We start from the raw sequence: 115,343 nt of genomic DNA, 5'->3' as shown, positions 1-115,343 counted from the left end.
TGCAGACCGGGACGGCCGAAGGGTACCGGTGGCAGCGCCAGTACAAGCGCGCCCAGCAGCACTTCGAGCGTTCCCTGTCGGTGTGGCGGCAGGTCCAGAACCGGCACGGTCAGGCGTGGACGCTCGGCGGGATGGGATTCCTCGCCGCCGACCAGAGCGACTGGGACGAGGCTCACGCCCGCGCCCAGGAGGCGAGATCCCTGTTCGCCGGGCTCGACGACCACGACGGATCCGCCTCCGTCCTCCTCACGCTCGCCGACAGCTACCACGGCTGGCACGACGACGACCAGGCGCTGCACACGCTGGGCAAGGCCCTGGACATCTTCGAGGAGATCCGGAACTACGACGGGCAGGGCCGGGCGCTGACCAAGATGGCGGGGATCCACACGGCCCAGGGACGCCACGAGGCGGCACTCGCCTGTCTGGAACGAGCCCTGGAGACCCTCAGGGCGGCCGGCGCCCACGGCGGCGAGGCGGACTGCCTGTACCGGCGCGGGCACGCGCTGGAGAGCCTGGGCCACGAGAGCCGGGCCATCGCGTCCTGGAAGGCGGCGCTGAGCCTGTACGAGGAGCTCGCCGACGGCCGGGTGGCCGAGCTCCGCTCGCGCATCGCGAGGGCCCGCCGCGCCCCCGACACGGCTGGGGAAGCGAGCCGGACGGACGGCCTGGAGCGGTACGCCACGGGCCCGGCGCTGTCCCGGGACGAGAGTCGTGGGGAACGGCCGCTGCGGCCCGAGGCCCGCTGCGCCTCCTGATCCTTTCCCGACCGCCCGGCGGTGACGTGCCTCGGCACGTGACCGCCGGGCTTTTCCGTGCACCTGAATACGCATTCGCACGTGCACGTGCAAATGCATCGGCCGTGTTTCCCCGAACCCTCAACAGGCCAACTCTTGTCGGCGATCGCCCCCGTCATGTCGCATGGAGTCGCGGGTGATTCGCGATTCCCGTGGTGGCCGCCTATTCGGAGGAGCGCTGTTCCGCTGATGACCGATTCATCGACCCTGACCCATGAGACCGGGCCCCCCGCACCGCCCGGAAGTCTCCGGTCCCGGCTCGGAACGGCCTACGGATTCCTGGGGTCGGCGTTCGTCGTCGCGGTCGCCTATGTCGACCCCGGGAATTTCGCCACGAACATGACCGGAGGCGCCCGCTACGGATACCTCCTCCTGTGGGTCATCGCGTCGGCCAGTGTCGCCGCGGTGTTCGTGCAGTACCTCGCCGCGAAGCTGGGCATCGCGAGCGGCCGCAGCCTGCCCGAGCTGTGCCGGGAGCACTACCCGAGGCCCGTGACGTACGGCCTGTGGTTCCAGGCCGAGCTGGTGAGCATGGCCACCGATCTGGCCGAGTTCGTCGGCGCGGCGGTGGCCCTCAACCTGCTGTTCGGCGTGCCTCTGCTACCGGCCGCGCTGATCACGGCCGCGGTGTCCCTGGTGATCCTGATGCTCGCCCCACTGCGCCGGCGGCGCTTCGAGACCGTGATCCTCGCGCTGATCCTGCTGGTGTCCGCCGGGTTCGCCTACCAGGTGTTCCGCTCGGGTCCGCCGGCCGCGGCGGGCGCGGGCCTGATCCCCGGCTTCGCGGGCACGGACAGCATCCTGCTGGCCACGGGCATGCTCGGCGCGACGGTCATGCCGCACGCCATCTACCTGCACTCGGCCCTCACCCAGGAGCACCACCGAGGCTCGGTCGCGGCCCGCAGGAAGGCGCTGCGCTCCATGCTGAAGGGTCTCGTCTGCGCCCTCGGCATCGCCGCCGTGATCAACGCCTCCATGCTGCTCGTCGCGGCGGCCTCCCTGCACGGGACGTCCCTGCCGCACGAATCGCTGGACGACATGCACGCCGGGCTCGGCCAGGTCCTCGGCAGCGACACCGCCCTCGCCTTCGCGCTGGCCCTGCTGGCCTCGGGCATCGCCTCGTCCAGCGTCGGAACCTACGCGGGCCAGGTCATCCTGTCGGGGTTCCTGCGGACACAGATTCCCGTACTCCTGCGCAGACTGCTGACGATGGCGCCGCCCCTCGCTATTCTCGCGCTCGGTACGGATCCCACCCGGGCCCTCATCATCAGTCAGGTCGTGCTGTCCTTCGGGATCCCCTTCGCACTGATACCGCTCGTCCTGTTCGGCCGCCGCAGCGATGTGATGGGACCGCTGACCAACCGACGGCTGACCACCACGATCGGCATGGTGGTGTCCCTGGCGATCTCCGGCCTGAACGTGTTCCTCCTCCACCAACTGCTGGTGGCCTGAGCCGTTTCCGCCGGCGCCGGTGCACGGCCCGCACGGTGAGCCGGGCCGCTGTTGCCCGGAACAGTCAACGGGTCAACACTTGGCCCGCCCGTCGTCACCGTGCCATGTTCGACAGAAGGCAGGTGAGGGTCCGCCACCGCACGGTGCGCGGCGTTCACCTCTGGAATCCTCGTGTGGTGGAGGTCTTCTGTCCGTGGTCGCACGCCGTCGCCTTGAGGTCTACCGCCGGAGCCGATGCGAGGGCGGCTTCCCCCTGAAAGAACTCGCCCCCGCCCGCGACGGGGTCAAGGAGCTGCTGGACCTCGACTCGGCGTGTGCCCTCATGCACGAGGTGGCGGCGGAGAGCAAGGACGAGGTCGTCGCCATGCTGCCCGGAGGCGGTCGCCCGATCCTGGAGCTGTTCGAGTGCGAGCCTCCGTTGCTCGCCCCGGGGATCCCGACGCGGCTCCTCTTCCAGCACACCGCCCGATTCGACAGCTCCGCGCGGGAGCAGGCCGAGGCGCTGATCGGGGCGGGGGCCCGGATCCGTACGGTCGCGCCGTCGTTCGGCCAGCTGATCGTCTTCGACGCCGCCATCGCCTTCATCCCCGTCACCGAGGACGACGGGAGTGCGGTCGCGGTGATCCAGGACCCCACCGTCGTCGCCTTCCTGTACTCCTCCTTCGGGCGCTCCTGGGCCGGCGCCCGGGACTTCGCACCCGGCCCCGGCGAGCTCGTCCTGATCAGCGACGACCTCAAGGGCGAGATCCTCCAGATGCTGATGAACGGCGCCAAGGACGAGACGATCGCGCGCAGACTCGGCCTGTCCGTGCGCACCTGCCGGAAATACATCGCGCAGCTCATGCAGAAATTCGGGGCCCGCACCAGGTTCCAGCTCGGATACGCGGTGAGTCAGGGAACGGCACCTCTCGAGGGCTGACGTATTCGACGACAAAGTCCAGGCGTGCGACAGCGCGCCTGGACTTTGTCATGTCTGTCCGAACTCTGTCATGTCCGCTTGTTCCGGGCCCAGTTACTGAGATGGATGTGCAGCTTCATGAACGATTCTGAGGTGGACTCCGCACATTTCCCCACGCATAATTCAAGTGCGAACTACGAGGAGTTGACTATGCCTCAGTATTTCAACTGGTCCTCTTGCGTCGGGAAATTCCACCCGATCGAGGTGGGTCATGCGGTTTGAACTGTTGGGCTCGGTGCAGATCCGTGACGGTGACCGCACCGTGCCGTTGGGCGGGGTGCGGCACAGCGCGACGCTGGCGTTCCTCCTGCTGCACAGCAACGAAGTGGTCTCCGTCAGCAAGCTGATGTCCGCCGTGTGGCCGGCCCGAGTGCCGCCCACAGGACGGCAGATGCTGTACAACGCGATCTTCCGGCTCCGTACGATCCTCTCGTCGTACGGCGGTGATGCGGAGCTGCTGCACGAGGGGCCCGGTTACGTGCTCCACGTACGGGACGACAGCCTCGACGTGCGGCAGTTCCAGGCCGGGGTGGCCCGGGGCCGTAGCGAGCTCGCGGCAGGGCTGTGGGGCGAGGCGTCCGACACCTTCCGTGACGCGCTGGGTCTGTGGCGGGGGCCGGCGCTGGCGGACCTGGCGGAGCACGGTTACTCGTGGCCGGAGTCCACGGCCCTCGACAACGCCCGCACAGCCGCGCTGGAGAGCCGTATCGAGGCCGACATCACCCTGGGCCGCTACCGGGACGTCATCGGCGACCTGGAGGGGCTCGTCGCGGCCGAGCCGCTGTGGGAGCAGGCCTGCGGGTGGCTGATGCAGGCGCTGTACCACTCCGGCAGACAGGCCGACGCGCTGAGCTTGTACCGGCGCACGCGGGCCGCACTCGTCAGCCAGCTGGGGCTCGAACCGAGCCCGCAGCTCCAGGCGCTGGAGCGGGCGGTGCTCAGTCACGACCTGGAGTACGCGAGCACCTCGCCGGCGCTCCACGGGGGTTACGGGCGCCCCTGACGCTCTCTGCCGCTCGCGGCCGCTCCCTGCCGCTCCCTGACAACCACCCACGCCCCCCAACGACCTCCCACGCACTCCCCCGCACTCCCCACGACCTCACCACGACCGTCTGTCGACCACGCACGGCCGCGCACGCATGCCCACGACCCCGTGCCGGTGTGCCGCACCCTCCGCATCCGGCGCGACGCAAGGTTCGATCCCGTCACCACACGAGGAAACCGGAGAGATATCCGATGGCCCCTATGGACCCATCGCTCGTCACGTCCGTCGAGCAGTCCTCCCTCACCGAGCTGGGGGAGATCAACATCGACGACATGATCGACTACGTGCACAAGGACCTGAAGAAGCTTCCCGAGTACATCGATCTGTACAAGCGCTACTTCAAGCACCGTTGGAACGCCTACGACCTCGACTTCTCCCAGGACGCCATCGACTGGCGCACCAAGATGACGGAGGAGGAGCGGGACGCCTTCAAGGAGATCGCGGCGGCGTTCCACCACGCCGAGCGCCAGGTCGAGATCGAGCTGCCCGTCTTCATGCTCTCGGGCAGCGAGGACGCGAAGCTCTACCTGTCCACGCAGATCGAGGACGAGGCCCGACACACGCTCTTCTTCGACCGGTTCTACCGGGAGGTCGTGGGGCTGCCCGGGGACTCGGTGGCGGAGCTCCTCGCCGCCTCCTTCGACTACGTCCCCGAGTCCTTCGTCGGATCGTTCGGGCTGATGGCCCACCTCTCGGACGACCTCCGCAAGGACCCGGACAACCAGAAGCTGCGCGTGCGGTACGCCACCGCGTACTTCCTGTGGATCGAGGGCGTCCTCGCGCTCAGCATCATGAAGATCACGCTCACCTACTGCCGGACCCGCGGCTATCTGCCCGGCTACTACACCGGATTCATCGCCTCCTGCCGTGACGAGGCCCGTCACGTGCAGTTCGGGATGCGGTTCCTGCGCGACGCGATCCAGGAGGACCCGCGGCTCGTGCACGAGGTGTACGAGACCCTGCGTACCGAACTGGCCATGAACGGCGGCGTCAGCAAGCCGGCACCGCTGGAGCCCCTCGGCTGGGACGCCGAGGCGGTCACCGAGTTCATGATCCGTCAGGTGCAGAACAAGCTGTCCGACGTCGGGATCGATCTGCCGCCGGACATCGCGGCCATGGTGCAGAACATCCAGCCCGAGATCGCGGGAGGTTGAGTCATGGGGACGACGATCGACACGCAGACGGTACGGTTCCTCTCCGCGGAGTGGGCGGAGGCGACCCGGGTCCGGGTGGACAGCGGCCCGGACGCGGACGTGGTGGCGACCAAGCAGGAGAGCTACTGGGAGTGGATCGCGGCGACCCGCGCGGCCTGCGACCAGACGTGGGCGCTCGGCGTGCGGGAGCCCGACGGCGCGACCTCGTACCTGCGGCTCGACTGGCAGCACGGGAAGTGTGCGGAGGCGACGGTGATCCCGCCGGGTGAGCCGGTGGACGCGGACTTCGTGCTCGTGGGCAGCACGGACACGTGGCATCGCATCTACTCGGGCGAGGCGAACCTCCAGCGGACCGTGGTCGACCGGAAGCTCTCGCTGGAGCGCGGGGACACCCTGATCTTCTTCCGCGGCATCTTCTTCTTCGTCGAGTCGCTGGCGGCGCTGCGGCAGGTGCCGACCAGTTTCGCGTGAACGAACGGCTGCCCGCGCCCCTCCGCGGGGAGGGCGCGGGCAGCCGGGCCGGTTCCGGTCCTGGGCCTGGGTCTGGGCCTGGGCCTGGGCCCGGTCCCGGTCCCGGTCCCGGTCCTGGTCCTGGTCCTGGTCCGTTCAGGCTCCCGGGCCGACGACCGGGGCGAGGGCGCCGTCGAGGGAGCCGGCGAACGAGCCGTACCGGCCGCGGTGGAAGACCAGCGGGTCGGCCTCAGCTCCGGCGTCGGTGAGCCCGACCACCCGGGAGACCACAATGGCGTGGTCCCCCGCCGGGTGCTCCGTGTCGAGGACGCACGCGACACGGGCGACGGCTCCCTCCAGTTCCGGACCGTGCTCCGACGGCTTCCACCGCACACCCGCGAACCGGTCGCCGGAGCGCCCGGAGAACCGGCGGCTCAGCGCTTCGCCCCCGCGGTCGAGGATGTTCACACAGAACCGCCCGCGCTTCCGTATGAGCGGCCAGGTCGTCGACGACCACGCCGCGCAGAACAGCACCAGGGGCGGGTCGAGAGACACCGACGTGAACGAGTTGCAGACCATTCCGACCGGCTCGCCCCGGGGACCCGTCGAGGTGATGACGGTGATTCCGGTCGGAAAATTTCCGAGGGTGCGCCGAAAATGTGCTGCATCGATGGCGGTCATGGCACTCCTTAACCGGTGATTTCACACCCGACAGTAGTGGAACGACGATCGTCGAGGATTGGGCCCGACAGCAGAGAGTCGATGCGGTTTTGGTCCGGTGGCGCATTCATTAAATGCGCCACCTGGTCTTCACTGAAGCTGCGCGAGGCGGCGCCCCGGTGACGTCCGAGGCGATTCCGGAAGAAGTGAACTCCCGCAGGGAAACCAACCAAGGAGAATTGCGTGTCCACAGACCTTGAATTCCGTTACGAGCCCGAGGTCCAGGAGGTCGTCGAGCGGGCCCGCACGCTGGTGCCGCTCCTCCGGGAGCACTCGGCCCGCAGCGAGCAGGACCGGAAGCTCGCCGACGAGTCCGTGGAGGCGCTGCGCTCGGCCGGGTTCTTCCGGATGAGCGTGCCGCGCGCCTACGGCGGCGACCAGTTCAGCCTCCGTACCCAGGCCGCGGCCCTCGCCGAGCTCGGCCGGGGCTGTGCGTCGGCGGGCTGGCTCGTCGCCATCACCGGCGCGGCGGAGACGCTCGCGAACCTGATCCCGGAGAAGGGCGCCAAGGAGATCTTCGGGCCCAGCCCCGACGTGTTCGTGTGCGCGAACGGCGGCCACCACTCCGCCACGGCGACCCAGGTGGACGGCGGCTACCGCGTCACCGGTACGTTCCCCACGATCTCCGGCGTCGAGATCGGCGACTGGATGATCCTGCCCTTCATCCCCCTCGTCGCCGACGGCGAGCCCACGGGGGAGCTCATCTCCCTCGCGGCGCCGCCCAAGGAGGGCGTCGTCCACCACACCTGGAACGTGGCCGGCATGCTCGGGACGGGCAGCCACAACGTGGAGTTCGACGGGCTCTTCGTGCCGGAGAGCCGGAGCATCGACCACCCGATCGACCCGGAGCTCGGGCCGCTGAACCTCCCCAAGCTGGAGACGTTCGCCGCGGTCGCGCACCGGACGATCGCGGCCCTGGTCGGCGCCTCCCACGGGGCCCTCGACACGGTGCGGGCCATGCTGGACAAGGGCAAGCCGCTGGGCGACACCATCTACGAGTCGTCGCTCGACTCCCCGCTCGTGCGGCAGTGGCTCGCCGAGGCCACGCACGACGTGGACACGGCGTACCACTATCTGCTGGCCTCCGCCGACATGTTCGACGCCGCCTCCGCGGAGGGCGGCATGTCGCGCGGTGAGCGCACGCGGGCCCGGCTGCACATGACATCCGCGCTGCAGAGCGCGCGGCAGGCCATGGCGAAGCTGCTCGACCTCGGCGGCACCAGCGGCTTCGCCTCCTCCAACCCGCTCCAGCGGTTCTGGCGGGACCTGGAGACCGGCAGCCACCACATCCACTTCAACCGGCTCGTGAGCTGGGAGGACTACAGCCGCTCCCTGCTGGGCATCGACCCCGCGGTGTCGGTCATCCACTGACGTCCACTGCTCCTCGGCCCGGCCCCGCACGCGGTACGAGTCACGCGGTACGAGACACGCGCTACGAGTCACGCGGTATGAGGCGCGCGGTATGAGGCGCGCGGTATGAGGCGCGCGGTATGAGGCGCGCGGTACGAGAAACGCGGTACGAGAAACGCCCCGCTTCCCGAAGCTTCCGGGAAGCGGGGCGTTCTCGTGCCGCCACGGTCAGGACGAGCCGAAGCGGTTGTCGATCGCGAAGCGCCACCCGCCGGGCTCGCGGACCAGCACGTCGGTCGCCCGCCCCTGCGTGCTCGTGCGGCCGCCGTCCGGCGCGTTCTCCTCCAGCGTCCACTCCGTGATCACCAGCGCCACGTCGCCGGCGACGTAGGTGTGCGCGTACTCGAACTCGACATGCGGCTGGGCCGTCCGGAAGTAGCCGTCCAGCGCCTCGCGCAGGTCGCCGCTCCTGCCGAGCGCGAGCCCTCGCTCCACCACGGTCAGACCCTCGGCCGTGTAGTTGGCCAGGGTCGCGTCCACGTCTCCCGAGTTGAACGCGGCCTTGTAATTCCGGTTGAGTTCACCGAAGGCCTTCTCGTGTTCCGTTCCGTTCGTACTGGGCACGGGCAACTCCTGTTCGCTCAACGGCCGGCATACGTCGACCTGGTCGATTCCACGTTTCGGAGGCTACCGATTCACCCTAACTTCCGAATAACCCGCGACCCTCGCGACCGGTTTCCGCGGCGTACCTATGCAGGGATTAGAGGGTAGTTATTCACGCCTTGCCATGATGACTTTCGTGTGTGGCGATCGAACGGCCCGCCGCACCCATCACGTCAAGCCGGGAAGCGGACCTGCGGAGGTAACGCCGAATGACACTCCACGCGAACGACCTCGTGGACACCGAACTGCACCGAGCCGTTTCCCAGGTCGGCCTCGACGTCGAGTACACCCGCTCCCGCGGGAACACGATGTGGGCACGCGGCAAGGACGGCGGCGAGATCCCGGTGACCGACTTCATCAGTGGCTACGGCTCGCTGATCCTCGGCCACAACAACCCCGAGATCGTCGCCCGGGCCAAGGAACTCCTCGACCGGGACACCCCCGTGCACGCGCAGGTGTCGCTGCGCCCGGAGGCCGCCTCCGTCGCCGCCGCCCTCAACCGCATCGTCCACCGGGAGTTCGGCACCGACGAGCCGCACCACGCGGTCTTCGCCAACTCGGGCGCCGAGGCCGTCGAAGTCGCCGTCAAGCACGCCGAGATGGACCGGCGCCTGCGCCTGGCCGAGGTGCTCGTGGCGGTCGAGGAGCACATCACGGAGGCGCGGGGCGCGATCGCCCAGGGAACCGCCGTCCTCGCCCCTGCCGTCCTCACCGCCCTCGGCCTGCCGGCCACGGCGGCGCCCGAGGTCGCGCTCGACGCCCTGGAAGCCCGCGTCCGCGCGTTCGACGACCACACGCACCCGGCGATCGCACCGCGCCTGCTCAGTCTGGTGGGCGGCTTCCACGGCAAGCTCATGGGCAGCATCCAGCTGACGCACAACCCGCAGTTCAGGACGCCGTTCACGGAACTCTCCGCGCAGTCCCGCTTCGTCCCCGTCGACCGGCCGGACGCGCTCCGTGCGGTGTTCGAGGCCGAGCGGACGCCCCTGCTCGACGTATCGGTGGAGGACGGGGTCGTGGACGTCGTCGAGCGCGACGCTCCGGTGTTCTGCGCGCTGCTGGTCGAACCGGTGCAGGGCGAGGGCGGCATCGTCCCGATCTCCCCCGAGTTCGCCAAGGAACTCCAGTCCCTGTCCGCGGAGTTCGACTGCCCCCTCGTGATCGACGAGGTGCAGACGGGCGCCGGACGCTCCGGCGCCTTCTTCGCCGGCTCGCTGCTCCCGCTCCGCGGCGACTACTACACCCTCGCCAAGAGCCTGGGCGGCGGACTCGCGAAGACCGCGGTCACGTTGATCCGGGAGGCGCGCTACCGCCCCCAGTTCGAGCTGGTGCACAGCTCCACCTTCGCCAAGGACGCCTTCTCCAGCGGCATCGCCCTCAAGGTCCTCGAACTTCTGGAGGCCGACGGCGGAGCCGCCTACGGTGTCGCCGCGGAGCGCGGCGCCCGCCTCGTCGAGGCACTGGAAGCGGTACGCGCCGAGTACGACGACATCATCTCCGACGTCCGGGGCGTCGGCCTGCTGGTCGGGGTGGAGTTCGCCGACCGGTCCGCCGTCGGCTCTCCCATGGTCAGGCAGACCCAGCCCGCCGGCCTCTTCGGGTTCCTCGTCAGCGGGTTCCTGCTGCACGAGCACCGAATCCGGGTGATGCCGACCGGCAGCGCCCCGAACACCCTCCGCCTGGAGCCGTCGATAGCGCTGACCGACGACGAGATCTCCGGTCTCGCCGAGGGGCTGCGCGAGGTGTGCGCGATCCTCCGCGACCAGGACGACGCGCGGCTCACCGCCTTCGTCGGAGCCCGCACGTTCTAGGACACGGCCCACCCGCGATCCACCACCCCCACTGTGTTCACGGAGAGGAAGCCATGCCCATCCATGGTGACGCGCACCGGCTCCGCCGGTTGCTGCTGGTACCGGGGGACGAGCGGTCGCCGTCGCGCGGCGTCTGCCGTGCCGAGGTGCTCGACGAGGTCGTCGCCCGGTGCGGTCCCGACGCCGCCGCGTGGGCCGCCGAGACCGGCCTCGGGCTGCTCGACGTCACCACCCGTGAGCTCGCCGGCTGCGAGAGCGCCGTCCTGACCCCCAAGGACCACGAACTGCTCGAACTCGTCGCCGCGTGGATCGCCCTGCGCCTCGGCGGGGAGACCTCCCCGCCCGCCGCGCTCACCACCGACGTCGAGGACGTGGTGCGCACCCACGTCGAGCGGGGCTTCGAGCTGGACAGCGTGCTGACGCTCGTCCGCATCGCCCACGGGCGGATTGCCGCGGATCTGCTCCGGGCGTGCGAGAAGGCCGTGCCCGCGCAGGACCTGCCCTCGGCCATGCGGGACGTGTCCACGACGCTCTTCGACGCGGTCGAGGTCCTGTGCCGGCTGGTCTCGCGCCGGTTCTCCGTGGAGCGCGAACAGTGGCTCACCGGCCAGGACGCCCAGCGGCGGAGCATCGTCTGGGACATCCTGCGCGGCGCCCACGTCGACACGGACAAGGCGAGCCGCCGGCTGAGCTACGACCTCCGCCAGAACCACGTCGGCCTCGTGCTCCGGTCCGACGACTCCACCCGCGCCGACGGCCTGGAGCGGACCGCCGCGCGGGTCCTCGAACGCGCGGGCGCCACCTCCACGCTGCTCGTCGCCGCGGGCGCCGGACGCCTCTGGGCCTGGGGCGCCGTACCCACGACGCGGCCCCAGGACCTGTCGGGCCAGCCGCTGCCCCTCCACGTACGGGTCGCGGCGGGGCTGCCCGGGCCGGGACCGGCCGGGCTGCGCCTGACGCACGACCAGGCGGCCACGGCTGCGCGCATCGGCGGCTCCACACGGGCCGCCCACCGCATCCACGAGTACCGCACGCTGGAACTGGTGGCCCTGCTGATGGCGGACGAGGCCGCGGCCGCCGACTTCGTACGCCGTGAACTGGGCGCCCTCGCCGATGCCTCGCCCTCGGCGGCGACCCTGCGGACCACGCTGAAGTGCTACCTGGACGAGGACCGGAGCCTGGCGGCGGCCGCCCGGCAGCTCCACGTCGCCAAGAACACCGTCCTGTACCGGGCGCGCAAGGCCGCGCAACTGCGCGGGCGGCCCCTCGACGAGAACCGGCTGCACCTGCACGCCGCGCTCTGCCTCGCCGAGGCGCTGGGCCCGGTGCTGCTGCGGCCACAGGACGACAGCGGCCCGGCTCGGCTCCACGCGACGGCCTGACCGAGACAGCCCGACCGAGAGACAGCCCGACCAGAGCGAGAACGGGGAAGCTGATGAGCACTGGCACCACTGGATCCGGTCCCGACCTCACCGCCGTCGCCATCGTGGGCGTCGCCTGCCGGCTGCCCGGGTCCGACGACCCGGACGCCTTCTGGGAGCTGCTGCGCGCGGGACGCAGCGCCGTCACCGAAGTGCCTCCCGAGCGGCGCCGGCACCTCGGCAGCGCGCGGTGGGCGGGGCTCCTGGCCGACGTCGACCGGTTCGACGCGGAGTTCTTCGGCATCTCGCCGAAGGAGGCCGCCTCGATGGACCCCCAGCAGCGGCTCATGCTGGAGCTGGGCTGGGAGGCGCTGGAGGAAGCGGGCGTACGGCCGCCGGATCTGCGCGGCTCCGCCACCGGCGTCTTCGTCGGCGCGATGGCCGACGACTACGCCCTCCTCGGCGCACAGGCCGGCGGCCGTGCCACCACCCGGCACACCCTGACCGGTGTGGGCCGGGGCATTCTGGCCAACCGGCTCTCGTACGTCCTCGGCATCCACGGCACCAGCCTGACCGTCGACACCGGCCAGTCCTCCTCGCTCGTCGCGGTCCACCTGGCGTGCGAGGCGGTGCGGCGCGGCGAGGTCGGCCTGGCCATCGCCGGAGGCGTCAGCCTCGGCCTGGCTCCCGAGAGCACCCTGCGGGCGGAACGGCTCGGCGCGCTCTCCCCCGACGGCCGCAGCCACACCTTCGACGCCCGCGCCAACGGATACGTCCGGGGAGAGGGAGGCGCCGCCCTGATCCTGAAGCCGCTGGCCGCCGCGCTCGCCGACGGCGACACCGTGCACGGCTGCATCCTCGGCGGGGCCGTGAACAACGACGGGGCCGGCGCCACGCTGACCGCGCCGAACAGCGCCGCGCACGCGGCCGTGCTCACCGCCGCGTACGAGCGGAGCGGCGTCGACCCGGCGGAGGTGGCCTACGTCGAACTCCACGGCACCGGCACCAAGGTGGGCGACCCGGTCGAGGCCGCGGGGCTCGGTGCGGTGTTCGGTCCCGAACGGCCCGTACGGGTCGGCTCCGTGAAGACGAACATCGGCCACCTCGAAGGTGCGGCGGGCATCGCGGGGCTGCTCAAGGTCGTCCTCTCCCTGCGCCACCGCGGGCTCCCGGCCAGCCTGAACTACGACACGCCGAACCCTGACATCCCTCTGGCGGAGCTGGGCGTCGAGGTCCAGCGCGCCTTCGAGCCCCTGCCCTCGCGGGGTCGTCTCGTCGCGGGCGTGTCGTCGTTCGGCGTGGGCGGCACCAACTGCCACCTGGTCGTCACGACGGCCCCGGAGGGGGCCGGCGCGGGAGCGAAGGACAGTGCGGGGGCGGGGGACGGTGCGGGGACGGGGGCCGGTGCGGAGTCGGAGGCCGGCGCCGGGACGGAGGCCGACGTTGCGGCGGAGGCTGGCGCCGGGACCGAGGCCGGTGTCGAGTCGTCGGCCGGTGCCGGGACCGAGGCCGGGGACGAGTCGTCGGCCGGTGTCGAGTCGTCGGCCGCCGCGGTGGCATGGCCCGTGTCGGCCCGGTCTGCGGCGGCGCTGCGCGGGCAGGCGGCCCGGCTGCACGCCTTCGTGACCGCACGCCCCGAACTCGACCTCGCCGACATCGGCTTCTCCCTCGCCACGGCCCGGACCTCGTTCCGCCATCGCGCGGTCCTGTCCGGCACCACGCGCGAGGACATGCTCGGCAGCCTGAGCGCGCTGAGCGAGGGCCGGCAGGCCGCCCACCTGGTGCGCGGCGAGAGCCGCGCCACCACGGGCGGCACCCTCTTCGTCTTCCCCGGCCAGGGCAGCCAGTGGCCCGCCATGGCCCGGGACCTCATCGCCCGGTCCCCCGTCTTCGCCGAGGCCGTGGAGCGCTGCACCCGGGCCCTCGACCCGTACGTCGACTGGTCGTTGACCGACGTCCTCCGGCAGGTGCCGGGCAGCGCGTCCCTGGACCGGGTCGACGTCGTCCAGCCGGCGCTCTTCGCCGTGATGGTCTCGCTGGCGGAGCTGTGGGGCTCCGTCGGCGTCCACCCCGACGCCGTCGTCGGCCACTCCCAGGGCGAGATCGCCGCCGCGTACGTCGCGGGCGCCCTGTCGCTGGACGACGCGGCGGCCGTGGTGGCCCTGCGCAGCCGGGCCATCATCGCGATCGGCGGAGCCGGCGCGATGGCGTCGGTGCCCCGGCCCGTCGCCGAGGTCCGCACGCGACTCGCCGAGCACGCCGCGGCGGTGAGCGTCGCCGCGGTGAACGGACCGTCGTCGACCGTGGTCTCCGGTCCCGCCGCGGACCTGGAGCGCCTGGTCGCCGAGTACGGAGCAGCGGGCGTCGACGCGCGCATGATCTCCGTCGACTACGCGTCCCACTCCGCGTACGTCGAGGAGATCCGGGACGAGGTGCTCGCGGTGCTCTCCGACATCCGTCCCCGCAGCTCCGACCTGCCGTTCTACTCCACGGTGACCGGTGGTCTCGTCGACACCGCAGGGCTGACCGGCGAGTACTGGTACCGCAATCTCCGGCAGACGGTGGAGTTCGAGCAGGCGATCCGGTCGGCGTCCGCCGATGGTCACCGGACGTTCGTGGAGTGCAGCGCCCACCCGGTGGTCGGGGTGGGCATCGGCCAGATCCTCGACGAGGTCGACGCGGACCGCTCCCCCGCCGACCGGTCGTTCGTCACGGGCACCTTGCGCCGCGACCACGGCGACCTGGCGTCGTTCTTCGACGCCCTCGGGCGCCTGCATGTCAACGGGGCACCGGACACGGACATCGTGGACTGGCACGCCGTCCACGCGGACCGGAACGTCCGTCGCGTCTCCCTGCCGACGTACGCCTTCCAGCGCAGCAGGCACTGGCTCGACGTCCCGGAGACGTCCGAGCTCACCGGAGAGGGTGATGGGTACGAGTACGCAGACGAATACGGGCACGACCTCGGCGTCGGCGTCGGCATCCACGTCGACGGGAGCGCGGAAGCCACCGGGAGGCCCGAGGCCGGGCTTTCCGCCGACGACTTCCTCGCCGTCGTCCGCGAAGCCGCCGCGGTCGTCCTGGGCCACTCCGCCCCCGCATCGGTACCCGTGGACCTGTCGTTCAAGGAGCTGGGCTTCGACTCGGCGGGAGCCCTGGAGTTCCGGGTCGCCCTGGGCGAGGCGACCGGCCTGCGACTGCCCGCGACACTGACCTTCGACCACCCCACCCCCACCGCCGTGGCCCGCCACCTCGTGGCACTCGCCGGCGGCACAGCGGGGAACACCGCACAGGAACACGCCCGGCCGGCCGCCTCGGACGACGAACCCATCGCGATCGTGGCGATGAGCGGCCGCTGGCCCGGAGGCGCCGACGACCCCGATCAGCTGTGGCAGCTCGCGCTCGACGGGGTGGACGCCATCACGCCCTTCCCCTCCAACCGAGGCTGGGACACCGAGGGCCTCTACGACCCCGAGCCCGGAAAGCCGGGCAAGACCTACACGCGCCAGGGCGGATTCCTCCACGACGCCGACAGGTTCGACGGCGCGTTCTTCGGCCTGAGCCCGCGTGAGGCGACCGCGATGGACCCGCAGCAGCGGCTGCTCCTGGAGTCCGCCTGGGAAGTGGTGGAACGGGCGGGCATCGACCCGGCCTCCCTGCGGGGCAGCAACACGGGTGTGTTCGTGGGCCTGATGCCACAGGAGTACGGCCCCCGGCTTCAGGACACCCCGGAGGAGCATCAGGGGCACGCGCTCACCGGGGGGACGTCGAGCGTGGCCTCCGGCCGGCTGTCCTACGTGCTGGGGCTTGAGGGCCCGGCGATCACCGTGGACACGGCGTGCTCGTCGTCGCTCGTCTCCCTGCACCTGTCGGTGCAGTCGCTGCGCCGGGGCGAGTGCGAACTGGCGGTCGCGGGCGGTGCGACGGTGATGTCGACACCGGGGATGTTCACCGAGTTCGGCCGCCAGCGCGGCCTCGCCCCGGACGGCCGCTGCAAGTCCTTCTCGGACACGGCCGACGGCACCGCGTGGGCGGAGGGCGTCGGGCTGCTGCTCCTGGAGCGGCTGTCGGACGCGCAGCGCAAGGGACGCCGGGTCCTGGCCGTGATCAGGGGCAGCGCGGTCAACCAGGACGGCGCGAGCAACGGCCTCACCGCACCCAACGGACCCGCCCAGGAACGCGTCATCCGAGCCGCGCTCAACGACGCCGGCCTCACCGCACGCGACGTGGACGTCGTGGAAGCACACGGCACCGGCACCACACTCGGCGACCCGATCGAAGCCCAAGCCGTCCTCGCGACGTACGGACAAGACCGCCCCACGAACCAACCCCTCTACCTCGGCTCCCTCAAGTCCAACATCGGCCACACCCAGGCCGCCGCAGGCGTCAGCGGCGTGATCAAGATGGTGCAGGCGATACGGAACGGCACGGTTCCCGGCACCCTCCACATGACCGAACTGTCGCGCCACGTGGACTGGTCCGCAGGAGCGGTCGCGGTCCCGAAGGACGCCGTTGCGTGGCCGGAGACGGGGAGGCCGCGCCGGGCGGGTGTGTCGTCCTTCGGCATCAGCGGGACGAACGCCCACGTGATCGTGGAGCAGGCACCCGAGGTGGACCTGCCGATGCCGATGGCTTCCGGTGTAGTGGTGCCGTGGGTGCTGTCGGGGCGTACGGACGAGGCGGTACGGGAGCAGGCCGCCCGGCTGACGGAATGGGTCGGGAAGTCTCCCGAACTCGACCTGACAGGTGCCGGGTTGGCACTCGCCACCGCACGCAGCCGCTTCGAAAAGGGCGCTGTCGTCGTGGGCGCCGACCGCGAGGAACTCCTCTCGGCCCTCGCCGAGATCACCGACGGCCACACGCCGCTCGTCGGCCCCGCCGGAAGTGGGGTGGCGATGCTGTTCGCCGGCCAAGGCGGACAGCGAGCAGGCATGGGCCGGGAGTTGTACGCAACCTATCCAGTGTTCGCCACAGCCGTCGACGACGTCCTGACCGCCGTCGACAAGGAACTCACCGGGTTCGTCGACCACCCGGTCCGCGACGTCCTCCTCGGAGACACCGACCCCGACCTCCTCAACCAGACCGTCTACACCCAGACAACCCTCTTCGCCATCGAGATCGGCCTCTACCGACTCCTCGAATCCTGGGGCGCACGACCTGACTGGCTCGTCGGCCACTCCATCGGCGAAATCGCCGCCGCCCACATAGCCGGAGTGTTCTCCCTGGAGGACGCGGCCCGCCTGGTCGCCGCCCGAGGCCGGCTCATGCAGGCACTGCCGGAGGGAGGTGTCATGGCAGCCGTCGAAGCGACCGAAGCCGACGTACTCCCGCTCCTCGACGATGCCGTGGGACTGGCAGCGGTCAACGGACCCACCTCCGTCGTCATCTCCGGCACACACACCGCCGCCGAACGCGTCACCGCACACTTCGAGAACACCGGCCACCGGGTGAAACGGCTCAAGGTCAGCCACGCCTTCCACTCACCCCTGATGGAACCGATGCTCGACGACTTCGCCGCGATCGTGGAAGGCCTGACCTACCAGGAACCGTCGATACCCATCGTGTCGACCGTCACCGGGATCCCCGTCGAACCCGACACCCTCACCGACCCCGCCTACTGGGTCCGACATGTCCGCAACACCGTCCGCTACCACGACGCCATCACCCACCTCGCCCACGAACACGTAGGCGGATACGTCGAGATCGGCCCCAGCGGCGTACTCGTCGCCCAGACCCAACAAATCCTGGACGCCACCGGCCACGAAGGACACCTCGTCCTCCCCACCCTCAGGGCCGGACAGCCGGAAGCCCACACCACCCTCACCGCCCTCAGCCAACTCCACCTCGCCGGCACCGGCATCACCCCCGACTGGCAAACCGTCTTCGCCAACCGCACCCCCCAAACCGACCTCCCCACCTACCCCTTCCAACGCCAGCGCTACTGGCTCAACGCCCCCACCCCCGCCGCAGACGCCGCCGCTCTCGGCCTCACCCCGCTCGGGCACACGCTCCTGCACGGTGGTGTGGAGTTCGCCGAGAGCGAGGGAGCGATCCTTACCGGCCGGTTCTCTTTGGACTCCCACCCCTGGCTGGTGGACCACACCGTGCTCGGCCGGGTCCTGCTGCCCGGGACGGCCTTCGTCGAACTCGCCTTGTGTGCAGCCGATTTCATTGGCTGCGATCGCGTCGAGGACCTGACTCTGTCCGCGCCGCTGATCGTGCCCACCGACGGTGACGTCCAGGTCCAGGTGTCCGTCGGCCCGGCCGACGAGCGGGGCGGGCGGTCGCTGACGGTGCACGCGCGGTACGACGGTGGGGAGTGGACCCGCCATGCCGAGGGGTTGCTCGGGGCCGACGCGGTGCCGCCGGCCGGGGCCCACGGGGCCTGGCCGCCTCCGGAAGCGGTTCCTGTGGATGTCGACGCCCTCTACGACACCTTGCGGAACAGCGGGTACGCCTACGGTCCCGCGTTCCGCGGCCTGCGGGCCGCCTGGCGGGTCGGCGACGAGCTGCTCGCCGAGGTCGCGCTGCCCGAGGGTTCCCCGGACGGGTTCGGGCTGCACCCGGCTCTCCTCGACTCGGCCCTGCACCCGGTCGTGGGGCTCGCCCTCGGCGAGGAGGAGCCGACCGTACGGCTGCCGTTCGCGTGGACCGGGGCGACGCTTCACGCCACGGGCGCTGCCGAGCTGCGGGTGCGCATCACTCCGGACGGCGAGGGTGCCGGGGGCGTGACGATCCGCGCCGTCGATCCGGCGGGCGCGCCGGTCGCCTCCGTACGTTCGCTGCGTCTGCTCCCCGTCCCCCTGCACCGCATCGAGGCTGCCGACCGGGCGCTGCCGTACCGCCTGGAGTGGGTGCCAGGCACCACGGCGGATTCGGAGACAGCCACAGCCGCGGCTACGGCCACAGCCACCGAGCAGGCCTCGACGCCGACCGGTTCGTGGGTCCTGATCGGCGAGGGTGTCGGCGCGGGCCTGCCAAAGGTTCCCGTCCACCGCGGCCTGGGCGGGCTCGGCGACGACGTACCCGACGTCGTCCTGTTCGATGCCCGTGGCGGGCAGAACGGGTCCGGGGCGGACGAGGACCACGTGGTCGCGGACGTGCACGCCGCCCTGGCAAGGACGAGCGGCTTCCTGCGGTCCTGGCTGGAGGACGAGCGCTTCTCCGCATCGACGCTCGTCGTCGTCACGGGCGGTGCCGTCGCCGTCGGCGAGGGGGACGTGCCGAACCTCTCCACGGCGCCGCTGTGGGGCCTGGTGCGGTCCGTACAGGCCGAGCACCCGGGCCGGATCGTGCTGCTCGACGTGGACGAGCACGCCGCGACGCCCGCGGCCGTCGCGGCCGCCGTGGCCGGAGGCGAGCCCCAACTAGCTGTCAGGGAAGGCTCGGTGCTCGTACCCCGGCTCGCCCGTCTGAAGCCGCGCGAGGTGGAGCAGGACGCCGGGCTCTCGCCGACGGGCACGGTCCTGATCACCGGCGGCACCGGAACGCTCGGTGCGCTCGTCGCCCGCCGACTCGTCACGCGGCACGGTGCCCGGCACCTCCTGCTGACCGGCCGGCGCGGCCCCGCGGCGCCCGGCGCCACCGAGCTCGCGGAGGAGCTGACCGGACTCGGAGCGCACGTCCGGATCGCGGCGTGCGACGTCGCGGACCCCGACGAGCTCGCCGCACTGCTGGCGGGCGTTCCCGAGGAGCATCCGTTGACGGCGGTCGTCCATGCCGCCGGCGTCCTGGCCGACGGCGCCTTCACGTCGCTCTCCGACGAGTCCTACGCGACCGTGCTGCGCCCCAAGGCCGACGCCGCCTGGAACCTGCACCGGCTCACCGCCGGCGCCGATCTCGCCGCGTTCGTCCTCTTCTCCTCGGCCGTGGGCGTGCTGGGCAATGCCGGTCAGGCCAATTACGGCTCCGCCAACGCCTTCCTCGACGCCCTCGCACAGCACCGCGCCGCACGCGGCCTGCCCGCGACGGCGGCCGCGTGGGGGCTGTGGGCGGAGGAGGGCGGGATGACCGACGCCATGACGCAGGCCGATGTGGTCCGCATGGGCCGCCGCGGACTCGCCGCCATGTCCACGGCGCGGGGACTCGACCTGTTCGACACCGCCCTGACGGAACGGGACCCGGTCCTGGTGACGGCGGTCGTCGACACGGCGGCGTGGGACCCCGACACCGGTTCTCCGGTGGTACGGAGTCTGGTCCGCGGGCGGCGGCGCCCGGAGGCGGCCACCGGCACGGCGCCCGTCCGCTCGCTGGAGCAGGACCTGGTGGGCCGGTCGGCCGAGGAGCAGCACGCCGTGCTCCTCGACCTGGTCCGGCGTACCGCCGCGGGCGTGCTCGGGCACGGCAGTCCGGACGCAGTACCCCCCCGGACCGGCTTCCTCGAAGGCGGGTTCGACTCCCTCGGCGCGGTCGAGCTGCGCACCCGGCTGAACCTGGCCACGGGCCTGCGACTGCCGACGACTCTGATCTTCGACTATCCGACTCCGGACGCCGTCGCCGACTACCTCCGCACCCGGCTCGTGGGCGAGACCACGGTCTCCGTCATGGCCGAGCTGGAGCGCTTCGAAGCCGTCGTGGCGACGCTCGCCTCGGCATCGGAGGGCGGCGCCGAGCGCGCCGCCGTCGCCGGCCGCCTCGGCGAGCTGCTCCGGCGCCTCGACTCCGAGGCGGAGGCGGAGATCTCGGCGGCGACCAACGACGAACTCTTCGCACTCATCGACGAGGAGCTCCAGCTCCCCTGACCGCGCGATCCCTGGACCGCGTATCCGCATGACCGCGCGATCACCCGATCGCTTGATCGCTGGACCGCGTGATCGCGCTCAGCGGTCAGGAACCCCAGCCCCCGATCTGCCGGACCCGGCGCCCCACTTGGCAAGGAGATTGATTTCCGTGGCGGACGACCAGAAGCTGCGTGACTACCTGAACCGGGTCACCGTCCAGCTCAAGCAGGCCCGTGCTCGCCTGCACGAACTGGACGAGCCCATCGCCATCGTCGGCATGGCCTGCCGGTACCCGGGTGACGTGCAGTCGCCGGACGACCTCTGGCGGCTGGTGGACGAGGGTCGCGACGCGGTGACCGGCTTTCCCGCCAACCGCGGCTGGGACCTCGACGCCCTGTACGACCCCGACCCCGCCACCACGGGCACGTCGTACGTGCGCGAGAGCGGGTTCGTGCACGACGCCGACGAGTTCGACGCGGAGTTCTTCGGCATCTCCCCGCGCGAGGCGCAGGCGATGGACCCGCAGCAGCGGCTCCTCCTCGAATCCGCCTGGGAGGTGCTGGAGAACGCCGGCATCCGGCCCGGTCCGCTGCGCGGCAGCGCCACGGGCGTGTTCGTCGGCATCATGGCCCAGGAGTACGGCCCCAGCCTGCTGAACCCGTCGCTCGACGCCGTCGACGGCTATCTGGTGACGGGCAATCAGCTCAGTGTGGCCTCCGGACGCATCTCGTACACGTTCGGCTTCGAGGGTCCTGCGATGACCGTCGACACCGCGTGCTCGTCGTCGCTGGTCTGTGTGCATCTCGCCGCACAAGCCCTGCGCAACAGGGAGTGCGACCTGGCGCTGGCGGGTGGCGTCGCGGTGCTCTCGACGCCCGGCTTCTTCATCGACTTCAGCCGGCAGCGCGGGCTCGCCGCGGACGGGCGCTGCAAGGCGTTCGCCGCGTCCGCGGACGGCACGAGCTGGAGCGAGGGCGTGGGCATGCTCGCCCTGATGCGTCTCTCCGACGCCGAACGCCGGGGCCACCGGGTGCTCGCCGTGATCCGGGGCAGCGCGGTGAACCAGGACGGCGCGAGCAGCCAGCTCAGCGCGCCCAACGGTCCTTCCCAGCAGCGGGTCATCCGACATGCCCTGGCCGACGCCCGGCTGACCCCGGCCGATGTGGACGCCGTCGAGGCCCACGGTACGGGCACGCCGCTGGGCGATCCGATCGAGGCGCACGCCCTGCTCTCGACGTACGGGCAGGACCGTCCCGCGGACCAGCCGCCGCTCTACCTCGGTTCGCTGAAGTCGAACATCGGTCACACGCAGGCCGCCGCGGGGGTCGGCGGCATCATCAAGTCGGTCATGGCCATGCGCCACGGCGTCCTGCCGCGCACCCTCCACGTCGACGCGCCCACACCGCACGTGGACTGGGCCGAGGGGGCGGTGGACCTGCTCACCGAGGCACGGCCGTGGCCCGAGACGGACCGGCCCCGGCGGGCCGCCGTCTCGTCGTTCGGGATCAGCGGCACCAACGCCCACATCATCCTGGAACAGGCACCGCCCGCAGCGGCCGAAGCCCAGGAGACGGAGCCCGGTGACAGCCCCGTGGCAGCGGGCGTCGTCGAGGACACGGACGTGACCGCCCCCTCCTCCCTGTGGGTCCTCTCGGGAGGCACCGAGCAGGCGGTTCGGGACCAGGCGGCACGGCTCCTCGCGCACGTGACCGGCGCCCTCGCCACCGACCCCGCGCTCCGTCCCGCGGACATCGGTTTCTCCCTGGCCGACACGCGGACCCACTTCGACCGGCGGGCCGCTGTGGCGGGCGATCACGAGGAGCTCCTCAGCGGCCTCGCGGCCCTCGCGGAGGGGCGGCGTGACGTGGGCCGGGTGCCCGCGTCCGACCCGCGCCCGGTGTTCGTCTTTCCCGGCCAGGGCTCGCAGTGGGTGGGCATGGCGACCGAACTCGCCGCGACGTCCTCCGTGTTCGCCGAGTCTCTGGACGCGTGCGAGCGGGCCTTGGCGCCGTTCGTGGACTGGTCCCTGACCGACGCGCTGTCCGACCCGGAGCTGCTGGAGCGCGTCGACGTGGTGCAGCCGGTGCTGTTCGCGGTGATGGTGTCGTTGGCGCGGCTGTGGGAGTTCCACGGGGTGGTCCCGGCCGCGGTGGTGGGGCATTCACAGGGCGAGATCGCCGCCGCCGTGGTGGCGGGAGCACTCTCCCTGGACGACGGCGCCCGCGTCGTGACCCTGCGCAGCAAGGCCATCGGCGAACTGCTCAGCGGACACGGCGCCATGATGTCCATCGCCGCCTCCGCGTCCCGAGCCGCAGAACTCATTGCGCAAACAGGCGAAGCCGCCGGAACGACGGAGGGACGCGATCCGACGGAGCGCGTCGGCGTCGCCGTCGTCAACGGCCCCGCCTCCGTCGTCCTCGCCGGCGAACCCCACGCACTGACCCTGATCGCCGCCACCTGCGCAGACCAGGGCATCCGCCACCGCCTCCTGCCCGTCGACTACGCCTCCCACAGCCCCCAGGTCGCCACCATCGAGGAACGACTCCTCACCGACCTCAAGACCATCACCCCCCGCCCCTCCACCACCCCCTTCTACTCCACCGTCACCGGCACCCTCCTCGACACCACGGAGCTGGACGCCGCGTACTGGTACCGCAACCTCCGGCAGACCGTCCTCTTCCACGACACCACCCGCACCATCGCCGACAGCGGATCCCGCGTCTTCATCGAGATCAGCCCCCACCCCGTCCTCACCTCCGGCATCCAGGACACGCTCGCCGAACACGCCCCCGATGCGGCGGCCTTCGGCACGCTGCGCCGCCACAACGGCGGCCTCGAACGGTTCCTGGCCGCTGTCGGCGAGTCGTACACCCACGGTCTGACCCCGGACTGGTCGACGGTCTTCGGCGACCGGCCCCGCCGCGTGGACCTGCCCACGTACGCCTTCCAGCGTCGCCGCCACTGGCTGGATCCGGTCGCCTCGGCCGACCCCACGCAGCTGGGGCTCGCCGTCACCGGCCATCCCCTGCTCGGTGCGGTCGTGCACGCGGCCGACAGCGACACCGTCCTGTTCACCGGCCGCGTCTCGCTGACGGCGGATTCCTGGCTGGACGACCATCAGGTCTTCGGCACGGTCCTCGTTCCGGGCGCCGCCCTGGTCGAGCTCGCCGTCCACGCCGGTGACCACGTCGGGGCGTCGGTCCTCGACGAACTGGTCATCGAGGCACCCCTCGTCCTCACGCCGGACCGGCCGCGCCGGCTCCAGGTGTCCGTCGGCGCCGAGAGCGACGGCACCCGCACGATCGCCGTGCACAGCCAGGCCGATCAGGACCCCGCCGAGTGGACCCTCCACGCCACGGGAACGCTGGGGATGGGCACGAGTACGAGTACGAGTACGAGTACGGGTACGGGTACGGACGCGGATACGAGTACCGGTCCAGGTACGGGTACGGGCGCGGATACCGGCGCGGGCTCGCACGAGCCGTTCGTCTGGCCGCCGGAGCGGGCGAGCGAGCTGGACCCCGCCGCGATGTACGACACCCTCGCCGACCTCGGCCTGACCTACGGCCCCCTGTTCCAGGGAGTCCGCGCCGCGTGGCGTGCCGGCGACGCGCTCTACGCGGAGGTCGTCCTGGGCGAGGAGGCGACCACCGGCTTCGGCATTCATCCCGCGCTGGTCGACGCGGCCCTGCACACCTACGCCCACGAGGCCTTCTCGGACGGCGCGGTCCGGCTGCCGTTCGCCTGGAGCGGTGTCCGGCTCCACGCGACCGGAGCCACCACCCTCCGCGTACGCCTCACCCCCACCGACGACAACACCGTCAACCTCCACGCCACCGACCCCACCGGCCAACCCGTCCTCACCATCGACGCCCTCACCACCCGCCCCATCGCCCCCGACCAACTCGCCACCGCCGCCCGCGCCCCCGGCCAGGAGACGCTGTACGAGGAGTCGTGGACCGCCACGACCCTGACCGCGGCCGAGACGGCCACGCTCTTCGCGGCGGACGACGTCCTGAACGGCGCCGAACCGGGCGACGGCGTCGTCGTCCTGGACGTGCCGGCCACGCCGGGCGAACCGCTCTCCGCCACCCGCACGGCCGTCCACCGGGTCCTCGACGTCCTGCGACGCTGGCTGACCGAAGAGCTCTGCGCCGAGTCGACCCTGGCCGTGGTCACCCACGGACACCTCGACGCCGATCCGGCCGCCTCCGCCGTCTGGGGCCTCGTGCGGTCCGCGCAGTCGGAGCACCCCGGCCGGATCGTGCTCGTCGACGCCGTGTCCGAGGCCGGGCCGCCGCCGAACCTCACCACGCTGGTGCCGGCGGCTCTCGCGCTCGGCGAACCGCAGCTCGCGCTCCGGTCCGACGAGGTCCTGGTGCCACGTCTCGCACGCTTCGCGCCCCCCGGCGATCCCACGCCTGCGCCGGCCTCCGAGCCCGCATCCGATCCCACGCTCTGGCGGGCGGACGGCACGGTCCTCGTCACGGGCGGCACCGGGACGCTCGCCACCCTCGCGGCGCGGCATCTGGTGACCGTGCACGGGGTCCGTCACCTGCTGCTGACGAGCCGGCGCGGCATCGCCGCGGCGGGCGCCCCCGAACTGGTGGCGGAGCTGGAGGAGCAGGGCGCGAGCGTGACGGTGGCGGCCTGCGACGTCGGCGACCGCGACGCCGTCGCCGCGCTCCTCGCGAGCATCCCCACCGAGCACCCGCTCACCGCCGTCGTCCACACGGCGGGTGTCCTGGACGACGGCCTGGTGACGTCCCTGACCGAGGACATGACCGAAGCGGTCCTGCGTCCGAAGGCCGACGCCGCCTGGCACCTGCACGAGCTCACCCGGGACCTCGACCTGTCGGCCTTCGTCCTCTACTCGTCGCTGTCGGGCCTGATCGGAGGACCCGGGCAGGCCAACTACGCCGCGGCCAACTCCTTCCTGGACGCCCTGGCACGGCACCGTACCGAGCTGGGCCTGCCCGCGGTCTCCCTCGCCTGGGGCCTGTGGGCCGACGCCAGCGCCATGACCGGTCAGCTCTCCGACCTCGACCACCGGCGCCTCACCCGCACGGGCCTCGCCCCGATCGACGGCGAGGCGGGCATGGCGGCCTTCGACGCCGCGCTGGCCCTCGGGCGGCCGGTCGTCGCGATCACCCCGCTCGACCGGGAGGCGCTGCGCGCCGCCGACCCCGTGCCGGCCCTGTTCCGCGGCCTCGTCCGCAGTACGCGCCGACGGGCCACCGGTGGCGCCTCCGACGCGGGCCCGCTCGCCGACCGGCTGCTCCGACGGCCGCCGGCCGAGCAGCGGGAAGCCCTCCTCACCGTCGTACGCGAGCAGGTCGCCCACGTCCTCGGGCACACCGACGCGTCGGCCGTCCCGATCGGACAGGCGTTCCGGGACCTCGGCTTCGACTCCCTCACCTCGGTCGAACTGCGCAACCGGCTGACCAAGGCCACCGGCACCCGGCTGCCCGCCACGCTCGTCTTCGACCACCCCACCCCCGAAGCGCTCGCCCTGTTCCTGGGGGCCAGGCTGGGGCTGGGAGAGACCAGGACGATCGAGGCCGCCCCGGCCACGGCCACCGACGAACCCCTCGCGATCGTCGGCATGGCCTGCCGCTTCCCCGGAGACGTACGCACCCCGGAAGAGCTGTGGCAGCTGCTCGAATCCGGTACGGAAGCCCTGTCGGACCTGCCGGGCGACCGCGGCTGGGACCTCGGCAGACTGCGCGACGACCCCGCGAGCCCGGAGGCCGTCGCCATCTTCCGCGGCGGGTTCCTGCACGACGCCGCGGAGTTCGACCCGTCGTTCTTCGGGATCTCGCCCCGCGAGGCGACGGTCGTCGACCCGCAGCAGCGGCTGCTCCTGGAGACCGTGTGGGAGGCGATGGAGCGGGCGGGCATCGACCCGGCCTCGCTACGGGGCAGCAACACCGGTGTGTTCGCGGGCTCCATGCACCGTGACTACAGCGCCCGCTTCACCGGCAGCCCGGACGGCTACGACGAGGTGCTCGGCACGAGCAACGCGGGTGGTGTCGTCTCCGGCCGAATCTCCTACACCTTCGGATTCGAGGGTCCCGCGGTCACGCTGGACACGGCCTGCTCGTCGTCGCTCGTGGCCATGCACATGGCCGGTCAGTCGCTGCGCTCGGGCGAGTGCGACCTCGCCCTGGCCGGCGGTGTCACCGTCATGTCCACCCCCGAGACCCTTCAGGAGTTCAGCCGCCAGCGCGGCCTCTCCGCCGACGGCCGCTGCAAGGCGTTCGCGGCCGGAGCCGACGGCACCATCCTGTCCGAGGGTGTGGGGGTGCTGCTCCTGGAGCGGCTCTCCGACGCGCAGCGCAACGGCCATCGCGTACTCGCGGTGCTCCGGGGCAGCGCCGTCAACCAAGACGGCGCGAGCAACGGCCTCACCGCACCCAACGGACCCGCCCAGGAACGCGTCATCCGCCGAGCCCTCGCCAACGCCGGCCTGACGGCCGCAGACATCGACGTCGTCGAAGCACACGGCACCGGCACGACACTCGGCGACCCGATCGAAGCCCAAGCCCTCCTGGCGACGTACGGCCAGGACCGCCCCGAGGACCAGCCGGTACTGGTGGGCTCACTGAAGTCCAACATCGGCCACACCCAGGCCGCCGCAGGCGTGGGCGGCGTGATCAAAATGGTCGAGGCGCTGCGCCGTGGCGTCGTACCGAAGACCTTGCACGTGGACGAGCCCAGCCCCCACGTGGAATGGGACAGCGGAGCGGTCGAACTCCTCACGGAGAACCGCACCTGGCCCGACACGGGAAGGTTGCGCCGAGCGGGCGTCTCCTCCTTCGGCATCAGCGGGACGAACGCCCACGTGATCGTGGAGCAGGCACCGGAGGTGGACCTGCCGACGCCGGCGCCTTCCGGTGCGGTGGTGCCGTGGGTGCTGTCGGGACGGACGGACGAAGCGGTACGGGAGCAGGCCGCCCGGCTGACGGAATGGGTCGGGAAGTCACCCGAACTCGACCTGGCAGGTGCTGGGTTGACACTCGCCACCGCACGCAGCCGCTTCGAACGAGGTGCCGTCGCCGTCGGCGCCGACCGCGAGGAACTCCTCTCGGCCCTCGCCGAGATCACCGACGGCCACACGCCGCTCGTCGGCCCCGCCGGCAGCGGGGTGGCGATGCTGTTCGCCGGCCAAGGCGGACAACGCTTCGGAATGGGGCAGGAGTTGTACGCGACCTATCCGGTGTTCGCCACGGCCGTCGACGACGCCCTGACCGCCATCGACAAGGAACTCACCGGACACGTCGACCACCCGGTCCGCGACGTCCTCCTCGGAGACACCAACCCCGACCTCCTCAACCAGACCGTCTACACGCAGACAACCCTCTTCGCCATCGAGATCGGCCTCTACCGGCTCCTCGAATCCTGGGGCACACGACCGGACTGGCTCGTCGGCCACTCCATCGGCGAGATCGCCGCCGCCCACATAGCCGGAGTGTTCTCCCTGGAGGACGCGGCCCGCCTGGTCGCCGCCCGAGGCCGGCTCATGCAGGCACTGCCAGAGGGAGGTGTCATGGCGGCCATTGAAGCGGCAGAAGCGGACGTCATCCCTCTGCTCGACGACGCCGTCGGAATCGCCGCCGTCAACGGACCCACCTCCGTCGTCATCTCCGGCACACACACCGCCGCCGAACGCGTCACCACCCACTTCGAGAACACCGGCCACCGGGTCAAGCGACTGACCGTGAGCCACGCCTTCCACTCACCGCTCATGGAACCGATGCTCGACGACTTCGCCGGCATCGTGGAAGGACTCACCTTCCACGAGCCCTCGATACCGATCGTGTCGACCGTCACCGGGCTCCCCGTCGAATCGGACACCCTCACCGACCCCGGCTACTGGGTCCGACACGTCCGCAACACCGTCCGATTCCATGACGCCATCGCGCACCTCGCCGACCAACACATCGGCGGATACGTCGAGATCGGCCCCAGCGGCGTACTCGTCGCCCAGACCCAACAAATCCTGGACGCCACCGGCCACGAAGGACACCTCGTCCTCCCCACCCTCAGGGCCGGACAGCCGGAAGCCCACACCACCCTCACCGCCCTCGGCCAACTCCACCTCGCCGGCACCGGCACCACCCCCGACTGGCAGACCGTCTTCGCCAACCGGACCACCCTCACCGACCTCCCCACCTACCCCTTCCAACGCCAGCGCTACTGGCTCAACGCCCCGACCCCCGGGGATCGTTCAGGGTCCGGCACGGGTCATCCCCTCCTCGCCTCGGTCGTCGACGTCGCCGACAGCGGCAGCCTCGTCCTGTCGGGCCGCCTCTCCACAGCGACACACCCCTGGTTGACCGACCACCTCGTCCTCGGCTCCGTCGTCGTCCCCGGCTCAGCCTGGATCGAAGTCGCTCTGTACGCCGCCGGCCAGAGCGGAGCGACCACCCTCCAGGAACTGGTGATCGAGCGACCCCTCGTCATCGACGAGGACGAATCCGTACGCCTCCAGGTCCACATCGGCACCGACGACGCAGGCGTACGGTCGATCAGCATCCACTCACGCCCCGACGACGAAGACACCACCTGGACACGACACGCCACCGGCGTCCTCGGCACCGAACCCCCTCCCCCCGCCGACACGTTCGCACAATGGCCGCCTGCCGGAGCCACCGCCCAGGACCCCGATCAGCTCTACACCGCGCTCGCGGAGTCCGGTCTCCTCTACGGCCCCGTGTTCCAGGGGGTGGAGGCGTTCTGGCGCAGGGGTGACGAGCTCTTCGCCGAGGTCGCGCTGCCTGAGGATACCGAGGCCGACGGCTTCGGTATCCATCCGGCGCTGCTCGATGCCGCGTTGCACCCGCGTGCCCACGACGTACTCGCCGACGGCGGCGTCCAGTTGCCCTTCGCGTGGAGCGGAGTCCGTCTGGACACAGCCGGGGCCACCCGCCTCCGGGTCCGGCTCGCTCCTGCGGGCGACGACGGGGTGTCCCTCCAGGCGGCCGACATCACGGGCGCGCCTGTGCTGACCGTCGAATCGGTGACGGCGCGTCCCGTCGCGGTGGAGCAACTCTCCGCGCCCGGCGGGCAGTCCGAGGGGGCGTTGCTGGAGCTCACCTGGTCGGCCCTATCTGTTCCGACCACCGCCGCCTCGGTCGTCGTGACCCCGCTGGCGGACGCCCTGGTCTCGACCGAGCCGCTCGACGGCGTGGTCGTCCTGGACGCGGGGGACGTTTCGCACACAGGGGACGACGAGGAAGCGTCCGGATCCGGCGCTCCCGCGGACGTGCCGACCGTAGTGCGTGCCGCCACCGCTCAGGTCCTCGATCTGTTGCGGCGCTGGCTCGCCGCGCCGCACCTGGAGGGGACCCGGCTCGTCGTACGTACCACCGGTGCTGTGGCCGTGGAGCCGGCGGAGTCACCGGACTTGGTCACCGCCACGGTGTGGGGGCTGGTGCGTTCGGCGCAGTCCGAGCATCCCGGACGCATCGTCCTCGTCGATGGAGAGAAGGGCACTGAGACGGACCTCGCGTCGGTCCTGTCCTCCGATGAGCACCAGGTGGCCGTGCGCGGCGGGCGCCTGCTTCGGCCTCGTCTCGTCCCTCTGCCGGTGCCGGTGCCGGATGGTGCTGCCCCCTGGACCACGGAGGGCACCGTCCTGATCACCGGAGGCACCGGCTCACTCGGCGCCGCCACAGCCCGACACCTCGTCCACCATCACGGCATCCGCCACCTCCTCCTCACCAGCAGGCGCGGACCCCACGCCGAAGGAGCCACCGAACTCCACACCGAACTCACCCAAGCAGGCGCCCACATCACCATCACCGCCTGCGACACCACCGACCCCTCTCAACTCGCCGACCTCCTCACCACCATCCCCACCCACACCCCCCTCACCGCCGTCATCCACACCGCAGGTGTCCTCGACGACAGCGTCATCACCACCATGACCCCCACCCAACTCCACGACGTCCTCCGCCCCAAAGTCGACGCCGCCTGGAACCTCCACCACCAAACCCAACACCTCAACCTCACCGCCTTCGTCCTCTACTCCTCCGTCGCAGGAGTCCTCGGCACCCCCGGCCAAGCCAACTACGCCGCCGCCAACTCCTTCCTCGACGCCCTCGCCCAACACCGCACCACCCACCACCAACCCGCCACCTCCATCGCCTGGGGACTCTGGGCCGACGCAACCGGCATGACCCGACACCTCTCCGACGCGGACCGGTCCCGGCTCACGCGGAACGGGCTGGGCCCGATCAGTACCGCCGTGGGTACGGCGCTGCTCGACGCCGCACGTGCGACGGGCCGGCCCGCCGTCGCCGCGTCGGCGGTACTCGGGGTCGCGCGCGGTGAGGTGCCCGTCGTCCTGCGGGATCTCGTCCGCACGGCGCGGCGCCGCGAGACAGCGGTGCCCGATGGCGGGGGTTCGTTCGCCGAGCGGTTGCGGCCGCTCACGGGGGCCCAGCGGACCGCGTTCCTGATCGGCCATGTACGCGACCAGGTCGCCCAGGTGCTCGGGCACGACGATCCGGCCGCGATCGGCCAGGACCAGCCCTTCCAGGACCTCGGGTTCGACTCGCTGACCGCCGTCGAGCTGCGCAACCGCCTCTCCGAGGTCGCCGGTGAACGGCTCCCCGCGACGGTCGTGTTCGACCACCCCACGCCCCACGCCCTCGCCACGTTCCTGCTCGACCGTCTCGTCCCGCACCCGCACGTGGCGGCACGGGCCAAGGTCGACGAACTCGACGTCTTCCTGGCCGAACTCGCCCTTGCCGACGAGGACAGGTCGCAGATCACCACACACCTGGAACGCCTGATCGACCGCTGGCGCGACCGTGCGCCGGACACGCCCGGAGACCCGGAGGCCGATCTGGACTCCGCCTCCGACGAGGAACTGTTCCGCCTGGTCGACACCAGCCGAAAGGAATGACGGGATGTCCAACGAGGCCAAGCTCCGCGAATATCTGAAGAAGGCCATCGCCGACACCCGCGAGGCACAAGGACGACTGCGGGACCTGGAGGACGCCGCCAGCGAGCCCATCGCCATCGTCGGCATGGCCTGCCGTTACCCCGGCGACATCCGCTCGCCGGAGGACCTGTGGCGGGCGGTGTCCGAAGGAGTCGACTGCATCGGCGAGTTCCCCGGTGACCGGGGGTGGAACGCCGACCGCCTGTACGACCCCGATCCGGACGCCGGCGGCACCACGTACACCCGGCACGGCGGTTTCCTCCACGACGCCGGGGAGTTCGACGCGGGCTTCTTCGGGATCTCGCCCCGGGAGGCGACCGCCATCGACCCCCAGCACCGTCTGCTCCTGGAGACGGCGTGGGAGGCGGTCGAGGACGCGGGCATCGCTCCCCGGACGCTGCGCGGAAGCCGTACGGGAGTCTTCGCCGGCGCCATGTACCAGGACTACGCCCCTCGCCCGGCCGAGACCCCGCCCGCCCTCGAAGGGCTGATCGCGGGCGGCACCGCGGGCAGCATCGCCTCGGGGCGGGTGGCGTACACCCTGGGTCTCGAAGGGCCCGCGGTCACCATCGACACCGCGTGCTCGTCGTCCCTGGTGGCGCTGCACCTGGCCGCCCAGGCCCTGCGTTCGGGCGAGTGCGACCGGGCGCTCGCCGGGGGCGTCACGGTGATGGCCACCCCGACCGTGTTCGTGGAGTTCAGCCGGCAGCGCGGGCTCGCCCCGGACGGACGGTGCAAGGCGTTCGCAGCCGGCGCCGACGGCACCGGCTGGGCGGAGGGCGTCGGCTTCCTGGTGCTCGAACGGCTCTCCGACGCGGTCCGTGACGGCCACCGGATCCTCGCCCTCGTACGGGGCAGCGCCGTCAACCAGGACGGTGCGAGCAACGGCCTCACCGCGCCGAACGGGCCCTCCCAGGAGCGCGTCATCACCGCGGCGCTCGCCAACGCCCGGCTGACCACCGGCGACGTCGATGCCGTCGAGGCGCACGGCACCGGCACGACGCTCGGCGACCCGATCGAGGCCCACGCGCTGCTCGCGACCTACGGCCGGCACCGCCCGGCGGACCGGCCGTTGTGGCTGGGCTCCCTGAAGTCGAACATCGGCCACTCCCAGGCCGCGGCAGGCGTGGGCAGCGTGATCAAGATGGTGCAGGCGATGCGCCACGGCGTCCTGCCGAAGACCTTGCACGTGGACGAGCCCAGCCCCCACGTGGAATGGGACAGCGGAGCGGTCGAACTCCTCACGGAGAACCGCGCCTGGCCCGAGACGGGCAGGCCGCGCCGAGCCGGTGTGTCGTCGTTCGGCATCAGCGGCACCAACGCCCACGTGATCGTCGAGCAGGCGCCTGAACCTGAGCCGGCCGGCGTCGGGCCCGACCGGACGGGTGCGGATACCGACGGGGCCGCCGCCGCGCCGGCCCCGGTGCCGTGGGTCCTGTCCGCCCACACCGACGACGCCCTGCGCGCCCAGGCCACCCGACTCGCCGCGCACCTGGCACGCCACCCCGAGCTGCGCCCCGCGGACGTGGGGTTCTCCCTCGCGACGACCCGCGCGCACCTCGACCGGCGCGCCGTGGTCGTCGGTCAGGACCGGGAGGCACTCGTGGCGGGCCTGTCCGCCATCGCGTCGGGCACCACGCCCGGCGCGGCAGCGGTCGACGGCGCGCAGCCGGTGTTCGTCTTCCCGGGCCAGGGGGCCCAGTGGGTGGGCATGGCGGCACCGCTCCTCGACGCCTCCCCCGAGTTCGCGCGGGCGATACGGGAGTGCTCCGCCGCTCTCGCCCCGTACGTCGACTGGTCCGTCGAGGACGTCCTGCGGTCGGCCCCCGGCGCGCCGGGTCTGGAGCGGGTCGACGTGGTGCAGCCGGTGTCGTTCGCGGTGATGGTGTCGTTGGCGCGGTTGTGGGAGTTCCACGGCGTGGTGCCCGCCGCCGTGGTGGGGCATTCGCAGGGCGAGATCGCGGCCGCAGTCGTGGCGGGAGCCTTGTCCCTCGACGACGGCGCCCGCATCGTGACCCTGCGCAGCAAAGCCATCGGCGAGCTGCTCAGCGGACGCGGCGCGATGGTGTCCGTCGCCGTCTCCGCGGAACGCGCCGCCGAACTCATCGCCGAACTCACCGCCGAAACCACTGAAACCTCCGCAACAGGCGGAGCAACCGGCGCAACCGGCGCCTCAGACGGTGCTGACCTGGCAGGACGAGTCGGAGTCGCCGTCGTCAACGGCCCCGCCTCCGTCGTCCTCGCCGGCGAACCCCACGCCCTCACCCGGCTCGCCGCCACCTGCGAGCACCACGGAATCCGCCACCGCCTCCTCCCCGTCGACTACGCCTCCCACAGCCCCCAGGTCGCCACCATCGAAGACCGACTCCTCATCGACCTGGCACCGGTCACCCCCCGTCCCTCCACCGTCCCCTTCTACTCCACCGTCACCGGCACCCTCCTCGACACCACCGCACTCGACGCCGCGTACTGGTACCGCAACCTCCGCCAGACCGTCCTCTTCCACGACACCACCCGGACCATCGCCGACGCCGGATCCCGCGTCTTCATCGAGATCAGTTCCCACCCCGTTCTCGGCTCCGGCATCCAGGACACGCTCGCCGACCGGGGGGCGGTGGCGACGCTGGGCACGCTGCGCCGCGACCACGGTGGCCTCGACCAGTTCCTCACCGCTCTCGGCCAGGCCCACGCGCACGGCGTCTCCCCCGACTGGTCCACCGTCTTCGGCGACCGCCCCCGCCGCGTCGACCTGCCCACGTACGCCTTCCAGCGCGACCGTTACTGGTGGACGCCGACCCGGTCGGCCGACCCGGCCCACTTCGGCCTGACGCCCACCGACCATCCGTTGCTGGGGTCGGTCGTGCACACGGCCGACGGCGATTCCGTCCTCTTCACCGGAAGCCTCTCCCTCACCGCCCACCCCTGGCTGGCCGACCACGGCGTCCTGGGCTCGGTGATCCTCCCGGGGACGGCGCTCATCGAGATGGCCGTCCACGCCGGCGATCACGTCGGGGCATCCGTCCTGGACGAACTCGTCATCGAGGCGCCGCTGTTGCTCGGCGCGGACCAGCAGGTCCAGCTCCAGCTCGCCGTCGGCGCGGCCGACGCCGACGGCAGCCGGCCCGTGACCGTCCACAGCCGGCCCGATCGGCCGGACGCCTCATGGGTCCTCCACGCACGCGGTGTCCTCGGCACCGAAGGCGCCGAAGCCGCCGCCACCGGCGACTCCGCCGGTTCCCGCGCCTCCGACGATTCCACCGGTTCCGGCGACTCCGCCGCCGACACCGTATGGCCGCCGTCCGGCGCCGCGCCGCTGGACGTCTCCGACGCCTACGAGGTCCTCGCCGCGACCGGCCTGGACTACGGACCCTTCTTCCAGGGGCTGAAGGCGGCCTGGCGCTCAGGCGAGCACCTGTACGCCGAGGTCGGCCTGCCCGCCGACGACGCCACCGGCTTCGGGATTCACCCCGCGCTCCTGGACGCGTCCCTGCACGCCTTCGCCCACGACAACCTCACGTCCGGCACCGAGGTCTCCCTCGCCTTCGCCTGGAGCGGTGTCCGGCTCCACGCGACCGGAGCCACCACCCTCCGCGTACGCCTCACCCCCACCGGCGACAACACCGTCAGCCTCCACGCCACCGACCCCACCGGCCAACCCGTCCTCACCATCGACGCCCTCACCACCCGCCCCATCACCCCCGACCAACTCACCACCGCCGCCCGCGCGGCGCGCCCCGACGCCCTGTTCGACCTCGTCTGGGCGCCGCTCGACCCGGCCCGCGGCGAGCCCGCCGCCCTGACCGTCGCCGACACGGTGGCCCAGGACGGCCCCGTACCCGATTTCCTCCTCCTCGCCCCCGACGTCTCCGGTGCCGATGTCCTCGCCGCGACGCACTCGGCGGCACGGTCCGTACTGGCCCGGCTGCAGGCGTGGCTGGCCGACGAGCGGTTCGGCTCCGCCCGCATCGCCGTCCTGACCTCCGGCGCGGTCGCGGTGGACGACGGCGAGGACGTCGACCCGGCGGCGGCCGCCGTCTGGGGCCTGGTCCGCTCCGCCCAGGCCGAGCACCCCGACCGCATCGTCCTGGTCGACGGCGAGCCGGGCACCGAACCCGACCTGTCCGCCGTGCTGGCGGCGGCCACGGCGGCCGGTGAGCCCCAGGTCGCCGTGCGCGGCGGCGCCGTCCGCGTACTCCGGCTGGCCAGGCCCGCCGGTGATCCGTCCACCCCGCCCGCCGACGACGCCTGGCGCTTGCGCGTCCTCGTCCCGGGCGACCTGACGAGCCTGGCGCCCGCGCAGGACCCGGCCCCCCGGGCCCCGCTCGCACCCACCGAGGTGCGTGTCTCCGTCCGGGCGGCGGGGGTCACGTCCCGCGACATGACCGTCGCACTCGGCCGCCCGACCGACGACCGCCCTGCCGCCGGCCCGTCGACACCCGGTGACGACCTCGGCGACGACCTCGGCGACAAGCCCGACGGTCGGCTCGACGGCGAACTCACCGGTGAACTCACCGGTGAGGACGGGTTGGCCGGTGAGCTCGGTGGCGAACTCGCCGGTGTGGTCACGGCTGTCGGTTCCGAGGTCACCGAACTCGCCCCGGGAGACCGGGTCATGGGACTGGCCACCGGCGCCTTCGGCCCCTCGGTCGTCACCGACCACCGACTCCTCGCGCGCATTCCCACGGGCCTGACCTTCCCCCAGGCGGCCTCTGTCCCCATCGCGTTCCTCACCGCCCTTCACACCCTGCGCGACCTCGGCGGCCTCGCCGCCGACGAGAGCGTCCTGATCCACGCGGGTCCCGACGGCACCGCCCTGGCGGCCGTGCAGGTCGCCCGGCACCTCGGCGCACACGTCCACGCCACGGCCGGACCCGCCGGGCGCGCCGCCCTGCTCGACCTCGGCGTCGACCCCGAGCGCATCGCCGGCTCCGGGGCCCCGGAGTTCGAGGAGGCCGTCCTGCGCGCGACCGAAGGCCGCGGCGTCGACGTGGTCCTGAACTCCCACACCGGCGATTCCGTCGACGTCGACGCCTCTCTGCGGCTGTTGCCGCGCGGCGGACGCTTCCTTGAACTCGGCGAGAGCGAGCGTCGCGACCCCGGCGAGACCGCCACCCTGCATCCGGGCGTCGAGTACGCGGCACACGACCTGGGGCGGACGGACCCGGACCTGCTCCGGACGCTCCTCGCCGAGCTCGTCGCGCTCTTCGAGAGCGGGGTTCTGCACCCGCTGCCCGTGGCGGCGTGGCCGCTGACCCGGGCCGAGGCAGCTCTCCGGCACATGGCCACGGCACGGCACTCCGGCAAGGCGGTCGTGCTCACCGTCGACCGCGCCCCCGACTCCGAAGGCACGGCGCTGGTGACGGGCGGAACCGGCGCCCTGGGCAGCGTCGCCGCCCGGCATCTCGTGACCACGCACGGCATACGCCATCTGGTGCTGACCAGCCGGCGCGGCATCGCCGCCGCCGGCGCCCCCGAACTGGTGGCGGAGCTGGAACAGCTGGGCGCGAGCGTGACGGTGGCAACCTGCGACGTCGGCGACCGAGACGCCCTCGCCGCGCTCCTCACCACCATCCCCGCCGCACACCCGCTCACCACCGTCGTCCACACCGCCGGCGTCGTCGACGACGGCCTGCTCGCCTCGCTGACCGACGAGCAGTTCGCCACGGTGCTGCGCCCGAAGGCCGACGCCGCCTGGCACCTGCACGAGCTCACCCGGGACCTCGACCTGTCGGCCTTCGTCCTCTACTCGTCGCTCGCCGGCACCCTCGGCGGTCCCGGCGTCGCCAACTACTCGGCGGCCAACGCCTTCCTCGACGCCCTCGCCCAGCGGCGCCGCGTCCAGGGCCTCCCCGCCGTCTCCATGGTGTGGGGCCTGTGGGAGGAGGAGGGCGGCATGATCCAGCGTCTCTCCGCGGGCGACCGGACCCGGATGGCCCGCGACGGCCTGCGCCCGATCACCGGCGACCACGGCATGAGCATGCTGGACTCCGCACTCGCCCGGTCCCGACCGGTGGTCGTGGCCACCCCGTTCGACCCGTCCGCCGTACGCGGCGAGGTCGCTCCCGCGCTGCGCGGCCTCGTCCGCACGACGGGCCGGCGCACCGCCGCGGGGCACGGCGCCGTCGACGGCACCCTGGCCCGCCGGCTGGCCGCACTCGGGACGGACGAACAGCGCGCCCTGCTCGCGGAACTCGTCGGCGAGCACGCCGCCGCCGTCCTCGGACACGCCGACGCGTCGGCCGTCCGGGCCGGGCAAGCGTTCCGCGACCTCGGCTTCGACTCCCTCACCGCGGTCGAACTGCGCAACCGCCTCGGCGCCGCGACCGGCATACGCCTCCCGGCCACCCTCGTCTTCGACCATCCCACGCCGGAGGCCCTCACGGACTTCCTGCACGTCAAGCTGGGCGGAGCCGCGGCGATCGCCGCCGAAGCGGCGCCGGTGACGACGACGGACGAGCCCATCGCGATCGTGGGCATGGCCTGCCGCTACCCCGGAGGGGTGACCGACAGCGAAGGCCTGTGGCGCCTGGTCGCCGACGGCGTCGACGCCATCACGGAGTTCCCCACCAACCGCGGCTGGGACATCGACGGCATCTACGACCCCAGCGGCGAACGCCCCCGCAGCACGTACGCGCGCACCGGCGGCTTCCTCCACGACGCCGACCGCTTCGACAGCGGCTTCTTCGGCCTCAGTCCCCGCGAGGCGGCGATCATGGACCCGCAGCAGCGGGTCCTGCTGGAGAGCGCGTGGGAGGTGGTGGAGCGGGCGGGCATCGACCCCGCGTCGCTGCGGGGCAGCAACACCGGCGTGTTCGTCGGCCTCGTACAGCAGGAGTACGGCCCCAGGTCGGACGTGATCGGCGAGCAGCACGAGAGCCACTTCCTGACGGGCGGCACGGCCAGCGTCGCCTCCGGCCGGATCGCGTACACCATGGGCTTCGGCGGTCCCGCTGTCACGCTGGACACGGCCTGCTCGTCGTCGCTCGTGGCCATGCACATGGCCGGTCAGTCGCTGCGCTCGGGCGAGTGCGACCTCGCCCTGGCCGGCGGCGCGACCGTCATGGGCACTCCCGGGCTCTTCACCGGCTTCAGCCGGCAGCGCGGCCTCTCCGCCGACGGCCGCTGCAAGGCGTTCGCGGCCGGGGCGGACGGGACGGGCTTCGGCGAGGGCGTGGGGGTGCTGCTCCTGGAGCGGCTCTCGGACGCGCAGCGCAACGGTCATCGCGTGCTCGCGGTGCTCCGGGGCAGCGCGGTCAATCAGGACGGGGCGAGCAACGGCCTCACCGCACCCAACGGACCCGCCCAGGAACGCGTCATCCGCCGAGCACTCGCCAACGCCGGCCTGTCAGCCGCGGACATCGACGTCGTCGAAGCACACGGCACCGGCACGACACTCGGCGACCCGATCGAAGCCCAAGCCCTCCTGGCGACGTACGGCCAGGACCGCTCCGAGGACCAGCCTCTCTACCTCGGCTCACTGAAGTCCAACATCGGCCACACCCAGGCCGCGGCGGGCGTGGGCAGCGTGATCAAGATGGTGCAGGCGATGCGCCACGGCGTCCTGCCGAAGACCCTGCACGTGGACGAGCCCAGCCCCCACGTGGAATGGGACAGCGGAGCCGTGGAGCTCCTCACGGAGAACCGCACCTGGCCGGAAACGGGAAGGTTGCGCCGAGCGGGCGTCTCCTCCTTCGGCATCAGCGGGACGAACGCCCACGTGATCGTGGAGCAGGCACCCGAGGTGGACCCGCCGACGCCGGCGCCTTCCGGTGCGGTGGTGCCTTGGGTGCTGTCGGGACGGACGGACGAAGCGGTACGGGAGCAGGCCGCCCGACTGACGGAATGGATCCGGCAGTCACCCGAACTCGACGTCGCCAGCGCGGGATTGACCCTGGCCACCGCACGCAGCCGCTTCGAAAAGGGCGCTGTCGCAGTCGGCGCCGACCGCGAGGAACTCCTCTCGGCCCTCGCCGAGATCACCGACGGCCGCACGCCGCTCGTTGGCCCCGCCGGCAGCGGAGTGGCGATGCTGTTCGCCGGCCAGGGCGGGCAGCGAGCAGGCATGGGCCGGGAGTTGTACGCGGCGTATCCGGTGTTCGCGGCGGCCGTCGACGACGTCCTGACCGCCGTCGATAAAGAGCTCACCGGACACGTCGACCACCCCGTCCGCGACGTCCTCCTCGGAGACACCGAACCCGAGCTGCTGAATCAGACCGTCTACACCCAGACAGCCCTCTTCGCCATCGAGGTCGGCCTCTACCGGCTCCTCGAATCCTGGGGCGCACGACCGGACTGGCTCGTCGGCCACTCCATCGGCGAGATCGCCGCCGCCCACGTAGCGGGAGTGTTCTCCCTGGAGGACGCGGCCCGCCTGGTCGCCGCGCGCGGGCGACTGATGCAGGCGTTGCCGGAGGGGGGTGTGATGACGGCCGTCGAGGCCACGGAATCCGACGTACTCCCGCTCCTCGACGACGCCGTCGGAATCGCCGCCGTCAACGGACCCACCTCCGTCGTCATCTCCGGCGAACACACCGCCGTCGAACGCGTCACCACCCACTTCGAGAACGCCGGACACCGGGTCAAGCGACTGACCGTGAGCCATGCCTTCCACTCACCCCTGATGGAACCGATGCTCGACGACTTCGCCGCGATCGCGGAAGGACTCACCTTCCACGAGCCCTCGATACCGATCGTGTCGACCGTGACCGGGCTGCCCGTCGAACCCGACACCCTCACCGACCCCGCCTACTGGGTCCGGCACGTCCGCAACACCGTCCGATTCCACGACGCCATCACCCACCTAGCCGACCAACACATCGGCGGATACGTCGAGATCGGACCCGCCGGCGTCCTCGTCGCCCAGACCCAACAGATCCTGGACGCCACCGGCCACGAAGGACCCCTCGTCCTCCCGACCCTCCGCCCCGGCCACAACGAAACCCGCACCATCCTCACCGCCCTCGGCCAACTCCACGCAGCAGGCACAGGCATCACACCCCGATGGCGAATCGTCCTCGGTCAGCACACCCACCTCGTCGAACTACCCGCCTACCCCTTCCAGCGCCAGCGCTACTGGCTCAACGCCTCACCCTTCAACGCCGATTCAGGGACCGGCACGGGCCACCCCTTGCTCGGATCGGTCGTCGATGTCGCCGACAGTGGCAGCCTCGTCCTGACGGGCCGCCTGTCCACAGCAGCACAGCCCTGGCTGACCGACCACCTCGTTCTCGGCTCCGTCGTCCTGCCGGCGTCGGCCTGGATCGAAGTCGCTCTGTACGCCGCCGGCCAGAGCGGAGCGACCACCCTCCAGGAACTGGTGATCGAGCGCCCCCTCGTCATCAACGAGGACGAGTCCGTACGCTTCCAGGTCCACATCGGCACCGACGACGCAGGCGTACGGTCGATCAGCATCCACTCACGCCCAGACGACGAAGACACCACCTGGACACGCCATGCCACCGGCGTCCTCGGCACCGAACCCCCGCCTCCCACCGATACGTTCACCCACTGGCCGCCCGCCGACGCCACCGCCCAGGACCCCGACCAGCTCTACACCGCACTCGCGGAGGCGGGAGTGGACTGGGGTGCGCGTGCGCTGACCGCCGCGTGGCGTCGCGGCGACGAGTTCTACGCCGAGGTCGGCGTGGCCGACGGCACCGCCGACGGCTTCGGGGTCGCACCGATGCTCCTCGACACCGCCCTGTACGTCAGTGGGGACGTGTCGCAGGAGGGGGGTGTGTGGTTGCCGTCCGCGTGGCGGAACGTCCACCTGTACGCGAGCGGCGCAACCACACTGCGCGTCCGCGTCACGGCGTCCACCAGCGCCGTCACCGACGGCGACGGATCGGTTTCCGTGTACGCGGAGGACATCACGGGGCGGACCGTGCTCACGGCGGAGTCCGTCCGGTCCCACCCGGTGACGCCCGAGCAGGTGGCCGGCGGTCGGCCGTCCCCTCGGGACGCGCTGTGGGAGGTCACCTGGCAGCCCGTGGACCGGCGCGACGAGACGCTCTCCGGTCTCGTCGTACTGGAGCTCGACGGGTCCGGCGACTCCGAGCCGCTCGTGGCGGCGCGCAAACTCGTCGAACAGGTCGTGGACCGTCTCCAGCACGCACTGGAGACCGGTGGGCGCCTGTTGGTGGTGACCCGGGGCGGCGTTTCCACGGGGCCCGGGGAAGCCGCGGATCCCGCCGGGGCGGCGGTGTGGGGCCTCCTCAGGTCCGTCCAGCTTGAGCACCCGGACCGTGTCGTCGTGGTCGACGTCGAACCGGACACCGAGTGGCAGCCCGGCCCGCTGCCGGACGGAGAGCCTCAACTCGCCTTCCGGCAAGGAAAGATGCTCGCTCCACGCCTGACCGCGGCCACTCCCGTTCCGGGCGCGCCCGTCACCTGGAGTGCGGGAACGGTCCTCGTCACCGGGGCCACGGGCACGCTCGGCGCGGCTGCGGCCCGGCATCTGGTGACCGAACACGGGATGCGACACCTGTTGCTCACCACTGACCCGGCCACTGGCTCGACCGCGAACCCGGTCGCGAACTCGGTCGCGAACTCGGTCGCGAACTCGGTCCCCGACCTGGTCCCCGACGCGATCGCGGACCTGGTCGCGGAGCTGGCAGGCCTCGGCGCCGACGTGCGGGTGGCCGCGTGCGACCTCACGGACCGGGAGGCCGTCGCCGCACTCATCGCAGGCGTGTCCACGGAGCACCCGCTCACCGGCGTGATCCATGCAGCGCCCAGGCCGGCCGTCGAGAACGCGGACGCAACGGCCGAGGGCGGGGAGAACGGGATCGAGCCGGCGCTGCTGGAAAGGGCCGAAGCGGCCTGGAACCTGCACGAGCTGACGAAGGACCTCGGCCTCACGCGCTTCGTGCTGTTCTCTTCGCCGGGCGGCACCGTGGGCGACCTGGGCGCGGGCGGGTTCGCGGCGGCTGACGGGTTCCTCGACGCGCTGTCGGCGTACCGGGTGGCCCTCGGTCTGCCCGCGCTGACCGTTGCGTACGGAGACGACGGTTCCGGGGCGTACGGGCTGCGGCCCCTCTCCCCCGAGGAGGCGCCCGCGCTGCTCGACGCCGCACTCGCGACGGGCCGGCCCGCTCTCGTGGCCGCCCCGCTCGACAAGGCGCTCCTGCGGGCGGGCCACGACGTCCCGCCGCTCCTGCGCGACCTGGCTCCCGCGCGTACCTCCCGTATCCCCCGTGCCTCGCACGGCCCCGCTTCCGGCGGAGAGACACTGGCCGACCGGCTGGCACGGCTCACCGTGCCGGAGCGGGACGCGCTGCTGGTCGGCCTCGTCAGCGAGCACGTCGCCACCGTCCTCGGTCACGCCGACGCCGACGGCATCGACCACGATCACGCCTTCCAGGAGATCGGGTTCGACTCCGTGACGGCGGTCGAGCTCCGCAATCGGCTCGGCGCTGTCACCGGCGTACGGCTGCCCGCCACCGTCGTCTTCGACCACCCGACGCCCGGCGCGCTCGCCCGGTGGCTCCGGGACCGTCTCGTACCCGTCTCGGACCCGGCCGTGGCCCTGCAGAAGGAACTCGACGACCTGGAGGCGCGCCTCACGGGCGCGGCAGACCTGGATCCCAGCGGACGCCGGGCCGTGGCCACCCGCCTGCGCGGCATCCTCGACCACTGGTCGCGCTCCCAGGACTCGGAGGCGTACGGGACGCAGGAGGCGTCCGAGGCGGAGGACGCCCTGGAGTCCGCGTCGTCCAGCGACCTCTTCGACTTCATCGACAACGAACTCGGCCGTGCGGCCGGATGACCCGCCCAGGTCAGACGGAACCAACACAAGGGGAGTCCAATCCGATGTCCGACGAGCAGAAGGCTCTCGAGTACCTGAAGTGGGTCACCTCCGATCTCAAGAAGACCAGGCAGCGCCTGGCCGAGGTCGAGGCCGCACAGCACGAACCCCTCGCGATCGTCGGCATGGCCTGCCGGTTCCCCGGCGACGTCACGTCCCCCGAGGACCTGTGGCGGCTCGTGGCCGAAGAGGGGGACGCCATCACGGAGTTCCCCACCGACCGCGGCTGGGACATCGCCGGCCGCTACGACCCCGAGCCCGGTAAACCCGGCAAGACGTACACCCGGCACGGCGGATTCATCCGCGACGCCGCCGAGTTCGACCCCGAGTTCTTCCGGATCTCGCCGCGCGAGGCGACCGCGATGGACCCGCAGCAGCGGCTGCTCCTTGAGGCCTCCTGGGAGGCCGTCGAGCGGGCCGGGATCGCCCCGAGCACGCTGCGCGGTGCACCGGTGGGAGTGTTCACCGGGATCGCCGCGCAGACGTACAACCTCACCTTGGACCAGGAGGAGTACGCGGGCTACCTGGCCACGGGCGTGCTCGGCAGCATCGCCTCGGGCCGGATCTCGTACACGTTCGGTTTCGAGGGGCCCGCGGTCACGCTGGACACGGCCTGCTCCTCGTCGCTCGTGGCCATGCACATGGCGGCGCAGTCGTTGCGCTCGGGCGAGTGCGACCTCGCCCTGGCCGGTGGCGCGACCGTGGCCGCGAGCATGGACGGCTGGCTGGAGTTCAGCCGCCAGGGGAACCTGGCGAGCGACGGCCGCTGCAAGGCGTTCTCCGCCGCCGCGGACGGCACCGGATGGTCCGAGGGCGTGGGGGTGCTGCTCCTGGAGCGGCTCTCGGACGCCCAGCGCAACGGACGTCAGGTCCTGGCCGTCATCCGGGGCAGCGCAGTCAACCAGGACGGCGCGAGCAACGGCCTCACCGCACCCAACGGACCCGCCCAGGAACGCGTCATCCGAGCCGCACTCACCGACGCCGGCCTCACCGCACGCGACGTGGACGTCGTCGAAGCACACGGCACCGGCACAACACTCGGCGACCCGATCGAAGCCCAAGCCCTCCTCGCCACCTACGGACAAGACCGCCCCACGGACCAACCCCTCTACCTCGGCTCCCTCAAGTCCAACATCGGCCACACCCAGGCCGCCGCAGGCGTCAGCGGCGTGATCAAGATGGTCGAGGCGCTCCGTCGTGGGGTGGCGCCGAAGACCCTGCACGTGGACGAGCCGAGCCCGCACGTGGAGTGGGACAGCGGAGCCGTGGAACTCCTCACGGAGAACCGCGCCTGGCCGGAGAGGGGCAGGCCGCGCCGGGCCGGTGTCTCCTCCTTCGGCATCAGCGGCACCAATGCGCATGTGATCGTCGAGCAGGCACCCGAGGTGGACCTAGCAGCACCGGTTGTCGATGGCGGTGTGGTGCCGTGGGTGCTGTCGGGGCGTACGGACGAGGCGGTACGGGAGCAGGCGGCGCGGCTGGCCGAGTGGATCGCCCAGGTTCCCGAGCTCGACGTCGCCGGTGTGGGCTCGACCCTGGCCACCGCCCGCAGCCGCTTCGAACGCGGCACGGTCGTGGTCGGCGCCGACCGCGAGGAGCTCCTGACCGCGCTGGCCGAAGTAGCGGACGGCCGGACGCAGCCGGTCGGTCCCGCCGGGAGCGGCGTGGGCATGCTGTTCGCCGGCCAAGGCGGACAACGCGCCGGAATGGGGCGGGAGTTGTACGCGGCGTATCCGGTGTTCGCGGCGGCCGTCGACGACGTCCTGACCGCCGTCGACAAAGAACTCACCGGGTTCGTCGACCACCCGGTCCGCGATGTCCTCCTCGGGGACGTCGACCCCGACCTGCTCAACCAGACCGTCTACACGCAGACAACCCTCTTCGCCATCGAGATCGGCCTCTACCGACTCCTCGAATCCTGGGGCACACGACCGGACTGGCTCATAGGCCACTCCATCGGCGAAATCGCAGCCGCCCACGTAACGGGAGTGTTCTCCCTGGAGGACGCCGCGCGCCTGGTCGCCGCCCGAGGCCGGCTCATGCAGGCACTGCCAGAGGGAGGTGTCATGGCAGCCATCGAAGCGACCGAAGCCGATGTCACCCCGCTCCTCGACGATGCAGTGGGACTGGCCGCGGTCAACGGTCCCACCTCCGTCGTCATCTCGGGCGCGCACACGGCCGTCGAACGCGTCATCGCGCACTTCGAGAACACGGGACACCGGGTGAAGCGGTTGAAGGTCAGCCACGCCTTCCACTCACCGTTGATGGAACCGATGCTGGACGACTTCGCCGCGATCGTGGAAGGACTGACCTACCAGGAACCGTCGATACCGATCGTGTCGACCGTGACCGGGCTCCCCGTCGAATCGGACACCCTCACCGACCCCGGCTACTGGGTCCGCCACGCCCGCAACACCGTCCGATTCCACGACGCCGTCACCCACCTCGCCGACCAACACGTAGGCGGATACGTCGAGATCGGACCCAGCGGCGTCCTTGTCGCACAAACCCGACACATACTCGACGCCGCCGGCCGCGAAGGCCACCTCGTCCTCCCCACCCTCAGGGCCGGACAGTCAGAAGCCCGTACCGCCCTGACCGCCCTCGCCACCCTCCACCTCGCAGGCACGGGCCTCACCCCCGACTGGCAGACCGTCCTGGGCCGGCACGCCACCACCCTCTCCGACCTCCCCACCTACCCGTTCCAGCGCCGGCGCTACTGGCTGAGCGCCTCGTCGCTGAGCGGCGATCCGGCCGATCTCGCGCTGACTCCGTCCGGGCACGCGCTCCTCGGCGCCGCCGTGTACCCCGCAGGCAGTGACACCGCTCTCTTCACCGGGAGGCTGTCGACGGTCACCCAGCCGTGGCTGGTCGACCGTACGGCCCCGGAGGGGGGCGCCGTACCCCACGGCGTCCTCGTCGACCTCGCCCTGCACGTCAGCGACCAGCTCGACTGCGACGTCCTGCGGGAGCTCACCGTCGAGACGCCGATGGTCCTGTCCGACCGTGACGGCGGGGCGCTGCACGTTCAGGTGGCCGTGGCGGCGCCCGACGCCGACGGCGTGCGCACGTTGACCGTTCACTCCCGGCCCGACGACCCGGACAGCGTGTGGACCCTGCACGCCACGGGTGCCGTCCACCGCGGCGCCCCGGAGACGGGGCGCTCCGACGCGGAATGGCCCGGATCCGGAGCGGAGACCGTCGATCCCGGTACGGCGCTCCCCCAGGGGGTGACCGCGATGTGGCGACGCGGCGAGGAGATCCTCGCCGAGATCGCCCTGCCGGACGAACTGACGGAGTCTGTGGCGGACTTCGGGATCCATCCGCTCCTGGTGGACAGCGCGCTCCGTGTGGCGCCCTCGGAGGAAGCGGACGGCGACGACGGCGCCCCGTACCGGTGGACCGGTGTCCGGCTGCACGCCGTCGGCGGCACCAAGCTCCGGGTGCTCCTGACGCCGCGCGGCGACGGGGTGTTCGCGCTCCACGTCGGCGACGCCGCCGGGCAACCGGTCCTGACCGTCGAGTCCGTCACTCTCCGGTCCGTCACTCTCCGATCCGGCGTACCTGCTACCGGGGGGGTGCAGCGGTCCGGCTCGCAGCAGTCCGTCGTACTCCGGCCGACGCCCTCTCGGGCGGCGACGAAGGACTCCCTGTTCCGCATCACCTGGTCCCCCACCATGCTCCCGGCGGTGGACGGCGACGCCGCGAACGTCCTCGTCCGGCCCGTGCCCCCCGCCCTCCCCGATGCCGATCCCGTGGCAGCCGCCCACACGGCGGCCCTCAACGCGCTCGCCCTCGTACAGGAGTGGCTGGCCGACGAGCGGCAGGCGGAGACCCGTCTCATCGTGCTCACGGCGGGCGCCGTACCGGTGGAGGAAGGCGCTCCCGTGGACGTCACGCATGCCACGGTGTGGGGTCTGTTGCGGTCGGCGCAGGCCGAGCATCCCGGTCGGCTGGTACTGGTGGACGGCGAGACGGGATCCGAACCGGAACGGCGTGACGTCCTGGCGGCGGCCGAGCTCGGGGAGCCGCAGGTCGCTCTGCGGGGCGGCCGGGCTTTCGTTCCGCGCATGACGCGTCTGCCGGTGTCGAATGGTGCGGCCCCCTGGACCACCGAGGGCACTGTCCTGATCACCGGAGGCACCGGCTCACTCGGCGCCGCCACAGCCCGACACCTCGTCCACCACCACGGCATCAAGCACCTCCTCCTCACCAGCAGGCGCGGACCCCACGCCGAAGGAGCCACCGAACTCCACACCGAACTCACCCAAGCAGGCGCCCACATCACCATCACCGCCTGCGACACCACCGACCCGTCTCAACTCGCCGACCTCCTCACCACCATCCCCACCCACACCCCCCTCACCGCCATCATCCACACCGCAGGCACCCTCGACGACAGCGTCATCACCACCATGACCCCCACCCAACTCCACAACGTCCTCCGCCCCAAAGTCGACGCCGCCTGGAACCTCCACCACCAAACCCAACACCTCAACCTCACCGCCTTCGTCCTCTACTCCTCCGTCGCAGGAGTCCTCGGCACCCCCGGCCAAGCCAACTACGCCGCCGCCAACTCCTTCCTCGACGCCCTCGCCCAACACCGCACCACCCACCACCAACCCGCCACCTCCATCGCCTGGGGACTCTGGGCCGACGCAACCGGCATGACCCGACACCTCTCCGACACGCAGCTGAACCGCATGGCACGTGAGGGGATGCGGCTCCTCCCCACCGACCTGGGCATGGAGCTCCTCGACACGGCGACCGGCACGGATCACCCCTCGGTGATCGCGCTTCCCGTGGACCTGGCCGCCGCGCGTACGCATCCCCGGCAGCCCGCGGTCCTGCGCGCCCTGACGAGGGTGCGGCACCGGCCGGTGGCCGTGGCCGACGACGGACCGGCCGGCGCGAGCCTCGGCCTCGACGGCCTGGCCGGGCTGGACGAGCGGGAGCGACACCGTGTCCTGCTCGACCTCGTCATCGAGCAGGCGACGGCGGCGCTGGGGCGCCGGCCCGATGCGCCGATCCGTGCGGACCAGTCGTTCCAGGACGTCGGGGTCGACTCGCTGACCGCCGTCGAGCTGCGCAACCGGCTTTCACAGGCGGTGGGTCTGCCGCTGCCCGCAGGCCTCGTCTTCGACCATCCCACCCCCGAGGACCTCACGCAGCGGCTCCTGGCCGATGTGGCCGGAGGCTCGGCGGACCCGCGGAGCACGGTCGACTTCGCGGCGGAGATCCGTCTCGCACCGGACATCGTCGCCGCGCCGGACGTCCACCTCACCGATGACCCTCGGCACATCCTGCTGACCGGAGCCACCGGCTTCCTCGGTTCCTTCCTGCTGCGGGACCTGCTGCGGAGCACGTCGGCGCGGATCCACTGCCTGGTCCGCGGCGCCGACGCGTCGGACGCCCGCGCGCGCCTGACCGCCGCGGCGGCGTGGTACGAGACGGGGGCGGACCTCGACTTCGACCGGATCGACATCGCCGTCGGTGATCTCGCGGAGCCGGCGCTCGGGCTGGACGAGGCTGTCTTCGACGAGCTGGCCCGGAACGTCGACGTCGTCTACCACGCGGGCGCCAGCGTCAACTGGCTCTATCCGTACGAGGCGTTGAGGCCCGCGAACATCGCCGGAACCGAAGAGGTGCTGCGGCTGGCGGCCCGGCACCGGACCGTACCCGTCCACTACATCTCGTCCACGGGCGTCTACGCGCAGGAGCCCGCCGAGGGGCGCCGCATCGCCGTCGACGACCCGATCGGCCCGCCGGAGCTCCTGTCCAACGGGTACCGGCAGGCGAAGTGGGTGGCCGAGGGGATCATCGGCATCGCCCGGTCGCGCGGCATCCCCGTCTCGGTGTACCGCGTCGACGTGGTCTCCGGCGACCAGGTCAACGGGGCCTGCCAGACACAGGACTTCGTGTGGCTGAGCATCCGCGGCATGCTGGAGGCTGGTGCGGCTCCCGCGGGGATCTCCGGCTTCTTCCATCCGACGCCGGTCGACTACGTGAGCGCGGCGATCCGGTGGCTCTCCTCCCGGGTCACCGGTGTGGGAGACACGTTCAACCTGTCCAATCCGCACCGCCTGCACTTCGCCGAGGTCGTCGAGCGGCTCCGCGCCCTCGGCCACACGCTCGTGGACCTCGACCCGGCGGAGTGGAGCCGGTCCGTACGGAAGGATCCGGAGAACTCGCTGCTGCCGCTGCTCGACGTCTTCGAAGCCGCGATCGCGGGCACCGGGGGCTATCCCGACATCGACACGGACGGGACGGAGGCGGCTCTGGCCGGCAGCGGCATCGACTGCCCCCAAGTGACGGGTGACCTGCTGGTTCGGTACCTGACGTTCTTCACCGAGAAGGGCTACTTCCCGAACCCTGACCGGGACGGAGCCGTATCCGTGGAGGCGTAACACCCGGCCCCGCGCAAGACCGACACCCACACCCACAGCGACATCCACACCGACACCGACACCGACACCGAGACTCAAGGACCCCGGCGGCCCGCGTGGCCGCCGGGGTCCTCGCACGCGCTGCACGCGCGCCGCGGGTCAGGCGCTCAGCCCGCGGCTGTGCAGAACCGCCGCACGGTGTTGTGTGGGGGTGATGCCGCGGCAGCGCTTGAAGGCGACGCTGAGGGCGAAGGTGTTGGAGTACCCCACCTTGTGGGCGATGGAGCTCACCGTGTCGTCGGTGTCCCGGAGCAGGTCGGCCGCCAGGGCGACGCGCCACGTGGCCAGGTAGGTCATGGGCGGCTCGCCGACGTGGCGGGCGAAGCTGCGGGCGAGTCCCGACCGGGAGGCACCCACCTTGGCGGCGAGGGTCGCCACGGTCCACGGGTGCGCCGGGTCGTCGTGCATCAGCCGGAGGGCGCTCGCGACGACGGAGTCGTCCGTGGGCCGGTACCAGACGGGTGCGTGGTTCTTGGGCCGGTCGAACCAGGCGCGCAGGGTGGAGACCAGCATCAGGTCGAGCAGTCGGTCCAGGACGGCCTGCTGGCCCGCCTTGTCGTGGCGCACCTCCGCCGCGATCAGGGCGAGGAGCGTACGGTCGCTGTCGGCCTCCGGTACGACGAGGACGTCCGGCAGGGCGTCCAGGAGACGGTCGCTGATGCCGGTCCGGTCCTCGTAGGCGCCGCTGATCAGGAGGGCCGAGCCGGGCTCGTCGACACCGCACGTCCGCGGGTCGGGGGCCGGCTCGCCGACCACGACCGCGCGCGCGGTGCGGGCGCAGTAGTCCGCGCTGGTGATGACGCGTCCGGGCGGCGACGCGGGGTCCTCGGCGACGGTGTACGGGGCGGGGCCTCGCAGGACGGCGATGTCACCGGAGCCGAGTTCCATCGGCTCGCCGTCGGCCGGGGTGATCCAGACCCGCCCGTTCAGCGCGGCGACCAAGGTCAGGTGGGCGCCGCTCGCGAAGCGCAGGGACCATTGTGGGGTCATGACCGTCCGGGTGAACACGGCACCGCGTGCCCGTACCCCGTCCAGCAGTTTCGCTAACGTGTCCACCCCTCCAATGTAGACGCTCGAACATCGACCTGGGTGTCTCAGCCATGGCTCCGTCCCCCCGCCGGAGGATTTAGTTGCCTCATGACTGAGCACCCGATTTTGATCACTGGTGGTACGGGCAAGGTCGGCGGACGCGCCGTGGCCCAACTTGGCGCGAAGGGTGTCGCGGTGCGCGTGGGTTCGCGTTCCAGCGACCCCCGTTTCGACTGGACGGACCGGAGCACGTGGGACGCCGCGCTGGACGGCGTGAAGAAGGTCTTCATCGTTCCTCAGGACGGCGAGCAGCTGACGCGGCCGTTCGTGCAGCGCGCGAAGGAGCTGGGGGTCGAGCGCATCGTGCTGCTGTCGGGCCGCGGCGCCGACGTCCCCGGCTACGCCAAGGAGGACAGCATCGCGGGCAGGACCCACATCGACGGCGAGGACGCCGTGCGCAACAGCGGTCTGGAGTGGACCGTCGTGCGGCCGGCGTGGTTCGCCCAGAACTTCAGCGAGGGCTTCTTCCGCGACTCGGTGCTCGGCGGGGAGCTGCGCCTGCCCGCCGGTGACGGCGCGGCGAGCTTCGTGGACGCCGAGGACATCGCCGCGGTCGCGGTCGCGGCGCTCACCGAGGACCAGCACGTGGGCAAGACCTACGAGCTGTCCGGGCCCAGCGCGCTGACCATCGGCGAGGTGGTGGACCTCATCTCCGACGCCACCGGCCGCTCGGTGCGCTACGTGTCCCTGTCGCCCGAGGACTTCGTGGCCGAGCTGGTCGCCGAGGGCTGGCCCACGGCGGACGCCGAGGACTACGCCGACTCGGTCGGCCCGATCCGGCGGGACATGGACAGCCACCTGTCCGACGGCGTGCAGACCGCGCTCGGCCGGCCGCCCCGCTCCTTCGCCCTGTTCGTGAAGGAGGCCGCGGCCGCCGGCGCCTGGCGCGACTGACGTGGAGGACGGTCGGTAACCGTCACCTCCCGAGAGAGAAGGCCCCCGCGGTCGCAACACGCGGGGGCCGCACCACCCGCACCACCCGCACTGCAGGTACACACGGGGAATTGCACGAGTTTACGGGGGAGCTGCACCGGGGGCAGACCGACGCGACCGCGCACGCGGAGTCGCCTCGGTCCCGTCACCGTGAGGGATCCGGGAGGTTCACCTGGGTCCCATCCGCACTGAGTTGGCATCACTTCCGATCGCCCTGCCTCGCGAACGCGGGCTGCGTCCGCGGTTCCCGAGCCGCACGGGCAGCCGTCGATTCCTCACGTCGCCCTTCCACGCTCCATGTACGAGCGATCACAGGAAACTTGAGGACAACCCAGTGAGTGAAGACAACCAGCCCGCCATACGTCGCGCCGTCGGGCTCTCCCGTCGGCGACTGCTCAAGGCCGGCGGGCTCACCACCGCTGCCGCCGCGATCGGCGCGATCCCCGGTCCCCTCGGCAGCACGGACGCACATGCCTCCGCGGCCAGTGGCTGCTACGACGCGATCGTCGTGGGCCTCGGCTTCGCGGGCGCGATTGCCGCGCGGGAGCTGAGGGCCAAGGGCCTCAACCCGCTCCTGCTGGAGGCCCGCGGCCGGGTCGGCGGCCGCACCTGGACCGACACGTTCGTCAACCAGCCCGTGGAGATGGGCGGACAGTTCGTCGACGAGTCCCAGCCGCTCATCACCGCCGAGCTCAACCGCTACGGCATCGCCACCGCCCACGGCCTCCTCCCGGCGAAGGCGATCATGCCGACCGCGGACGGCCCCGCGCCCTTCTCCCTCGCCGAACTGCAGACCCGGCAGGGTGCGCTCCTGGAGAAGCTCTTCGAGGGATCGAGGACCTTCTTCCCGGACCCCAACAACCCCCTGGCCCGGCGTGACCTGGTCCGCGAGGTCGACGGCCTCTCGCTGCGCAACCGGCTCGACCAGCTGAACCTCAGCGCCGCCGACGAGAGCTGGATCAACGGCATCACCGCCGGGCAGTCCGGCGGATCGAGCACCTACGGCGCCTACACCGCGCTCGCCCAGTGGTGGTCCCTCGCGGGCTGGAGCACCGACACGTGGTACCGCGCCCAGAGCAAGCGCGTCGCCACCGGCATGAGCAGCGTCATCCGGGCGATCCTCGCCGACGCCAGGGCGGAGATCCGGCTGAACGCTCCGGTCGCGTCGATCACCGACACGGGTACGTCGGTGAGGGTCGTGACGGAAGCGGGCCAGGCCTTCACGGCGCGTACCGTCGTCGTGGCGGTACCGGTGAACGTGTGGAAGACCATCACGTTCAACCCCGGCCTGCCCGCGGTGCACAGCACCGCCACGCAGCAGGGCGTGGGCGTGGCGAACAGCCGGAAACTCTGGCTCCACGTACGCGGCATGACCGAGGCGAAGGTCGTCAGCGGCGCCGAGGGCGATCCCTTCATGACCGTGCTCTCGCACAGCGAGACCCCGGAGGGCCAGCTCCTGATGGCGCTCAACAGCAAGCCCGCGATCGACGTCTCGAACCGGGCGGACATCGAGGCCGCGCTGCGGACCGTGCTTCCCGAGGCGCAACTCATCGACTACCGGGCCCAGGACTGGGGCGCGGCACGCTACTCGCTCGGCGGCTGGGCGCTGCGCCGCCCGGGGCAGATGCTGAACCAGCTGCCGGCGATCCAGCGACCGCACGGCAGGATCGCGTTCGCCACCAGTGACATCGCCAGCGGCTGGGTGGGCTTCGTGGAAGGCGCGATCGAGGCCGGCTTCCGCGCGGCGGGCCAGGCCGCCGGCATCGCGGGGACCACGAGGACCGGCTCGGCAAGGACCCAGCACCGCCTCAGCACCGTCTGAGCATCGGCGGGCCGGAGAGTACGACGGCGGGCGTCTGCCGGGGGTGTCCCCCGGCGGGCGCCCGCCTCCGTTGTCGCGCAGTCGCATCACGAACCGCGCGAAGTCCCTCGCCAAGTCCCTTGCGAAGTCCCGGGATTAGATCGGCGGGAGCACCGCATTAGCCCGCCCGTCGATGCTCGTAACCATGGGCTTCGGCTCCTGTGGACCCGTCGAGGAGGGAAGGCACAACACATGGCGCGCGAGTCGGAGTCGGGGCTGCCGATCGAGCCGGTCTACGGGCCGGGGGCTCTGGAGGGGTGGGATCCCGCCGGGAAGCTGGGCGAGCCGGGCGCGTACCCCTTCACGCGCGGCGTCTACCCGTCGATGTACACGGGCCGTCCCTGGACGATGCGGCAGTACGCGGGCTTCGGTACGGCGGTCGAGTCGAACGCCCGTTACAAGCAGCTGATCGCGAACGGCACGATGGGCCTGTCGGTGGCGTTCGACCTGCCGACGCAGATGGGCCACGACAGCGATGCGGCGATCTCCTCGGGTGAGGTCGGCAAGGTGGGTGTCGCGATCGATTCGATCGACGACATGCGGGTCCTGTTCGACGGCATCCCGTTGGACAAGGTCTCGACGTCGATGACGATCAACGCCCCCGGTTCGCTTCTCCTCCTGCTGTACCAGTTGGTGGGTGAGGAGCAGGGTGTTCCGGCGGACAAGCTGACGGGCACGATCCAGAACGACGTGCTGAAGGAGTACATCGCGCGGGGCACGTACATCTTCCCGCCGAAGCCGTCGCTGCGTCTGATCGCGGACATCTTCAAGTACTGCCGGGCCGAGATCCCGAAGTGGAACACCATCTCGATCTCCGGCTACCACATGGCCGAGGCAGGTGCCTCGCCCGCGCAGGAGATCGCGTTCACCCTCGCGGACGGCATCGAGTACGTCCGCACGGCCGTCGCGGCCGGCATGGACGTCGACGACTTCGCCCCGCGCCTCTCCTTCTTCTTCGTGGCGCGCACGACGATCCTCGAAGAGGTCGCGAAGTTCCGTGCGGCCCGGCGGATCTGGGCGCGGGTGATGAAGGAGGAGTTCGGCGCGAAGAACCCCAAGTCGCTGATGCTCCGCTTCCACACCCAGACCGCCGGTGTGCAGCTGACCGCCCAGCAGCCCGAGGTCAACCTGGTCCGTGTCGCCGTCCAGGGCCTCGCGGCGGTCCTCGGCGGCACGCAGTCCCTGCACACGAACTCCTTCGACGAGGCGATCGCGCTCCCGACGGACAAGTCGGCCCGTCTGGCTCTGCGTACGCAGCAGGTCCTCGCCTACGAGACGGACGTGACGGCCACGGTCGACCCGTTCGCGGGCTCGTACGTCGTCGAGAAGATGACCGACGACGTCGAGGCCGCGGCCCTTGAGCTGATGGCCAAGGTCGAGGACATGGGCGGCGCGGTCGCGGCGATCGAGCGTGGTTTCCAGAAGAGCGAGATCGAGCGCTCCGCCTACCGGATCGCGCAGGAGACCGACAGCGGCGAGCGGGTCGTCGTCGGCGTCAACCGCTACACGATCGACGTCGAAGAGCCCTACGAACCCCTCCGCGTCGACCCCGTCATCGAAGAGGAACAGGCGGCCCGCCTGGCGAAGTTGAGGGCCGAACGCGACCAGACGGCCGTCGACGTCGCCCTCATCGAACTGAAGAAGGCGGCCGAGGGCACGGACAACGTCCTCTACCCGATGAAGGACGCCCTCAAGGCCCGCGCCACCGTCGGCGAGGTCTGCAACGCGCTGCGCGAAGTCTGGGGCACGTACGTCCCCACCGACGCCTTCTGACAGCACCGACCCGGCGATTCGAACTGGAGGAGAGTTCTTCATGAGCAACCGACCCAACGTGATCTTGCAGGGTGGCCGCGCCGTTCCGGACGGGGAGAGGATTCGCTACGTCGAGAACACCGAGGAAACGTTCAAACTCTTCCTCGGGAACCGCTACGAGCACTACAAGGCCAACGGCTCCACCCACGCGCACCACGACGGCAGCGGGCTCCTGGTGTTCGAATGGATGTACCGCACCTACGTCGCCGAGTGAACGGCCGGGCCGGGGCCGGAGCCGGAGCCGGATCTTCTGTGCCGGGCATTCGCCCCGACCGGAGAGAAGCGGAGAGAAGCGGAGAGAAGCGGAGAGGACCGAAGAGAGACGGCTTTCCGTTCACGTCCCGGAAACCCACGCCCGCCGCGCGGGCGTAGCCCTTTGTAGCCCTTCCGACACTTCTCGTTACCCACGGGTACCGACGGCGGGAAAACCCTCGTTGTTAACGCAGCCTTTAACGTTGTTTTGGCAGGTCAGGCGGACAAAAACAGCGTAAATCGGATGACCCTGAGATGGGGACTCCCCAACCAGCACATCGTGGGCTTAACTTATGTGCCATGACCTCCCCCCGCTCCACCTATGGAGGCGGTTACCACACCGCGCCGTCCTTCCCGGACACCCCGATCTACGACTCCCTGGTCGCGGAGCGGGGCACGCCTCAGATCGCCCCGATCCGAGTGCCCGCCGCCTACGACACCGGCAGCAGCTTCCCCACGAGCGGTTCCTACCTGCCGGCGCTCCCCGCGGCACTGCCCGCCCTCCCGGCGGCGCCCAGCCCGCACCCCGCCCCCGCCTACGGCGGCGGGTACGGCTATCCGCAGCCCTCCCCGCAGATGGCCCCCGTACCGCTCCAGCACGCCCCCACCCCGTACATCCCGCAGCAGCCGGTGGCCCCGCGCGGCTACCAGGGCGGCGGCTACCCGCAGCAGCCGCGCCCGGCCGCCGCGGGGTACGAGGCGATGCGCCCGGCCGCCCCGCGGCCCGTACCGGCACCGGCGCCCGTCCCGGCCCCGGCACCGGCGATGTATCAGGACCCGTACAACCGCCCCTACCAGGGCGGGGGTTACTGACCGGGCCGGGAGGTTCCGGACGACGAGGTCCGGAGCGGCTGGCAGGATGACCGCATGTCCACTCCTGTACTCCGCTCCGTCCACGTCCATCCGGTGAAGGCCATGCGTGCGCTGGCCCCCACGGAGGCCGAGGTGCAGCCCTGGGGGCTCGCCGGGGACCGCCGCTGGGCCGTCGTCGACGCCGCGGGCAAGGTCGTGACCCAACGCCGTCACCCCCGGATGGCGTTGGCCACGGCCGAGCCGCTGGCGGACGGCGGCGTCGCGCTGTCCGCGCCCGGGCACCCGACGCTCAAGGTCGAGGTGCCGTCCCCCACGGCCACGGTCACGATGGAGATCTTCGACAAGTACGTGGAGGCGGTCCCGGCCGGCGGCGAGGCGGCCGCCTGGGTCTCCGCGTACCTGGAGACGGACGCCCGGCTCGTCCACATGGACGCGCCCGAGCACCGGCGGCCCGTCGACCCGGAGTACGCGCTGCCCGGCGAGACGGTGAGCTTCGCGGACGGCTACCCGCTCCTCGTCGCCGCCACGGCCTCGCTCGACGCCCTCAACACCCTCATCGCGGGCGGCGACCACGCCCACGAGGGCCCCCTGCCGATGAACCGGTTCCGGCCGAACCTGGTGATCGAGGGGACCGAGCCGTGGGCGGAGGACGGCTGGACCCGGCTCGCCGTCGGCGAGGTCACCTTCCGCGTCGCCAGGCCCTGCGGGCGCTGTGTCGTCACCACGACGAACCAGTTCACCGCCGAGCGGGGCAAGGAGCCGCTGCGCTCCCTCGCCCTGCACCGCAAGCGCGACGGCCGCGTCATCTTCGGGCAGAACCTCGTCCCCGAGCACCGCGGCACGGTCCGGGTCGGCGACCCCGTGAAGATCCTCGACTGAGAATCCCGCGAATCCCGCGCCCGACAGGCGGGGAAAGCGGCCCCGGGGCACACTCGTTGGAGGAGCGGCGATCAACGAGGGGGTCCTGACGTGCGGGCAGCCACCGGAGTCTGGCGCTGGCGGCGCAATCCCCTGCGCCGGACCACGGACCTGGTCGAGGCGTGGGTCGCCCTCACCGCCGCCGCGCTCCTCTGTCTGCTCGTGCCCCTCGCCGGCTGGGCCGCCGGCTCGTCGGCGCACGGCTCGCTCCAGCGTGCGGTCCGCACGCAGCAGGAGCAGCGGCTGCCGACGACGGCCCGGGTCGTGCGCCTCGAAGACAGGCCGGCGAGCGGCCCCCGTACCGCCGAGTCCGGCGGGGAGGAGCGGCTGCGCCGCTCCGTGGTGGCGCGCTGGACCGCGCCCGACGGCACGGCCCGCACGGGAGTCGTGGCCATCGCGAGGCGCCACTCCGCCCCCGGCGACACGTTCTCCCTGTGGACGGACCGCGAGGGGCATCCGGTGTCCCCGCCGATGCCGGCGGGCACGGCCCGCGCGCACACGGTCATCGCCGGTCTGATGGCCGCGCTCCTCGCCGGGCTCCTCGTGGAGATCGTCCGCCGCCTGGCGGTCCGCCGCCTCGTCCTGCGGCGATACGCGCGCCTGGACCGCGCGTGGGCCTCGGCGGGCCCCGACTGGGGCCGTGCCGACACCGGCAGCTGACACCTCGCGGCGGGGGTGCCGGTACCGGCACCGGCAGTCGACCCGTACACCTCACACCACCTCCCTCGCATGCGGACGAGCAGCCCTCTCGACCCGTCATCCCCCACCCACCGCGCGCGCTACGGTGGGGCATCGACACAGCGGCGAGGCATCAGGCGGGGGCAGGGCACACCCATGGCACAGGGCACGGTCCAGGTGACGCACACCGGCACATCGCGGTGGCGGCGCCGCACGGGTGAGTACGCCTCTCTCGCCGCCGCCCTGGAGGCCGCGAGCGACGGGGACGTCCTCACCGTCGCGCCCGGCACCTACCGGGAGAACCTGGTCGTGCGGCGGGCCGTCACCCTGCGCGGCCCCGAGGGCACGGTCGGCTCGGTGCGGATCGCGCCGCCGGACGGGGTGGCGCTAACCGTCCGCGCCTCCGTCACCATCCAGGACCTGCACATCGAGGGGCAGGACGTCGCCGCGCCCGCTCTGCTCGTCGAGGACGGCACGCCCGAATTGCTTGATCTGCGGATAATGACGCGCTCGGCCGCCGGGATCGAGGTGCGGGGCGCCGCCCGCCCGACCGTCCGCCGCTGCACGATCGACAACCCGGCCGGTGTCGGCATCGCCGTCGTCGACGGCGCGGGCGGGGTGTTCGAGGAGTGTGAGGTGGTGTCCGCCGGGCAGGCGGGCGTATCGGTGCGCGGAGGGGCGCATCCGCGCCTTGAGCGCTGCCGGGTGCACCATGCTTCCGGCGCCGGGATCGCGGTCACCGGCGAGGGCAGCGGCCTGGAGGGCATCGGCTGCGAGGTGTACGAGATCAAGGGCGCCGGTGTCCAGATCGCGGCGCGCGCCACCGCGCACCTCACCGACTCGTCGGTGCACCGCACGTCCGGGGACGGCATCACGCTCGACACGGACGCCGTCCTGACGCTGTCGGACTGCGACATCCACGACGTCCCGGAGAACGCGGTCGACCTGCGCTCGCGCTCGGTGCTGACGCTGACCCGGTCGACGGTCCGCCGTTTCGGCCGCAACGGCCTGTCGGTGTGGGACCCGGGCACGCGCGTGGACGCCAACCAGTGCGAGATCCACGACAGTACGGGCGACTACCCGGCGGTGTGGGTGAGCGACGGCGCGACCGTGGTCCTCGACGCCTGCCGGGTGCACGACGTGCCGGACGCGCTCTTCGTCCTCGACCGGGGTTCGCGGGTGGACGTGGTCGACAGCGACCTGTCTCAGGTGCGGAACACGGCGGTGTCGGTGAGCGACGGGGCGACGGCCCAGCTCGACGACTGCCGGATCCGGGAGGCCTCCACCGGTGCCTGGTTCCGGGACCACGGCAGCGGCGGCACCCTGGCGGGGTGCACGATCGACGCCGTGCAGACCGGGGTCATCGTCACCAAGGGCGCCGACCCGACGATCGACCGGTGCACGGTCACCTCGCCCGCCGAGGCCGGTTTCTACGTGTCGGCCGAGGGCCGCGGCTCCTTCACCGGCTGCCGGGTCACGGGCAGCGGCGGCTACGGCTTCCATGTGACGGACGGCTGCCGGACGAGCCTGCGCAAGTGCCGTACGGAGCGGTGCGCGCGCGGCGGGTACGAGTTCCCGGAGGAGGGTGCGGTCGCGGAGGACTGCACCAGCGACGAGAGCGCGGTCCGCTCCTCGGTGCCCGACGGCGGCACCGTCCTGGCGGCCACGCAGTCGGCGGGGCTCCTCGGGGCGGTTCCCGTGCCGCGCACCCAGCCGGCCGCCCCGGCTCCGGTGGTTCCGGTGCCCGAGGCCCGCTCCTCGCAGGACGTGCTCGGGGAACTGGACGCCCTGGTGGGCCTGGAGAGCGTCAAGCACGAGGTGCGGACGCTCACCAACATGATCGAGGTGGGGCGCCGGCGTCAGGAGGCGGGGCTCAAGGCGGCCTCGGTCCGCCGCCATCTGGTCTTCACGGGCAACCCCGGCACCGGCAAGACGACCGTGGCCCGGCTGTACGGCGAGATCCTCGCCTCGCTGGGTGTCCTGGAGCGGGGCCACCTGGTGGAGGTCTCGCGGGTGGACCTGGTCGGCGAGCACATCGGGTCGACCGCGATCCGTACGCAGGAGGCCTTCGACCGGGCGCGCGGCGGGGTGCTGTTCGTCGACGAGGCGTACGCGCTGTCGCCGGAGGACTCGGGACGGGACTTCGGCCGCGAGGCGATCGACACGCTGGTGAAGCTGATGGAGGACCACCGGGACGCGGTGGTCGTCATCGTCGCCGGGTACACGGCGGAGATGGAGCGCTTCCTCACCGTCAACCCCGGTGTGGCCTCCCGATTCTCACGGACCATCAGTTTCGGCGACTACGCGCCGGACGAGCTGCTGCGGATCGTGGGGCAGCAGGCCGACGACCACGAGTACCGGCTCGTGCCGGGCACGGACGAGGCGCTGCTCACGTACTTCACGAAGCTGCCGAAGGGCCCGGCCTTCGGCAACGGCCGTACGGCGCGCCAGACGTTCGAGTCGATGGTGGAGCGGCACGCGGGCCGGGTCGCCGCGCTCGCCGAGCCGAGCACGGACGACCTGACGCTGCTCTACCCGGAGGACCTCCCCGAACTCCCCTGACGGTCGCCGTCGTTCGGCTCGCGCTGGCGGGGCAGGGCGGGCGGCAGCCGGTCGAGGAGCGCGGAGCGCCGCTGGGCGAACGCCGGGTCGGCCTGGTAGTCGGAGTGGCCCAGGATCGGTTCCGGCAGCGGATGCTCACGGGTGCGGCCGTACGCGACGGGGTCGAGCAGCACGTCCCCGTCGACGGCCGGCCGGTCCGCCTCTGCGGGGACGCGGACGGGGCCTCCGATGGGGTCGGTGGCGCGGTGGAGGTTGCTCCAGCAGTGGACCGTGCGGTGTAGGGCGCGCAGTGCCTCGGGGCCGAAGTAGGCGGGGAACCAGCGCCCGTAGAGCCGCTCCAGGGGTGAGCCGTAGGTGAGCAGCGCGACCCGGCCGCGGGTGGCGGGCGGCAGCTGCCAGACGGCGGCCGCGGCGAGGACGCTGCCCTGGGAGTGGCCGGAGATGACGAGCCGGCCGCCGGTGCCCCGGGTCCAGGAGCTCATCCGCCAGGTGAGGTCGGGGACGGCCCGTTCGGCGTAGCAGGGCGGGGCGAACGGGTGGGCGGCGCGCGGCCAGAAGGTGCCGACGTCCCAGAGGATGCCGATGGTGCGGCGGGCCGAGGCGTCCTTGTAGGCGCGGCGGCCCCAGGTGACGAAGAGCAGGAAGCCGAGGCCGATCATCCAGGAGCCGACGGCCTGGGCGGCGGAGGCGGCGGAGGCGATCGCGGGGTGGGCGCCGTCGAAGGCCCGGCCGGGGACGTTGCCACTGGCCCAGGCGCCCGCGACGGACGCGGCCCCGAGGAGCAGGGTGGCGCCGGAGACGACGCCGACGAGGACGGGTGCGGAGTCGGTGAGCGCCGCGCGGGCCCGGCCGGCCGCGATCTGTCCCGTACGGACGGGGTCCGGTTCGCCCGCGGTGCCGTAGTCGGCCTCGACGGCGGGCCGCAGCCGCCGGGCGTCGAGCACGGTCCGTACGGCGAGGAGGGCGGCGGGGACGAGCAGCAGCAGGAGCAGGACGGGGATGACGGACGCCTGCCAGCTGAGCAGGACGGGCGGGCCGATCCGGGGGCCCTGCCCCGCCCCGGAGCCGTCGAGCCAGTCGGCGACGCGCTGGGCGACGCCGCCGGACATGACCCCGGCCAGGGCGCAGGCGAGCATGGAGACGGCGGGGCCGCCGAGTCCGCGCAGCGCGGTGCGCGGGTCCCTGCGGGGGCGCTGGAGGAGCAGGGCGACCACGCCGAGGGCGACGACCAGGCCTCCTTGGGCGAGGGTGAGGGCGCCGAAGGCGGCGTCTCCGGGGAGGGTGCCGCTGGAGGCCCAGCCGGGGCGGGACCAGCCTGCGTGCAGGGCGGTGAGGGCGAGGAGGGCGAGGGCGGAGCCGGGCAGCCAGGACACCAGGGCGCGCTCGACGCGCAGGTCGAGGCGGCGCTCGCTGCGGCCCCGGCGGCAGACGACCCAGAGGACGACGGCGCCGAGGGCGACGAGTGCGGTCCGGAGTACGAGGCCGAAGGCCGCGGCCGCCCCCGTGTCGTGGCGGGCGGTGGCGGTGGCGAGGGCCGCGGCGACGGTCAGGAACCCGGCGGCGGTGTGGGCGGCGCGGAGCCGGGCGACGAGGCGGCGCCCGTACCAGAAGCCGGGACGCCCGAGGGCGGGACGGAGCTCGACGGGGGTGGGCGGAGTGGGGCCCACGGGGCCTTCGGGTCCCGGCTCCTCGCTGTCGGCGGCCTCCGTGTCGGGCGGCGTGTCGGCCTGATCGGGCTGCGCTTCGCGCTGCGTGTCAGCCTGCGGCTTGGTCTGCGGATCGGCCTGCGGATCGGTCCGCGGGTCCGGTGTCGGCGCGTCGTAGCCCGTGGGCGGGCGTTGGGCCTCGTACGCGCTCCAGGTCCGGTTGGACAGGTACCAGAGCAGGCCGACGAGTGCCGTCGGGACGAGCGCGGCGAGGGCGAGGCGGCGCCCCGGCGCGGACCACCAGCCGCCCCGGTCGGCGGCGAGGAAGCCGAGCCAGGAGTACGCGTCGGAGCAGGCATCGGTGCCGGCGCACTGCCAGGCCGTCAGGTCGAGCGCGACCTCGCAGGCCGCGGCGGTGAGAAGCAAGGTGAGGGTGAGGGCGACGAGCCGGACGAGGACCCCGTACAGCCGGACGAGTCCCGGCCTGCCCTGGGCCGGCGGGCGCATCCAGTGGGCCAGATTGGCGACCATGAAGGGCAGGAGCAGCAGCCACAGGGCGCGGGTGCCGTCGCCCGAGGTGAGGTTGGACCAGCAGTACGCCTCCGGTACCGGCCGCGCGGCGTACCGCTCGGGGTGGTCCTCGGCGTCGAGGTCCTCGGCCCGCCGGTACACGGCGGCGGTGCGGTCGCCGGTGACCCGTACGGTCCTGGGGTCGTCGAGCATGGACTGCGGGGTGGCTCCGCCGACTCCGTGGACGAGGAGTTCGAGCGCCGCGCCCCCGGTCTCCGGGGCGGGTGTGGCAGGGGACACTTAGGGGACTTCCTCTCTGGGTGGGAGGATGCGACGTCGGAAACAGGATCGCGGACAGTCGTGCGCCCGCGCACGGACTCTCACCGAATCCGACGGTGTTCCGACACTGATCCCCTAGTTCCCTGCGGAAGGACCGGCCCCGGCGGTGACTGACAACCAGAACCTCCTCGCGGAGCAGCGGCGCGCCCTGATCCTCGACGAGGTCCGGCGGCGCGGCGGTGTGCGAGTGAACGAGCTGACCCGCCGGCTGAACGTCTCGGACATGACGATCCGCCGTGACCTGGACGCGCTGGCCCGGCAGGGCATGCTGGCGAAGGTGCACGGCGGGGCCGTGCCGGTGGTCGAGGCGAGCACCCACGAGCCGGGCTTTGAAGCGAAGTCGGTGCTCGAACCGAGCGCCAAGGACGAGATCGCGCGGGCCGCGGCGGCGCTGGTCGCGCCGGGCACGGCGATCGCCCTGTCCGGCGGGACGACGACGTACGCGCTGGCCCGGCATCTGCTCGACGTGCCGGATCTGACGGTGGTGACGAACTCGGTGCGGGTCGCGGACGTGTTCCACGAGGCGCAACTGACGGGCGGCGGGGGCGAGGTGCGGCGCGGGGCGGCGACCGTCGTCCTGACGGGCGGGGTCCGGACGCCGTCCGACGCGCTGGTCGGCGCGGTCGCGGACCGGGCGATCCGCTCGCTCCACTTCGATCTGCTGTTCCTCGGGGTGCACGGCATCTCGGTCGAGGCCGGTCTGTCGACGCCGAACCTCGCGGAGGCCGAGACCAACCGGTGCCTGATGCGGTCGGCGCGCCGGGTGGTCGTGGTCGCCGACCACACCAAGTGGGGGACGGTGGGCCTGAGTTCCTTCGCCGACCTGGGCGAGGTGGACACCTGGGTGACGGACCGAGGCCTGGGCGAGGGGGTACGCGGCGAAGTGACGGAGCAGCTGCCGGGGCTGGTGGTGGCGGGCGAGGAGCCCGCGTGACGCTGTTCCGGGTCGAGCGGGCCGTTCCGCTGCCGCCGCGCGAGGCGTGGCGGCGGCTGACGGACTGGCCGGCGCACGGCCGCCAGGTGCCGCTGACCCGGACGAGGGTGCTCACTCCGGGCCCGAACGGAGCGGGGACGCGGTTCACCGCGCGGACCGGCATCGGCCCGCTGGCCTTCGACGACCCGATGGAGGTCGTGCGCTGGGAGCCGCCGGAGGCCGGCCGGGCGGGCGTGTGCCGCCTGGAGAAGTCCGGGCGGGTCGTGCGGGGTTGGGCGGCGGTCGAGGTGACGGGAGCGCCGGGCGGCGGCTGCCGGGTGGAGTGGACGGAGGAGCTGTCGGTACGAGGCCTGCCGCGCGCCTTCGACCCGGTCCTGGCGCGAGCGGGGCGGTTCCTGTTCGGCCGGGCCGTGGACGGATTGCTCCGCTCTTAGCCACTCCTCGGGCGCTCGGCACGGGAGTCGGCGGCGGCGCGGCAGGCGGACTCGTCGGCTCGTCGGGCTCGTCGGGCTCGTCGGGCTCGTCGGGCTCGTCGGGCTCGTCGGGCTACGGACTTACGGGCTACGGGCGGAGTTCCGCCGCGACCAGGGCCGCCGCCTTGGCGACGAGCGGGTTGTCGGCCTCCGCGTCCTCCTCGGGCTTGGCCGTCAGGACGGACAGCAGGACCGGGCCTCCGGTCGGCGGCCAGGCGATGCCCGCGTCGTTGTTGCCGCCGTACCGCCCGCCGCCGGTCTTGTCGGCGAGGATCCAGTCGGCGGGCAGTCCCTTGCGGAACCGTTCGCCGCTGGTCGTGTTGGCGAGCATCCAGGCGGTCAGCCGGTCGCGGTCCCGGGGCGCCAGCGCGGCGCCGAGGACGAGGCGCCCGTAGGTCCGGCCGATGGCCCGGGGTGTGGTGACGTCGGTGTCGCGCCAGGGCTCGGCGGAGTTCAGCTCGGGCTCCCAGCGGTCCAGCCGGGTGACGCCGTCGCCGATCGACCGGGCGAACCGGGTGACGGCCGTCGGCCCGCCCAGCTCCCGCAGCAGCAGGTTCGCGGCGGTGTTGTCGCTGTAGCGGAGGGTCGCGTCGCAGAGCCCGGCGACGGTCATCCCGGCGGCGAGGTTCTCCGGGAGCCCGGTCCTCGGCGAGAAGCCCGACCGCTTGACGTACGCCTCCGTGTACCGGATGCGCTTCGCCAGGAAGGAGCCGTCGTGGTCGAGGTCGCGGAGGACGGCCGCGACGGCGAGGGTCTTGAACACCGAGCACATCGGGAAGCGTTCGTCGGCGCGGTACGCCACGGACCGGCCGGTGCGGACGTCGTACGCGAACACGCCCAGCCGCGCGGAGTGTTCGTCCTCCAGCTCGCGCAACCGTCCGGTGAGGCGGCCCGTCGCGGCGTGGGCCGCCCCCGCGAGCGGGAGGACGGAGGCGAGCACGGTGCCGGTGGCGAGCGCGAGCACGGTGCGGCGGGACGGGTGCGGCGCTGAGGCGGACTCGGGGTGCAGGGAGGACGTGGCGGGGGTGGAGGGCGTGGTGGACGTGGAGGGCGTGGTGGGCGTGATGGACACGGGGGTTCCCCTTCCGGCGCGGCGAGATCCTTGCGGAGTCGAGTCCATCATGCGCAACGGCCCACGGCACTCTGTGCCGTTGACAAGTCGTCAGCTAGGGTGCACTTCCGCGTCCGTCCTGGGGAGGTTCGGTCCATGGCACGCCGACTGAGGCCGGTGGAGCTCGACTTCACCGCAACCGCACCTGTCCGACTCGCCTACACGGCGACACTGGCCGCACCGCCGTCGGCCGTCTACCGGTCGCTGGCCGTGGAGGTGGGCAGCATGCCCGCGTGGTTCACGGCCGTCGTCTCCGCCGTCCCGACGGCGGACGGCGCGGGCCGGACCATCCGGCTGCGGGGCGGAATCGTCTTCGAGGAGACGATCCTCGCCGCCGAGCCCGATGTCCGGTACGCCTACCGGGTCGACCTGACGAACGCGCCCGGTGTCACGGCCCTGGCGGAGGAATGGGCCCTCTCCCCCGCCGGGAAGGGCACGCACCTGCGGTGGACGATGGCCGTCGACGGGGCGGCGGCGCTCCGGCTCGCGCTCCTCCTCGCCCGCCCCGGCCTCGGGCTGTCCTTCCGGGACGCCGCGCGCCGCCTGGACCGGCGGCTCACTCCGGCCAGGCCCCCGTCTCCAGGAACCGATCGATAGCGGCGCTGTGCGGGGCGATGTCCAGGCCCTGGGCGGCCAGCCAGGTGTCGGAGTAGTACTTGTCGAGGTAGCGCTCGCCCGGGTCGCAGATCAGCGTCACGATGCTGCCGGTGCGCTCCTCCTTGACCATCTCGGCCACGATCTTGAAGGCGCTCCACAGACCGGTGCCGGTGGAACCGCCCGCCTTGCGCCCTATGGCCGTCTCCAGGGCGCGGACGGCGGCGACGCTGGCGGCGTCGGGAACCTTCATCATGCGGTCGATCGCGCCGGGGACGAAGCTCGGCTCCATACGGGGGCGGCCGATGCCCTCGATGCGCGAGCCGCAGTCGGAGGTGGCGTCCGGGTCGCCCTGCGTCCAGCCGTCGAAGAAACAGGAGTTCTCCGGGTCGGCGACACAGATCCGGGTGTCGTGCTGCATGTAGTGGACGTAGCGGGCGATGGTCGCCGAGGTGCCGCCGGTGCCCGCGGTGGCCACGATCCAGGCGGGCTCCGGGTAGCGCTCCAGCTTCAGCTGCTGGTAGATCGATTCGGCGATGTTGTTGTTGCCGCGCCAGTCGGTGGCCCGCTCCGCGTACGTGAACTGGTCCATGTAGTGGCCGCCGGTGCGCGCGGCGAGGGCCGCGGACTCCTCGTACATGGTCCGCGAGTCGTCGACGAAGTGGCACTCGCCGCCGTGGAACTCGATCAGCCGGCACTTCTCGGGGCTGGTCGTGCGGGGCATGACGGCGATGAAGGGGACGCCCACGAGCTTGGCGAAGTACGCCTCGGAGACGGCGGTCGAACCGCTGGAGGCCTCGATGACGGGCTTGCCCGGGCGGATCCAGCCGTTGCAGAGCCCGTAGAGGAAGAGCGAACGGGCGAGCCGGTGCTTGAGGCTGCCGGTGGGGTGGGTCGACTCGTCCTTGAGGTAGAGGTCGATGCCCCACTTCTCGGGGAGCGGGAAGCGCAGCAGGTGGGTGTCGGCGGAGCGGTTGGCGTCGGCCTGGACCTTGCGGACGGCCTCCTTCAGCCAGGCCCGGTACGCCGGATCGCTGCGGTCGACGTCGATGGTCGCCGGCGCGGCGGTCGCACTGTTCTCGGTGGTGCTCATCCGTCCCACTCCTCGCTCACTGCCACTGGTGCCCGTTGCCGACAATACCCCTCCCACCTGGGCAAACGTTCCCTTTGATGTCCCATAGGCCTCCCTTGTGGCAGGGCCACTGGTGCGGGCGCGGGCCGCCCGGCACACTGGTGACGGCAACCGGGTGAAAGGGGTGGACCGGCATGGAGGAACCCGAGTTCAGCGCGCGGGGTGTACGGATCGCACGCTGGCCGCGCGCCTTGACGCGCGCGGGCGAGGTGCGGATCGAGGACGGCCGGCTCGCGCTGCTCACGAGCTACGGCAGCGAGATCGACAGCGCGCCCGTGAGCGCCGTACGGGCCGGGCGGCCGTGGTTCGCGAAGGCGGACGAGGCGGTGGCGACGGTGAACGGGACCCGGTACCGGCTGACCCTGCACCACCGGGCCGGCGACGGGACCGAGGAGTCGGGGAGTTTTCTCGCGGCGCTCAGGCGGGCGGCCGGCCGCGGCTGACCGGACGCGCCTCCCCTCGGCCCTGACCTGGCACGGATCGCCGCGAGTTGCGGCACGGTCACCACTGGCTCACGCTGGAACCACCTCACCGAGGGTTCACCGGTGGTGACGTTGCGCTTCGGTCGCCACCGTGCTGTACCGCAGTACCGCCGTACGCATGAGAGATCCGAATCTTCGTCTTCTTCCGAACTACTTCGGGGAGTCGCAGCGTGATCAGCGAGCCGAGCAGGTATTACGCGGTGGAGCTCCATGCCCTGCCGTCGCGGATCGGACAGGTCCGCAGAATCGTCTCCGCGCATCTGCGCCATTGGCATCTCGACGCTTTGATCGACCATGCCGCGCTCGGTGTGACCGAGCTTCTGACGAACGTCCACCGACACGCGCAGCCGGACAAGCGCTGCACGGTCGAGATCGAGCTGCTGCTCGACCGGCTGACGGTGTCGGTCAGGGACCACGATCCCCGAATACCGCGCGCCGGGACCCCGGACGGCGGCGACGGGCTCGACGCACTCGACGCCTTCGACGCTCTCGCCACCTCCGGCCGGGGCCTCGCCATCGTCGGTGCGGTCAGCGAGAGTTGGGGCGTCCGCCCGTGCGGCGCCGAGGGCAAGGTCGTGTGGTTCACCCTCACGGCGCCGCCGTCGCCCGTCCCGGTCGAGGAGCACGCACACGCCGTGCACGGCTCCTCGCCCGAGCTCCCCTTCGGGACGTACGGCCCGTTCCCGGGCGTCCCCGCCGTCGCCGCCGTCCCCGCCGTCCCGTTGGGCACGCCGGCCGACCCGGTCCTGGCCCCGGTCGTCGCCGGGCCGGTCCTCGCGGGCCGGGCGGGCTGAGGACCGGCCGGACGCCACGGCCCGGATGCCACCGGCCTGTGGTCACTGGCCCCAGGTCACCGGCCCGAGGTCACCGGCCCGACGTCACCGCCTGACGTCACCGGCCCGAGGTCATTCCGGCCCGAGGTCATTCCGTGCCGATCGCCCTGAGGATCTCCAGGCGCGCCGCGCGGCGGGCCGGACGCCAGGCCGCCACGACGCCCGCCGTCAGGCCGATCAGGGCCACGGCCGCCAGTCGCACCGCCGGCACGGCGAAGGCGAGCGCGCTGTCACCGGATCCCTCCGAGGCGCGGACGAGCACCCAGCCGAGGAAGCCGCCGAGGGTGAGCCCGCCGAGCGTCCCGAAGGCGGCGACGAGGACGGACTCCCAGCGGACCATGGCCCGCAGCTGGGCGCGGGTCTGTCCGACGGCCCGCAACAGGCCCAGCTCGCGGGTCCGTTCGTGGACGGCGAGGGTCAGCGTGTTGGCGATGCCGAGCAGGGCGATCAGGACCGCGAGCGCGAGGAGCGCGTAGACGAGGGTGAGCATCATGTCGATGCCGCCCGCCGAGGCCTCCGCGTACTCCTCCCGGGTCTGCACCTCCGGTTGGCCGTACCGGTCCGCGACCTCGGTCACGGCCGCCTTGCCGTCCGCCGCGGACACGCCGTCCGCGAAGGCGACGGCGACCAGCCGGTCGGCGTCCTGGGTGCGGTGCGGGGCCCAGGCCTCCCGGGTGACGAGGTAGTCCCCCGCGAGGTCGGCGCGTTCGTAGACCGCGCGGACGGTGAAGGTGTGCCGGGTGCCGTCCGTGAACGTCAGCTCGGCCGTGCGCCCGGGCGCCAGGCCGGCGGCGGCGGCCTCGTCGGCGGCGACGGCGAGCCCGTCCGCACCGAGTCCGGTGAGGGTGCCGCGTACCTCCCCGAGGTCGAGGGTGCGGGCGAGCGCGGCCGGGTCGGTGACCGTCAGGGCGCGGCCCCGGCCGTCGACCTCCGCCACGCCGCTGCCCAGGCCGACGGCCGTGTCGACCTCGGGCAGTGCCGCGACCGCCGGGGCGAGCCGGGGGCTGAGCCCGCTGCCGCCCGCGCCGAAGGAGGGCGCGCCGATGGCCACGTCGCCCGCGAAGGAGCGGTCGACCGTGCGGTCCATGGTCGCCTTGAGGGAGGCGCCGAAGACGGTGAAGAGGGTGACGACGGCGACCCCGATCATCAGGGCGGTGGCGGTCGCGGCCGTCCGTCCGGGGCTGCGCAGGGCGTTGCGGCGGGCGAGGCCGCGGTTGGCGCCGCGCAGGGGCCGGCCGAGGGCCCGCACGGCGACCGAGGCGGCCACCGGTCCGAGGACCACGAAGGCGGCGACGGCGAGCCCCGCGCCGGTCGCGGCGAGCCACAGCGAGGGGTCGCCGAGCACTCCCGCGAGGACCGTGCCGACGGCAGCGGCCAGGAGGGCGCCGCCGGTCAGCGCACGGGCGCGGGAGGTGCCCGAGCCGTCCACGTCGTTCTCGCGGAGCGCGGCGAGCGGGGCCGTGCGTCCGGCCCGTACGGCGGGCAGGAGCGCCGAACCGGCGCAGACCGCGAGTCCGACGCCGAGCGGGAGCGCGAGGGAACCGGCCGTGACGACCAGGTCGCCCTCGGGGAACGGGAACCCGACGGCCGGGAAGAGGGCCTGGAGGCCGGCGGCCACGCCGATGCCGGCGAGGAGCCCGGCGGCGGAGGCGAGCAGCCCCACGACGAGCGCCTCGGCGAGCGTGCCGGTGACGACCTGGCGGCGGGCGGCGCCGACGGCGCGGAGCAGGGCGTTCTCGCGGGTCCGCTGGGCGACGAGGACGGCGAAGGTGTTGTGGATGGTGAAGACGGAGACGAGCACCGCGACTCCGCTGAAGACCAGCAGGAAGGTGGTGAAGAGGCCGAGGAACCGGCCGGAGACCATCTCCGTGTTCTCCTCGGCCGCGCGCTGCCCGGTGATCGCCTCGACCCCTTCGGGCAGGGCGGGGGCGAGCGCGGCGACGAGCTCCTCCTGGCTGACGCCGGGCCCGGCGCGTACGGCGATGCTCGTCGCCTCGCCGGGGCGGGCCGTCAGGTACCGCTCGGCGTCGGCGCGGGTCAGGCCGGTCCAGGTGACCTGGCCCATGCCGTCGGCGCCGCCGAAGGTGGCGAGACCGACGACGGTGATCCGTACGGGGTCGGGGGTGCGCAGGACGGTCGTGTCGCCGATGCGGAGGCCGGCGGCCTTCGCCGCGCCCCGGTTGACGACGGCCTCGCCGGGCGCGTGCGGAGTGCGTCCCTCGGCGAGCCGGTACGGGTTGAGGGCCTCGTCCTCGATCCAGTTCGCGGCGAGGGTGGGCGGGCCCTTGCCGCCGACGGGGGTCCCGTCGGCGGCGAGGAGCTGGCCGGCGCCCTCGATCAGGGGCGCGGCGGCGGCGACTCCGGGGACCTGGGCGATCCGGTCGGCGAGGTCGGCGTCGACGGGGCCGCGGGTGCCCTGTGCCGCGCCGGCGGCCGTGACGGTGGTGGCGCTGCGGACGACGGCGTCCGTGCCCCGGGTGGCGCCGGTGAACATGGCGTCGAAGCTCCCGCGCAGGGTGTCGCCCATGACGAGGGTGCCGGTGAGGAAGGCGACCCCGAGGAGGACGGCGGCGAAGGTGCCGAGGAAGCGGCGCCGGTGGGCGCGGAGGGATGCGAGCGTGAGCCGGAGGGTGGCGGGGGTGGCGGGGGTTCTCATGTCGCCCCTCCTCGGGTCGTGACGGAGGCCGTGGCGGAGGTCGGGGCAGCCGTGGCGACAGGCGTCGTGGCGGGGGCCGGGTCGGTCGTCGTGGCGGAGGGCCGGCCGGTGTCGGTCTCGAAGGCCTTCATGCGGTCGAGGACGCGGTCGGCCGTCGGGGCGGTCATCCGGTCGACGAGCCGCCCGTCCGCGAGGAAGACCACCTCGTCGGCGTGGGCGGCGGCGACCGGGTCGTGGGTGACCATGACGACCGTACGGCCGGTCTCCCGCGCCGTACGGCCGAGCAGGCGCAGGACCTCCTCGCCGGAGCGCGAGTCGAGGTTGCCGGTGGGTTCGTCGGCGAAGACGACGTCCGGGTCGCCGACGAAGGCGCGGGCGACGGCCACGCGCTGCTGCTGTCCGCCGGAGAGTTCGCCCGGCCGGTGGTGCAGGCGGTCGCGCAGGCCGACGGTGTCGACGAGCCGGTCGAACCGGGCCCGGTCGGGGGCTCGCCCGGCGAGGTCGAGCGGGAGGGTGATGTTCTCCGCGACGGTCAGGGTCGGCAGCAGGTTGAAGGCCTGGAAGACGAAGCCGACGCGGTCGCGGCGCAGGAGCGTCAGACGGCGGTCGTCGAGCGTGGAGAGGTCGGTGCCGCCGACGAAGGCGGCACCGGAGGTGAGGGTGTCGAGCCCCGCGGCGCAGTGCAGGAGCGTGGACTTGCCGGAGCCCGAGGGGCCCATGACGGCGGTGAAGCGGCCGGTCGGGAAGTCGACGCTCACCCCGTCGAGGGCCCTGACCTCGGTGTCGCCGCGCCCGTAGACCTTGACGGCGTCCAGGACCCGGGCGGCTTCGGTGTGTGCGGCGGGGGTGTGGGCGGCGGCGGTCATGCCCGGCGCTCCTTGCCGGTCGCGGTGCGGCCGAACTGCTCCTCCAGGACGGTGAGCCGGCGCCAGTACTCGTCCTCGTCGATCTCCCCGGCGGCGAACCGGTGGCCGAGCAGGGCGATCGGCGAGTGCTCGTCGGGCCGGCCGTCCCGGTAGGGGCGGCCGCCGCGGCCCGGGCGCCAGCCGGCACGGCGGGCCAGGGTGACGATCCCGGCGATGACGACGGCCCAGACCAGGGGGAAGAGGAGGATCCACGGGCCGGGGCCCGCGTAGGCGAGGGTGTTCATGAGGGTTCAGCTCCTCGGTGTGCGCTGTGGTGATGTCCGTGCTTCGAGACTCGCTCGGGGAGGGGGTCCGGGGCGTCGTACCGGCAGCGGCTTCGCACGTACGACAGCGGGAGTACGGCGGGCGGTCCGGACGGCCTTCCTCTCTGTACCTACTGGTATGTACAGTGCGGTCATGAGCACTCCGAAGACCACCGCCGAGCGTCTCGTCGAGGCGACCCGCGAGCTGCTGTGGGAGCGCGGCTACGTGGGCACCAGCCCCAAGGCCGTCCAGCAGGCGGCGGGCGCGGGTCAGGGCAGCATGTACCACCACTTCTCGGGGAAGCCGGACCTGGCGCTCGTCGCGATCCGGCGCACGGCCGAGGAGATGGGTGCGGCGGCCGAGGCCGTGCTGGGCGGCGAGGGCTCGGCGTACGCCCGGATCGAGGCGTACCTGCTGCGCGAGCGCGAGGTCCTGCGCGGCTGCCCGGTGGGGCGGCTGACCATGGACCCGGAGGTGATCGCCCACCCGGAACTCCGCGCCCCCGTCGAGGAGGCGCTCGGCCGGCTGCGCGGCCGGCTCGCCGACGTGGTCCAGGAGGGGCTGGACAGCGGTGAGTTGAGGCCCTCGCTCGATCCCGAGGAGATCGCGGCGACGGTCGTGGCGACCGTCCAGGGCGGCTACGTGCTGGCCCGCGCCACGGGCTCGCGGGCGCCGTTCGACAGCGCCGTACGCGGTCTGCTGGCGCTCCTCGCGACACCCTGATCGACGCCCTGATCAACGCCCTGATCAACGCCGTGATCAACGCCCTGATCGACGCCCTGATCGACGCCCTTCACCGAGAAGATTCCTGCGAATCGCCAGAGAACCGGAGACCGTTCCGTGCACGCGATGCAGTACGAGATCACTCTGCCCGCCGACTACGACATGGGGATCATCCGCGAGCGGGTCGCGACGAGGGGCCACCTGCTCGACACCTTCCCCGGGCTCGGCCTGAAGGCCTATCTGATCCGGGAGCGGGAGGCCGGATCGCCGGTCAACCAGTACGCGCCGTTCTATCTCTGGGCCACCCCCGAGGGCATGAACTCCTTCCTCTGGGGGCCGGGTTTCCAGGGCATCGTGAACGACTTCGGCCGGCCGGTGGTGCAGCACTGGACGGACCTGGCGTACGAGGAGGGGCCGGCGGCCGCGTCGGCTCCCGGGACCGCCACGCGCCGCAGGACCCCGCTCGGCGAGGCGGTGCCGCCGGGCGAGGCCGTGGCGGAGGCGGTGGCCCGGCACGCGCGGGAGGCCCGCCGGGACGGCGTGGTCGCCTCGGCCCTGGCCGTGGATCCACGCCACTGGGAGCTGCTCACCTTCACGCTGTGGGCGGACGGGACGGGTACCGATGGAGCGGGTGCCGACGGGACAGGTGCCGACACGGCGGAAGCGCCCGCCGGCGAGGGCGAGCGCTTCCGGGTCCTGCACCTCTCGGCCCCCGGACGTGGAGAGTTGGGGGCCGGACGGCGGCAGTGGTGACGTGGTCTCAGGCCACGGCGACCAGGGTGAGGTACGTGATCCCGAGGGCCCGGCGGTAGCCGTTCAACCAGTTCGACCGCTGGCTGTCGGCGCGCTCGCGGGTCTCGGCGGCGAGCGGGTGCCCGGGGTTCGCGGCGAGCCAGACCTCGGTGTCGTACCGGTAGCCGGACTCGAACTCCTCCCACTCCTCGGCGCTCGCCGTCTCGATCCGCGCGGGCCGGAAACCCGCCTCGATGGCGAGGTCCACGAGGGCGCCGAGGGAGAAGTGCTCGCCGGCGTGCGCGTCGGGCCACATTCCGGCCAGCTCCTCCTCCGTCGGCGTGCGCTCCCAGAAGCCCTCGCCGAGCACGACCCGGCCGCCGGGCCGGACCAGTCGGCGCAGCTCCCGGAGGGCGGCGGCGGGGTCGTGCGGCAGCTCGGGGTCGCAGAGCGCCTGGCTCGATCCCAGACAGAGGATCGCGTCGACGGGGCCCCGCTCGGTGCCGAGCGCCGACTCCTCGACGAAGACCACGCGGTCGGCGAGACCGCGCTCCTCGGCGAGGGCCCGGCCGCGGGCCAGGTCCTCGGCGTTGATGTCGATCCCGATGCCCTTGGCGCCCGGGGCGCTCTCCAGGACGCGGAGGAGCAGTTCGCCCCAGCCGCAGCCGATGTCGAGGACATCGGCGGGCTGTTCGGCGGCGAGTCGTTCGATCATGCGGGTGGCGCGGGCCTCGGAGAGGGGGCCGTGGAAGGTGAGGCTGCCGAGGCGTGGGGGGAGACCGGAGTCCGAAGTGATCATGAGGCGGAACGCTACGGCGTACGGCCTCTCCCGCCCAGCGATTTTCCGCCAACACCCCACCGGATACGTCACACGTCAGGGAGCACAAGCGACCGAACCGGACACCCTCGTGTCACGGCAACGGGCGGTTGAGCCAGACCACTTCACCGTTGTCCTCCATGGTGACGCGATCCCGCTCGAACCCGAGCTTCTCCAGGACACGGAGCGACGGCGTGTTCCACGAGCCGACGGTCGACCAGAGCCGTTTCCGTCCGGTCGCGACGGCGGCTTCGAGTACCGCGCCGGCCGCCTCGGTGGCGTAGCCGCGCCCGTGCGCGCGCTGGAACAGCTCGTACGCGATCTCGGGCTCCTCCAGGGTGGTGCGGCCGATGATCAACCCGCAGTAGCCGATGAAGTCGCCCTCGTCGCGGCGCTGGATGGGCAGCAGGGCGATCCCCGTCTCCTCCGTCGCGGTGAGGAACCCCGCGATGGCCGTCCGGATGCGCTCGACCGGAGGCGTCCCCTTGCCGCGCTCGCCGAGGAGGGCGCAGAACTCGGCTGCGTCCGACTCGGCCCACGGCCGCAGTATCAGCCGCTCGGTCTCCAGGTGGAACGACATCGTCTCGTACGTAGCCATGCCCCTACTCTGCCCCACTGATCATCGGACGAACGCCTTCGGAGCGCGATCGGACGCCCTGGTCGGGCACCTCGGGGACTTCCGGCCGACGGAACCGGTCCGGCCGGGAGTCGCTCAGACGGACTCCCGGCCGAGCGCGGCCAGCGGATCGTCGAGCACCGGCTGCCAGGCCAGCTCGGCGGCGCCCACCAGGCTGTTGTGGTCCAGCGTGCAGGGCAGGATCGGGACGCCGCCGCTGCGGCCCCAGAGGCTGCGGTCGGCGACGACCGCACGGAGGCGCTCGGGGTCGGCGTCGAGGAGCTCACGGTGGAGCCCGCCGAGGATGATCCGGTCCGGGTTGAGGATGTTCACCAGACCGGCGAGGCCGAGGCCGAGCCGGTCGATCAGCTCCCCGACGGCCACCCGGACACCCGGGTCGTCCCGGCTGGTCCGCAGCAGGTCACGGGCCTGCTGGAGCAGGGAGACCTCGGGGCCGGGATCCCGGCCCGCGACCGTCAGGAAGGCGAGCGGGTCGGTCTCGACGTCGAGGCAGCCGCGGCTGCCGCAGTGACAGGGACGCCCCTCCGGATTGACCGTCAGATGGCCGACCTCCAGGGCGAGGCCCGCGCTGCCCGTGTGCAGGCGCCCGTCGAGGACGAGCGCGCCGCCGACGCCCCGGTGGCCGGTGGCCACGCAGAGCAGGTCGCGGGCGCCGCGCCCGGCGCCGTGGCGGTGCTCGGCGAGGGCGGCGAGGTTGACGTCGTTGCCGGTGAAGGCCGGGCCCTCGATCCCGGCGGCCCGTACCCGCTCGGCGAAGATCTCCCGTACCGGCGCACCGGCGGGCCAGGCGAGGTGGAGCGGGTTGAGCGCGGTGCCCTCGGGCTCGGCCACGGCTGAGGGTGCGGCGAGTCCGGCGCCGACACAGCGGCGGCCGCTCTCCCGGAGCAGCGCCGCTCCCGCGTCGACCACGGCGCCGAGGACCTGGGCGGGGTCGGCGGAGACGGTGACGCAGCCGGGGGCCGTGGCGACGATGGTGCCGCCGAGGCCGACGAGCGCGGCGCGGAAGCCGTCCGCGTGGACCTGGGCGGCGAGGGCGACGGGGCCCTTCTCGTCGACGGCGAGCCGGTGGGAGGGGCGCCCCTGGGAGCCGGCGGCGGCACCGGGGTTGGAGTCGACGCGAATGAGGCCCAGCGCCTCCAGCTCGGCGGCGACCGCGCCCGCGGTGGCCCGGGTGACGCCGAGTTCGGCGGTGAGGACGGCCCGTGTCGGCGCCCTTCCGGTGTGCACCAGCTCCAGCGCGGGGCCGAGCGCGTTGCGCCCCCTGTCCAGCCGTGTCCGGGTCGTCGTCGCCTTGCCGTTCATGGGGGCGAGTCTCCCATGATCGGACGACACGCCGAACCCGCACCCGGCCGGGCACGGCGCACGACCGGCCACGCACCCGCCGCATCCCTGCCGCCGTCCCTGCTGCATTCCTGCCACGGTGCCGGCGCACCCCCGCCGCATTCCCGCCACGGTGCCGGCGCACCCCCGCCCCGCGCCCCGGCGCATCCCCGCCGCGGTGCCGCCGCGCCCAGGCCCGCGGTGCCGACGGCCGGCCGGCCTGCCGCCGATCCCGCCCGGCCGGTTGAATCCCGGGCCCGTCGCCCCCTATCCTGAGTTTGTGCCGCTACTAAACAAAGTACGGACGGCCGCATCGGGGGGCTTCGGCGGAGACACCGCCCACCACTCCCTGACCCGCCTCCGCTCCGCCCTGACCCTCTTCTTCGCCCTCGACGGATTCCTCTTCGCCGGCTGGGTGGTCCGCATCCCCGCCGTCAAGCAGCAGACCGGCGCCTCGGCCGGCGACCTCGGGCTCGCCCTCCTCGGCGTCTCGGCGGGCGCCGTCGTGACCATGACGCTGACCGGCCGGCTCTGCCGCCGCTTCGGCAGCCACGCCGTCACCGTCGCCACCGCCGTCCTGCTCTCCCTCTCGGTCGCGCTTCCGGCGCTCACCCGGTCCCCGCTCGCCCTCGGCCTCGTCCTGCTGGTCTTCGGCGCCGCGTACGGCGGGATCAACGTCGCCATGAACAGCGCCGCCGTCGACCTGGTGGCCGCACTGCGCCGCCCGGTGATGCCGAGCTTCCACGCCGCGTTCAGCCTCGGCGGCATGCTCGGCGCGGGCATCGGCGGGCTCCTCGCCGGGAGCCTGTCCCCCACCGCCCACCTCCTCGGCCTGACGGTCGTCGGCCTGGCACTGACGGCCGCCGCCGGTCCCGTACTCCTCCGCCACACCGCCCCCGGCCGACCGGAATCACTCCCGACGCGGGATGCGGGGAATCAGCGGGATGCCGGGAGACGATCGGCCTCCGGGAAGCCGTCGCGGGCGGCCCGCCGTACGGTCCTCGTCTTCGGCGTGATCGCGCTCTGCACGGCGTACGGCGAAGGGGCGCTGGCCGACTGGGGCGCGCTCCATCTCGAACAGGACCTGGGCGCCCACCCGGGCGTGGCCGCCGCCGGTTACTCCGTCTTCGCGCTGACCATGACCGCCGGGCGGCTCTCCGGCACGCTGCTCCTGGAACGGCTCGGCCAGACCCGTACGCTCGTCGCGGGCGGGGCCACGGCCGCGGCCGGCATGCTCCTCGGCGCGCTCGCCCCGACCGTCTGGGCCACGCTCCTCGGCTTCGCGGTCACCGGCCTCGGTCTGGCCAACATCTTCCCCGTCGCCGTGGCCCGCGCCGGCGCCATCGCCGGCCCCGGCGGGGTGGCGACCGCCTCCACCCTCGGTTACGGGGGCATGCTGCTCGGCCCGCCGTCCATCGGGTTCCTCGCCGACTGGTTCTCCCTTCCGGTGGCGCTCACGACCGTCGCGGTCCTCGCCGCCGGAGCCGCGGCGATGGGCTACTGGGCACGGAACGCGGGCACCCGAACCGCGAGTTGATCACCTGCGGGCGTGCGAGCTGTCAGAATCCGCCCCAAGGGAAACGATCAACGGGGGCACGATGAAGATCACCGAACACATCACCGCACTGGAAGCGGCCGGCCTGGCGCTCGCGGAGGCGGCGGCCGCGGCCGGGCCGGACGCGGAGGTCCCGACCTGTCCGGGGTGGCGCGTCCGCGACCTCCTCCGGCACACGACGACGGTGCACCGCTGGGCCACGGCCTTCGTGGTCGAGGGACACACCGCCTACCACCCGGACGGCGGCGAACCGGACCTGGACGGCGACGAGTTGCTCGCGTACTACCGGGAGGGTCACACGGCTCTCGTCGCGGCCCTGCGCGCGGCGCCGGAGACCTTGGAGTGCTGGACCTTCCTCCCGGCGCCTTCGCCGCTCGCCTTCTGGGCCCGGCGGCAGGCGCACGAGACGGCCGTCCACCGCGCGGACGCCGAGTCGGCGCTCGCGGCCGGGCCGGGAGCGGTCGACCCGGCGCTGGCCGCCGACGGGATCGACGAGCTGCTGCGCGGCTTCCACGCCCGCGACAACAGCCGGGTGCGCACGCCCGAGCCGCGCATCCTGCGGGTGCGGGCCACGGACACGGGTGACGTCTGGACCGTACGCCTGTCGGCGACGGAACCGCCCCGGACGGAACGGGCGGCAGCGGAACAGGAAGCGGCGGACGCGGAGTTCAGCGGGGCGGCCGACCGTCTGTACCTGACCCTGTGGAACCGGCTGCCGGCCGAGACCGTGACGCTGACCGGGGACGACACGATCGCCCGGCTGTGGCGGGAGAACTCGGCAGTCACCTGAAACTGAGGGGGCTGGGTCGCGCGGGGGCCGCCTCGACCGAGGCGATCCCGCGGTCCGCGATCCCGCGCGATCCCGCGACTCAGGGAACTTCAGGAACTGCGGTCCAGCATCCTCGTCAGCACCTCGCGCTGGAGGGGCTGCGCTTCGGCGTGGCGCGCGAGGCCCTTCTCCGTGAGCTTCACCTGGACGCCCCGCCGGTCCTCGGCGCACATCCCCCGCAGGACCAGGCCGTCCTTCTCCAGGCGCGCGACCGTCCGGGACAGCGCGCTCTGGCTGAGGTGGACCCGCCCGGCGAGCTCCTGGACGCGCCAGGAGCCCGGGCCGTCCTCGGCCGCGCCCTCGGCGAGGACGTCGAGGACCTCGAAGTCACTGGCACCGAGCCCGTACGCATGGAGGGCCCGGTCGAGCTCACAGGTCGTCCGGGCGTGCAGGGCGAGGACGTCACGCCACTCGTCCACGAGCGCGCGTTCGGACTTGTTCGCTGCCATGACCGCACGTTAGCAGAAACGACCCACTTTGTTGCACGGGAATTAAATGCACTTGCATTCAATGCACGTGCATGTACCGTGCTGCCCATGACCTCTCCGCTCACCGCCGCACCCACGGCCGCCGTGCAGAACCGCTGGAGTCCGCGGCTCTGGGGCACCCTGCTCGTGCTCTGTGCCGCGATGTTCCTCGACGCCCTCGACGTCTCCATGGTCGGCGTCGCCCTGCCCTCGATCGCCACCGACCTCGGCCTGTCCACCGCCACGCTCCAGTGGATCGTCAGCGGCTACATCCTCGGCTACGGCGGCCTGCTGCTCCTCGGCGGTCGCGCGGCCGACCTCCTCGGCCGCCGACGTGTCTTCCTCATCGCCCTCGCCGTCTTCGCGATCGCCTCGCTCCTCGGCGGACTCGTCGACTCCGGCCCGCTCCTGATCGCCAGCCGGTTCATCAAGGGCCTCAGCGCGGCCTTCACCGCCCCCGCCGGCCTGTCGATCATCACGACGACCTTCAAGGAGGGCCCGGAGCGCAACCGGGCCCTGTCGATCTACACCACCTGCGCCGCCACCGGCTTCTCCATGGGCCTGGTCCTGTCGGGGCTGCTCACCGAGCTCAGCTGGCGCTGGACCATGCTCCTGCCCGCCCCCGTGGCCCTGATCGCCCTGGTCTTCGCGCTCCGCCTCATCCCGCACAGCGCCCGCGAGGACTCCTCCGGCGGCTACGACCTGCCGGGCGCCGTCACCGGTACGGCCGCGATGCTGCTGCTCGTCTTCACCGTCGTCCAGGCGCCCGAGGTCGGCTGGACCTCAGCCCGGACCCTGCTGTCCTTCCTCGTGGCCGCCGTCCTCCTCGTCTCCTTCGTCCTGGTGGAACGGCGGAGCGCGAGCCCGCTCGTACGGCTCGGGGTCCTGCGCTCCGGCTCCCAGGTCCGCGCCCAGCTCGGCGCGGCGGCGTTCTTCGGCTCGTACGTGGCCTTCCAGTTCATCGTGACCCAGTACATGCAGTCGCTGCTCGGCTGGTCCGCGCTCCAGACGGCGCTGGCCTTCCTGCCGGCCGGTGTGCTCGTGGCGCTCTCCTCCACGAAGATCGGCGGCATCGTGGACCGCTTCGGCACGCCCCGGGTGATCGCCGCCGGCTTCACGCTGCTCGTCGTCGCGTACGCGCTCTTCCTGCGGATCTCGCTGACCCCGCAGTACGCGGCGGTGATCCTGCCGTCGATGCTGCTCCTCGGCGCCGCCTGCGCCCTGGTCTTCCCCTCGCTCAACATCCAGGCCACCAACGGCGTGGACGACCGCGAGCAGGGCATGGTCTCGGGGTTGCTCAACACCTCGATCCAGGTCGGCGGCGCGCTCTTCCTCGCCGTCGTCACCGCCGTCATCACCGCGGACGGCGACACGTCGGCCTCCCCGCAGGCCACGCTGGACAGCTTCCGCCCGGGACTCGCCGTGGTCACGGTCATCGCCCTGGCCGGACTCCTGATCACCCTGCCGGGCCTCCGGAAGCGGCGGAGCACCACCGAATCGGTCGTCGTGGCACGCTCCGCGCCCACGGACTCCCCGGAGAAGGTCGCCGCCCGCGACTGAGCACGTCCGCCGGCCACCTCTCCCCGTACGGGATCAATCGCCGTCCCGTGCCGCGTCCGCCGGGAGCCGGAGCGGGGCGGGGCGAGGTGGGGCTCGGCTCAGGCCCGGCCGGCCGGCCGTGGTACTTCTGCGGCGCTCCCGCGTAGCGGGCGGTGCGCCGGATGCCGTCAGCCCAGCCAGCCGGGTCGGACGAGGCCCGACTCGTAGGCGAGGACGACGAGTTGGGCGCGGTCCCGGGCGGCCAGCTTCACCATCGCGCGGCTCACATGCGTCTTGGCGGTGAGCGGGCTGACGACCAGCCGGCGGGCGATCTCCTCGTTCGAGAGGCCGATCCCCACGAGGGCCATCACCTCGCGCTCCCGTTCGGTCAGCGCGCCGAGCGCGGCCGTGGCCGCCGGGGCCTTGGAGCGGGCCGCGAACTCCTCGATCAGCCGCCGGGTCACGCCCGGGGAGAGCAGCGCGTCCCCGTGGACGACGGCCCGCACCGCCCGCAGCAGCTCCTCCGGTTCGGTGTCCTTCACCAGGAAGCCGGAGGCGCCGGCGCGGATCGCCTCGAAGACGTACTCGTCGAGCTCGAAGGTGGTCAGCATGACCACCCGGACCCCGGCGAGGTCCGGGTCCTCCGTGATGCGCCGGGTGGCGTCGAGGCCGTCGAGCCGCGGCATCCGGATGTCCATGAGGACGACGTCGGGGCGCAGCTCCCGCACCCGCTCCACGGCCTCGTCGCCGTCCGCGGCCTCCCCCGCCACCTCGATGTCCGGCTGGGCGTCGAGCAGCGCCCGGAACCCCGCGCGGACCAGCGACTGGTCGTCGGCGAGCAGCACACGGATCACGGGGTCTCCTCGGGACTGAGCGGACTGGTCGGGCTGGGAGGACTGGGCGAACCAGGTGAACCGGGCGCACCGCGTGGACCGAGCGGGAGGACGGCATGGACGCGGAAGCCGCCGTCGGGCCGGACGCCCGCCTCGATCGTGCCACCGAGGGCGGCGGCCCGCTCCCGCATTCCGGCGAGGCCGTTGCCGCTGCCGCCCGCCTCGGTGCCGGTGGCGGGGCCGTCGTCGTCGACGCGCAGGTCGAGGCGGGCGGGGCCGTGCGCGATCTCCACCCGGGCGGTGCGCGAGCCGGAGTGCCGGACCACGTTGGTGAGCGCCTCCTGCACGATCCGGAAGGCGGCCAGATCGGCGCCGGGAGGCAGGCCGGCGGCGGGCGGGCCGCTCGCCGTGACCGTGACGGTCAGGCCCGCGGCGGCGGCCTGCTCGACGAGTTCGGGGAGGCGGCCGAGGCCGGGGGCCGGGGCGCGCGGGGCGTCGCCGGGGGCACGGAGGGTGTCGAGGACCTGTCGCACCTCGCCGAGCGCCTCCTTGCTGGCCGCCTTGATGGTGGTCAGGGCGGTGCGGGCCTGCTCGGGGTCGGCGTCGAGCAGGGCCAGGCCGACCCCCGCCTGCACGTTGATCACGGAGATCGAGTGGGCGAGCACGTCGTGGAGTTCACGGGCGATGCGGAGCCGCTCCTCGTCGGCGCGGCGCCGCTCGGCGGCGGCGCGCTCGGCCCGCTGCTGAGCCCACTGCTCGCGCCGTACCCGTACGAGCTCGGAGGCGGCGAGGACGGCGACGGCGAACGCGCCGGCCGGCAGCTCCTGGCCCCAGGGGGCGGGGCCGTCGCCGGCCGGAGGCAGCCACCGGTAGAGCCAGTGCGAGAGCACCAGATGGCCCGCCCACAGCAGCCCGAGGGCCCACCAGGCGGCGGTGCGGTGCCCGTGGACGACGGCGGCGAAGCAGGCCACCGCGACGAACACGAAGACCGGGCCGTACGGGTATCCGGCCGCCAGGTAGGCGAGGGTGACGGCCGCGACGCCGAACACCACGGGCACGGGCCTGCGGTGACGGAACACCAGCGGCGCCGCCCCCAGGAGCAGCAGGGCCCGCCCGAGGACGTCGAGCGCCTCCCGGTCGGGCTGGTTCCGCGCGGCGAAACCGGTGCCCGCCATGACGAGTACGGCGATCACCAGCGTCGACCGCCACGGCAGCCCGCCCGCGTGCCGCTCCCCGGCCCACCACCCCCACGGTGCCCGGCCCGGGCCTCCGACACCGCGCCCGGCGGTCCGCTCCACGTCCATACCCGCCACGCTAACCGCGCCCGCCCCACGAGGACGTCACCCCGGCGGGGTGGTCGCCCGTACTCCCGCCGGAGTACGCGGGTGGGGTACGGGGTCCTCAGCCGCGCGGGAGGAGGCCCACGTCCTGGCCCAGGCGGCGGGCGGCGTGCGTGAAGAAGACGTCGCGGTCCTCGACGAGCCGGTGGAACTGGCCGAAGACCTCGAAGGACACCAGACCGAAGAGCTGCGACCAGGCGGCCACCAGGGCGACGACGAGCGCCGGGGGCAGGTCCGGGGCCATGTCTGCGGCGATCCGCACGGCCTCGGGGCGGAGGGCGTCCGGAAGCGGAGGGAGGGCTACGCCCTCGCCCTCGTGGGCCGCGCGGACGATGCCGATGAGGACGAGGCCGACGCGGGCGGCGGGGACGTTGGTGTCCTGGGGTGCGGTGTAGCCGGGGACGGGGGAACCATAGATCAGGGCGTACTCGTGCGGGTGCTCGACGGCCCAGGCGCGGACGGCCCGGCAGACGGCGGTCCAGCGGGCGAGCGGCCGCTGGCCCGCGGCCTCGGCGGCGGCGCCCTCGGCGGCGGCTCCGACGGCGTCGTAGGCGTCGACGATGAGGGCGGTCAGCAGGTCGTCGCGGCTGGGGAAGTACCGGTAGAGCGCGGAGGACACCATGCCCAGCTCGCGGGCGACGGCGCGGAGCGACAGCTTGGCCGCGCCCTCGGCGGCGAGCTGGGTGCGGGCCTCGGCCTTGATGGCTGCGGTGATCTCGGCACGTGCGCGGGCGCGGGCTCCTCTAACGGTTGTCATGAGGAGCAGTGTGCCATTTACAGAGCACCGACCCGAAACGAGAGCACTGCTCTTGCATGAGAGCGCCGCTCCGTGCAGACTGGAGACAAGCGAGAGCACTGCTCACGCTTTGCTCCCACCGTTCCACAGGAGGAACCCATGTCCGCTCAGCCCGCCGCCCACGCCATGAAGCCCGGCTGGTTCACGGTCAACGTCCTCAACCGCGCCGTCGCGTGGATGACCCGCCGGGGCATCAGCGTCTGGGGCTCCCGCGTCCTCGCGGTCCGCGGCCGCAAGAGCGGCGAATGGCGCCGCACGCCCGTCAACCTCCTGACGGTGGACGGCGTCCAGTACCTGGTGGCCCCGCGCGGCCACGTCCAGTGGACCCGCAACATGCGCGCCGCCGGCGGCGGACAGCTGCACCTCGGGAAGCACGCGGAGGCCTTCACCGCCGTCGAACTGGCCGACGACGACAAGCCCGCACTGCTCCGCGCCTACCTCAAGCGCTGGAAGGCCGAGGTCGGCGTCTTCTTCGGCGGGGTCGGCCCCGACTCCTCCGACGCGGAACTCCGCGCCATCGCGCCGAAGCACCCCGTCTTCCGCATCACGACGACGGGCCCCGCCACCCCGGCCGTGTGAACCGGCCGGGGCGGCGGAGCCCGTACGCGTCACCAGGTCGCCGACGCCCGTCGCGCCCCTGACGCCGAGGACCGCGCTGGTGGCGATCCGTCAGAACTGCTCCGCGGCCTCCGCAGAATCCGAACCGGCAGAGCCGGCCGAACCAGCCGGACCGGTCGAACCGGTCGAGGCCTGCGACGCCGGTGACGCCGCCGACGTCCCCGGGCCGTCCGCTCCCGTGTCCGTTCCCGTGTCGGCTCCCGGCTCGCTCCCCGTCTCGGCCTCGGACGCCGCGCGTTCGCGCGCGGTGACGCCCCGGCCGGCGGGGCCGACACCGGACGAGGTGTCCATCCGCTTGTCCAGGATCTCCAGCGCCCGCCGGGCCATGCCGTTCGAGCGGACCATGCCGCCGAGGGTGGCGGAGCCACGGGTGATGTCGGCGAAGGCGTTCCAGGCGGGACGGAACCCCGTGATCGTGGCGTGCAGCAGCCCCGGTCGCCGCTCGAACAGCGCGAGCATCCGGCGCCCGACCGCCATCTCCACACCGAGACCTGCCTTGATGGCGAACGCGTAGTTCAGGGCCTGCCGCCGGGCGTCGACCGCGTCGTTCGCCTCCGCGACCCGCACCGCCCACTCCCCCGCGAGCCGCCCCGAGCGAAGCGCGTACGAGATGCCCTCGCGGGTCCACGGCTCCAGGAGCCCGGCCGCGTCGCCGCAGACGAGGACCCGGCCGCGGGAGAGCGGCGAGTCGTCGGTGCGGCAGCGCGTCAGGTGCCCGGAGGAGATCGTCGGCTCGAAGCCGGCGAGGCCGAGCCGGGCGACGAAGTCCTCCATGTACCGCTTGGTGGCGGCGCCCTCGCCGCGCGCCGAGATGACGCCGACGGTCAGCGTGTCGCCCTTGGGGAAGACCCAGCCGTAGCTGCCGGGCATCGGACCCCAGTCGATGAGGACGCGGCCCTTCCAGTCCTCGGCCACGGACGGCGGCACCGGGATCTCCGCCTCCAGGCCCAGGTCGACCTGACCGAGCTTCACCCCGACATGCGCTCCTATGCGGCTCGCACTGCCGTCGGCACCGACGACCGCGCGCGCGAGGACCGTCTCTCCGTCGGCCAGGACGACGGCGACCGTCCGCCGGTCCGGGACGGAAGGACCGTGCTGCTCCACCCGGATCACCGTCGCGCCCGTCCGCAGCTCCGCGCCGGCCTTCTGCGCGTGCTCGACGAGCTGCGCGTCGAACTCCGGCCGGTTGATGAGCCCGAAGAGCATCCGGCGCGAGCGGCGGGTGCGGGCGAAACGGCCGTCGAGCGAGAAGGTGACGGCGTTCACCCGGTCCTGGAGGGGCAGTTCGAAGCCGGGCGGGAGGGAGTCCCGGGAGGGGCCGATGATGCCGCCGCCGCAGGTCTTGTACCGGGGCAGCTCCGACTTCTCCAGGAGCAGGACCCGGCGGCCCGCGACCGCCGCCGCGTAGGCCGCGGACGCGCCGGCCGGACCCGCGCCGACCACGACCACGTCCCAGACCTCCGCCCCCTCGTCCGCACCCGTGTCCTCGATTTCGGCGGCGGTGGCGATGTCGTCGGCGGCAGCGTCGGCGGCGTCGACAAACTCGGCGGCGTCGTCAGCGTTGGCGGCGTTCTCGGGACCGGCGTTCTCTGCGTGCTCGCTGCTCACGGTGTGCTTCTGCTCCTGATCCGACCGGTGGTCTGCTCTCGACGCATCCTACGGCGCGGTAGCCGGAGCCCCGCGCCGTAGGATCTACGGTGCGTTCGCCGTACCACGACATACGACGAACGCCCTCCCCTACGTCGTAACGTCGCACCCACCAGGAGCGTGCCCATGACCGCGAACCCGATCGCCGACACCGTCCGGTCCCTGATGCCCCGTGCGAAGGCCGAGCTCACGGAGCTCGTGGCCTTCGAGTCGGTCGCGGACGAGGCCGTGGCGCCCCGCAGCGAGTGCGAGGGGGCGGCGAACTGGGTCGCGGACGCGCTGCGCGCCGAGGACTTCCAGGACGTGGCGCTGCTCGACACGCCCGACGGTTCGCAGGCCGTGTACGGCATCCTTCCCGGCCCGGCCGGGGCGCCGACCGTCCTCCTCTACGCGCACTACGACGTGCAGCCGAAGCTGGACGAGTCCGCCTGGCTCACCCCGCCGTTCGAGCTGACCGAGCGGAACGGCCGCTGGTACGGGCGCGGCACGGCCGACTGCAAGGGCGGCTTCATCCTGCACCTGCTCGCGCTGCGCGCCCTCAAGGCGAACGGCGGCGTGCCGGTGACGGTCAAGGTGATCGTCGAGGGTTCGGAGGAGCAGGGCACCGGCGGTCTGGAGCGGTACGCGGAGCAGCACCCCGAGGTGCTCACCGCCGACACGATCGTCATCGGCGACGCGGGCAACTTCCGCGTGGGCCTGCCCACGGTGACCGCGACGCTGCGCGGCATGACGATGATCCGGGTGCAGATCGACACCCTGGAGGGCAATCTGCACTCCGGTCAGTTCGGCGGCGCCGCGCCGGACGCGCTGGCCGCGCTGATCCGCGTCCTCGACTCGCTGCGCGGCCCCGACGGCTCCACCGTCATCGACGGCCTCCCGGGCGACAAGCCGTGGGACGGCCTCCAGTACCCGGAGGAGGACTTCCGCCAGGACGCCAAGGTCCTCTCGGGCGTGGACCTGCCGGGCGCCGGCACCGTCGCGGACCGGATCTGGGCGCGCCCGGCCGTGACCGTCATCGGCATCGACTGCCACCCGGTGGCCGGGGCCACCCCGTCGATCCCCGCGTCGGCCCGCGCGCAGATCAGCCTGCGGGTGCCGCCCGGCCAGGACGCGGTCGAGGCGACGAAGCTGCTCTTCGCCCACATCGAGAAGCACACGCCGTGGAACGCCCGGGTGTCCCTGGAGCAGGTCGGCCAGGGCCAGGCCTTCCAGGCGGACACGTCGAGCCCGGCGTACGCGTCGATGGCCGAGGCGATGAGCATCGCGTACCCCGGTCAGGAGATGCAGACGGCGGGCATGGGCGGCTCGATCCCGCTGTGCAACACGCTGGCCTCGCTGTACCCGGAGGCGGAGATCCTGCTCATCGGTCTGAGCGAGCCGGAGGCGCAGATCCACGCGCCCAACGAGTCGGTCTCGCCCGAGGAGCTGGAGCGGCTGTCGGTGGCCGAGGCGCACTTCCTCCTCAACTACGCCCGCTCGAAGGAGAGCTGACGGTCCGGTCGGGCGCGGGGACCGCAACCTGGCCCCGGATGAACGGGGCGTCCAGGCGGTGGGCGGGGCGCTCGGCTTCGGTGACGGCGCCGCCGGCCAGGGGGCACCATAGTGATCATGACTTCTCCGACCCCGTCCCGGACCGACCAGGCGCCCGCCGACCCGGCCGCCGCCGACGACGCCCTCGCCACTCAGCCCATCGGCTACTGGAGCGGCCTCGCCCACGCGGCCGTCACCCGGCACCTGCGGGACGCCATGGCCCGGATCGACGTCACGCAGCCGCAGTACTGGGTGCTCAACCGTGTGCACAGCGGGCCCGCCGCGCCGAGCCGCGAGGAGGTCGTCAGCCAGCTGACGCCCCTCGCGGACGGGCCGCACGAGATCGCGCGCGTCGTCGACCAGCTGCTGCACCGCGGCTGGCTCCGGGAGGACGCTTCGCGACTGCACCTGACCGACGCGGGCGAGGCCGCCCGCGTACGGCTCCGCGACCTGGTGACCGGCCTGCGGGCCGAGGTCCACGCGGGGATCAGCGACGAGGAGTACGTGGCCGCGCTCAAGGTCCTGCGCCGGATGGTCGCCAACGTCGAGGGCGACGGGGCCCCTTGGAACCCCCTCACGAAATGATCTCCGACGTGATCGGATCGCTCCGGGAGCTTTGATCCCGGAGCGGGATCAGCGGGTGGGCGGGACGAACTCGGGCTGGTCGAGCAGGCGCAACCAGCTGCCGTCGGGCTGGCGTCGGACCACCTGCGCGCGGGCACCGGCCCCGTCCTTCGGCGGGGTCGAGGTGAGGGCGATGTCGCCGCTGATCACCGTCGGCAGCGGTTGTTCCTGCTCGAAGTGGGGGCGGTCGGCCAGCACCTTCTCCCACAGCGCGCGGATCGCCTCCCGGCCCACCGTCTGATGGCCGGGCGGGTAGGCCAGCACCGCGTCCTCCTCGTAGAGCGCGGCGACCCCGGCCGCGTCACCCGCGTTGGACCGCTCGACGAACAAGCGGGTGATGTCCTCGGGTCGCATGGCCTTCTCGTACTCCGGCATGGGTTCCTCCTGCTGGCGTGCTGTGGTGCTTATCAGCATGGTCAGCCCCCAACCAGAAGTCCAACAGATGGATCTACTGGAAGCTAGAATCACCAGTCATGGAGTTGAGACAGCTGGAGTACTTCGTCGCGGTCGCCGAGGAACGGAACTTCACCCGCGCGGCCGAGCGGGTGCACATCAGCCAGTCCGGTGTCAGCGCTCAGATCCGCCAGTTGGAACGCGAACTCGGTGCCGAACTCTTCGACCGGTCGTCGCGCACCGTCACGCTCACCGTCGCGGGAAAGGCCGCGCTCGACCACGCCCGCGCGGCGCTCGCCGCGGCCGGTGCGGTCGGCCGGGCCGTGGGTGATGTCACCGACCTGATCCGGGGTCGGCTCACGGTGGGCATGGTCAACGGCTGCACCGTCACGCCGCTGTTCGACGCCCTCTCCGTGTTCCACCAGGCACATCCCGGAGTGGAGATCTCGCTCCTGGAGGACAACTCCGACCGCCTCGTCGAGGGGGTGCGCGCCGGAACCCTCGACGTGGCCCTCATCGGGACCGCCGGCGCCACCCCCGACGGGCTGGAGGCGCTGACCATCATCAGCGAGCGGCTCGTCGTAGCAGTGCCCCCAGGGCACCCTCTGGCGACACAGCGGCGGGTCACTCTGCGCGACCTGGTCACGTTCCCCATCGTGTGCATGCCCCCCGGCACCGGCCTGCGCACCGTCTTCGACCAGGCCTGCTCCGCACGAGGACTGCAGCCCGCGATCGCGTTGCAGGCCGGCGCCGGTGATGCCATCGCCGACCTCGCCGCCCGCGGACTCGGCGTCGCCGTCCTCAGCGAATCGATGGCCGCGAGCCATCACGACCGCATCGTCGCCCGCACCATCGACGACGTGGAGACACCCGCCCTGCTGGCCCTGATCTGGAAGGGCACGCACAGCCCCGCTGTGCGTGAGCTGCTCGTGCACGGCCGACGAGCGTTCGGCAAGCCCGGCCCCGGGTAGGGGAATCGGGGGCCTCCGGCGCCGCTCCGCCGGACGGCCCCTCAGGCGTCCTGCCCCACCGGGATCCCCGCCTCCAGGTTGAGCACCGTGCCGCGTTCGCGGGCGCGCAGGGCCCAGCGGAGACGGTCGTACCGGACGGGTGGCAGGAGGCCGGCGGCCTCCTCCTCGGTGACGAAGCGCCACTCGCGGAGCTCTGCGCCGGGGAGGCGGAGGCGCGCGGTGTCGGCGGCGCGGAGCGTGCCACCGTCGAAGAGGAGGCGGAGCCCGCCGTATCCCGGGGGCTTGGGCCGCTCCCAGTCGACGAGCAACAGGCGTGGTACGACGTCGAGTTCGAGCCCGACCTCCTCCGCGACCTCGCGCATTCCGGCGCGGGCCGGCGGTTCGCCCGCCTCGACGACGCCGCCGGGGAACTCCCAGCCCGGCTTGTACGTGGGGTCGACGAGCAGGAAGCGGTCCTCCTCGTCGAAGAGCAGGACGCCGGCGGCGAGGGTCTCGCCGGTCGGCTCGGGCGTCTGGACGATCCCGCAGGGCGCGGCCCGGTCGGCCTTGACCGCGTCGGCGACGGCCAGGGCGGCCTCGGCCACGGTGAGCACCGAGGTGTCGACGACGTACGCGTCCTCCGCGAGCCAGCCGAGCGCGGCGCGGTACGGCGGGATGTGGCCGTGGCACCACTGCCGGACGCGGGCGTCGGCCTCGGCCTCGCCGTGCTCGCTCCGGCCGTCGATCCGCTGCCGCAGGATCGTTTCCTCGGGAGCGAGCAGGACATGCCGCACCTCGATCCGGCGGGCGGCGAGCCCGCCGAAGATCTCGTCCCGGTACTCCTGCCGGAGCAGGGTCATGGGGACGATCAGGACCCCGCCGACCTCGGCAAGGAGGGCGGCCGCGGTGTCGACGACCAGGCGCCGCCAGATCGCCAGGTCCTGGAAGTCCTCGACTTCGGCAAGCCGTTCGGCCGGGAGGAGCCGGCTCATGGCCCCGCCGACGAGCTCGGGGTCGAACAGAGTGCTCTGCGGGATCAGATCGACCAGTTCGCGCGCGGTACTGGTCTTCCCCGCACCGAACGTACCGTTGATCCAGACGATCACGATTCCCCCTCTTGGGTAGCCCCCAGTGGATTGCCCGCAACACCCTGCCACGAAAACCACGAACGCATGTCCGGCACGTGTACGGGCGGGCCGTCGCGGTCAGGAGCGGGGGCCCGGCCAGGCCGCCCCGCTCCCGGCGCTCCCCCCGCGCCCGGCCGCCGCGGCGGCGCCCAGCAGGCCTGCGTCGGTGCCCGTGACGGCCGGGACGACCGTCAGGTTCCGGACGAAGGAGAGCGTCGCGTAGGTCGCGAGAGCGCGCCGCAGCGGACCGAACAGGACGTCGCCCGCGCCCGCCACCCCGCCCCCGACGACCGCGATGTCGATCTCGACGAGCGTCGCCGTGGCGGCGATGCCCGCCGCGAGCGCTTGCGCGGCCCGTTCGAAGGAGGCGACGGCGATCGGGTCACCGGCGTGCGCGGCGACGGCCACCGCCGCCGCGGAGGCGTCGCCGTCCGGACCCGGCCGCCAGCCGTTCTCCAGGGCGCGGCGCGCGATGTGCGGGCCGCTGGCGAGCCGTTCGACGCAGCCGCGGCCGCCACAGGCGCAGGGATCGCCGTCCAGGTCGACGGAGATGTGGCCGAGGTGACCGGCGTTGCCGGTGGGGCCCGGGTGGAGCCGGCCGTCGAGGACGAGGCCGCCGCCGACGCCGGTGGAGACCACGAGGCAGAGGGCGTTGTCGTGGCCTCGGGCGGCGCCGAGCCAGTGCTCGGCGGCCGTCATGGCCACCCCGTCGCCGACCAGGGTGACCGGACGCCCGCCCGACGCCCGGCGGACCCGCTCGACGAGCGGGAAGTCGCGCCAGCCGGGCACGTTCACCGGGCTCACGGTCCCGCGCGAGGCGTCGACCGGGCCCGCGCTGCCGATGCCGACGGCCCGCGCCGCCTCCCACAGCGGCGACGCGGCGAGCTCCTCAAGGACGGCCTCGACGGCCTTCATCACCGTCTCGCCGTCCTCGCGGGCGGGGGTGGGCCGCTGGGCCCGCACCCGGACACGCCCCTCGCCGTCGACCAGCGCCCCGGCGATCTTGGTGCCCCCGATGTCGAGCGCGACGACGGGACCCGGGACGGGGCCGGTTACGGGGTCGGTGTGCATGGGCACGGATCCTCCAGTCGGCGGCCGGGGACGGCCGGGGGCGATCCGTACAGTCTGCCCAGTCTCCCGTTGTCTGACAACGTTGTCCAGGCCCTATGCTCGACCTGAGACCGAGATCCGGAATCCCCACCGGAACCCCAACCGGAACCCGAACCGGAACCGAATCCCGGACCGGAACCCGACCCGAACCGGACCGGTACCGGTACCGACATGACGGAGGAACCCCGCACCGTGGCCGACATCGCCCGCCGCACCGATCACCGCTACGGCAACCGGCCCACGATGAAGGACGTCGCCGCCCGGGCGGGTGTCGGCCTCAAGACGGTCTCCCGGGTCGTCAACGGCGAGCCGGGCGTCACCCCGGACACCGAGCGCCGCGTCCAGGAGGCCATCGAGGCCCTCGGCTTCCGCCGCAACGACAGCGCACGGGTCCTGCGCAAGGGCAGGACGGCCACGGTCGGCCTGGTCCTGGAGGATCTCGCCGACCCCTTCTACGGGCCGCTGAGCCGCGCCGTCGAGGAGGTCGCGCGGGCGCACGGCGCACTCCTCATCAACGGTTCGAGCGCCGAGGACCCGGACCGGGAGCAGGAGTTGGCGCTCGCCCTGTGCGCGCGCCGGGTCGACGGCCTCATCGTCATCCCGGCCGGTGACGACCACCGCTATCTGGAACCGGAGATCGCGGCGGGCGTCGCCACGGTCTTCGTCGACCGTCCGGCCGGCCGGATCGACGCCGACGCCGTCCTCTCCGACAGCTTCGGCGGGGCGCGCGACGGCGTGGCCCATCTGATCGCCCACGGACACCGCCGGATCGGCTTCGTCGGGGACCGTCCTCGCATCCACACGGGCGCCGAGCGGCTGCGCGGCTACCGCGCGGCGATGGAGGACGCGGGCCTGCCGGTCCGGGACGCCTGGGTCTCGCTCGGGTCGACGCACCCTGAGCGGGTGAGCGCGGCCGTACGGGAGATGCTGACGGGGCCGGAGCCGGTGACGGCGCTGTTCGCGGGGAACAACCGGGTCACCGTGACGGCGGTCCGGACCCTCGCCGGGCACGCGCCCCCGGTCGCGCTCGTCGGCTTCGACGACATCGAACTGGCCGATCTGCTCGGCATCACGGTCGTCGCCCAGGACGCCGCCGCGCTGGGTCGGACGGCGGCGGAGCGGCTCTTCCGGCGTCTCGACGGGGCCGGCGGGGCGCCGGAGCGGGTGGTGCTCGGCACGACGCTCGTCGCCCGCGGCTCGGGCGAGATCGCGCCGCCGACCGCCTGAGAGCGACGCTGCGGCCCGCGCGACCCTGCGGCTTGCGGCCCCGCGCGACGCTGCGGCCTGGGGGCCCTCGCGGCCCCGCAGCGCCCCGGCCCCGCGGCCCCGCGGCTCATCCCCCTGTCAGCAGATCCGCAGCCCCTCCACGGGACCACCGCCCGCACCGCCCGCGAGGTGCAGCACGCTGAGGTACACGTTGGTGTTGCCGCTGTCGTCGTCGGTCCTCGCGAACCACCGGCTGGTCCGTCCGCCGTACGTCTCGCTGCGGTCGAGGTCGACCTGGCAGTAGAGGACGTGCGGCCCCGCGCCGACCGTCCCCATCTCGCCGCCGTCGTAGCGGGTCGTCGTCGCGCTCCGCACGACCTGGCAGGTCGAGGAGGAACCCGCGGACTCGCACCCCGCGGGCGCCGGGGCCTCGGTGGCCGGCGCGGTCGTTCCGCCGCCCCCGGCGGCGTCCCCGGAGGGGGCGTCCGTCGTCGCGGTGCCGGTGCCCGGGGCGCTCGGGGCCGTCGTGCCACCCGTGGCCGAACCGCCCCCGGAAGCCGAGCCGGAACCGTCGCCGCCACCCGCCCCCGCCGCCGTATCCCTCGTACTCGTGCCCGTGCCCGTACCGGACCCGTCACCGGGTTCCGAGCCGTCGTGCCCGGTGCCGTCGGTGGCCGGTCCCCGGTCGTCGCCCGGCTCGCCGGACTCCTGGCCCGAGGGGCTCGCCCCGCCGGATCCCGTGGGGGAGGGCGCGCCGCTGCCACCGGTCGCGCCGGAGGACGGCGTGCCGCTGCTCCCCGCATCCAGTACGCGGCCGGTGTCCTCGTCCGGGACGTCGCCCGGGCCCCCGCCCGCAAGGTTCCCTTCGGAGGCCTCCTGCGTCGTGCCGCGCTCCATGAGGACGTACGTGAGGCCGCCCCCGGCCAGCAGGACGGCGGCCACGGAGGCGGCGACCAGCGCGCTCCCCCGGCCTCGTTTCGCCACACCCCGCCGTCCGGCGCGGGCCCGTCGGCCGCCCGCGCCGACGGTGTCGGGCCCGGAGAGCACCGGTGGCAGGGGCGGCGCCGGCATCACGGGTGCGGGCGGCGTCAGCGGCGCCACGGGCATCACCGGCGGGCCGAAGCCCTCGACCGGCACGGCGGGCGGACCGGCCACCGCTCCGGAAACCGGCCCCGGCCCCGCCTCTGCCTCTGCCTCTGCCTCCACCACCGAAGCCGGCTCCGACTCCGCCATCGCCACCGCTCCAAGGAGGCGTGCCGCCTCGCGGGCGCCCGGCCGCGTGGCCGGGTCCTTGTCGAGGAGCCGGATCAGGACCGGGGCCAGGGGCCCGGCGCGCACGGGTTCCGGGAGGGGTTCACTGACGATGGCCGCGAGGGTCGACCACGTCGACGTACGGCGGAACGGAGAGGCGCCCTCGACCGCCGCGTACAGGGTGGCGCCGACGGCCCACACGTCCGAGGCGGGGCCGGGATCCTGTCCGCGCGCCCGCTCGGGGGCGAGGAAGTCGAGGGAGCCGACGATCTCGCCGCTGCGCGTGAGGTGGGTCGCGGAGCCGTCGCCCGGGTCCTCCATGGTCGCGATGCCGAAGTCGGTGAGGACGATCCGGCCCGAGCGGTCGAGCAGGATGTTGCCGGGCTTCACGTCCCGGTGGAGCACGCCGACGTCGTGCGCGGCGGCCAGCGCCTCCAGGACGTGGGCACCGATCCGGGCGGCCTCGACCGGGTCCAGACTGCCCCGCTCCCCCAGGACGTCGTCGAGGGAGGGTCCGTCGACGAGTTCCATGACGATGACGGGCCGGCCCTCGTGCTCGGTGACGTCGTGGACGGCCACGACTCCGGGGTGGCGGACCCGGGCGGCGGCCCGCGCCTCGCGCGTCATCCGCAGGCGCAGATCGGCCAGTTCGGGCGCGGCCGCGTCCGTGAACGTGCGGAGTTCCTTGACGGCGACCTCCCGCCCGAGGACCTCGTCGACGGCGCGCCAGACGACTCCCATGCCGCCGCGCCCGAGTCTGCGCACGATTCTGTAGCGGCCCGCGAGCCGCTCGTTCTCCCCCGATGACACTACTGCCCCGTTCCCCTGTCGAACACGTGCGCGTGATGCGCACGAACTCGTACAGGGTACGGGGCAGTTGGCTGGATCGAGACCCTTATCTGATCTTCGTGTCTACTCGGCCGAGGCGGTGAGGTCGCCGCGGCGCGGGGCCGCGAACCGGTCGAGGGCGGCGCGGGTCATGCCGGTGAGGGCGTCGACCTCGGCCGTGCCGAGGGCGCCGCAGTCGATGCCGCGCAGCAGGTACGAGGAGAGCGCCTTGGCGGTGGCGGGCTCGTCCATGACGTCGCCGCCCGCGTGGTTGGCGTACGCGGAGAGGCGCTTGGCGGCGGCCTCGAAGCCCTCGCGGTAGAAGGCGAAGACGGCGGCGTAGCGGGTGGGGATGTGGCCGGGGTGCATGTCCCAGCCCTGGTAGTAGGCGCGGGCGAGGGCACGGCGGGTCAGGCCGTAGTGCAGGCGCCAGGCCTCGTGGACGTGCTCCTTGGAGCCGACCGGGAGGACGTTGGTGGAGCCGTCGGAGACGCGGACGCCGGTGCCGGCGGCGGCGACCTGCATGATCGCCTTGGCGTGGTCGGCGGCGGGGTGGTCGCTGGCCTGGTAGGCGGCGGAGACGCCGAGGCAGGCGCTGTAGTCGAAGGTGCCGTAGTGCAGGCCGGTGGCGCGGCCCTCGGCGGCGCCGATCATGCGGGCGACGGCGGCGGTGCCGTCGCTGGCCAGGATGGACTGGCTGGTCTCGATCTGGATCTCGAAGCCGAGGCGGCCGGCGTCCAGGCCGTGGGCCTTCTCGAAGGCCTCCAGGAGGCGCACGAAGGCGGAGACCTGCTCGGGGTAGGTCACCTTCGGGAGGGTGAGGACGAGGCCGTCGGGGAGGCCGCCGTTCTCCAGGAGGCCGGTGAGGAAGACGTCGGTGGTGCGGATGCCCCGGTCGCGTACGGCGGACTCCATGCACTTCATCCGGATGCCCATGTACGGGGCGGCGGTGCCGTTCGCGTACGCCTCCGAGATGAGCCGGGCGGCGCGGGCGGCGTCCTGGTCCTCGTCCCGGCCGGCGTAGCCGTCCTCGAAGTCGACCCGGAGGTCCTCGACGGGCTCGCGCTCCAGCTTGGCGCGCACGCGGCCGTAGACGTCCTCGGCGAGGTCGTCGGTGAGGCCGAGGACCGCGGCGAAGGAGGCGGCGTCGGGGGCGTGCTCGTCGAGGGCCGCGAGGGCCTGGTCGCCCCAGGAGCGGACCGTGTCGGCGTCGAAGACGTTGCCGGGTACGTAGACCGTGTGGACGGGCTGGCGGGTGCCGGGGTCTCCCGGGTAGCGGCGGTCGAGCTCTGCGTCCACCGCCGCCAGGGAGGCGCTGATGCCCTCGCTGACCGCGCCCGCGAGGCTCGTCGACACCTTCTCCTGCTGACCCATCCCACATCCTCCTGTTTTCCGCTACACGGAATCAACAATCCGTATAGCGAAGTTAATAGTCGGTCGGGACCCACGTCAATGGGTGTCCGAAACGACCGGGGGCCGCGCGGCGACGAATCGCCACGCGGCCCCCGGACCGTACAGAACCGCAGGTCAGCCCTTGCGGGCCTGGACCTCGGCGGTGAGCTGCGGGACGACGTCGAAGAGGTCGCCCACCACGCCGTAGTCGACGAGGTCGAAGATCGGAGCCTCGGCGTCCTTGTTGATGGCGACGATGGTCTTCGAGGTCTGCATGCCCGCGCGGTGCTGGATCGCGCCGGAGATGCCGGAGGCGATGTACAGCTGCGGCGAGACCGACTTGCCGGTCTGGCCGACCTGGTTGGCGTGCGGGTACCAGCCGGCGTCGACCGCGGCGCGCGAGGCGCCCACGGCGGCACCGAGCGAGTCGGCGAGCGCCTCGATGATCGCGAAGTTCTCGGCACCGTTGACGCCACGGCCACCGGAGACCACGATCGCGGCCTCGGTCAGCTCCGGGCGGCCGGTCGACTCGCGCGGGGTGCGAGCGGTGACCTTGGTGCCGGTGGCCAGCGGGCCGAAGGAGACCGCGAGGGCCTCGACGGCGCCGGCGGCCGGGGCGGCCTCGACGGGGGCCGAGTTCGGCTTGACCGTGATGACCGGGGTGCCCTTGGAGACACGGGACTTGGTGGTGAACGAGGCGGCGAACGCGGCCTGCGTCGCGACCGGGCCCTCGTCGCCGGCTTCGAGGTCCACGGCGTCGGTGATGACACCGGAGCCGATGCGGACGGCGAGGCGGGCGGCGATCTCCTTGCCCTCGGCGGAGGACGGGACGAGCACGGCGGCCGGGGACACCGCGTCGTACGCGGCCTGGAGCGCGTCGACCTTCGGGACGACGAGGTACTCGGCGAACTCGGGGGCGTCGGCGGTGAGGACCTTCACGGCGCCGTGCTCGGCGAGCGCGGCGGCGGTGTCGGCGGCGCCGTTGCCGAGCGCGACGGCGACGGGCTCGCCGAGGCGGCGGGCGAGGGTCAGCAGCTCCAGGGTGGGCTTGCGGACGGCACCGTCGACGTGGTCGACGTAGACGAGAATCTCAGCCATGGGACTTCAGTCTCCTGCGAACGAGAAGGGGCGGGACGGTCGGCTCGCGGGAGCCTTAGATGAACTTCTGGCTCGCGAGGTACTCGGCGAGCTGCTTGCCGCCCTCGCCCTCGTCCTTCACGATCGTGCCCGCGGTGCGCGCCGGACGCTCGGCGGCCGAGTCCACGGCGGTCCAGGAACCCTCGAGGCCGACCTCGTCGGCGTCGATGTCGAGGTCGTCGAGCTCCAGGGACTCCACCGGCTTCTTCTTGGCGGCCATGATGCCCTTGAAGGACGGGTAGCGCGCCTCGCCCGACTGGTCCGTCACGGACACGACGGCCGGAAGCGAGGCCTCCAGCTGCTCGGAGGCGGTGTCGCCGTCGCGACGGCCGGTGACCTTGCCGTCTTCGATCTTGACCTCGGAGAGCAGCGTGACCTGCGGGACGCCCAGGCGCTCGGCGAGGATCGCCGGCAGGACACCCATGGTGCCGTCGGTGGAGGCCATACCGGCGATGACGACGTCGTAGCCGGTCTTCTCGATCGCCTTGGCGAGCACGAGAGAGGTGGCCATGACATCGCTGCCGTGCAGGTCGTCGTCCTCGACGTGGACGGCCTTGTCCGCACCCATGGACAGCGCCTTGCGCAGCGCGTCCTTGGCGTCCTCGGGGCCGACCGTCAGTACGGTGACCTCCGCGTCGTCCGCCTCTTCGGCGATCTGCAGGGCCTGCTCGACCGCGTACTCGTCGAGCTCCGACAGCAGGCCGTCGACGTCGTCGCGGTCGACCGTCAGGTCGTCCGCGAACTTACGGTCTCCGGTCGCGTCGGGCACGTACTTCACACAGACAACGATCCTCAAGCTCACGCCGGCTCTCCTACTGCATCGTCATAACTTGGCTGCCTTGTTGCTCGCAGCATAGGCGCCTGAAGGGCGGGTTTCCGGTCGGGGCGCCGGACGCCCCGACCGAAATATTACTCGCCAGTACACCCAGTCCGTTACCAGTAAGCAAGCGCTCAGCCATGTGACCTTGACAACGCGCGGAGAGGGGCGCGAACGGGAACTCTCAGTCGCGCAGCGCGTTGAAGCGCCCGTGGTGGTACAGGAGCGGCCGGCCCGCCCCGTCCGGGTCTCCGGCCACGGCCTGCGCGATCACGATCCGGTGGTCGCCCGCGGGCACCCGGGCCACCACACGGCAGACCAGCCAGGCGAGGACACCGTCCAGGACGGGCACGCCCTCCGGTCCCACGCTCCAGCGGGTGTCCCCGCCGAAGCGGTCGGCGCCGCTGCGCGCGAAGGTGGCGGCCAGCTCCTCCTGGTGCTCGCCGAGTATGTGCACGCCGATGTACTCGGCCTCGGCCACCACGGGCCAGCTGGAGGAGGTGGTGCCCACGCCGAAGGAGATCAGCGGGGGTTCCGCGGCGACGGAGTTGAGCGAGGTCGCGGTGAAGCCGACGGGGCGCTCGCCGTGCGCGGTGATCACCGCGACACCGGCGGCGTGCCGGCGGAAGACGGAGCGGAGCAGATCGGGAGAGGCCTGCCGGGGTGCGCCGATCGTGGGAGCGGTACGGAAGTCGGGCGTAACCGTCATGGAATTGTCCTTCTGCGAGGGCGTCATGAGGAGAGTCCTGGGGTGGTCAGACACCCGGACAGCGCGCGCTCGCGTTGCGGGCCAGGTCCACGTGGACCCGGCCGTAGAGAAGGAGTTCTGGGGGCACTCCGTCAGAGTGACGATCGTTGCCGGGTGCAGTCAAGTGCGTACCGGGATGTGGGAGATGTGTCACCGCGTCAGACCGCCCGCCCCAGCGCCGCGATGACGTCCGCCCTGCGGGGCTGTCCGGCGGCCCGGCGGACGACCCGGCCCGCGCGGTCGAGGACGAGGACGGTGGGCGTCCGCGCGATGCCCAGCTCCCGTACGAGGTCGAGGCGCTCCTCGGCGTCGATCTCGACGTGTCCGACGCCCGGCACCATGGCGGCCACTTCGGCGAGGGTCCGGCGGGTGGCGCGGCAGGGCTGGCAGAAGGCGGTCGAGAACTGCACGAGGGTGGCCCGCTCCCCCAGCTCCGCACCGAGCAGTTCCGGCCCCAGGACCTCCGTCATGCCTCTCCTCTTTCCCTTGCGCCGCTTCTCCCCCTCCAGCAGCGTCGCACGGGACCGTTCGATTCCCGCCACGACCACCAGGGGTGACGAGAATCTCCCTGTACGAAGCCGCCTGGACTGGTCACGGCGCCCCACATGGGGCACGATCTGCCCAAAGCCGAAAACCTACGGCCGCGTAACTTCGCCGGGAGAACCCGCTCCGGGCACACGAAGAAGAGGTTCCTCTCCGATGGCAGAACTCGTCTATCGACCGGTCGTCGGTGCCGCGCTCACGCTGTTCAAGGCGCTCGACCTGAAGATCGACACGCAGGGTTCCGAGAACATCCCCCGCACGGGCGGCGCGGTGCTCGTGAGCAATCACATCAGCTATCTGGACTTCATCTTCACGGGTCTCGCGGCCCTCCCCCAGAAGCGCCTGGTGCGCTTCATGGCGAAGGACTCCGTCTTCAAGCACAAGGTCTCCGGGCCGCTCATGCGCGGCATGAAGCACATCCCCGTCGACCGCGCGCAGGGCGAGCACGCCTACAAGCACGCGCTGGAGTCCCTGCGGGCCGGCGAGATCATCGGCGTGTTCCCCGAGGCGACCATCTCCCAGTCGTTCACCCTCAAGAGCTTCAAGACGGGCGCGGCGCGGCTGGCGCAGGAGGCGGGCGTCCCGCTGATCCCGATGGCGCTCTGGGGCACCCAGCGGGTGTGGACGAAGGGCCGTCCCCGGAACTTCAAGCGGAGCCACATCCCGGTGACGATCCGCGTCGGCGAGCCCGTCCAGGCCCCCGCCGACCAGTACGCGGGCGCCATCACGCGGCGGCTGCGCGAGCGCGTCCAGGAGCTCCTTGAGGCCGCGCAGCGCGCCTACCCGGTCCGCCCGAAGGACGCGAACGACACGTGGTGGGTGCCCGCGCACCTCGGCGGTACGGCTCCGACGCCGGCCCAGGTCAAGGAAGCCGGCTGAGGATGCCGGTACGCGCGGTCACAGCTCCGTAGGGAGCGTCCGCGCGAGGTACGGCCGGTCCGGGGCGGCCTTCAGCGCGCCCAGGACGGCCGGGTGCGGTTCCGCGTACAGCTCGGGGTAGTCCACCTCGCCGAGCTCCGGCCGTACGGTCCAGGCGAGGCGCTCCTCCGCCAGGGAGAAGCGGGCGTCGACGCCCGGCTTGTTGCCCCGCACGTCCTGGCGGGCCCACGCGCGCTCCCCGGGCAGCAGCAGGGCCACGAGGCCGTGGATCACCGGGTTCGAGCCGTCGTCGTCAGCGAGCCGCTGGTAGCAGAGGGCGGCCGGGATGCCGCGGGCCCGCAGCAGCGCGGCGTACGCGAGGGACTTGGCGTAACAGATGCCGGTGCGCTGCTCCAGGACGTCGGAGGCGCGCCAGGTGACGCGGAGATCGCCCGAGTCCTGGGAGTGCGGGATGGTGTCGCGGACGTACGCGTAGGCCGCCTCGGCGTATGAGTATGCGTCGGGATGCTCGTCGGTGAGGCGGGCCACCACGTGCCTGACCAGGGGGTGGTCATGGTCGACGGCCTCACTGACGGCCAGGTAGGCCGAGATTTCTGGGTGTTGTTGCACGAGTTCCATGCGGTGAGAGCGTAAGGAAACGGCCGGACGGAAGTCAATGACTTTCCGTCCGGCCGTATATTCATGCAGTGCGTGCTGTGCAAAGAGGCTGCTACTGGCGCGCCATCTCTTCCTTCAGCGCCTGGAGGAAGGCGTCCACGTCGTCCTCCGTGGTGTCGAAGGCGCACATCCAGCGCACGTCGCCGGCGGCCTCGTCCCAGAAGTAGAAGCGGAACCGTTCCTGCAGACGCCTGCTCACCTCGTGCGGGAGCCGGGCGAAGACCGCGTTGGCCTGCACCGGGTAGAGGATCTCCACCCCGTCGACCGCGCGCACGCCCTCCGCGAGGCGCTGGGCCATCGCGTTGCCGTGCCGGGCGTTGCGCAGCCACAGGTCCTTGGCGAGGAGCGCCTCCAGCTGGACCGACACGAAGCGCATCTTCGAGGCGAGCTGCATGGACAGCTTGCGCAGGTGCTTCATGTGGCTGACGGCGTCCGGGTTGAGGACGACGACGGCCTCGCCGAAGAGCATCCCGTTCTTCGTACCGCCGTACGAGATCACGTCGACGCCCACCGCGTTGGTGAACGCGCGCATCGGCACGTCCAGGGAGGCGGCGGCGTTGGCGATGCGGGCCCCGTCGAGGTGGACCTTCATGCCCTTGGAGTGGGCGTGCTCGACGATCGCGCGGATCTCCTCGACCGTGTAGACCGTGCCCAGCTCGGTGTTCTGGGTGATCGAGACGACCTGCGGCATCGCCCGGTGCTCGTCCTCCCAGCCCCAGGCCTGCCGGTCGATGAGCTCGGGGGTGAGCTTGCCGTCCGGAGTCGGCACGGTGAGCAGCTTGAGGCCGCCCATCCGCTCGGGCGCCCCGCCCTCGTCCACGTTGATGTGCGCGGACTCGGCGCAGATGACGGCGCCCCAGCGGTCGGTGAGGGCCTGGAGCGCGGTCACGTTGGCCCCGGTGCCGTTGAAGACCGGGAAGGCCTCGGCACTGGAACCGAAGTGGCTGTGCATGATGCGCTGGAGGTGCTCGGTGTACTGGTCCTCGCCGTAGGCGACCTGGTGGCCTTCGTTGGCGAGGGCGAGGGCCGCGAGGACCTCGGGGTGGGCGCCGGCGTAGTTGTCGCTGGCGAAGCCCCGGACCGACGGGTCGTGGTGACGACGTGCGTCGGTCCGCGGGCCGAGGGCCGCTGTCACGGCTTGGGGGTCAGCCACAGACGCTGTCCATTCACTTCCTGGGCGGGCCTGTCCCACAGACCGGCGATCTCGTCGGCCAGGTCCTTCACGTCGGTGAAGCCCGCGAACTTCGCGTTGGGGCGTTCGGCGCGCATCGCGTCGTGCACCAATGCCTTGATCACCAGGATGGCAGCCGCCGCCTGCGGGCCGTCGTCGCCCCCCAGCTTGCGGAGCGAGTCCGCCATGGCGAGGGTCCAGGCCTCGGCGGCCGCCTTGCCGGCGTTGTACGCGGCGTTGTTGGCGAGCGGCTTGTGCGCGCCGACCTGGCTGATCAGCGCGTACCGGCCGCGTCCGCCGGCGCGCAGCAGCCCGTCGTGGAAGGCGAGCGAGGTGTGCTGGACGGTGCGGATGAGGAGCTTCTCCAGGAAGTCCCAGTCCTTGAGGTCGGTCTCCGTGAAGGAGGAGCTGCCGCGCCAGCCGCCGACGAGGTGGACCAGGCCGTCGATCCGGCCGAACTCCTTCTCGGTCTTGGCGGCCCAGTCGCGCGTGGCGTCCAGGTCGAGCAGGTCGACGGTGTCGCCGATGACCCGGGCTCCGCCGTGGGCGTAGCGGGCGGCGTCGACGGCCTCCGCGAGGCGCGCCGGGTCGGCGTCGGAGCCGACGACGGTCGCGCCCGCCTGGGCGAGGCGCAGCAGGGTCGCGCGGCCCGCGGGGCCGGCCGCGCCGGCGACCGCGATGACGGCGCCGTCGAGCGGCCCGCCGTTTCCGTTGGCGTTCATGGGCGACGCCTCCTCCGTGGTCTCCGTGCTGTCGATGAGGTCGCTCACGCGGCGGCCCGCTCGGTGCTCGGGACGTCGGCGGCGGTGATCCCCTTGGTGTCGGCGATCACGCCCTTCAGCTTCTTGGCGAGGGCCTCAAAGAACATGCTGAGCGGAAACTCGTCCGGAAGCACGTCGTCGACGAGCTTGCGGGGCGGGAGGGACAGGTCCAGCGCGTCCGGACCCTTGGCCCACTTCGATCCCGGGTGCGGGGAGAGGTAGGTGGAGACGAGCTCGTACGCCTTGAGCCAGTGGACCAGCTTCGGGCGGTCGATGCCGTCGCGGTAGAGGGTCTCGATCTCGGCGCAGAGCTGGTTGGTGACCTCGGGGGCCCGCTGCCAGTCGATCTTGAGGGTGTTGTCCGTCCAGCGCACCACGTCGTTCTTGTGGAGGTACGCGAAGAGGAGCTGGCCGCCGAGACCGTCGTAGTTGCGGTTGCGGTCGCCGGAGAGCGGGAAGCGGAACATCCGGTCGAAGAGGACCGCGTACTGCACGTCACGGCCGTGCGCGTTGCCCTCGGCCTCCAGCTTCACGGCCTCCTTGAAGGCGGTGAGGTCGCAGCGGAGCTCTTCCAGGCCGTACATCCAGAAGGGCTGGCGCTGCTTGATCATGAAGGGGTCGAACGGCAGGTCGCCGTGGCTGTGGGTGCGGTCGTGGACCATGTCCCAGAGCACGAAGGCCTGCTCGCAGCGGGTCTGGTCGTCGATCATCGCGGCGATGTCCGCGGGCAGCTGGATGCCCAGGGTGTCGACGGCGGCCTCGGTGACCTTGCGGAAGCGCGCGGCCTCGCGGTCGCAGAAGATGCCGCCCCAGCTGAAGCGCTCGGGGGCCTCGCGGACGGCGATGGTCTCGGGGAAGAGGACGGCCGAGTTGGTGTCGTACCCGGCGGTGAAGTCCTCGAAGGTGATGCCGCAGAAGAGCGGGTTGTCGTAGCGGGTCGCCTCCAGCTCGGCCAGCCACTCGGGCCAGACCATGCGGAGCACGACCGCTTCGAGGTTGCGGTCCGGGTTGCCGTTCTGCGTGTACATCGGGAAGAGCACGAGGTGCTGGAGCCCGTCGACGCGGTCGGCGGCCGGCTGGAAGGCCAGCAGCGAGTCCAGGAAGTCCGGGACCGCGAAGCCGCTCTCGGCCCACTTGCGCAGGTCGGAGACGAGCGCGCGGTGGTAGACGCCGTCGTGCGGCACGAGCGGGGAGAGCTGCTCGACCGCGGCGGTGACCCGGTCGAGGGTCAGCTCGACGAGGGCGCGGGCGGGCGCGGTCGCGTTCTCGGGGTCGAAGTCGATGGAGCCGTCCGCGCTCTGCCAGACGCGGATCTCCTCCACGGCATTCTTGAGCTCGGCCCAAGCCGGGTGGTCGATGACCCGGGCGTCGGCGGCTATCGCCCCACCGGTCGCGTCCTGCACAAGAATTTCCGTCATGCCTCTTCCTCCACAGGAGAACCTTGCGTCAAGACACCGTAACCACTGACGGTTCCTCGCCACAAGGGGAGCAAGAGAAATTCTCCTGCGCGACCCCTATGGAGACCGAAGTTTTTCCTGTCCGTCGGGCTTGAAGCCACCCTTCCGCCGTACGGGCCGGTTCCGCTCGACCACGCTGGGTCAGCTCAGCGGCTTGACCAGGAGCTCGAACTGCAGGTCGTCGCGCTGGGGCAGACCGAAGCGCTCGTCCCCGTACGGGAAGGGGGTCATCCGCCCCGTACGCCGGTAGCCGCGCCGCTCGTACCAGGCGATCAGCTCCTCGCGCACGGAGATCACCGTCATGTGCATCTCGCGGACGTCCCACACCTCGCGGACCCGCCGCTCGGCCTCCTCGATGATCCGCTTGCCGAGGCCCGCGCCCTGGAGCTCGGGACGGACGGCGAACATCCCGAAGTAGGCGGCCTCGCCCCGGTGCTCCAGCTGGCAGCAGGCGACGACCTCCCCGTCCCGCTCGACGACCAGGAGCCGGCTGCCCGGGGTGGTGATGACGGCGGCCACGCCCTCGGGGTCGGTGCGCTGCCCCTGGAGGATGTCCGCCTCCGTGGTCCAGCCGCCCCGGCTGGCATCGCCCCGGTAGGCCGACTCGACGAGCGGGACGAGGACCGGGACGTCGTCCAGGACCGCCTCGCGGTACTCGATCCGGCCGGTGTCCTGGGACGTGGCGGTGTCCATGCGTACGGGCTCCCCTCGGGCGCTGACGATCGACGTGCGCGATCGCCCCGAGCCTAACGCGCGCACCTTTCACTCCCCCTCGTACATCCGTGCGCGCCCGTGCGCCCGCGTGCGGCGCCCGGGCGGCGGGCATTCCTCTCCGTGGAGGGGGAGGTGTGCTGTGCACGGAGCGACCCTGTCGGGGTGGTTGCTGGTCGTGCTCTGCGCGGCGACGGGCACGTACTGCCTGCTGCGGATGCGCGCGTGCGAAGGGGAGGAGCGGCGGGCCGCGGGCGGCGAGGCGCTGATGGGCTTCGGCATGGCGGTCATGGCCCTGCCCGCGGCGGTGGTGACCCAGCCGGGCTGGAGCTGGGCGGTGTACGCGGCGGTGTTCGGCGGGACGGCGCTGCTCGGCCTGGCGGAGGCGGCCCGGCGCGGCGGACACCATCTGCATCATCTCGTCGGATCGCTCGCGATGCTCTACATGGCGGTGGCGATGACCGCCCCCGCCGCACAGGGGGCGCACACGGGGCACGCCGTGGGGACGGCGGGCGGCATACCCGTCCTGACGGGCGGGCTGCTCCTCTACTACACGGTGTACGTGCTGCGCGCGGGCGCGCGGCTCGCACCGGCGGCGGTGGCGACGGCGGGCGGCCCTGGCCCGGCCTGGGCGACCCGGCCCGAGCTCACCCTCGCGTGCCGGCTCTCGATGGCCCTGGCGATGGTCGCGATGCTGGTGACGCTCTGACCGGATCGCCCCGACGGGGCGATCCCCGGCCAGGCCGGGCCGGCGATCGGCGCAACGAAACCGTGTCGTACGTCACTTGGCGTCCGGGGCCATACCCCCGACCAGTACCGCGCTCATAGGGTGACGGTCATGTGGGTCTCCCTCGCGCTGCTGCTGCTCGGCGTCCTGACCGCCCTCACGGCCCCCCGGCTGCTGGCCCGGGCGGACTGGGTGGAGCGAGAACCCGTGGTCGCGCTCTGGGTGTGGCAGTGCGTGGTGGCGGCGGTACTGCTGAGCTTCGCGCTGTCCATGACGTTCAGCGCGTCGGCGGCCTGGCAGGCGGTACGGGGTCAACTCTTCGCGCCCGCACCGCGCGCGGTGGTCGACGCGTACGAACTCGGCACGACCAGCCCGTGGTCGGGGGTCCTCGCGGTCGCCCTGGCCTGTGGCGGCGTCTGGTCCGGGGCGATGCTCGGCCGGGAGATCGGCCAGGCGCGCGCCCGACGCCGGCAGCGCCGCTGCGATCTCCTCGTCCGCGCCCCCCTGCTGCCCGGGGAGGAGCCGGGCAGCGAGCGGCTCGTCGTCCTGGAGGGCGAGCGGGCGGACGCCTGGTGGATGGCGGGGACCACGCCCCGTCTCGTCATCACCACGGCCGCGCTGCGGCGCCTGAAGGGCCGGCAGCTGGACGCGGTCCTGGCGCACGAGCAGGGCCACGCCCGGGCCCGGCACGACTGGCTGCTGCACTGCTCGGCCGCGCTCGCCGGCGGCTTTCCGGGGATCCCGGTCTTCGCGGCCTTCCGCGAGGAGATGCACCGGCTGGTGGAGCTGGCCGCCGACGACGTGGCCTCGCGCCGGTTCGGCCGGCTGACGATCGCCCTGGCCCTCGTCGAACTGAACGAGGACCGGGGCGTGTTCGGCCCCGGCCCGGCACCGGACGCGGATCTGCCGCAGCGGGTGCACCGGCTCCTCACCGCGGCCCCGCGGCTCACGGCGGGGCGCCGGCTGCGGCTGACCGCCGTCGCGTCCCTGGTCCCCGTGATCCCGGTCCTCGTGGCCTTCGTCCCCGCGCTGACCGCGCTGGGATAGCGGGACGGATCGGCACTCCGTGCGGGACGGATCGACGCTCCGGGCGAGGCGAATCGGCGCTCCGTGCCGGGCGAATCGGCGCTCCGCGCCGGGCGAATCGCTCGAAACGGCGCTCCGGATCGGCGCTCTGCGAGGGGCGGATCACGGTCGGGGGCGGGGCGTCGGGCAGGATCGGCGCATGCGCTCCTCCGCCGTGGTCTCCGGAGTCCTGTTCGCCGTCCTCCTCGTGCTCGTCGTCACGGGGTGGTCGCCCCTGCTCTCCTTCGACCGGTCGGTCGCCGAGGAGTTGCACCGCGTCGCCGTCGCCCGACCGGGCCTCACCGGCCTCAACCGCTTCCTCAGTGACTGGGTGTGGGATCCATGGACGATGCGCGCCCTGGCCGCGGTGACGGTGGTGCTGCTGTGGTGGCGACGGGAGCGGATGCTCGCCCTGTGGGTGGCCGGCACGAGCTTCGTCGCGGTCGGACTCCAGCAGGGGTTGAAGTACCTGGTGGGGCGGGAGCGCCCCGAGTGGTCCGACCCGGTCGACTCCGCGCGGTACTCGGCCTTCCCCTCCGGGCACGCGATGACGGCGACGGTGACCTGTGGGCTGCTCCTGTGGGTGCTCGCGCTGCACTGGCGGGCGGAGTGGCGCGGCTGGGGCGTCCTCGCGAGCGCCGCGGTCGTGTCGGTGCTCGGCGTCGGCTGGACGCGGGTCTATCTGGGCGTGCACTGGCCTTCGGACGTGCTCGGCGGCTGGCTGCTCGGCTGGTGCTGCGTGGCCGTCGCCGTTCTCACGTACCGCGGTGCGGGGAGGAGAATGGGAGAAAAGCGATGAAGCCGCCTGTTCTGGACGATCCCCCGTGTCGCCCAGAACAGACGGCCTCCCCGACGGCCTGCCACGGGGGCGCGCCGAAGGGATGCGCTGAGTATATTGGCCGGCAGCCAGTCAACGCAGGAGCCAAGCATGTCCCCGCGTAGCCCATCGGTCAATGAAGAGCTCAGACGCCGCTCACGTGAGCGGATTCTGCAGGCCACGGTGGACCTGGTGTCGACGCACGGCTACGAGGCGACCACGCTCGGCGACATAGCGGAGCGGGCCGGCACGGCGCGCGGACTCATCTCGTACTACTTCCCGGGGAAGCGGCAGCTGCTGCAGTCGGCGGTGCACCGGCTGATGCACCTGACGCTGGAGGAGGCGCTGGAGCGCGAGCCGCACACGGAGGACGGCCGGGAGCGGCTGGCGCGGGCGATCGACGCGATCCTGGGGCTCGCGGTGGCGCGGCCCACCCTGATGCGGACCCACATGGCGGGAATACTCCAGGCCGAGGGTTTCGTGCAGTGCCCGGAGCAGCAGCGCCTCGCCTTCCTGCTGCGGGACACGGTCACGCGGTACGGCTCCGAGGACGTGGACACGGACTATCCGCTGCTGCGCGCGCTGTTGATGGGCGCGGTGGTGGCGGTGCTGCTGCCGGGGGCGCCGATGCCGATGGCACGGCTGCGGTGGGAGCTCTTCCAGCGGTTCGGGCTGGACTGGGAGCAGGGCGCGCCGCCGGACGGGGGTCCGCCCGACGGCGCGCCGGTCGCACGGCTCGATCAGTAGTCGAGCCGGTCGTCTGATCGGTCGTCCCGGTCATCCGGGTCGTCCCGGTCGTCCGGGTCGTCCCGGTCGTCCGGGTCGTCCCGGTCGTCCGGGTCGTCTCAGTCGTCGAAGTCGAAGTAGTCCGGCTGCGTCTGGACGTTGAGCTCGTCCATGCGGATCCGCTTCGCGGGGTCGGTGCGACGGTCGGAGAGCTTCAGGACGTCGAAGCCCTTGGCGATGTCGTTCGAGTAGATGTGGCCGTTGTAGTAGTACGCGGACCACGAGCCGCCCGTGGCGATCGTGGTGGCGGACACCGGGCCGCGCTCGAAGTAGCCGATCTCCTTCGGCTTGGACGAGTCGGTGAAGTCCCAGATGGAGACGCCGCCCTGGTACCAGGCCTGGACCATGAGGTCCTTGCCCTTGACCGGGATGAGCGAGCCGTTGTGGGCGACGCAGTTCTCGGTGTCGGCCTGGTGGCGCGGGATCTTGAAGTAGCTGCGGAAGACGAGCTTGCGCTTGTCGCCCTTGCCGACGATGTCGTAGATGCCGTCGGCGCCCCGGTTCGGGCCGACCACGGCGTTGCAGGTGGCGGCGCCGCCGCCGCCGAGCTCGTCGGTGAAGACGACCTTGTTCGCCTTCTGGTTGAAGGTCGCCGAGTGCCAGAACGCGAAGTTGACGTTGTCCTGGACCTGGTCGATCACCCGCGGGTGCTCGGGGTCCTCGATGTCGAAGAGGATGCCGTCACCCATGCAGGCGCCGGCGGCGAGGTCCTTCTCCGGCAGCACGGTGATGTCGTGGCAGCCGGTGGTCTTGGAGACGCCCGGGTTGGTGGGTCCGCCCGGGTTGCCGCCGCCGTCCGGGCCCTCGCCCGGGAAGAGGACGGGGAAGTTGACGATCGCGGCCTTCTCGGGCGCCTTGCGGGGCACCTTGATGACCGAGATGCCGTCGTGCGGAGGCTGGCAGTCCGGGAAGGCGGCGTTCGGCGAGTACGAGGAGACGTACACGTACACGTTCTTGCCCTTGGGCAGGATCGTGTGGGTGTGCGAGCCGCAGGCGGTCTCGACGGCGGCGACGTACTTCGGGTTCCTGATGTCGCTGATGTCGAAGATCTTCATGCCCTCCCAGGATTCCTTCACCGAGGCGGGCTGCGTCGTGCTGGCGCAGGAGTTGTCGCTTCGGGAGGAGTCGGTGGAGAGGAAGAGCAGGTTCCCGGAGACCGAGATGTCGTTCTGGGAGCCGGGGCAGAGGACCTGGGCGACGGTCTTCGGGGCCTTCGGGTTGCTGATGTCGAAGATCCGGAAACCGTCGTAGTTGCCCGCGAAGGCGTACTTGCCCTGGAAGGCGAGGTCCGTGTTGAGGCTCTGGAGAGCGTCCTTGGGGATGTTGGCGAGGTGCTCGATGTTCGGGCTGTGGACGATCTCGTCCACGCCGGGTATGTCACCGCTCTGGATGGCGGAACGCGCCTCGGCCGCCTGCTCCGTGGAGACGGTGCCCTGGTTGAGGGCGTCTCCGGGGTCGGGGGTGGCGACCGACGGGCCGGCCGCCAGCATCGTGGCCAGCAGTCCGGCCGCGGCGGATGCCACGCCCAGGCGTCTGATCCGTGCACGCGGGGTACGCGGGGTACGCGGGAATCGCAACGAAGTCACTCCGTCCTCGCTGGTATCCGTTCAGCCTTGAACGGATGTTGGACCCCGGCAGTATGGTCCGTGGCGTGCACATCTCAACAGATGGCAACACAGACGTAATGAAGCTTTTTGATCGCTCCACTCGAGAAAAGTGCTAGGAACGGTCAACTGTCCCCGCAAGAACATCTGGAGGTCGCGTTGTTGATCCGCCGTCAGCGTGCCGTCGTCACCGTGGCCCTGTCCGCCGCCGCCGTACTCGCCCTGGGCGCCTGCGAGTCGGGGTCCGGCACGGACGCGCCGCAGTCCAAGGCCTCGGCCGGGGGCTCGGTGGTGGCACCGGGGAAGCCCGGCGAGCCGGCCCGACGGATATCGCCGGAGGAGGCCGCCCGGCTCCTCCCCGACGAGAGCCCGAACAGCGCCGACTTCCGGTACGCGCAGATGATGATCGTCCACCATCGCCAGGCCCTGACCATGACGGCCCTCGCCCCGCAGCGGGCGGGATCCCCGCAGGTCAAGAAGGTGGCCGAGCGGATCTCGGCGGCGCAGCAGCCGGAGATCGGCGCGATGGAAGGCTGGCTGAAGAGCAACGGCGGGCCGCGCGAACAGAGCGGCCACGACCATCACTCGATGCCGGGCATGGCGACCGAGGACCAGCTGAAGGAGCTGAGGAACGCGAAGGGCGCGGCCTTCGACGAGCTGTTCCTGAAGCTCATGATCACGCACCACGAGGGTGCCATCACGATGGCGGCCGAGGTGCTGAGCGAGGGCAACAACGTCCTGGTGGAGGAGATGGCCAACGACGTGATCGCCCAGCAGACCTCGGAGATCAACCGCATGCGGTCGCTGTAGGGCGACTGGCGGGCACCCGGGTCGCCCGGGGTGCCCGCCCGGGTCACACCTCTTCGACAGCGCCCTGACGGCCGGCCTGCGCCTCGGCCGCCGTCAGGACGGTGGTCAGCAGGCCGGGGAAGAGGACCTCGAGGTCGTCCGCGCGCAGGGCGTTGAGCTTCGCCGTGCCCCGGTACGTCTGCTCGATGACGCCGCTCTCACGCAGGACGCGGAAGTGGTGCGTGGTGGTGGACTTGGTCACCGGGAGGTCGAAGTACGAGCAGCTCAGCGCCTCGCCCTCGCGCGCCAGATCCCGCACGATGCGCAGCCGTACGGCGTCCGAGAGCGCGTGGAGCACCCCTTCGAGGCTGATCTGGTCCCGCGGGGGGTGTTCAAGGGCGCGAGGGCTGGTGGCGGTCGTCATGACGGCGGCTCCACTTCATCCGGGTGACCCTCATTGTACGAGAGCTCTCGTAGTTTGACAGATGCCGTACTACGACGAGTATCGTACGAGCATCCTTCGAGGCCGTCCCGAAACGGAGTCCCGTCATGAGCGTCGCCCTGTTCCAGCCCTACACCCTGCGTTCGCTGACCGTGCCCAACCGGGTCTGGATGGCGCCCATGTGCCAGTACTCGGCCGAGATGACCGGGCCGAACGCCGGTGTGGCCGGCGACTGGCACTTCGCCCACTACGGCTCCCGCGCCACCGGCGGCGCGGGGCTCATCCTCGTCGAGGCGACGGCCGTCGCCCCCGAGGGCCGGATCAGCCCGGCGGACCTCGGCCTGTGGAACGACACCCAGGTGGAGGGGCTGCGCCGGATCGCCGGCTTCCTCAAGGAGCACGGCACCGTGCCCGGCATCCAGATCGGCCACGCCGGGCGCAAGGCCTCGACCAACCGCCCCTGGCAGGGCCGCGGTCCCGTCGCGCCGGGCGGGCCCGGCTGGCAGCCCGTCGGCCCCAGCCCGGTCGCCTTCGACGAGGGGTACCCGGTGCCTACCGAGCTGACCGTCGAGCGGATCCGCGAGATCACCGGCCAGTTCGCCGACGCGGCCCGCCGCGCGCTGGACGCCGGCTTCGAGGTCGTCGAGGTGCACGGCGCCCACGGCTACCTCATCGGCGAGTTCCTCTCCCCCCACAGCAACCACCGCACGGACGAGTACGGCGGCTCCTTCGAGAACCGGACCCGGCTCGCGCTGGAGGTCGTCGACGCGGTGCGGTCCGTCTGGCCCGAGGAACTGCCCGTGTTCTTCCGGATCTCCGCCACCGACTGGCTGGAGGAGCAGGGCTGGACGGCCGACGAGACCGTACGGTTCGCCGCGCTGCTTCGCGAGCACGGCGTCGACCTGCTCGACGTCTCCAGCGGCGGAAACGGCGGGCCGGCGCGGATCCCCGTGGGCCCGGGCTACCAGGTGCCCTTCGCCGCCCGGGTCAGGGCGGAGACCGGGCTGCCGGTGGCCGCCGTCGGCCTCATCACCGAGAGCGACCAGGCCGAGAAGATCCTCGCCAACGGCGAGGCCGACGCGGTCCTCCTCGGCCGCGAGCTGCTCCGCGACGCCTCCTGGCCCCGCCGCGCGGCCCGCGAACTCGGCGCGGATACCCACGCCCCGGCGCAGTACGCCTGGGCGATCTGAGGGGACCGGGGCGGCGTCTCCGGGGGGGGCGGCGGACGTGCCACGGGGCGGCCCTCCCCGGGGGCTGCTCGCGTGCCCGGGGCGCGTCTCCGGTCGGGCCGTAGGTGTGTCCGGGGCCCGTTGTCAGTGGCCGGGTGCAGACTGGCCCGTATCCGCGACAACGGCGTCCTGGAGGTAGCAGCAGCCATGCCCGACGTACTCCTCACCGTAGGCACCCGCAAGGGGCTCTTCATCGGCCACCGGCACGACGGCCGATGGGAGTTCGACGATCCGGCCTTCCCCGCGCAGGCCGTCTACTCGGTCGCGATCGACACCCGACGGCCGAACCCGCGCCTGCTCGTGGGCGGGGACAGCGCCCACTGGGGGCCGTCCGTCTTCCACTCCGACGACCTCGGCAAGAGCTGGACCGAGCCCGCACGGCCGGCGGTGAAGTTCCCCGAGGACACCGGCGCCTCCCTGGAGCGCGTCTGGCAGCTGCACCCGGCACCCGGGCACTCTCCCGACGTCGTGTACGCGGGGACGGAGCCGGCGGCACTGTTCCGCTCGGCGGACGGCGGGGAGTCCTTCGACCTCGTGCGCCCGCTCTGGGAGCACCCCACCCGCTCCCGCTGGGTGCCCGGCGGAGGCGGCGAGGCCGTCCACACCGTCGTCACCGACCCCCGCGATCCGGACGCGCTCACGGTCGCGGTGTCGACCGCGGGCGTGTTCCGCTCCCGGGACGGCGGGGCCGCGTGGGAGCCGTCCAACCACGGAGTGTCCGCGGTCTTCCTGCCCGACCCGAACCCCGAGTTCGGGCAGTGCGTCCACAAGATCGCCCAGGACGCGGGCGACAAGGACCGGCTGTACCTCCAGAACCACTGGGGCGTGTTCCGCAGCGACGACGCGGGCCACAACTGGTCCGACATCGGCGCCGGCCTCCCCTCCGACTTCGGCTTCGCGGTCGCCGCCCACCCGCACCGCCCGGACACGGCCTACGTCTTCCCCATCACGGCGGACTCCGACCGCGTCCCGGCAGGCCGCCGCTGCCGGGTCTACCGGACGAGCGACGCCGGATCCACCTGGGAACCCCTGACCCGGGGGCTGCCCGAGAGCGACCACTACGGCACGGTGCTGCGGGACGCGCTGTGCACGGACGACGCGGACCCGGCGGGCGTCTACTTCGGCAACCGGAACGGCGAGGTGTACGCGAGCGCCGACGACGGCGACAGCTGGCGGCTCCTGGCGGAGCACCTGCCGGACGTGCTCTGCGTCAGAGCGGCGGTGATCTGAGCACTCCGGCCTCGTAGCGGAGGACGACCTTCCGTCCGGTTCGCCGGACGGGCGACGGGTGGCCGTCTCAACCAGCGGTACACGAAGGCGAATTGACTCGCACACTCATGCGACGATGTGCGGCGATTCCCGGCCACCGGTCGGGTCCTTGTCTGATTGCAGAGGACCATGAAGCCCAGTCCCCTCCTCCGCGCGCGGCGCGGTCTGCTCGTCATCGCCGCCGCCCTCGGCCTCGTCTTCGGCGTCACCGCCGCACCGGCCCAGGCCGCCTCGAAGACCTACGACTTCACGTACACGATCAGCCCGCAGCACGCTCCGGGCATGTGCCTGGAGGTCGCCGACTGGAGCCGGGCGGACGGCGCGGCGGTACGCCAGTGGCCGTGCACCGGCCAGCCCAACCAGAAGTGGCACAAGGTCTACAACGAGGGCCAGTCCACCGGGCCCTACTGGTACATGAACGCGTACAGCGGCAAGTGCCTGGAGATCGGCGGCTGGGCAACGAACAACGGCGCGACCGCCAACCAGTGGGACTGCCACTACGGGGCCAACCAGACCTGGTACGGCAACTCGGGCCTGATCTACACGTCGTTCGAGTACGCCACCAACAAGTGCCTGGAGATCGAGGACTGGAGCCAGAGCGCGGGCGCCAGGGCGCGCCTGTGGGACTGCCACTACGGCGCCAACCAGACGTTCAACTTCACCTTCGCGTAAGCCGCCGCGCGGGCCCTGTTCCGGGCGTCGGGCGTCGGGCGGTCGCCCGCGGCCGGTCGGGGCCGCCCGGCACCCCCGGCCGGGGCCGACCTGGGCCCGCAGGTCAGGGCAGGCGCCAGTCCACGGGCTGGGCGCCTTGCTCCAGGAGGAGTTCGTTGGCGCGACTGAAGGGGCGGGAGCCGAAGAAGCCGCGGTCCGCGGACATCGGGGACGGGTGCGCCGACTCGATCGCCGGGAGGTTCCCGAGGAGCGGCCGGGCGTTGCGGGCGTCCCTGCCCCACAGGATGGACACCAGGGGCTTGCCCCGGGCGGCCAGG

General features: G+C 72.4%; 79 protein-coding genes (2 of these 79 only partly in view). 45 read left to right on the top strand and 34 right to left on the bottom strand.

What is annotated here, in order from left to right; genetic code table 11:
- From ACZ6K0_RS27825 to ACZ6K0_RS27800, 6 genes are all read left to right on the top strand, one after another.
- Positions 1-755 carry the 3' end of an ATP-binding protein gene (locus tag ACZ6K0_RS27825; protein WP_469232280.1) on the top strand. 1,609 nt of this gene lie to the left of the window's left edge, so 755 of the gene's 2,364 nt are visible here — the last part of the coding sequence; its start codon lies off the left edge, out of view; its stop codon occupies positions 753-755.
- A 228-nt stretch (positions 756-983) separates the two neighbouring features.
- Positions 984-2,246, top strand: a complete 1,263-nt coding sequence (locus ACZ6K0_RS27820) for an Nramp family divalent metal transporter (RefSeq protein ID WP_376396352.1) — start codon at positions 984-986, stop codon at positions 2,244-2,246.
- 193 nt (positions 2,247-2,439) lie between these two features.
- Positions 2,440-3,165, top strand: a complete 726-nt coding sequence (locus ACZ6K0_RS27815; protein ID WP_469232283.1) for a helix-turn-helix transcriptional regulator — start codon at positions 2,440-2,442, stop codon at positions 3,163-3,165.
- A 250-nt stretch (positions 3,166-3,415) separates the two neighbouring features.
- Positions 3,416-4,207: an AfsR/SARP family transcriptional regulator gene (locus ACZ6K0_RS27810; protein WP_376396358.1), complete on the top strand. Its 792-nt coding sequence runs from the start codon at positions 3,416-3,418 to the stop codon at positions 4,205-4,207.
- Positions 4,208-4,449: 242 nt separating this feature from the next.
- A complete protein-coding gene (locus tag ACZ6K0_RS27805) occupies positions 4,450-5,403 on the top strand; it encodes a ribonucleotide-diphosphate reductase subunit beta (protein ID WP_376396361.1) in 954 nt (317 codons plus the stop codon).
- A gap of 3 nt (positions 5,404-5,406) precedes the next feature.
- The gene (locus ACZ6K0_RS27800) at positions 5,407-5,874 is read left to right on the top strand and encodes a hypothetical protein (RefSeq protein WP_469232290.1); all 468 of its coding nucleotides are present in this window, start codon (positions 5,407-5,409) and stop codon (positions 5,872-5,874) included.
- A 135-nt stretch (positions 5,875-6,009) separates the two neighbouring features.
- Here the strand turns inward: ACZ6K0_RS27800 and ACZ6K0_RS27795 are convergent, their stop codons facing one another.
- Entirely contained in the window at positions 6,010-6,534 is a 525-nt protein-coding gene (locus tag ACZ6K0_RS27795; protein WP_376396367.1) for a flavin reductase family protein, read from the bottom strand.
- Positions 6,535-6,756: 222 nt separating this feature from the next.
- On the opposite strand from ACZ6K0_RS27795, the gene ACZ6K0_RS27790 reads away from it, so the two are divergent.
- Positions 6,757-7,944 (top strand): acyl-CoA dehydrogenase family protein, encoded by a 1,188-nt coding sequence (locus ACZ6K0_RS27790; protein WP_376396370.1) that lies wholly within the window; start codon positions 6,757-6,759, stop codon positions 7,942-7,944.
- 207 nt (positions 7,945-8,151) lie between these two features.
- Here the strand turns inward: ACZ6K0_RS27790 and ACZ6K0_RS27785 are convergent, their stop codons facing one another.
- On the bottom strand, positions 8,152-8,547 hold the full coding sequence (locus ACZ6K0_RS27785; RefSeq protein ID WP_376396373.1) for a YybH family protein: 396 nt from the start codon (positions 8,545-8,547) through the stop codon (positions 8,152-8,154).
- Between the two features lie 248 nt (positions 8,548-8,795).
- On the opposite strand from ACZ6K0_RS27785, the gene ACZ6K0_RS27780 reads away from it, so the two are divergent.
- From ACZ6K0_RS27780 to ACZ6K0_RS27755, 6 genes are all read left to right on the top strand, one after another.
- Positions 8,796-10,397, top strand: a complete 1,602-nt coding sequence (locus ACZ6K0_RS27780) for an aspartate aminotransferase family protein (protein WP_469232302.1) — start codon at positions 8,796-8,798, stop codon at positions 10,395-10,397.
- Between the two features lie 53 nt (positions 10,398-10,450).
- Entirely contained in the window at positions 10,451-11,779 is a 1,329-nt protein-coding gene (locus ACZ6K0_RS27775) for a PucR family transcriptional regulator (RefSeq protein ID WP_469232304.1), read from the top strand.
- 53 nt (positions 11,780-11,832) lie between these two features.
- Positions 11,833-20,499 carry a type I polyketide synthase gene (locus tag ACZ6K0_RS27770; protein WP_469232306.1) on the top strand — a complete coding sequence of 2,889 codons (8,667 nt, stop codon included), beginning with the start codon at positions 11,833-11,835 and terminating at the stop codon, positions 20,497-20,499.
- Positions 20,500-20,626: 127 nt separating this feature from the next.
- Positions 20,627-31,393, top strand: coding sequence for an SDR family NAD(P)-dependent oxidoreductase (locus ACZ6K0_RS27765; RefSeq protein ID WP_469577211.1), 10,767 nt, complete (start codon positions 20,627-20,629; stop codon positions 31,391-31,393).
- A 4-nt stretch (positions 31,394-31,397) separates the two neighbouring features.
- Complete coding sequence (locus ACZ6K0_RS27760) at positions 31,398-43,199, top strand: SDR family NAD(P)-dependent oxidoreductase (RefSeq protein ID WP_469232310.1); 11,802 nt, start codon at positions 31,398-31,400, stop codon at positions 43,197-43,199.
- A 74-nt stretch (positions 43,200-43,273) separates the two neighbouring features.
- Positions 43,274-49,645 carry a thioester reductase domain-containing protein gene (locus ACZ6K0_RS27755; RefSeq protein WP_469232659.1) on the top strand — a complete coding sequence of 2,124 codons (6,372 nt, stop codon included), beginning with the start codon at positions 43,274-43,276 and terminating at the stop codon, positions 49,643-49,645.
- 138 nt (positions 49,646-49,783) lie between these two features.
- Here the strand turns inward: ACZ6K0_RS27755 and ACZ6K0_RS27750 are convergent, their stop codons facing one another.
- Positions 49,784-50,740 (bottom strand): AraC family transcriptional regulator, encoded by a 957-nt coding sequence (locus ACZ6K0_RS27750; protein WP_376396394.1) that lies wholly within the window; start codon positions 50,738-50,740, stop codon positions 49,784-49,786.
- 81 nt (positions 50,741-50,821) lie between these two features.
- Between ACZ6K0_RS27750 and ACZ6K0_RS27745 the strand changes: the two genes are divergently transcribed.
- The 8 genes from ACZ6K0_RS27745 (at position 50,822) to ACZ6K0_RS27710 (ending at position 60,602) form a co-directional block, all read left to right on the top strand.
- Positions 50,822-51,667, top strand: a complete 846-nt coding sequence (locus ACZ6K0_RS27745; protein ID WP_469232312.1) for an NmrA family NAD(P)-binding protein — start codon at positions 50,822-50,824, stop codon at positions 51,665-51,667.
- Positions 51,668-52,040: 373 nt separating this feature from the next.
- Positions 52,041-53,528: a flavin monoamine oxidase family protein gene (locus ACZ6K0_RS27740; protein ID WP_376396399.1), complete on the top strand. Its 1,488-nt coding sequence runs from the start codon at positions 52,041-52,043 to the stop codon at positions 53,526-53,528.
- Between the two features lie 231 nt (positions 53,529-53,759).
- Positions 53,760-55,340: an acyl-CoA mutase large subunit family protein gene (locus tag ACZ6K0_RS27735; protein WP_469232314.1), complete on the top strand. Its 1,581-nt coding sequence runs from the start codon at positions 53,760-53,762 to the stop codon at positions 55,338-55,340.
- A 40-nt stretch (positions 55,341-55,380) separates the two neighbouring features.
- Positions 55,381-55,593, top strand: a complete 213-nt coding sequence (locus ACZ6K0_RS27730; RefSeq protein WP_376396405.1) for a DUF5988 family protein — start codon at positions 55,381-55,383, stop codon at positions 55,591-55,593.
- 338 nt (positions 55,594-55,931) lie between these two features.
- Entirely contained in the window at positions 55,932-56,444 is a 513-nt protein-coding gene (locus ACZ6K0_RS27725; protein ID WP_376396408.1) for a DUF6643 family protein, read from the top strand.
- Between the two features lie 54 nt (positions 56,445-56,498).
- Positions 56,499-57,323 carry an MOSC domain-containing protein gene (locus tag ACZ6K0_RS27720; RefSeq protein ID WP_376396411.1) on the top strand — a complete coding sequence of 275 codons (825 nt, stop codon included), beginning with the start codon at positions 56,499-56,501 and terminating at the stop codon, positions 57,321-57,323.
- 90 nt (positions 57,324-57,413) lie between these two features.
- Complete coding sequence (locus ACZ6K0_RS27715) at positions 57,414-58,022, top strand: Rv1733c family protein (RefSeq protein WP_376396414.1); 609 nt, start codon at positions 57,414-57,416, stop codon at positions 58,020-58,022.
- 174 nt (positions 58,023-58,196) lie between these two features.
- Positions 58,197-60,602 (top strand): right-handed parallel beta-helix repeat-containing protein, encoded by a 2,406-nt coding sequence (locus ACZ6K0_RS27710; protein WP_469232317.1) that lies wholly within the window; start codon positions 58,197-58,199, stop codon positions 60,600-60,602.
- Here ACZ6K0_RS27710 and ACZ6K0_RS27705 read toward each other — a convergent pair.
- A complete protein-coding gene (locus ACZ6K0_RS27705; RefSeq protein ID WP_469232319.1) occupies positions 60,572-63,058 on the bottom strand; it encodes a hypothetical protein in 2,487 nt (828 codons plus the stop codon). The genes ACZ6K0_RS27710 and ACZ6K0_RS27705 overlap by 31 nt on opposite strands.
- 145 nt (positions 63,059-63,203) lie before the next feature.
- On the opposite strand from ACZ6K0_RS27705, the gene ACZ6K0_RS27700 reads away from it, so the two are divergent.
- Together ACZ6K0_RS27700 and ACZ6K0_RS27695 are read left to right on the top strand one after the other, a co-directional pair.
- Entirely contained in the window at positions 63,204-64,031 is an 828-nt protein-coding gene (locus ACZ6K0_RS27700; protein ID WP_376396422.1) for a DeoR/GlpR family DNA-binding transcription regulator, read from the top strand.
- Positions 64,028-64,465 carry an SRPBCC family protein gene (locus tag ACZ6K0_RS27695; protein WP_376396425.1) on the top strand — a complete coding sequence of 146 codons (438 nt, stop codon included), beginning with the start codon at positions 64,028-64,030 and terminating at the stop codon, positions 64,463-64,465. Before ACZ6K0_RS27700 ends, ACZ6K0_RS27695 begins: the two co-directional genes overlap by 4 nt.
- Before the next feature lie 127 nt (positions 64,466-64,592).
- Here the strand turns inward: ACZ6K0_RS27695 and bla are convergent, their stop codons facing one another.
- Complete coding sequence (gene bla, locus ACZ6K0_RS27690; RefSeq protein WP_469232661.1) at positions 64,593-65,513, bottom strand: class A beta-lactamase; 921 nt, start codon at positions 65,511-65,513, stop codon at positions 64,593-64,595.
- Positions 65,514-65,711: 198 nt separating this feature from the next.
- Here bla and ACZ6K0_RS27685 point away from each other — a divergent pair, with 198 nt between their 5' ends.
- Positions 65,712-66,212, top strand: coding sequence for an SRPBCC family protein (locus tag ACZ6K0_RS27685; protein ID WP_469232321.1), 501 nt, complete (start codon positions 65,712-65,714; stop codon positions 66,210-66,212).
- Here ACZ6K0_RS27685 and cds1 read toward each other — a convergent pair.
- The gene (cds1, locus tag ACZ6K0_RS27680) at positions 66,172-67,302 is read right to left on the bottom strand and encodes an L-cysteine desulfhydrase Cds1 (protein WP_376396435.1); all 1,131 of its coding nucleotides are present in this window, start codon (positions 67,300-67,302) and stop codon (positions 66,172-66,174) included. The two genes, ACZ6K0_RS27685 and cds1, sit on opposite strands and share 41 nt — an antisense overlap.
- Before the next feature lie 173 nt (positions 67,303-67,475).
- Here cds1 and ACZ6K0_RS27675 point away from each other — a divergent pair, with 173 nt between their 5' ends.
- Together ACZ6K0_RS27675 and ACZ6K0_RS27670 are read left to right on the top strand one after the other, a co-directional pair.
- Positions 67,476-67,784: a hypothetical protein gene (locus tag ACZ6K0_RS27675; protein ID WP_376396438.1), complete on the top strand. Its 309-nt coding sequence runs from the start codon at positions 67,476-67,478 to the stop codon at positions 67,782-67,784.
- A 209-nt stretch (positions 67,785-67,993) separates the two neighbouring features.
- Positions 67,994-68,617, top strand: coding sequence for an ATP-binding protein (locus ACZ6K0_RS27670; RefSeq protein WP_469232323.1), 624 nt, complete (start codon positions 67,994-67,996; stop codon positions 68,615-68,617).
- A gap of 127 nt (positions 68,618-68,744) precedes the next feature.
- Here the strand turns inward: ACZ6K0_RS27670 and ACZ6K0_RS27665 are convergent, their stop codons facing one another.
- The 3 genes from ACZ6K0_RS27665 to ACZ6K0_RS27655 are packed head-to-tail and all read right to left on the bottom strand — an operon-like array spanning position 68,745 to position 72,462.
- Positions 68,745-71,312 carry an FtsX-like permease family protein gene (locus tag ACZ6K0_RS27665; protein WP_469232324.1) on the bottom strand — a complete coding sequence of 856 codons (2,568 nt, stop codon included), beginning with the start codon at positions 71,310-71,312 and terminating at the stop codon, positions 68,745-68,747.
- Positions 71,309-72,178: an ABC transporter ATP-binding protein gene (locus tag ACZ6K0_RS27660; protein WP_469232325.1), complete on the bottom strand. Its 870-nt coding sequence runs from the start codon at positions 72,176-72,178 to the stop codon at positions 71,309-71,311. The genes ACZ6K0_RS27665 and ACZ6K0_RS27660 overlap by 4 nt, the downstream gene beginning before the upstream one ends.
- Positions 72,175-72,462: an SHOCT domain-containing protein gene (locus tag ACZ6K0_RS27655; RefSeq protein WP_376396449.1), complete on the bottom strand. Its 288-nt coding sequence runs from the start codon at positions 72,460-72,462 to the stop codon at positions 72,175-72,177. The genes ACZ6K0_RS27660 and ACZ6K0_RS27655 overlap by 4 nt, the downstream gene beginning before the upstream one ends.
- A gap of 157 nt (positions 72,463-72,619) precedes the next feature.
- Here ACZ6K0_RS27655 and ACZ6K0_RS27650 point away from each other — a divergent pair, with 157 nt between their 5' ends.
- Positions 72,620-73,204 (top strand): TetR/AcrR family transcriptional regulator, encoded by a 585-nt coding sequence (locus ACZ6K0_RS27650; protein WP_469232327.1) that lies wholly within the window; start codon positions 72,620-72,622, stop codon positions 73,202-73,204.
- A gap of 117 nt (positions 73,205-73,321) precedes the next feature.
- The gene (locus ACZ6K0_RS27645; protein ID WP_469232329.1) at positions 73,322-73,957 is read left to right on the top strand and encodes a DUF4865 family protein; all 636 of its coding nucleotides are present in this window, start codon (positions 73,322-73,324) and stop codon (positions 73,955-73,957) included.
- A 7-nt stretch (positions 73,958-73,964) separates the two neighbouring features.
- Here the strand turns inward: ACZ6K0_RS27645 and ACZ6K0_RS27640 are convergent, their stop codons facing one another.
- From ACZ6K0_RS27640 to ACZ6K0_RS27630, 3 genes are all read right to left on the bottom strand, one after another.
- Positions 73,965-74,735 (bottom strand): SAM-dependent methyltransferase, encoded by a 771-nt coding sequence (locus ACZ6K0_RS27640; RefSeq protein WP_376396456.1) that lies wholly within the window; start codon positions 74,733-74,735, stop codon positions 73,965-73,967.
- A gap of 112 nt (positions 74,736-74,847) precedes the next feature.
- Complete coding sequence (locus tag ACZ6K0_RS27635; protein WP_376396459.1) at positions 74,848-75,351, bottom strand: GNAT family N-acetyltransferase; 504 nt, start codon at positions 75,349-75,351, stop codon at positions 74,848-74,850.
- Positions 75,352-75,465: 114 nt separating this feature from the next.
- Positions 75,466-76,692: an ROK family protein gene (locus ACZ6K0_RS27630; protein ID WP_376396462.1), complete on the bottom strand. Its 1,227-nt coding sequence runs from the start codon at positions 76,690-76,692 to the stop codon at positions 75,466-75,468.
- Between the two features lie 298 nt (positions 76,693-76,990).
- Between ACZ6K0_RS27630 and ACZ6K0_RS27625 the strand changes: the two genes are divergently transcribed.
- Together ACZ6K0_RS27625 and ACZ6K0_RS27620 are read left to right on the top strand one after the other, a co-directional pair.
- Complete coding sequence (locus ACZ6K0_RS27625; RefSeq protein WP_469232332.1) at positions 76,991-78,247, top strand: MFS transporter; 1,257 nt, start codon at positions 76,991-76,993, stop codon at positions 78,245-78,247.
- A gap of 61 nt (positions 78,248-78,308) precedes the next feature.
- A complete protein-coding gene (locus tag ACZ6K0_RS27620) occupies positions 78,309-79,055 on the top strand; it encodes a maleylpyruvate isomerase family mycothiol-dependent enzyme (protein ID WP_376396468.1) in 747 nt (248 codons plus the stop codon).
- 89 nt (positions 79,056-79,144) lie between these two features.
- Here the strand turns inward: ACZ6K0_RS27620 and ACZ6K0_RS27615 are convergent, their stop codons facing one another.
- A complete protein-coding gene (locus ACZ6K0_RS27615; protein WP_469232334.1) occupies positions 79,145-79,543 on the bottom strand; it encodes a MarR family winged helix-turn-helix transcriptional regulator in 399 nt (132 codons plus the stop codon).
- Positions 79,544-79,630: 87 nt separating this feature from the next.
- Here ACZ6K0_RS27615 and ACZ6K0_RS27610 point away from each other — a divergent pair, with 87 nt between their 5' ends.
- Positions 79,631-81,121 (top strand): MFS transporter, encoded by a 1,491-nt coding sequence (locus ACZ6K0_RS27610; protein WP_376396474.1) that lies wholly within the window; start codon positions 79,631-79,633, stop codon positions 81,119-81,121.
- Between the two features lie 167 nt (positions 81,122-81,288).
- Here ACZ6K0_RS27610 and ACZ6K0_RS27605 read toward each other — a convergent pair whose 3' ends face one another.
- From ACZ6K0_RS27605 to ACZ6K0_RS27595, 3 genes are all read right to left on the bottom strand, one after another.
- The gene (locus ACZ6K0_RS27605) at positions 81,289-81,954 is read right to left on the bottom strand and encodes a response regulator transcription factor (RefSeq protein WP_469232335.1); all 666 of its coding nucleotides are present in this window, start codon (positions 81,952-81,954) and stop codon (positions 81,289-81,291) included.
- Positions 81,951-83,237 (bottom strand): sensor histidine kinase, encoded by a 1,287-nt coding sequence (locus ACZ6K0_RS27600; RefSeq protein WP_469232337.1) that lies wholly within the window; start codon positions 83,235-83,237, stop codon positions 81,951-81,953. Before ACZ6K0_RS27600 ends, ACZ6K0_RS27605 begins: the two co-directional genes overlap by 4 nt.
- Positions 83,238-83,334: 97 nt before the next feature.
- Complete coding sequence (locus ACZ6K0_RS27595; RefSeq protein ID WP_469232339.1) at positions 83,335-84,030, bottom strand: TetR/AcrR family transcriptional regulator; 696 nt, start codon at positions 84,028-84,030, stop codon at positions 83,335-83,337.
- Between the two features lie 138 nt (positions 84,031-84,168).
- On the opposite strand from ACZ6K0_RS27595, the gene ACZ6K0_RS27590 reads away from it, so the two are divergent.
- A complete protein-coding gene (locus tag ACZ6K0_RS27590) occupies positions 84,169-84,648 on the top strand; it encodes a nitroreductase family deazaflavin-dependent oxidoreductase (protein WP_469232340.1) in 480 nt (159 codons plus the stop codon).
- Between the two features lie 90 nt (positions 84,649-84,738).
- On the opposite strand, the gene ACZ6K0_RS27585 is transcribed toward ACZ6K0_RS27590, so the two are convergent.
- The gene (locus ACZ6K0_RS27585) at positions 84,739-86,178 is read right to left on the bottom strand and encodes a geranylgeranyl reductase family protein (protein WP_469232663.1); all 1,440 of its coding nucleotides are present in this window, start codon (positions 86,176-86,178) and stop codon (positions 84,739-84,741) included.
- Positions 86,179-86,460: 282 nt separating this feature from the next.
- Here ACZ6K0_RS27585 and ACZ6K0_RS27580 point away from each other — a divergent pair, with 282 nt between their 5' ends.
- Together ACZ6K0_RS27580 and ACZ6K0_RS27575 are read left to right on the top strand one after the other, a co-directional pair.
- On the top strand, positions 86,461-87,825 hold the full coding sequence (locus ACZ6K0_RS27580; protein ID WP_376396489.1) for a dipeptidase: 1,365 nt from the start codon (positions 86,461-86,463) through the stop codon (positions 87,823-87,825).
- A gap of 117 nt (positions 87,826-87,942) precedes the next feature.
- A complete protein-coding gene (locus ACZ6K0_RS27575) occupies positions 87,943-88,449 on the top strand; it encodes a MarR family winged helix-turn-helix transcriptional regulator (RefSeq protein WP_469232343.1) in 507 nt (168 codons plus the stop codon).
- Positions 88,450-88,497: 48 nt separating this feature from the next.
- On the opposite strand, the gene ACZ6K0_RS27570 is transcribed toward ACZ6K0_RS27575, so the two are convergent.
- A complete protein-coding gene (locus ACZ6K0_RS27570) occupies positions 88,498-88,863 on the bottom strand; it encodes a YybH family protein (RefSeq protein WP_469232345.1) in 366 nt (121 codons plus the stop codon).
- Between the two features lie 98 nt (positions 88,864-88,961).
- On the opposite strand from ACZ6K0_RS27570, the gene ACZ6K0_RS27565 reads away from it, so the two are divergent.
- Positions 88,962-89,852: a LysR family transcriptional regulator gene (locus tag ACZ6K0_RS27565; protein ID WP_469232347.1), complete on the top strand. Its 891-nt coding sequence runs from the start codon at positions 88,962-88,964 to the stop codon at positions 89,850-89,852.
- Between the two features lie 41 nt (positions 89,853-89,893).
- Here ACZ6K0_RS27565 and ACZ6K0_RS27560 read toward each other — a convergent pair whose 3' ends face one another.
- Both ACZ6K0_RS27560 and ACZ6K0_RS27555 read right to left on the bottom strand, forming a co-directional pair.
- Positions 89,894-90,937 (bottom strand): NUDIX hydrolase, encoded by a 1,044-nt coding sequence (locus tag ACZ6K0_RS27560; RefSeq protein ID WP_469232349.1) that lies wholly within the window; start codon positions 90,935-90,937, stop codon positions 89,894-89,896.
- Positions 90,938-91,036: 99 nt separating this feature from the next.
- The gene (locus ACZ6K0_RS27555; protein ID WP_469232351.1) at positions 91,037-92,029 is read right to left on the bottom strand and encodes an ROK family protein; all 993 of its coding nucleotides are present in this window, start codon (positions 92,027-92,029) and stop codon (positions 91,037-91,039) included.
- Positions 92,030-92,239: 210 nt separating this feature from the next.
- Between ACZ6K0_RS27555 and ACZ6K0_RS27550 the strand changes: the two genes are divergently transcribed.
- Positions 92,240-93,295 (top strand): LacI family DNA-binding transcriptional regulator, encoded by a 1,056-nt coding sequence (locus ACZ6K0_RS27550; protein WP_376396507.1) that lies wholly within the window; start codon positions 92,240-92,242, stop codon positions 93,293-93,295.
- A gap of 117 nt (positions 93,296-93,412) precedes the next feature.
- Here ACZ6K0_RS27550 and ACZ6K0_RS27545 read toward each other — a convergent pair whose 3' ends face one another.
- From ACZ6K0_RS27545 to ACZ6K0_RS27520, 6 genes are all read right to left on the bottom strand, one after another.
- Positions 93,413-95,335, bottom strand: a complete 1,923-nt coding sequence (locus ACZ6K0_RS27545; protein ID WP_469232353.1) for a serine/threonine-protein kinase — start codon at positions 95,333-95,335, stop codon at positions 93,413-93,415.
- Positions 95,336-95,437: 102 nt separating this feature from the next.
- Entirely contained in the window at positions 95,438-96,727 is a 1,290-nt protein-coding gene (locus ACZ6K0_RS27540; RefSeq protein ID WP_376396513.1) for a DUF6986 family protein, read from the bottom strand.
- A gap of 153 nt (positions 96,728-96,880) precedes the next feature.
- Complete coding sequence (locus ACZ6K0_RS27535) at positions 96,881-97,843, bottom strand: electron transfer flavoprotein subunit alpha/FixB family protein (RefSeq protein ID WP_376396516.1); 963 nt, start codon at positions 97,841-97,843, stop codon at positions 96,881-96,883.
- 55 nt (positions 97,844-97,898) lie between these two features.
- Positions 97,899-98,684, bottom strand: a complete 786-nt coding sequence (locus tag ACZ6K0_RS27530) for an electron transfer flavoprotein subunit beta/FixA family protein (protein WP_267042221.1) — start codon at positions 98,682-98,684, stop codon at positions 97,899-97,901.
- Positions 98,685-98,883: 199 nt separating this feature from the next.
- A complete protein-coding gene (locus ACZ6K0_RS27525; protein ID WP_376396522.1) occupies positions 98,884-99,408 on the bottom strand; it encodes a flavin reductase family protein in 525 nt (174 codons plus the stop codon).
- A gap of 197 nt (positions 99,409-99,605) precedes the next feature.
- On the bottom strand, positions 99,606-99,917 hold the full coding sequence (locus ACZ6K0_RS27520) for a TlpA family protein disulfide reductase (protein WP_376396525.1): 312 nt from the start codon (positions 99,915-99,917) through the stop codon (positions 99,606-99,608).
- A gap of 229 nt (positions 99,918-100,146) precedes the next feature.
- Here ACZ6K0_RS27520 and ACZ6K0_RS27515 point away from each other — a divergent pair, with 229 nt between their 5' ends.
- Positions 100,147-100,869 (top strand): lysophospholipid acyltransferase family protein, encoded by a 723-nt coding sequence (locus ACZ6K0_RS27515; RefSeq protein ID WP_376396528.1) that lies wholly within the window; start codon positions 100,147-100,149, stop codon positions 100,867-100,869.
- An 18-nt stretch (positions 100,870-100,887) separates the two neighbouring features.
- Here ACZ6K0_RS27515 and ACZ6K0_RS27510 read toward each other — a convergent pair whose 3' ends face one another.
- The 5 genes from ACZ6K0_RS27510 to ACZ6K0_RS27490 form a co-directional block, all read right to left on the bottom strand.
- Complete coding sequence (locus ACZ6K0_RS27510) at positions 100,888-101,487, bottom strand: transglutaminase-like domain-containing protein (RefSeq protein ID WP_469232357.1); 600 nt, start codon at positions 101,485-101,487, stop codon at positions 100,888-100,890.
- A gap of 91 nt (positions 101,488-101,578) precedes the next feature.
- Positions 101,579-102,661, bottom strand: coding sequence for a threonine aldolase family protein (locus tag ACZ6K0_RS27505; RefSeq protein ID WP_376397261.1), 1,083 nt, complete (start codon positions 102,659-102,661; stop codon positions 101,579-101,581).
- Complete coding sequence (locus ACZ6K0_RS27500) at positions 102,658-103,419, bottom strand: SDR family NAD(P)-dependent oxidoreductase (protein WP_469232359.1); 762 nt, start codon at positions 103,417-103,419, stop codon at positions 102,658-102,660. The genes ACZ6K0_RS27505 and ACZ6K0_RS27500 overlap by 4 nt, the downstream gene beginning before the upstream one ends.
- Positions 103,420-103,463: 44 nt before the next feature.
- Positions 103,464-104,876: a DUF6421 family protein gene (locus ACZ6K0_RS27495; protein ID WP_469232361.1), complete on the bottom strand. Its 1,413-nt coding sequence runs from the start codon at positions 104,874-104,876 to the stop codon at positions 103,464-103,466.
- Positions 104,877-105,056: 180 nt separating this feature from the next.
- The gene (locus ACZ6K0_RS27490) at positions 105,057-105,608 is read right to left on the bottom strand and encodes a GNAT family N-acetyltransferase (protein ID WP_376396540.1); all 552 of its coding nucleotides are present in this window, start codon (positions 105,606-105,608) and stop codon (positions 105,057-105,059) included.
- 160 nt (positions 105,609-105,768) lie between these two features.
- Between ACZ6K0_RS27490 and ACZ6K0_RS27485 the strand changes: the two genes are divergently transcribed.
- The 4 genes from ACZ6K0_RS27485 (at position 105,769) to ACZ6K0_RS27470 (ending at position 108,982) form a co-directional block, all read left to right on the top strand.
- The gene (locus ACZ6K0_RS27485) at positions 105,769-106,335 is read left to right on the top strand and encodes a DUF5134 domain-containing protein (RefSeq protein ID WP_469232363.1); all 567 of its coding nucleotides are present in this window, start codon (positions 105,769-105,771) and stop codon (positions 106,333-106,335) included.
- Between the two features lie 129 nt (positions 106,336-106,464).
- On the top strand, positions 106,465-107,400 hold the full coding sequence (locus tag ACZ6K0_RS27480; RefSeq protein WP_469232365.1) for a M56 family metallopeptidase: 936 nt from the start codon (positions 106,465-106,467) through the stop codon (positions 107,398-107,400).
- Positions 107,401-107,578: 178 nt separating this feature from the next.
- On the top strand, positions 107,579-108,217 hold the full coding sequence (locus tag ACZ6K0_RS27475) for a phosphatase PAP2 family protein (RefSeq protein WP_469232367.1): 639 nt from the start codon (positions 107,579-107,581) through the stop codon (positions 108,215-108,217).
- 129 nt (positions 108,218-108,346) lie between these two features.
- Entirely contained in the window at positions 108,347-108,982 is a 636-nt protein-coding gene (locus tag ACZ6K0_RS27470; protein WP_376396551.1) for a TetR/AcrR family transcriptional regulator, read from the top strand.
- Positions 108,983-109,080: 98 nt separating this feature from the next.
- Here the strand turns inward: ACZ6K0_RS27470 and ACZ6K0_RS27465 are convergent, their stop codons facing one another.
- The gene (locus ACZ6K0_RS27465) at positions 109,081-110,511 is read right to left on the bottom strand and encodes an LVIVD repeat-containing protein (protein WP_469232665.1); all 1,431 of its coding nucleotides are present in this window, start codon (positions 110,509-110,511) and stop codon (positions 109,081-109,083) included.
- A gap of 273 nt (positions 110,512-110,784) precedes the next feature.
- On the opposite strand from ACZ6K0_RS27465, the gene ACZ6K0_RS27460 reads away from it, so the two are divergent.
- Entirely contained in the window at positions 110,785-111,435 is a 651-nt protein-coding gene (locus ACZ6K0_RS27460; protein WP_469232369.1) for a DUF305 domain-containing protein, read from the top strand.
- A 43-nt stretch (positions 111,436-111,478) separates the two neighbouring features.
- On the opposite strand, the gene ACZ6K0_RS27455 is transcribed toward ACZ6K0_RS27460, so the two are convergent.
- Complete coding sequence (locus ACZ6K0_RS27455; RefSeq protein WP_376396557.1) at positions 111,479-111,838, bottom strand: ArsR/SmtB family transcription factor; 360 nt, start codon at positions 111,836-111,838, stop codon at positions 111,479-111,481.
- A gap of 125 nt (positions 111,839-111,963) precedes the next feature.
- Between ACZ6K0_RS27455 and ACZ6K0_RS27450 the strand changes: the two genes are divergently transcribed.
- The 3 genes from ACZ6K0_RS27450 (at position 111,964) to ACZ6K0_RS27440 (ending at position 115,026) form a co-directional block, all read left to right on the top strand.
- The gene (locus tag ACZ6K0_RS27450; protein ID WP_469232371.1) at positions 111,964-113,046 is read left to right on the top strand and encodes an NADH:flavin oxidoreductase/NADH oxidase; all 1,083 of its coding nucleotides are present in this window, start codon (positions 111,964-111,966) and stop codon (positions 113,044-113,046) included.
- A gap of 186 nt (positions 113,047-113,232) precedes the next feature.
- The gene (locus ACZ6K0_RS27445) at positions 113,233-114,315 is read left to right on the top strand and encodes a WD40/YVTN/BNR-like repeat-containing protein (protein WP_376396563.1); all 1,083 of its coding nucleotides are present in this window, start codon (positions 113,233-113,235) and stop codon (positions 114,313-114,315) included.
- Positions 114,316-114,483: 168 nt separating this feature from the next.
- Complete coding sequence (locus ACZ6K0_RS27440) at positions 114,484-115,026, top strand: RICIN domain-containing protein (protein ID WP_376396566.1); 543 nt, start codon at positions 114,484-114,486, stop codon at positions 115,024-115,026.
- 103 nt (positions 115,027-115,129) lie between these two features.
- Here the strand turns inward: ACZ6K0_RS27440 and ACZ6K0_RS27435 are convergent, their stop codons facing one another.
- Positions 115,130-115,343, bottom strand: partial view of a uracil-DNA glycosylase gene (locus tag ACZ6K0_RS27435; protein ID WP_469232373.1) — the 3' portion only. 464 nt of this gene lie beyond the right edge of the window; the window shows 214 of its 678 coding nt (coding positions 465-678); its start codon lies off the right edge, out of view; it ends in the stop codon at positions 115,130-115,132.

Source organism: Streptomyces sp. NPDC042346, from assembly GCF_055581845.1.
This window is presented reverse-complemented; position numbering and strand designations above follow the sequence as displayed.

What these genes read in the sequence shown, in the direction of transcription:
- ACZ6K0_RS27820 (WP_376396352.1), top strand. Translation starts at nt 984, where the DNA reads ATGACCGATTCATCGACCCTGACCCATGAGACCGGGCCCCCCGCACCG.
- ACZ6K0_RS27810 (WP_376396358.1), top strand. Translation starts at nt 3,416, where the DNA reads ATGCGGTTTGAACTGTTGGGCTCGGTGCAGATCCGTGACGGTGACCGC.
- ACZ6K0_RS27805 (WP_376396361.1), top strand. Translation starts at nt 4,450, where the DNA reads ATGGACCCATCGCTCGTCACGTCCGTCGAGCAGTCCTCCCTCACCGAG.
- ACZ6K0_RS27800 (WP_469232290.1), top strand. Translation starts at nt 5,407, where the DNA reads ATGGGGACGACGATCGACACGCAGACGGTACGGTTCCTCTCCGCGGAG.
- ACZ6K0_RS27795 (WP_376396367.1), bottom strand. Translation starts at nt 6,534, where the DNA reads ATGACCGCCATCGATGCAGCACATTTTCGGCGCACCCTCGGAAATTTT.
- ACZ6K0_RS27780 (WP_469232302.1), top strand. Translation starts at nt 8,796, where the DNA reads ATGACACTCCACGCGAACGACCTCGTGGACACCGAACTGCACCGAGCC.
- ACZ6K0_RS27775 (WP_469232304.1), top strand. Translation starts at nt 10,451, where the DNA reads ATGCCCATCCATGGTGACGCGCACCGGCTCCGCCGGTTGCTGCTGGTA.
- ACZ6K0_RS27770 (WP_469232306.1), top strand. Translation starts at nt 11,833, where the DNA reads ATGAGCACTGGCACCACTGGATCCGGTCCCGACCTCACCGCCGTCGCC.
- ACZ6K0_RS27760 (WP_469232310.1), top strand. Translation starts at nt 31,398, where the DNA reads ATGTCCAACGAGGCCAAGCTCCGCGAATATCTGAAGAAGGCCATCGCC.
- ACZ6K0_RS27745 (WP_469232312.1), top strand. Translation starts at nt 50,822, where the DNA reads ATGACTGAGCACCCGATTTTGATCACTGGTGGTACGGGCAAGGTCGGC.
- ACZ6K0_RS27735 (WP_469232314.1), top strand. Translation starts at nt 53,760, where the DNA reads ATGGCGCGCGAGTCGGAGTCGGGGCTGCCGATCGAGCCGGTCTACGGG.
- ACZ6K0_RS27730 (WP_376396405.1), top strand. Translation starts at nt 55,381, where the DNA reads ATGAGCAACCGACCCAACGTGATCTTGCAGGGTGGCCGCGCCGTTCCG.
- ACZ6K0_RS27725 (WP_376396408.1), top strand. Translation starts at nt 55,932, where the DNA reads ATGACCTCCCCCCGCTCCACCTATGGAGGCGGTTACCACACCGCGCCG.
- ACZ6K0_RS27720 (WP_376396411.1), top strand. Translation starts at nt 56,499, where the DNA reads ATGTCCACTCCTGTACTCCGCTCCGTCCACGTCCATCCGGTGAAGGCC.
- ACZ6K0_RS27710 (WP_469232317.1), top strand. Translation starts at nt 58,197, where the DNA reads ATGGCACAGGGCACGGTCCAGGTGACGCACACCGGCACATCGCGGTGG.
- ACZ6K0_RS27685 (WP_469232321.1), top strand. Translation starts at nt 65,712, where the DNA reads ATGGCACGCCGACTGAGGCCGGTGGAGCTCGACTTCACCGCAACCGCA.
- cds1 (WP_376396435.1), bottom strand. Translation starts at nt 67,302, where the DNA reads ATGAGCACCACCGAGAACAGTGCGACCGCCGCGCCGGCGACCATCGAC.
- ACZ6K0_RS27675 (WP_376396438.1), top strand. Translation starts at nt 67,476, where the DNA reads ATGGAGGAACCCGAGTTCAGCGCGCGGGGTGTACGGATCGCACGCTGG.
- ACZ6K0_RS27665 (WP_469232324.1), bottom strand. Translation starts at nt 71,312, where the DNA reads ATGAGAACCCCCGCCACCCCCGCCACCCTCCGGCTCACGCTCGCATCC.
- ACZ6K0_RS27660 (WP_469232325.1), bottom strand. Translation starts at nt 72,178, where the DNA reads ATGACCGCCGCCGCCCACACCCCCGCCGCACACACCGAAGCCGCCCGG.
- ACZ6K0_RS27655 (WP_376396449.1), bottom strand. Translation starts at nt 72,462, where the DNA reads ATGAACACCCTCGCCTACGCGGGCCCCGGCCCGTGGATCCTCCTCTTC.
- ACZ6K0_RS27650 (WP_469232327.1), top strand. Translation starts at nt 72,620, where the DNA reads ATGTACAGTGCGGTCATGAGCACTCCGAAGACCACCGCCGAGCGTCTC.
- ACZ6K0_RS27640 (WP_376396456.1), bottom strand. Translation starts at nt 74,735, where the DNA reads ATGATCACTTCGGACTCCGGTCTCCCCCCACGCCTCGGCAGCCTCACC.
- ACZ6K0_RS27635 (WP_376396459.1), bottom strand. Translation starts at nt 75,351, where the DNA reads ATGGCTACGTACGAGACGATGTCGTTCCACCTGGAGACCGAGCGGCTG.
- ACZ6K0_RS27630 (WP_376396462.1), bottom strand. Translation starts at nt 76,692, where the DNA reads ATGAACGGCAAGGCGACGACGACCCGGACACGGCTGGACAGGGGGCGC.
- ACZ6K0_RS27620 (WP_376396468.1), top strand. Translation starts at nt 78,309, where the DNA reads ATGAAGATCACCGAACACATCACCGCACTGGAAGCGGCCGGCCTGGCG.
- ACZ6K0_RS27615 (WP_469232334.1), bottom strand. Translation starts at nt 79,543, where the DNA reads ATGGCAGCGAACAAGTCCGAACGCGCGCTCGTGGACGAGTGGCGTGAC.
- ACZ6K0_RS27610 (WP_376396474.1), top strand. Translation starts at nt 79,631, where the DNA reads ATGACCTCTCCGCTCACCGCCGCACCCACGGCCGCCGTGCAGAACCGC.
- ACZ6K0_RS27600 (WP_469232337.1), bottom strand. Translation starts at nt 83,237, where the DNA reads ATGGACGTGGAGCGGACCGCCGGGCGCGGTGTCGGAGGCCCGGGCCGG.
- ACZ6K0_RS27595 (WP_469232339.1), bottom strand. Translation starts at nt 84,030, where the DNA reads ATGACAACCGTTAGAGGAGCCCGCGCCCGCGCACGTGCCGAGATCACC.
- ACZ6K0_RS27590 (WP_469232340.1), top strand. Translation starts at nt 84,169, where the DNA reads ATGTCCGCTCAGCCCGCCGCCCACGCCATGAAGCCCGGCTGGTTCACG.
- ACZ6K0_RS27580 (WP_376396489.1), top strand. Translation starts at nt 86,461, where the DNA reads ATGACCGCGAACCCGATCGCCGACACCGTCCGGTCCCTGATGCCCCGT.
- ACZ6K0_RS27575 (WP_469232343.1), top strand. Translation starts at nt 87,943, where the DNA reads ATGACTTCTCCGACCCCGTCCCGGACCGACCAGGCGCCCGCCGACCCG.
- ACZ6K0_RS27570 (WP_469232345.1), bottom strand. Translation starts at nt 88,863, where the DNA reads ATGCCGGAGTACGAGAAGGCCATGCGACCCGAGGACATCACCCGCTTG.
- ACZ6K0_RS27565 (WP_469232347.1), top strand. Translation starts at nt 88,962, where the DNA reads ATGGAGTTGAGACAGCTGGAGTACTTCGTCGCGGTCGCCGAGGAACGG.
- ACZ6K0_RS27555 (WP_469232351.1), bottom strand. Translation starts at nt 92,029, where the DNA reads ATGCACACCGACCCCGTAACCGGCCCCGTCCCGGGTCCCGTCGTCGCG.
- ACZ6K0_RS27550 (WP_376396507.1), top strand. Translation starts at nt 92,240, where the DNA reads ATGACGGAGGAACCCCGCACCGTGGCCGACATCGCCCGCCGCACCGAT.
- ACZ6K0_RS27540 (WP_376396513.1), bottom strand. Translation starts at nt 96,727, where the DNA reads ATGGGTCAGCAGGAGAAGGTGTCGACGAGCCTCGCGGGCGCGGTCAGC.
- ACZ6K0_RS27535 (WP_376396516.1), bottom strand. Translation starts at nt 97,843, where the DNA reads ATGGCTGAGATTCTCGTCTACGTCGACCACGTCGACGGTGCCGTCCGC.
- ACZ6K0_RS27525 (WP_376396522.1), bottom strand. Translation starts at nt 99,408, where the DNA reads ATGACGGTTACGCCCGACTTCCGTACCGCTCCCACGATCGGCGCACCC.
- ACZ6K0_RS27520 (WP_376396525.1), bottom strand. Translation starts at nt 99,917, where the DNA reads ATGACGGAGGTCCTGGGGCCGGAACTGCTCGGTGCGGAGCTGGGGGAG.
- ACZ6K0_RS27515 (WP_376396528.1), top strand. Translation starts at nt 100,147, where the DNA reads ATGGCAGAACTCGTCTATCGACCGGTCGTCGGTGCCGCGCTCACGCTG.
- ACZ6K0_RS27510 (WP_469232357.1), bottom strand. Translation starts at nt 101,487, where the DNA reads ATGGAACTCGTGCAACAACACCCAGAAATCTCGGCCTACCTGGCCGTC.
- ACZ6K0_RS27500 (WP_469232359.1), bottom strand. Translation starts at nt 103,419, where the DNA reads ATGAACGCCAACGGAAACGGCGGGCCGCTCGACGGCGCCGTCATCGCG.
- ACZ6K0_RS27495 (WP_469232361.1), bottom strand. Translation starts at nt 104,876, where the DNA reads ATGACGGAAATTCTTGTGCAGGACGCGACCGGTGGGGCGATAGCCGCC.
- ACZ6K0_RS27490 (WP_376396540.1), bottom strand. Translation starts at nt 105,608, where the DNA reads ATGGACACCGCCACGTCCCAGGACACCGGCCGGATCGAGTACCGCGAG.
- ACZ6K0_RS27480 (WP_469232365.1), top strand. Translation starts at nt 106,465, where the DNA reads ATGTGGGTCTCCCTCGCGCTGCTGCTGCTCGGCGTCCTGACCGCCCTC.
- ACZ6K0_RS27475 (WP_469232367.1), top strand. Translation starts at nt 107,579, where the DNA reads ATGCGCTCCTCCGCCGTGGTCTCCGGAGTCCTGTTCGCCGTCCTCCTC.
- ACZ6K0_RS27470 (WP_376396551.1), top strand. Translation starts at nt 108,347, where the DNA reads ATGTCCCCGCGTAGCCCATCGGTCAATGAAGAGCTCAGACGCCGCTCA.
- ACZ6K0_RS27465 (WP_469232665.1), bottom strand. Translation starts at nt 110,511, where the DNA reads ATGCTGGCGGCCGGCCCGTCGGTCGCCACCCCCGACCCCGGAGACGCC.
- ACZ6K0_RS27455 (WP_376396557.1), bottom strand. Translation starts at nt 111,838, where the DNA reads ATGACGACCGCCACCAGCCCTCGCGCCCTTGAACACCCCCCGCGGGAC.
- ACZ6K0_RS27450 (WP_469232371.1), top strand. Translation starts at nt 111,964, where the DNA reads ATGAGCGTCGCCCTGTTCCAGCCCTACACCCTGCGTTCGCTGACCGTG.
- ACZ6K0_RS27445 (WP_376396563.1), top strand. Translation starts at nt 113,233, where the DNA reads ATGCCCGACGTACTCCTCACCGTAGGCACCCGCAAGGGGCTCTTCATC.
- ACZ6K0_RS27440 (WP_376396566.1), top strand. Translation starts at nt 114,484, where the DNA reads ATGAAGCCCAGTCCCCTCCTCCGCGCGCGGCGCGGTCTGCTCGTCATC.